Origin of the sequence: Streptomyces sp. RLB3-17, assembly GCF_007113425.2 — a bacterium.
In the GTDB taxonomy this organism is placed as follows: Bacteria; Actinomycetota; Actinomycetes; order Streptomycetales; family Streptomycetaceae; genus Streptomyces; species Streptomyces mirabilis_D.
In genome coordinates this window covers 166,341-277,059 of record NZ_CP041610.2, presented here as the reverse complement: position 1 = coordinate 277,059, position 110,719 = coordinate 166,341, and the positions used below count along the sequence as shown (strand labels likewise).

Here is a 110,719-nt window from a genome sequence, read left to right as displayed (position 1 = left end):
GGTCTGTGATCGCGTAGACGGTCTGGCGGCTGACGGTTCCGGTCGTGCGGTCGGTGCGGTGGCGCAGGATGCGTACAGCCTGGGCGGCGTGGGGGAAGTCGAGGCCGAGGTCGGTCACGGTGAGGGCCCTGGTCACTCGGGTCTCCCGGCGGCCCGTGGCCGATCTCCCGGTCGTAGCGGCGGGCGGTGACGTCCTTCCACGGCAGTGATCGCAGCCTGCGGTGCAGTTCGGGCTGGTTGGCCTTGACCACCAAGAGGTAGTGCGCCTTCTTCTCGTCCACGAGGAAGCGCGCATGCGCGCGCTGGGTGTGCAGGGCGTCGGCCGTGACGGTGACCCCGGTCAGGTCGAAGGGCGCCAGTAGCGCGGCGAAGCAGGTGATTTCGTTGGTCTTGTCGGGGATCCGCAGATGGGTGACGGTTCGGCCGTCGCCGGTCATCGCGGCCAGGAGGTGGGCGGCGGGCGTGTGGCCGTGTCGGGAACCGCGGGCAGCCTTGCCGTCGAGCGCCACCGAGTCCGAGCCGGCAGGATCAGCGCCGGTCAGATCGGCCAGTCCGCCGGGCAGACCAGGCCGACAATCCGCCGAATCGTGGCGGCACTCGGCGCGACGCGCACGCTCAACGACCCTACGACCCGGGCACCCAGGCGGGCCAGGGCGTGCTGCGGCGCGTTGGTGGACCACTGGCCGATAGCCGTATACGAGCGTGCGCCGGCGACAACCGCGGAGGCGGCAACCAGCAGCACCGCCACGAACGGGTGACGCGCCCCTCGACGTCGACGCGCATCCGGCAACAGCCGCAACCGTTCCAGCAGCGACAACCCCGCAGTGTCCTCCAGAGCGGGCGTCTTGATCAGGCAGACGGTGGCAGACTGACGACACATCGAAGCTTCGGTGGTGCAAGGCGACTTGGGAAGGTCACCCCGTTCAACCGGAGCTTCGCTGCGTGCGTGACGGCCCAGCCCGCGCTCCTTGGACCGCCGCGACCTGCGGACCCTCAGGGCTGGTCGTACCAGGAGAACGCCGCGATCCGCCAGCCCTCCGGGGTGCGGACGAACTGGATGGTCTTGGTCCCGCCGCCCTCGAACGGCTCGCCGTCCAGGATGCCGGCTTTCCGGTACTCGCCGAAGCGCGACGCGATGTCGCCCGCGATCTCGGTTCGCTCGGAGGTCTCCCACTCCGAGAACTCGACCAACCGGCCGTCGGCGAGCAGGCGTTCGCGCGGCTCGATGAACTCGTCCACGGTGTAGACCGTGTACTTCGGCCCGGTCAGCACGATCACACCACCCGGAATGACCAGCCGGCGGATCCGGGCCACGTCCGCGGCCTTGCCGCCGCGGTTGTCGAAGGCTCCGAAGAACTCGGCGGCTATCGCGTCAATCTCGATCTTGGACATGGCGCGACGGTAACACCGCTAGGGGGCAACGGACATGGCGTCGAGGCAACTTCGACCCAGGGCACCCACGAGATCATGCGACTTTGCAACAGCCCTGCGCAGATTGGAGAGGCGGATCAAGGCAGCTGGCTTCCCCCGGGAGAAATCCCTGCGGAGCTTCGACTTCGACGCCAACCCCAACATTGACCCGGCCAGAATCCACACCCTCACCGGCTGCGAATGGATCAAGAAGAGCCAACCCCTATGCCTCATTGGCGACTTCGGCACCGGCAAGTCCCATATGCTCATGACTCTGGGAACCGAGGCCGCGATGAAGGGCTGCCGGGTCCGCTATACGCTCGCGACGAAGCTGGGCAACGAGCTGGTTGAGGCCGCCGACGAAAAGCAGCTGAACAAGACCATCGCCCGCTACGGCCGCGGCGACCTCCTCTGCATTGACGAACTCGGCTACATGGAACTCGACCGACACGGCGCCGAACTCCTCTTCCAGGTCCTGACCGAACGCGAGGAGAAGAACAGCGTCGCCATCGCCTCCAACGAGTCCTTCGGCGGCTGGACCAAGACCTTCACCGACCCCAGGCTCCGCGCGGCCATCGTCGACCGACTCACCTTCAACGGCACCATCATCGAAACCGGCACCGACTCCTACCGCCTCGCCACCACCCGCGCCCGAGCTGAGCAGCCCGCCAAAGCTGGATGACCCCGGCAGTGGTAGCAGGTCAGCGGGCCTCGGCTGACTCGTCAGGCGCCGCGGCAGGACGCAGCACGGTCAGAGAATCTTCCTGGCGAGCAACCATTGCGAAGGAGAACCTGTCCACCTCCAGGCACAGGTCGACATCGTCGGGATGAACACCCTGGTATCCGCGTCGCACTCCGTCGGCAAGGTCGGCGGCTGCCCGGGAAGTCCTCGCACGGTGGAGATACGGGGCCACTTCGGCATCGCCTCCGGCGAGATGCCGACCGATGTATTCACCGCAGGCCAGGTCCTCAGCGGCCTGGCCATCGTCGCCGGTGACCACGAACGTCACCGGCCCGGAACCATCGGTCTTCAGGAACACCGCCGTCGCGCGGGCCACTACGAAACTCGCGCGCAGGACCAGCGGCGCACTCGCGACGGCCAGCGCGCCGACGGTTCCGGCCGTCGTCTTCTGCACCACCGTGCGACCGACCAGGTCGAGCGACCTGATCAGACCGGGTGAGTTCACCGTGCCGCAGCCCGCTGCCGGGGCGCCGTCCTTCAGGGCCAGCCAACCCGGACGGCTCTCCTTCAGGGCCAGTGCCTCAGCGTCGGACGGACGATCTTCTCGGCACCACGCGAGAACGCCCAGGCAGCAACGGTGAAGGCCCGCATCACGTCGACCACGACCACAACGCGCGGAACGTCAGGCAGCTCCGGAATACCGAGGAAACGATGATCCATCTCGCAATTCTCGCCGAGGCCCGCATCGCACCCGCCATCGGGCTATTCAGCGACCCGCACCGAGTCTTGGGACACGGCGGTGCCGTCACTTGGCATCGACATCCGCGCCTCTGCCGATCACCAACTGCCTCCGGGACCAATTGACAAACGCTGCTCCTGGAGATCAACGAAGCCACCCCACTTTAAATGGGAATTCTCGCGGCAATTCAGACATGGTGAACCGTGGCGACGTGAGGTGGGTCACCTATCTATTGCTGACACCGGGAACTTCGGCTTAACGTCCACGAAATCCGTTTAACGTTCCCGAAATCCGTTTGAGCGGACCGCATAACTGGCCGGTTGCCGCTGGCGGCGGCTTTCGAGCGCAGGCTCCGAGTGGAGCCTTCTCCGTGCGGCGGGGCGCGTTTCCCGGCCTGGATCCGACTGCGCACACCCCGTGCGCCGTAAGGAGTCGTACGATGCTTCCTTTCGTATCCTGCAGCACGGGAGTGACCCTTCTGGGCCGGGCCGGGCGGTCGGTTTCCCGTGGGAGCCTGCTCCCGGTCCGCGCGCTCACCGGAGCCGTCTTCGGCGCCGCCGTGGAGGTGGCCGCGATCATCGCGGCGCTGGCCCTGTACCCGTCCGGCATGGGCGAGGAGCGCCACACGGTCCGATCCCGCCTGGGGCCGCCGCCGGACGGCACTATGCCTTTTCCTGCCATCGGCGCAGACAGCCCAGTTCTGCTGGTACACGGGATGGGCAGTAACCGGGCGATCTTCCACGTCTTGAGACGCGGCCTGCGGCAAGCGGGCTTTCGCCGGGTGACCGAGCTGAACTACTGCTGGCTGAGCAACGACGTCCGCAGCGCCGCGCGGTTGCTGGCAGACGAGGTGGAGCGGGTTTGCGAGGCCAGCGGGCACGAGCGCGTCCATGTGATCGGCCACAGCCTCGGAGGCGTGGTCGCCCGCTACTACGTGCAGCGCATGGGCGGTGACGCTCGCGTACACACGCTGGTCACTCTGGGCTCCCCGCACCACGGCACGCTGGCCGCGATGGTGCCGCTGCCGAATCAGGCGATCCGGCAGCTCCGCCCCGGCAGCGACGTGCTCGTGGAGCTGGCCGGGCCCGCTCCCGGTTGTGGAACCCGCTTCGTTGCGTTCCACAGTGACCTCGACGAGCTGATCGTCCCCACCGCCAACGCCAGGCTTGACCACCCCGACCTTCAGGTCAGCAACGTCCCCGTGCGGGCTGTCGGTCACGTCTCGCTGCCCATGCACGGCAGGGTCGTCGGCGAGGTCTGCCGCGTGCTCCGCGATGCGCACGTCGCCGAGCCCCTGGCCGCAGCTTGAGCGGGAGCAGCCCTGCGAGCGGACCGTCCCTGTGCCGGGCCCGTGGTGAAGGCGGCGATGCGAGCGGTCTGTCCCAGCCGTCAGACGGAGCACGGCGCAGACCGGTCGGTGGCGAGGAGTGCGACGGCGTCTGGGGCGGTGTGTTTCCGGGCCTCGGAGACCACGCCAGTGACGTATGCCGCTGGCCCACCGGGGTCACCGATTCCCGCTAGAGCACCTGCGGCGCGCCGTCGGGGGCAGGCTGTCCGCGGCCTGCGTGCCCTTGACCCGCCCGAAGGTGCGGGCCGCGCCCGGCGCAATGCCGCGCAGGCCGCCGCGGCCTCGGCCGAGCGACGCGAGCGCGATGCCGTGTCCGCCTGGCTGGCGCAGCGGGATCGACCGGGAGCACCGCTGGCGTAAGACCCGCCAACCTGAACGAGCGGTCGAAAGCCGCAGCCGACGTGAGGGTCGGCTGCGCGTGGCCTGCTTCAGGGAGCCGAGCGGTCCGGGGTCATGGGGTCGAGGGTATGGGGCCGAGGGGGCCGCTGGTGGGAGCCCACATGGGCATCTCCGCAGGACCGTGGCGCGCCGTTGTTGTCGTCGGAACGCTGCGGTGCCCCCTCGTTCAGGTCACGCAGAGGGCTTCGCCGGAGCAGACTCCCGTCGCCTGGTGCTCGCGCCCGCATCTCTAGCCCAGGGCCCGTGGATATCCTCACCTTTGAGGAATAGGACAAAAGGCAAAAAACGCGTGAAAGTGTGCGCTCTGGATCTCGTTGGTTCCCGTGCGACCGATGTCGGGACTCCTTAACTGTGCGCCGTTGGAAGGAGGTGAACACATGAGTGACACCGAACAGGAACCCGAGGCGACCCCGACTGAAGGCGAGGAGCCGGCAGCCGAGGCGGCGGAGACCGCAGAGGTCACGGAGGCGGACGCCCCTGCGACCGCGTTCGCCCTCGCCGCCCGCGCGGGGCGGCCGCGCGCAGGGACTGTCAGACACACCTGGCCGGCGTCCGCCGCGGGCGAACGCTGGCCACCGGCTTCCGGGGCGCATTCGGCAGCTGGCCGCGGTTGCGAGCAGTCCGTTGCGCTCGCCGCTGGCTTGCTTCGGCACAGGTGGTCGACAGCATGCCCGACCCCGGGTGGCGTCAGCGCGGGCGTCGCTGACGTGGCCGTCGCCATCGGCATCGCGTGACGGTCTGTGGACCGCCACGTCATTCCCCAGCGGAATCGTCAAGATTCTTCATGGGGAACCCGACGCTGCTCCAGCACAGCAGGAGGGCGCCGCTCCGGGCCGCCCGCCCGCTCGGCACACTAACGGACGCCATGGGCGGGGACGGTGACACTCCCACTGGAAGTTGCATGACCACCGACAACGGCCGGGTGAGTCCTGTCTCTGCGGACTAAGTGGTCGGCTTCGTAAGTCCTTCGGGGGTTGATCAGGCTGCCAGGGCGACGGAGGATTCTTCTTGTCGGTCGGCGGGTGTGTGTCGGTCGAGTCGGGCCAGTAGATCGTCCAGGTCGGAGGTGGTGAACTTCCACTGGAATGGCTGTGCCGTGGCGTTGTAGCGGTCTTCGAACGCTCGGAGCCGGTCCCGGACCTGGGTCAGGTCTGTGAAGTCGTTGGGTTGGACGACCTTGCGCTGGACGATCGAGAAGAAGATCTCGATCTGGTTTGTCCAGGAAGCGTGTACGGGGGTGTGGACCATGACCGCGTTCGGAAACTCCGTGGTCAGACGGTCGACGGCCTTCTTCCCCCGGTGGGAGGAGCCGTTGTCTACGATCCAGAAGACGCGTCTGGCGCTCGCGTAGGGCTCGGTAGTCATGACCTGGGTGACCAGGCTCATGAAGGGGACGATCCCCGTCTTCGGCTCGCAGCGGCCGAAGACTTTCCCGCGGTGGACATCGTATGCGGCCAGGTAGGCCAGCGCGCCGCCGCGCCCGTACTCGTGGTTGACGCGCATCGCCCGGGCCCGGCCTGGGGCCAGGGTCGGATGGCAGCGGCAGCGGGCCTGGACGGAGGTCTTCTCGTCGCTGGAGACGACGTACTCGTCCTCGCCCAGCGGGACACCGTCGAACGCGCGGGTGTACAGGTCCAGGACACGCTGGGCCTTGGCACGGAAGTCCGGGTCACGGATGAAGATCCAGGACCGGTGCTGCCAGGGCTTGAGCGCGTCCTCCCGCAGCCAGCGGCGCACCGTGGACGCGGACACGGTGTTGGTGATCCCGCGCGCGGTCAGCTCGGCGGCCAGCTCAGGGCAGGACCAGCGCGACAGCGGTACGCCGGTCTCGGCGGGTAACTGGCAGGCCAGTGCCTTGGCCTCGGCGACCTGCACAGGGGTGAAACGGGCGGGGCGCCCGGAGCGCTTGCGGTCGGCCAGGGCCGGCAGCCCGCCATGGGCGAACCGGCCGCGCCAGGTCCGGACCGTGTCCACGTGCAGCTGGGTCTCGGCGGCGATCCTGGCATTACCCAGGCCACGTGCCGCAAGGAGGACGACTGAGGCACGCTGCCGGGCTTGGTGTGGAGTCTTGTGACCGTAAGCCATCTTCTTCAGCCGGTGGCGCTCGGCGGCGGTCAACACCACTGCCACGGCAGCGCGTATGGACAAGTGCCTGTCCCCTGGATCCAGCAGCAGGCTGATAAGCCTGAGCGATTTCGACTGTCCCCCGCTCCTTCTTCCACCTCGTTGGACGTTCAAGGAGACAGGAAGAGCGGGTAGTGACTGGCACGTATGACGGCCCACCGACCGTGAGGTCGGAGGCTGCGGCGAAGAACCGCCCGGCGGACCGCGCGGCGGCGCGGTCGCCTCCACTTGCCACACCCGCCGCTTCACCAAGTGCCCCGGCTGAAGAAGGCGCTGCGGGTGCCGGCCGCGGCGCCCCGGCACCCCGCGCCGATCGACCCGGACCTGTCGAGCGCCGACATCCGCATCGGGCTACGCCCGCGGCTCGACGCTCGGGCAGGAACTCGACTCCCAGCTCGACACGCTCAGCGAACGCGGCATCCCGAGGGCCAAGATTTACAGCGAGAAGATCAGCACCCGCGTGCGGGCCTGCCCGGGTTCGAGGAGGCGCTGAGGACGGCGCAGGAGGTCAAGGCGCACGCCCGGCACTGCCGGGTCATCGTCACCGTGTACGAGATGAAGCGCCTCGGCCGCGACATGATCGAGGCGGGTGCGGCCCTTCTATGAGGCCCGACCTGGACAATGCTGGTCCGCAGATGCCGTGTCTCGCTTCCTGGCAGCCGCTTCAACCAAGGGGCGGCGTCCGGGCGGAGACACGGGAACCGAGGTTTTCGGTACCGGCCTGCTGCTCCGTGCCGGTAGGCCGTGGTGTCGGCTGGACGGTGCTTTCGGTGATGAGGGTGTGTGGGAAGTCGAGGTACGGCTTCCAGTAGGGGGCGCCGTGGAGACGGGCGCCTTGGGGGGAGACGGTGGGGCGGTGCCAGGTGGTGTGGTCAAAGCCGGCGGCTGCCAGGGCGGTTTCGTGGGCGTGGGTGGACCAGTAGTAGCCGGTGAGGCGGAATTCCTGGCCGGGGAGGTGACCGTGGAGGGTAACGGGGGCGCCCTCTGCGGTGCTAGTGCAGGTCAGATCGAAGCCGTAGGGGTGGTACCAGCCGGGCGTGGTGTTGAAGTCAGGGTTAAGGCATGCCGCTACGAAACGGCCGCCGTTGGTGCGCAGGGCCCTGCGGGCGGTGCGGCAGATGCCGGTGAGTTCGTCGTGGGTGGTGGCGTAGGGGGTCAGGTGGATGGCGATGACGAGATCGAAGGCGTGATCGGTCATCGGGTCCGGTCCCTGGTGGGCTGCGTCGCGGTGCAGGTAGGTCACCCCCAGAGGGGCTTGCTGTTCGAGGCGGCGGGCGTGGTCGAGCATGCCGTGGGAACTGTCGATGCCAACGGCGCGGGCAGCTCCGAGCTGTTTGGTGCGGCGGGTGTACAGGCCGGATCCGCAGCCCAGGTCGAGGACGGCCTGGCCGGTGATGTCGCCGATGACGGCAAGGAGGCTGTGGGCCTCCACATGTTCGCGGAACGGCATGTGCTGGGCGGTGCGTTCGTAGGCCGGGGCCAGGTTGTCGAATGCGCTGTCCACAGCGGTCTCCTTGCAGGCTTCACCAGGTGACGGGCAGTAGGGCGGGGCGGGTGAAGAGGATGTTCTCGTCCCAGGGGATGTCGTCGACGGCGAGGGCCAAATCCGGCAGTCGAGCGAAGAGTTCGCGCAGGGCGATGTCCAGGTAGAGGCGCGCGAGGCTGGAGCCGAGGCAGTAATGGGCACCGTGGCCGAAGGTCAGCGAGCCGTCCGTGCTGCGGCCGGGGTCGAATTTGCCCGGCTTGGGATAGCGGTCCGGGTCCCAGCAGGCGGCCAGGAACGGGGTGATGACGGCCTGTCCGGCGTGGATGGTCTGACCGTGCAGGGTGATGTCTTGAGTGGCGACGCGAGGGTTGGAGAGGTAGCCGTTGTGGTGGTAGCGCAGGAGCTCTTCGATCGTGGCGGGCCAGCGGTCGGGGTCGGCGGCCAAGCCGTGGTGGTAGCGCGGGTGGCGCAGCACGGTCACCACAAAGGTGCCGGTGGGTGAGATGAGCGGGTCGACGCCGGTGACCATGAGGTAGTCGACGGTGCCGATGAGCTCCTCCTCGCTGATGGTCCCCTCCCTTCGGGCGGCTAGCAGGGCACCGATGGGGTGCTCGGCCGTGACCGTGCCGTCGTGGGTGTCGACCACGGTGCGGGCCAGGGCGCTGATCTGCGCGGTAGCGTCCGCGATGGTGGCACCGTCGGCGGTCTGGGAGGTCTGGGTGCGGAAGCACTCCAGGTAGCGGGAGCGCAGTTCCAGGGGGATGCGCAGCATGTCGCAGTTGAATCGCAGGGCCAGCGGTTCGGCGTATCCGGTCATCAGGTCCGCCGGGTTGGGGCCCTGGATCATCTCGTCCAGCAGGGTGTGAGCCAGGGCACGGATCGTGCTGGCGTAGCGGGTGACTGCGGCGCGTGTGTAGTAGGGGGTCAGGATGGTGCGGATGCGGGTGTGGTCAGGCGGGTCGAGATTGAAGATGCCGCCCTTGACGCTGTTGAAGTCCTCGCCGGCGATGCGGGGCGCGCCGGGATAGGTGAGGTTGCGGGTGAAGCGGTGGTGGTCGGTGGCGACCGCGCAGATGTCTTCCCGGCGGGTCAGGAGCCACATGACCTCGCCGGAGGGCATGCGCACCGGGCAGACGGGTCGTTTTCTGCGCAGCGTCTCGTACAGGGGCGGTGGCGTGCCGTGCGGGCCAGGGGGGAGAGGCCAGTCGAGGATGTCAGCGCTCATGTGGACCCTCCGGTTGTACGGCATCCAAGGTGACCTGGGCGTAGCCGTGGCGGTCTGCGGGAACGAGTGTGGGCACGTGGCCGTCGAAGAGGGCCATCTGGAGAGGCCAGGGTTTGGGGTAGCAGAAGACAGCGCTCTCGGCGTCGACGATGCCTGCGACATCGAGCAAGTAGGGAACTTCGGCCAGGATGTAGTCGACGTTGCGGGCGACTGTATCGGCGTCGGGGACTCGGTCGGTTACTGTGCGGAGGTAGGCGCGCGCGTTCTGTTCGCACAGGTCACGGAAGAGGGGCTCGCGGTGGAAGGCGTCGATGCCTGCCCGGTGCAGAGCCTGGTAGTGCGGATGGGCGGCCTTGGCCGTCCAGGTGTGGACCCGCGGTTCGCGGCCCACCCGGGCGAGTGCTGTCTTGGCGGCCCCGCGCAGTGTCCTGACCGCGTGCAACGTGTGACGGACCGCGGCGCGCGGCGCCATCCCGGCAGCGATCTGCCCGTACGCTGCCTCGTAGCCGGGCAACAGGATCTCCACCTGGTCGAACCAGTCGTCGGCCCAGGCCACCAGAAGGCGGATGGTCCGTGGGGTGAAGAAGGAGTTGAACGGGGAAAGCCCCAGCACCGCGCAGTGGCGTTTCTCCAGGACTCGACGGCATCGCTCCCGGTGCACCCGGATCCGTACGACTGTCTGCGCAGCAGCCGGGTCAGCGCCAGCGTGGCGCGGGGCGGGGGAGAAGACGAAGTCACCTGAGCTGTTGGTGTCCGCATCGCGGTCACGGCACAAAGGTATGTCCCTTCTGAGCTCACCTCGATATCCCTCACACGGTTCGGGGGAACCGGGAGTTGCCCTGCGGCCCCGATGCCGGGCAGGGACAGGGGACGCCACTGCACAGCAGGCCCGAGCCGGGCTCAATGCACAGTTGGCCCGACGCGAGTTCAAGTGCTGCACGTGTCGATCTTTCAACGCCCAGCCGGCCCGGAAGGACACGGCAACCGTCGTAGGAACGCAGGGCGCTCGTAGCGAGACCCACTCGCCGCGCGAAGGCGCTGATGCTCAGTAGTTCCGTGCAGCAGGAGGCCGGGCCCGTTCGGCGTGAGCGTCCCACAGGGGACCGCAGCACGGTCGTGCGCTCACCCAAGTTCGAGGCTGGGTGCCGGTCTCGACCCCATTGTTGGCCGGAGATGTACGCCGAGGAGTCTCAGCAGCGGGCCGGTCATGGCGGTGGTGACGACGGCCATGACCACCATCATCGAATAGAAGCTCTGGTCGATCAGGCCCTTCTCCAGTGCGACAGCCAGGATGACGATCTCGGTGAGCCCACGGGTGTTCATCAGGACGGCGATGGGCATGGCCACCGAGTGTGCCAGCCCGGACAGTCGGGCACCGACATACGCTCCGCCCGCCTTGGAGAGCACGGCCACGCCAATGACGGCGATCAGGGTGAGCACCGAGGCCGGAGTGAAGGTGGACAGGTCGACCTTGGTGCCAGCCACGACGAAGTACAGCGGCAGCAGGATGTGCCCAACCTGCTCCATCTGCCGCATGATCTGGGTGCGCAGGGTGCCGAGCACGTTGCGCGGCATGACCGCGCCGAAGGCGAAGGCGCCGAAGATGAAGTGGATCCCGAGCCACTCCGTGGCGGCGCAGGAAAGCATCAGACCAGCAACCAGCAGCGGTATCAGCCGTTCGACGGGCCGGTCACGGTCCTGGACGCGGCGCACGACAGCACCGAGGACGGGGCGTACCACGGCGAGCATGAGCACCAGATAGACCGGCAACAGCGCCATCTGCCACTGGCCGAAGGAACTGGCGTACGCGACGACGCCCGCGAGGCCGATCCAAGCGACTAGGTCACCGATCGCCGCAGAAGCCAGGGCGAGGCTGCCCACCGAGTGCCGGTTGAGACCGCAGTCGGCGAGGATCCGGGCCAGTACCGGGAAGGCCGTCACCGACATCGCCACACCGACGAAGAGGACGAATGCGGTGTGATTGCCAGGGGCGTACGTGTCGGCCAGCGGAACAGCCAGCGCGACGCCCGCGACCAGCGGGACGACGACGGATCCGACGGCCACACCTAGGGCCGCGCCGCGGCGGTCGCGCAGGAAGCCACCGTCGAGCTCGTAGCCGATGAGGAACATAAAAGTGGCCAGCCCGACATTGGCGAGAGCGCCGAGCAGCGGCTTCACCTCGACGGGCAGGACGGCCTCAGCACCGGCGGTGGTGATGACCATGGGGCTGGCGAGCAGTCCGGCGCAGATCTCTCCGACAACGGCAGGCTGGCCGACGCGGCGGGCAAGTCCGCCGAAGAAGTGGGCGGCTCCGAGGACGAGCGAGAGGGCCAGGAAGAAGTCTGCGACGGTGCTTCCGGTCATGGAAGAGTTCCTATGCTTCCGATCATATGAGCAGAGCCCTGCTTCCAGCCGGGACCGCGAAGTCGCCGACACCGACGCCCCGCAGCGCACCCACGAACGGGTCGGGGATCACCCTGTTCATGCGGAGCAGGGTCGTCATCGAGAATGCCCTCAATATGACGGGGCGACACCGGCGCACGGGAGTACGGTCGGACGGGCCCCGCGTGTGTCGGCGAGGCCCATCGTCGGTCACCCTCAGGGGGCGTGGCCAGAGATTCTGAAGGATTCCCGCGGTGGCCTCGTGGGAGCGCTACGGCACGTCGACGGGGTCGAAGATCTCGGCGGTGCCGAAGAGCCCCGAAATGAGGGTGACGAAGTCGACCTTGCTGTTCAGCAACGCGTCGGGGTCGATGGCGCGCTGGGCCTCGTCCCAGTACTCCTCCTTGAGCCGGGTCCGGTCGTAGAAGACGCGTACGAACTCCAGGATCACGCCGAGGAATTCCTGGTAGTTCTTCTCGTACCGGGTGAGCACCTCCTCTTCGGACTCGGGGTGGTCCAGGACGCGCCCGAGGCCATCGGCGAGACGCTCGGCGGCTCGCATTGCGAGCGTCACGCCCGAGGACAGCAGCGGGTCGACGAACGCGGCGGCGTCCCCGACCAGGGCCCACCCCGGACCTTGGAAGCGTGTCGCCTGGTACGACCAGTCCTTGATGGTGCGCACGCCGCTGACCTGGACCGCGTTCCGGGTCAGACGGCTGACCTCGCAGGTACGGGTGAGCTGCTCGTGAAGGAATGCCTCCGCGTTCTGGGGGGCTGCCTTCTTGTACTGCTCCACAGGGGTCACGTAGCCGATGCTGACCGTGCCGTCGGCCAGGGGGATGTACCAGATCCAGCCCTCGGGAAGGTTTTCGACGAGGGTGTCCCCCGCCCGGTTGCCGGCGTAGAGTTCGCAGCCCTGCCAGTACGACCACACGGCGATGTTGCGCAGGTCGTCGTGCCAGTTCAGCAGGTCGAACCGGCGTGCCAGCAGGTGCTGCTGTCCCGAGGCGTCGACGAGCATCCGGCATCGCGCGGTCCGCGGGGTCACCGCTGCCTTCGTCTGGTAGGTCACGCCCGTGACGCGTTCGCCGTCCTGGACGATGTCCTTGACGGTCGCCTCCTCGACGACGACCGCACCGAGCTCCCTGGCCCGCGCCAGCAGCAGTGCGTCGAAGTCGGCCCGGCGCACCTGATGCACGTACTCGTACGGCGATCCTTCGTTGAAGCGGAAGTCCCAGGGCTCTACGCCCGCGCCCCACACGAACGTCGCTCCGTACTTGCGCAGGTATCCGATCTCGTCCAGTCGCTCGCGTAGGCCCATCCGTTCCAGTGCGGGCACCAAACCGGGATTGAGTGACTCCCCGATGTGGTAGCGGGGGAACTTCTCTCGCTCGAGCAACAGCACCCGGCGGCCGTCCTTGGCCAGCAGGCCGGCTGTCACCGCCCCTGCTGGTCCGCCTCCGACCACGATCACGTCGTACTGCTCGTCGATACTGATCTCGTAACTCCTGTCGGCTTCATGGTGGATAGGGTCTGCTGTGCCGGAGGTCGGTGGGCGTTGAGCGGCCTCGGGGAAGACCTGACACAGCCGCGTTGGCCGCGGTGAACAGCACGGCAGTCAGCACACGCTGCGGACGAGGGGACCAGGGCTGCTTCGGCCGGAATCCCGACTAACAGCCCGAGGCAGGCGGCAGCCATGAAGGGGAGGTACCGGCGGCCGAACTCCAGGCCGCTGCGTGCTTTCGCCCAGCGGGAATGTTTCCAGGGAAGCCTCAGCCCAACAGCAGCCCCGACGGCAGCATGATCGAGTCCAGGTGCGTCACACTGCCAAGTCCAGGAAGATGCGGCGTTCAGGGCGCGCCAACCGGTTCATGATCGTGGACTCCTGATCCAGATGCGAAGAAGCGGAAATCTCGAAGGGCGTGTTCAGCCGTCTCTGAGAGCGCAGCTCGGCGAAAGCGGCTGCGAGGAAATGACCGTCCGCGGAGGGACCCCCTCGGCCAACGCCACGGAACGTTACCGGGTCGCACCGGTTGAATCTGCGACGTTGGCCACTCTGACGTGCGGAAACACCCGAACGAGTGGCTTGCCGTTCCCTCGCCCCGTGAGTGATCGTTTCCACGTCGGAGTGCAGGATGTGACGAGAGGTGGCGTGAGTCCGGCCACGGGTTTGTCGGATCCTGCCGTCCATCTCTGCTGTCGCCGTCGCGTTGGACATTGACCGCCGCACTGTCTGCCGCTTCATTGCATCAGGCGAACTGCCGTCGTCGACCTGCGAACGGCAATGTCATCTTCCCGAGTTCGTGTCCCCGCGACCAGCCTCGAAGCGTTCGTCAACAAGAAGACGGTCGCTTGTCCGGTAGTCCGGCGCTGACGCCGAGGTGCTGACTGTCCTTCCCGCCCCTCGATCGAGGAGTGTTTCCCTGTACATCCGTAAGCTGACAACCGGCAACTCGCAGGTCACTGTCCGCAACCGGGTCGGCGAACGCTTCAGCGAGTCATTCGCCTTGAAGGCGCAGGCGCGTGAGTGGGGCGCCGAGCTGAGAGCCAGTTCGCCCAGCGAGGGAATCAGAACCCGTGGGCTGGAGCTGTCGGTTCGGCGAGTGGCATGACCGCTGGTGGAGTGCCCGCTGAACCACGTCCTCCCGTATTGGAGTGAGTGGGAGAAGCGGGACGTGAATCGCATGGACGTGCAGGGCTGGGTCCGTGCTCGTACAACTGGATGGCTTAGCCGATGCGGGCCGCCTTCGACGACGACATCCTGGCGGTCAGCCCGTGCGGCCGGGCCGACCTGCCGGAGATCGCCGTCAAGCCGCCACAGTGGTTCACGGTCGACGAGGCGCAGAGCCTCTTAAGCCGGCTTTCCGCAGCCTGGCGGACGACCACCGTCACCAAGGGGCCAGGCCGTCCCCCGGGTGCTGGCGTTCACCAAGCTCATCGAGGCCCGAGCCCATGCCCGGAAGAACGACGCCAAGGCCGCCTCGAAGGCACTGAAAGCCTCCGAGGACCTGCTGGGGCAGGCGAAGGACAACAGCGGCGACGAGCCCGCGTGGATCGACTTCTATCACCACGCCCGCCTCTCCGCGGACGCCGCCGAGATCTTCCGCGACCTGAAGAATCCCAAGATGGCCCTGACCTGGAACCAGCAAGCCGCCGCCATGCCGACCAGGGTGATCACCCGCTCTGTCGGCATGCGGCTCGCCATCGTCGGAACCGCCTACCTCCGGTTGGCCCGACGCGAGTTCAAGTGCTGCACGTGTCGTACTTTCAACGCCCAGCCGGCCCGGAAGGACACGGCATCCGTCGTAGAAACGCAGGGCGCTCGTAGCGAGACCCACTCGCCGCGCGAAGGCGCTGATGCTCAGTAGTTCTGTGGTGCCGTCCATGGACCCGATGGTTGACCTTCATCCAACTTGAAGGTCAACTCGCACTTCGGCCGCGTTCCACGCCACCACCAAGCACGGGAGCTTCCTCAGCGTCAACCCCCGAAGGACTTCCAAACTCGACCACTAAGAACCGGCTTCCAGCCCCATGGCCTTGTGGTCCGCGAGTGGCTGACGTGCGTACGCCAGGGGTGTGACGACCGCGATGGTCCTGTTGTCGTGTGCCTTGATCGCGCGTTGGGCGGAGTGCGGAACCTCACGATGACGATGCCGTGCCGGATGCGGTCCTGCTCGGGGCCTACTGGCTCGCGTCGTCCGAGCGGGATGACCAGGACGTCGTCATCCATCGCGCAGGCGGGTGGGACCGGACCACGATGGTCATCTGGTCGGCGGTGACGGTTGTCGCCAGCGCGGTGCCGGCCGTTGCGGGCCGGCTCACCTGAGAGGTGGAGACGTTGAATTTGGCCGGTTCGGGAACTGGTGGAGGTGAGCATGAGCGGTGCGAGATGGCTGGGCCGGGCTGCGGCGGCAGGCGCCCCTGACGTCAGTCAGTTGCTGCGTGAACAACTGGTGGAGATGATCTCTTCCATTCGCTCGCAAGCAGCGATGATGCACGGTCTGGCTCTTGAAGGCGCGGGCGACCTTCCGGTCACCGTTCGGGCAGCGGGAAGATCCGACGGGGGTGACCTCCTGGCCCTGGCCGAGGACCCGCCGTGACGTTGATTCGAGACTGGCCTTCTTCGTCCCAACGGGATACGGCGGTGTGACTTGACGTCATCCCCTCCCATCTCGGGGATGTCCGGCTGCGCTTGGCGCCAGGTGAGGGGGTATCAGGGCGGGCAGCGCGGTGAACCGGAACCGGTCGACGGGCTCGCGGCTGACTGAAGCTTCCCCTTGATCTCGGACCAAGGAGCTGCAGGTGGACAGCCTGTCCGGGCGACTTGGGCTGTTTGTCCGCCAGCGGGAGGCGAGTCGGAATGGCAGGCTCAGGCGCCGGCCGTGACGGGCTGCGGGGCGCGGCGATGTCGTGGCGCGGAACAAGGGATCGGACTGATCGCAACAGGCACGGTCAAGTGGTTCAACGCCGACAAGGGGTTCTACTTCATCCAGCCGGATGGTGGCAGGCCGGACGTGTTCGTCCACTTCTCCGCCATCGAGGTGGAGGGCTTCAAGGAGCTACAGGAGGGTGACAAGGTCGAATCCCAGGTCACTCAGGGGCCCAAAGGACCGCAGGCGGAGCAGGTCCACCGCAGGTAGAGCCCTCCTCGTCGCGCTCTCCCAGCCAGTGGCCGCTGGGACAGGGCACCGAACCGATCACGCCGGCTGGTAGTACCGGTGCCCCTGGGGCAGCGGATTACACAGACCACTGTGGGGCTGCCGTCTGAGTAGACGGGCACCAGGATCGCGACGGCTCGGGCCAGCCCACGCGCGCCTCCGGTTACCGCTGCGGGATGGTGAGTTCACGGCCGCGGCAGAAGCCTTCCCGCTCCTCGACGACGTACGGGGCCATGGCCGCTCGCCGCTGCGCCTCCCGCTCCGAGGTCCGCCAGAAGTCGCATGCCTCTTGGAGTCTCAGAACGACACCCCGGTGATCTCCTGTCCGTCCTCGGAGCAGTGCGCGTAGGCGCGGCGCATGCCCTCCGGGTGGGAGGGGCCGGGCGTCATGCCCTCTCGAACTCCTCCAAGGTGCCCGGCTGTAGGCGGCGCGTCGTTACCCAGGTGAAGTGTTCCTCCATGGCGTTCCTGGGCTTGCCGGCCCCCTCTCGGACCGCCGTAGGTCCCAAGCACCGTTCCTGCCTGCGTGGCGATCGAGGTGCTGCCGAGGATCCCTGGCGCGGTTCCCGGCCGCGTTGGCCTGGTGTCATCGGACGTTTCCGGTTGTGGGGTCCGGTGGCGGATGATGTGAAGGGGCGACCGTGGCGGTTCGCCGGTTCGGCGTCCGCGCGTCGTTTCCCATCGGTGGGTGATGGCGATGAAGGATTCGATCCGGATCGGGAGTCTCCGGGGAGTGGCGCTGCGTGCGCACTGGAGTGTGCCGTTGATCATGTTCCTTCTTGCGTACGGTCTGGCCAGCCGGACGCTGCCCGGGTACGCGCCGGGCCTGGCGCCGGTGGTGTACGCGGTCGCAGGAGTCGTCGGTGCCCTGTTGTTGCTGGTGAGCCTGGTGGTGCATGAGGCGGCGCATGCGCTGACGGCCCGCAGGGCCGGGATACCTGTGCGGGACGTGACGCTGTGGGCGCTCGGCGGAATGACCCGGATGGACCGGCCGACGACGGCGCGGGCGGCGTTCACGGTCGCCGTCAGCGGGCCGCTTGCCAGCCTGGTGCTCGGCGGGGCCGCCATAGGAGGTGCGGCGGGGTTGGACGCGGCGCTGGGCTGGCGGATACCGGTGGCCGTGCTGGGCTGGCTGGGTGGCACGAATCTTCTGCTGGGCGTCTTCAACCTGCTGCCGGCCGCGCCACTGGACGGGGGCCGGGTGCTCCAGGCCCTGCTGTGGTGGCGTACGAGGGACCGCGAACGGGCCCAGCGGGCGGCCGGGCGCAGCGGACAGCTCGTCGGTATGGCGCTGGCCGTTGTGGGGTGGCTGGCGTTCGTGAGGGGGGTGTCGGGCGGATTGTGGCTGGTGGTCATCGGTGTGTTCGTGGCGGTCACCGCGGCGGCCGAACGACGGTGGGCGGAACTGTTCACGGCCCTGCGCGGCGTACGGGTGGCGGAGGCGATGACCAGTCCGGTGGTTACCGGTCCCGACTGGCTGACCGTGGACCGCTTCCTGTCCGAGGTGGCCGCTCAAGCCGGGCACTCGGTGCTGCCGCTGCTGGACTTCGAGGGCCATGCCGGCGGTGTCGTACGGCTGCGCCGACTGGCCGCCGTGCCGTCCGGGCAGCGCGAGTCGCTGAGGGCACGCGACATGGCGAATCCACTGTCGCAGTGCACGCTCGCCGCACCGGACGAGCTGCTGATCTCCGTCCTCGAGCGCCTGGGCTCCGGCGGCGGGCTGCCCATCCTGGTCATGGACGGCGGCCGTCTCGGCGGGATCGTCACCGCGCACGACATCGACCGGCTCGCCCGGCGGGACACGTTGAGCCCAGATCGCGGTGCTGCACCTCCTGCTGGTGGTGTCGGCCGCCCTGGCATCGATGCGTAGCCGCTTCTCATCGATCTGAGGTCCGCGAAGGACGAGCATGACGCGTACAACCTGGACACCACCGACGGCACCAAGGTCTTGATCTGGGACTGCAACGGGCAGAACAACCAGAAGTGGAACATCAACTCGGACGGGACCATCACGAACGTCAACGCCGGGTTGTGCCTGGACGCGTGCAACGCGGCGACGATCAACGGGACGTCGCTGGTGCTGTGGACCTGCAACGGCGGGACCAACCAGCAGTGGAGTCAGAGTTGATCTGGCAGTCCTGTGGGCGCGGGCGGATACCGTCCGGCGGCGCCCACGCGCACCCCGGACAGAGCCACAACGGGCCCCGGCCGCGAGGTCACACCTCGTCCGTGGGACTCGCCTCTCCGCTCAGCCCTGCGCGCATGGCGAGCAGCCCGGCCTGTACCCGGCTCTCGCAGTGCAGTTTCTCCATGATCCGCGAGACATGGGCCTTCACGGTCGGCACGCGCAGGCCCAGCCGCCGGCCGATCTGGGCGTTGCTCAGCCCGTCCGCTATCGCCACCAGCACCTCCCGCTCGCGTGGTGTGAGCGAGGGCAGCCGGGGCGGCACGGCCGGCGGTGGCTCGGCGGCCGCCCGGGCCACCAGGTGGTTCACCGCCTCGGGGGCGAGGGCATGGAGGCCGGCCGCGGTGTTCCGTACCGCGTCGAGGACCTGGCCCGGCTGGGCGTCCTTGAGCAGGAAGCCATGGGCGCCGGCCCGAAGCGCTGGCAGCAGATAGGTTTCGGCGTCGAACGTGGTCAGCATCAGGATCCGCGGCGGTGCGGGCAACGCGGACAGTTCCCCGGCGGCGCCTACTCCGTCCAGGCCGGGCATCTGCACGTCCAGCAGCACCACGTCAGGGGTCAGCCGGGCACAGGCCTCGACCGCGGCCCGCCCGTCGTCGGCCTCGGCGACCACCGTGATGTCGGGAGCGGTCTGCAGCAGCAGGCGCAACCCGGTGCGGACCAGGGCCTCGTCGTCGGCGAGCAGGACCCGGATCACTGAGCCTCCCCGACGGGTTCTGCCCTCATCGTCCCCTGCTCCCGGTTCGGTGCGGGCGACGCGACGGGCAGCCGGAGCTGGACCCGGAACACGCCGTCCCGGTTCTCGGTGTCCAGGGTGCCGCCGAGTAGCGCGGCCCGCTCCCGCAGACCGCGCAGGCCCAGGCCCGCGCCCTCGCCGGCCGCCTCACCGGGCAGGCCGGTCACCGGGTTGGTCACCTCGCACTCCAGGTTCTCCCTGTCCACCCGCAGCCCCAGTGTGGCGCGGGCGCCGTGGGCGTGCTTGCGGATGTTGGTCAGCGCCTCCTGGACGATTCGGTAGACCGTGTGCTCCACCGCCGGCGGCAACGGCTTTGCGCCAGCCCGGACTTCCGTCACCGTCGCGGACCACGGCGCCCAGTCCACGGGGACGCCCGCCACCGCCGAATCGGCCAGCAACTGGGGGAGATCCTGCAGTGCCGGGCCTGGCTGGAAGGAACTCTCGACGGTCTCCGGGTCACGCAGCACATCGAGGATCTGGCGCAGCTGAGCCAGCGCGCGCCTGCCGGTGACTCTGACCAACTCACCGGTCTCGCGGGCTCGCTCCGACTCCTGCGGGTCCACACTCAGCGCGCCCGCGTGCAGCGTGATCAGGCTTACCTCGTGAGCCACCACGTCGTGCATCTCACGCGCCAGCGCGGCCCTCTCCTCCGCACGGACCCGGCGCGCGATCAGCAGCGCCTCCCGCTCGGCCTGCTCGGCGCGCTCGGCCAGCTCCTCCAGCCTGGTGTGCCGGTACCGGATCACCGTGCCGCGCCAGGCGGGCGCGCCCACCAGCAGGGCCGCCGCGATGACGCCCGTCGCCGGGGCTCCCGTGGTGAACTGACCGAGCACCGCGGTGGCGTAGACGCCGTACCGCAGGGGGCTCGTCGCCCGCCGTCTGGCCAGCGAGTACATCGCGAACGGCAGGGCCGGCTGAGCGGTCAGCAGGCTCACGCCGGCGACCACGGCCGCCACCAGCGTGGGCCGGCCGCGCCGCCAGGCCAGCAGGAGTCCGGTGGCGCACGCCAGGATGGCGGAGACAGCGAACGGCAGGGGCAGCAGGGAGCGCGGTGCGGCGGTCGGCAGGAGTCCGCCACTGGCGATCAGCGCCGCCAGCACCCAAGCCATCGGCTCGGACGGCCACTTGACCCGGGCAGGGCGAGCCGCAACGGAGATCGGCGCAGAGGAGACGGACACGCGTGCCACGGTAAAGGACCCTTCGGTGATCGTTCCGGGAACCGCCGCCGACCGGCGGAGAGCGGCCGCGCCTAGCCGGGACGGAGCGTGCCCCGGTGGGCCGGCGTGAGACCGAGAGGCTCAGGGCTTGGCGTTCTCGCTGCTCTTGTCGTTGTCCTGGGCGGCCTCGTCCTTGGCAGACGGCAGGGCCTGGGTGGCGGTGACCTTCCCGTCCCGGTAGCAGATCTGAAAAGTCTGCTTCTCCTCCAGGGACACGTGCTTCTGCAGGTAGTAGTCACAGGTGGTGCCGGCCGGCGGCTTTGGCTTGTCCTGCGGCTGGAGACCGCCGGGCTCCCCGATGCGGTCGCGCACGGCGTCCCGGTTCTCGCCGACGTGAACGCCCCTGAACTGAGCCGTGGTGATCGTGTGCGAGGTGATGTCGCTCTCGACGTGCCTGATGCTGAACCAGAGACCGACTCCGGCGAGCACGGCGAGTCCCAGGATCCCGAGCAGGATCTTTCCGGCAGCGCGCATCGCAGAACTCCTTGGTTATGGGGGTACCGACGTCCTTTGACGTCGTCCAAGCAGTCTGTTGCGGCACTCCGCGCTGATCGTCGCCCTGGACGAGGAACCCGACCCCCGACTTTCGTATCCCCCCACGTCCTCGGTACGGAAGAAACCGTCGGCAAGCCCCGACATCGTTCCGCTGCGAAGGACGCCGTCACCGTCCACTGACCGTCACTGATCGCTGGGCCCGCCGAGCCAACGGTCGGGAGCATGGTCGCTCCGGCGCCCCCGGCCTCCAGTCCGAACGCACCGGCGGGGAACCGCTTGCCGCTCAAAGCGCCCTGGGAGTACTGCTGCTGTCCGTCCTGTCCGCCCTGTTCACCCCGGTGTTCGTGTCCCGGCGGCCGTGGGGCGGTGGCCGGCGGAGGACTCCCGCGTGAGCTGTGCGATACGACGCCCAAGCGGCGGCCCGCCCGAAGCCGCGGCAGTTGATTGATTGATGTATGCCGGTCGGGTCCCGGTGGACGTGCGACGGCAGGTCTCGCGCGGCTCCTCGCTACCGTCCAGGAACGTTGGCCAAAGGCCCTGTGTGCGTGGCGGAGGCACGCGCCGCGTGGATGCCCGGCCACCGCCCGTGGCACCGCTCTCCAGTGATCTTCGTGGATCCACGAGCGGTACTCTGCTCCACTTGGCCGCGGTGCTCGACGCGCCTTGCTGCCGCAGGCGCTGCTGCGGCCGGTTCGTCGCCGCGGTTTCGCTCAGGAACAGGGTGGCGGCCCCCGCACGGCGGGAGCGCTGGTCATGCCCGGTTGCTCACGCGGGCGTCGTAAGTGGGGTTCTTGCGGTGGGTAGGTGCCAGGGCGGGACACGGGTGTGGAGGGGCCGGGACTGTTCTGCCCAGATGGTTTTTCCGGTGAGTGTGTGGCGGGTGCCCCAGCGTTCGGTGAGCTGGCCGACGAGAAACAGACCGCGGCCGCCCTCGTCGAGGTCACGGGCTCGGCGCGGGTGCGGTGAGGTGCTGATGGCGTCGGAGACTTCGCAGATCAGGGCGGTGTTGCGGATGAGCCGCAGTTGGATTGGGGCGCTGGCGTGGCGGATGGCGTTGGTGACGAGTTCGCTGACGATCAGCTCGGTGGTGGCAGCTGCCTCCTGCAGGCCCCAGGTCATGAGCTGGTCGGTGGCACGTCGGCGCGCGTCTACGACTACGACCGGGTCGGCGGGCAGGTCCCAGGAGGCCACATGGGAGGGGCCCAGCGCGTGAGTGCGGGCGACGAGGAGGGCGACGTCGTCCGGCCGCGTGGGCAGGAGCTCCTTGAGGATGCTGTCGCAGGTTGTCTCGAGCGAAGGAGCGGGCTCGGCCAGGACGCGCAGAAGCGTCCGCAGTCCGGAGTCGATGTCGTGGTCGCGGGCTTCGACCAGTCCGTCGGTGTACAGAACGAGCAGGCTGCTTCGGGGAGTTGGGACTCGGTGGCTTCGAACGGCAGGCCGCCAACGCCCAGTGGGGGACCGGGTGCCACGCGGAGGAAGTCAATGGAGCCGTCCGGAGTGACGGCTGCCGGGGGCAGATGGCCGGCGCTGGCGAGCGTGCAACAGCGCGAGACCGGGTCGTAGACCACGTACAGGCACGTCTCGCCGACCTCCGAGACCGATTCGATTCCCTCTTCGATCTCTTCCAGGGTGAGATCGTCAAGCTGGGTCAGCAGCTCGTCCGGGGGAATGTCGACATCAGCGAGGGTGCGTACCGCGGTGCGCAGACGTCCCATGGCGGCGGAGGCGTGTATGCCGTGCCCCACGACGTCGCCGACGACCAGAGCCACGCGGGCGCCTGAGAGAGGGATGACATCGAACCAGTCACCGCCGACACCGGCCTTGGGATCCGCCGGAAGATAACGCGTCGCCGTCTCCACCGCCAGCTGGGCGGGCCGGTGATGCGGGAGCAAACTGCGTTGCAGCACCAGATCGACACCCTCGCCGCCCTCCTGCGGAATGGTGGCCTCAAGGAACCACTGGACTGCTTTTCGGCGTCTGTCAGGGGGCAGGCACGCACATCGGCTTCCAGCGGACGACCCGCCTGGTTGCGCAGTGCAACCCGTCCAAGACACGCCTCGCGCCGCGCGAGACTCCGACGAGCCGAATCCGGAAGACCAACGGCCAGAAGTTTCGACGCCGGGCGCCCTACGACCTCCCCCGGTGCGTATCCCAGAAGCAGCCGGGCACCACGGCTCCACGCGGTGACGACGACCTGCGCGTCAACAGCCGCGGCAGCCACCTCCGCCCCCTGGGGAGTGCCATACAGGGGGGTGCCATAGATACGCATCGTTCTCTTCCCGCGTCTGCTCCTTCTCCCGCGTGAGGGCGACGAGACGAAGTTCGCCTCCGTAAGTCCGACAACCAATGCGGCCAGGCCAGAAAAGGGTCATGGGGCACCTGGGCGTCGTTGGCGACCACACCCCGTCGCCTCCGGTGGGCGAGGAGTGCTCCAATCCAGACGGCATCTCATCCAGACGGCATCTCAACTGGCGCCCGGGCACGCTGTTGAGTTCTCAAGCCAGTAATCTGGTCCTACGTATTCCATTTTTCCCCACCCTCCAGAAACGAAATTTGCTTAACAAGAGGTAGCGATCAAAAGGAGGCGACCGTTGGCAGGGCGGTTGGCTGCCCGTCGACGAGCGCCGTATGGACTGAGTCCTGGTCGGCGGGTTGCCGGCGGGGCACCCGGTCCGGGCAGCGACCGCCGTTCCGGTCGTCCCCACCACCGCAGGAAACGCTGCGGTGGTGGGGAATCCGGTCGACACGCGCAACGTTTCCCCAACAGGCTCCATAGTGCTGGGACAAGCGGGGGCCTATGCAGGGAGGTGAACGGCTACGGGCATTCCTTTCGGGCCGCACCTGTCGGTGCCGGGGCTGCCACCAGTGCGCGGCGTCGGTGTCGAGGCAGGCAGGGCTGCCATGCGCTTGGTCCGGCTCCCGCTCGACATGGCCGCGGAGAGCGTCGGGCAGCTGACCGGCCAGTTCAGTCGTTCCATGCCCTGGCGGTCGACGGGCCGGGATGAACAGCCGCCGACCGGTTCGGGGATTCCGGTGATGTTGGTGCACGGGCTGGCCGACCGGGAATCGATCGTCTCGCCGCTGCAGCGCCAGCTGCGCGGCTGCGGCGTGGGCTCTCTTGCCCTGGCCAGCTATAACGTACTCACCCCGGACATCCGCACCGCGGCCCGTGCGCTGGGCGAGCAGGTGGAACTGGCGTCTGCCCAAAGCTCGGGGCTGCCAGTGGTCGTGATCGGGTACAGCCTGGGCGGGCTGATCGCCCGCTACTACGTGCAGCGGCTCGCTGGGGACGCCTACGTGCCGCTGGTGATCACGCTGGCGACGCCGCACGGCGGGACCGCAACGGCCCTGCTGGCCCCGGCCCATCCACTACTGCGCCAACTACGGCCGGGAAGCGAGCTGCTGACCGAGCTCGCCGAGCCCGCCGCGGGATGCCGCACGCGCTTCGTGGCCTTCTACAGCGACCTGGACGAGGCCGTCATACCGGCCGCCAGGGGACGCATCGACCATCCCGACCTTGCGGCCCGCAACGTGCTCGTGCCCGGTGTTGGCCACCTGACGCTGCCCCTCCACCAGCCGGTCGTCGAGCAGGTGCGCTCGCTGCTGACCGCGATCCAGCAGGCCACCTTCGGCGCATGACCGTCCTGCCCGGCAACACCCCGCAGAGTGGCGGCCCGGTCACCCGCGGCACTGCCACCGGCCCCCGTGACAGCAGGGATGAAACGGCGGAGGCTGGCAGATAGCCGGTAAGAACGTCAGCACGAATGCGGACGGACGATATGACCTTTTCGCCCAGCCCCCAGAGCGGGTCGACGGTACGCCCGTATCGCCCCGAGGACGAACCGGGGGTGCGAGAGCTGATTGATGCCGACCGGCTGCCGGGACAGCCGCACTGCACCCCGGAGAAGCTGGCCGCGGCGCGGCGCGGTCTTGTCCCCCCGGCCGGCTGGGCAGTACCGACCCGGCCGCGGATCAGCGTTCTCGCCGATGCCGAGGACAATCCTCGCGGCATCATCGCGTACCTGTCCTGGACCGATGTGCACACCGGCCTCATCTGCTGGGTACACGCCCAGGAGGAACCCCCTGCCCTGCGTGCCTTGCTCAGCCATGCCCTGGCCGACCTTGCCCCCTGCCCGCAGACCGACGCATTCGTCGGCGCTCCGCCAGGTCCCCTGGGGCCGGGCGGCCTACCCCGCACCCGCCGCGGCGCCACCCACGACGCCCTGCTGCAGACCGGCTTCACCGGCCGTCGGCAGGGCTGCTACCTCCACTGCGCCCTACCAGCAGAGCCCCCACCGACCAAGCTGGTCGCCGATGTCTTCCCCTGCGACTTCCCCCCGGGCCACCGACTGATCATCCGTGAGGCCGCAGAGCCGGTCGCCGAAGCCCTGGTCAGCGTCGGACCCGATCGCACCGCGACCGTGTACTGGATCGAGACCCAGCACACGCGCCGCCACTGCGGCCTGGGCCGCAAGCTGCTCGGTCAGGCCCTGGCCCTGCTGGCCGACCAAGGTGCCACCGAAGTCGCCCTGGTCGTCGATGACGCCTCGCAGCCCTGCCCTGACAGCCAGGCCGCCCACCGGCTGTTCGAGTCCTTCGGCTTCACCCTCGTCGACCAGCTGTGGACCTACCAGCACCGACGCCCCCGGGTCCCGCGGACTGCCGCGTGATCCCAGGGGCGTGACGCCCGGTGCTCAAAAGGGACGTGGCGCCAGGTAACCCCGCCCAACACGCGCCCGGTCAGGCCGGTCCGGCGTGGACTCGTTCGGCGGCGGCGAGGATGGTGGAGCGTGCCTGATGGCGACGCTCGTATTCCAGCACCCGCCGGGTGAGACCCTCCTCGGCGTCACCGAGCCGCTTGCGGATCTCGCCCGCATTCATGCTGTCGTAACCGAGCCAGGGCTCGGGCCCGAGCAGGTCCGCGACCCTGCTCAGGACCGCGGATCTGCCGGCGTGGGCACGCTCATAGGCGCCGACCGTGGCCAGATCCGTCTGGGACAGGTGCGGGAGCCGGCCGAGGATCATCCTGGTGCTGAGCCGACGGTAGTCGGCGATCGGCAGCTCGTCCTCCGTGATGAGGGCTCCCTCCGGCGCACCTTGGAGCCGGTCCACGCCGGGCATGCGTTCTGCCGTCTCCCGAAGCCAGCTGCTCCAGTCGCGGACCGCCTGGGCGGCACCGGCGGTGCCCAGGCCCTCAGCGGTCTCGGCGGCCAGCACTGCCGCCTCGGCGCGCTGCTCGAGGCTGCTGCCGAGTTCTTCCAGCGCCTCCTCGTCGTCACGGCGGATGGAGCCCAGCAGCTCCGAGGTGGCGGCGTCCGCGGCCTCCTCGGCGATACGCTCGGCGGCCCGGCAGATGGCCACGGCGAACGCGGTGACCGCGTACTCATCCTCGGCGTTCTTCAATAGCTGGTGCTCCGTCGCCTTTCCCGGGCCCCGCGACACGGCGTTCGGGACGGCCATTGCCGCATCGAAGGGCAGCCGGACGGCCTGCCCGGTGAGGTGCCAGGCATTCCCGATAACGGTCTGCATCAGCCCGCGGGGCTGCAACGTACCCAGACGTTCGTCGATGCGGTACACATGGCCCCGGGAGTCCCCGACGCGGCGCTCCAGGACCTCCCGGTACTCCCCGGCGGGAGTGACCATGAGGTGCGCTTTGCAACGGTCAGCCAGCGCGGCCTGGGCCTCGCGGACCTCACGCAGGGCCGGAACGAGCATGTCTGTGGCTATGGCCATCACGTTTCCTTACGGCTAGTGCGATGCTCGGCAAGAATTGGCCGGCGAACGGCCGCGCCCCTCTTCCACCGTCCCCCGAAAGCGCCGCTCTCGCATCTTCCCGCCAGGCACGTCCTATTGAGGCAGTTGCCCAGCTGCCCCCGGCTCCACGCAACTTGGGACAGTCCGGGGACTCCACGAAACCGGGGGTGGCTCAGGCCACCGACCAGCGTGATCGACGAGGGCATGCTCACATCCGCCTGGGTGTCGGCGCAGCCATGGTCCGCCCGTGGGCGGCAGGTCCCTGCGCGACCTTGCGTCAGCGGAGGGTCGCACGTGCGTTCAGGGCTCCCACACCTCCGGCCCGCCTTCATGCCACTCGATCAATCCCGACTCGACGACATCCAACTCGTCCCAGCCGGTCAGGCCGGCGTTCTGTAGCAACACCGTGAGGTCGTGAAGGCTGTGTGCGGTGCCCATGAGCCGGTCGTCGACACGCACCTGGCGGCCACCGGCCGCAGACGGCGGACAGACGATCACGCAGTGCTCGGACATGACACCAGCCTCACCCGCAGCGGGCAGACCCGCATCCCGGTCGACGTGGTCCCGGCAGGAGCGTCGCGGACGCGCGCTGTCCGAGAACGAAGTACGTCCCGGCGTCGAGTGATCAGTCTGCCCGCCGCACGGCCCAGGTCTTCACTGCCGCCAGCGCCGCGGTGATCACGGCCATCAGGGGCACGGCCGCGGAGGTCCAGGCCGCGGCCAGCACCAGAACCGCGGCCACGGGCGAGGCCGCGACGGCGGGACCGCGCAGCGGTGGGCCTACGCGCAGCCACCAGACCGTCGCGATCCAGGCGGCGAGGGGTATGCCGACAGCCAAGCCCTGCTGCAGGTGTGTGACGTGCGCACGGCCGATGAGGGCGTCGACGGCGACGGCGAGTCCGGCGCCGATCGCCGCGGTCGAGGTGAAGACGAGGTAGTGGCCGTAGCCCCAGATGATCGTCGTGGCCATGGAGCGCAGCATGCGCTGAGTGGTCCGGTCGAAGTAGAGCCACCACAGGCTGAAGACGAGCAGCAGACCGCTGCCGGCCAGGACCAGCAGGTCGACGTCGGTGCCGGCGCGCGAGTCTGCCGCGGTCTGCACGGCGATGGTCGCCGCCAGCACCGCCTCGCCGAGCACGATCATGGTGAACAGCCCGAACCGCTCGGTGATGTGCTCCGGGTGAAAGGTCGTCACCTGCGCCCGCTCGGCCCAGATCGGGATCAGCAACTCGCCCACGGCCAGCGCCAGCCCGACATAGAGGTACGTCGGCTGGTCGCAGGCGAGGCGAGCGACCCATCCGGCCTGTACCAGGGCGTAGCCGACGGCGTACCGCAGGGTGGTCGTGCGCCGCTGCGGATCGGCCCTGGCCGCCCGCAGCCACTGCATGACCATGGCCAGCCGCAGGATCACGTAGCCGAGGGTGATGACGAGATAGTCGCCGGACTCGAAGGCCCGGGGTACGCCGGCGGCCAAGGTCAGCGCCCCGGCGATCTGCACCATGGTCAGCAGGCGATAGGGGTCGTCGTCGTTGTCGTACGCGGAGGCGAACCAGGTGAAGTTCCCCCAGGCCCACCAGATCGCGAAGAACACCCAGAGGTAATTGCCCACGGCATGGCCGAGGTGCCCGCCGCTCAGGTCGTGATGCAGATGGGAGGCGGCCTGCGCGACGGCGGCGACGAAACAGAGGTCGAAGAACAGCTCCAGCGGGGTGGAGGACCTGTACGCCTCGTCGGTCCGGCGGGCCGTCATTCTGCGTAGGTTCAGCACCCGCGTGCCGCGGCCTTCCGCGGCCGGTTCCAGGCCGACCGCTTCTCTGATCTCCCCGGGCATCGTTCGGCGATCCGTCCTGGCTGTCTGTGTCAGGTTCCGCTGCCGAGCAGGTCGTGGGCCGCGACCCACAGTGTGTAGGGGTTCGCCAGCTCGGGATGGGCGGCCGTCATGCGGTCGATGAGCTCGCCCGGCGTGGAGCTGCGTTCCAGCGCCCTCTCGAAATCGGCCAGGTAGCGGCGGCTTTCGTCGATCTGGCGGCGGGCGTCGTCGTCGGCGGCCCGTGGGTCGCGGTGGCCGGCGATCAGGGTGTCGGCCTCCAGCGCCGCCACGGCGTCCAGCGCCCGCGCCCAGGCGGCCCGGGAGTCCGGTGTCGATCCCATCAGCCACATGTGCGTCCGGTTGTAGACGACGTCACCGGAGACGACCAGGCTGAGCTCCGGGACATGGACGACGCTGGAATGCACGGTGTCGCTGGTCCCGACCGGGATCACCGTGGCCGAGGAGCCTCCGATCGGGATCGTACGGCCGGTCAGCGGCCTGGGTGCGACGGGCTCGCCCGTCAACTGGCCGGGAAAGAACCCGCCCCAGATCTGCATGTACCCCGCTGAGATCTGCTCCTCCATCGCGGGGATGGACTCGGTCAGGGCCACTGGCCTCGCCTGCGGGAACGCCGCCAGGATCTCCGGCAGCCCGAGGAGGTGGTCGGCGTGCGGATGGGTGATGTACACGTACTCGGGCTCGCAGTCGTGGGACTTCACCCACGCCGCCAGCTCCCGGGCCTCTCGCACGGTGATGAGGCAGTCGACCAGCACGGCACCGTCGTCATCGCTGATCAGCGTCGATGTGGACGGCGGCCAGGTCGCCGGGCCCACCACCTCCTCGAATCCCGGCACCGCACTCGGGATCGGCTTGGGATCCACCACGAACACGTCAAAGTCAAGGCTCATCGTCTTCTCCGGCATCGCTGACTCAGCTGGACCTCATGGTCACCCTGGGGGACGGCAGCGGAGTATCAGCATGTTGACTGCACTGCGAGCCGCGGCCGGTTGCAGTCATGTTGCTGATACCACCCCACGGTGCGTTGCCGGATGCTGGTCCTCATGAACCTGAACGCAGCCACATCCGGGGGCGGCGCGCGCCTCCTGGCGGACGGGAACCAGGTGCCGGTGCTCGGCCTCGGCGTCTGGCAGGTGCCGGCCGGGCGAGCGTGCGTCAACGCCGTGCGCTGGGCGCTCGACGCCGGCTACCGGCATATCGACACGGCTCAGGCATACGGGAACGAGGAAAGCGTCGGCCGCGCCCTCCGCGACAGCGGCGTACCGCGCGACCAGGTGTTCATCACCACGAAGTTCCATCCACGGGGCAACGATCCGGTCGCCCAGGCAGAAGACAGCCTTCGTCGTCTCGGCCTGGATCAGATCGACCTCTACCTGGTCCACTGGCCCGAGGGCGGCCCGACCCGGGCCTGGGCCGGTATGGAACGTGCCCAGGAGCTGGGACTGGCCCGTTCCATCGGGGTCTCCAACTACGACGCGGCCGAACTCGAGGCCGTGATCGCCGCGGGAACAGTTCCGCCCGCCGTCAACCAGATCCTGTTCAACCCGCGGCACCGTCGGCAGGCGCTCCTGGACGCCAGCGGCCGGTTCGACGTCGCAGTCGAGGCCTACAGCCCGCTGGGCACCGGCCGGTACGTCGACGACACCACCGTGGCCGGGATCGCCCGACGGACGGGCCGGACACCGGCACAGGTGCTGCTGCGCTGGAGCCTGCAGCACGGACTCGTGGTCGTGGCGAAATCAACACACCGCGACCGCATCCACGAGAACGCCCAGATCCACGACTTCACCCTGTCCGCCGAGGACATGGCCGAACTCGACGCGCTCGACCGGACCGGCGGCACCGACCGCGCGCTCGAAACCAGATGGTGGTAGCACCCGAGGAGTACGCAATGCCCATGATCGACGTGTACGCCACAGCGGGCACCTTCACGGACGGGCACCAGCTCGCCAAGGACCTCGCTGCCACCCTGATGGCCATCGAGGAGGTTCCGGACATCCCGATGTTCCGCCAGAACACCGCGGCCTTCATCCACGAGTTGCCGACAGGCGCCCTGTCGAACGTCGACGGCGCGTCCGACTACGTACGCGTGCAGGTGCTGACCAACGCGGGTGCTCTCGACCGCGACAAACAGATCGCGGTGGTGAGCCGGTTCACCGGCATGGTCGCGGAGGCCGCCGGGGACCCGACGCTCGCGGACCGCACCTGGGTGTTGCTGACCGAGGCCGTGCCCGGTGGGTGGGGGCTGGGCGGTCACGCGAACACCAACGACGAACTCGTCGCCGCGGCGCGCAAGCAGATCGCGGGGCTGCGGGCGATGGCCGGGGAGCAGTGAGGTAGGCGACGGTCACGCCTGTTCGTGGATCCAGGCTTTCGCCAGCGTGGTCCATATCGCGGCCTCGCCGGCGTTCCGGGCGAGGCCGAGACTGTGGGGGCCGTGCGCGAACACGTGTACGGCGTGGGGGACTTGGCCGGCCGCGAGCGCCGCGGCAAGGCGGTAGGCGTGTTCGGCGGGGACATAGGGGTCCTCCGCGGTGTGCCAGACGAAGAACGGCGGCGACTGGGGCGTGACGAGCGAATCCAGCGATGTCGACCGGCGCAGTTCGGGGTCGGCGTCCTCGCCGAGAAGGATCACCCGGGCCGGACGGTAGGTCTCGGTCTCCATCGACGTGATGGCGTAACCGAGCACGGCGAAGTCCACCGCCTCATCGGGCGGGGCGCCCGGCGCGAGGGCGGCCAGCCCGGCCAGATGACCTCCCGCGGAGAACCCGATGAGACCGATGCGCTGCGCGCCGACCGCCCGCCGGCGGCGGATCTCGGCGCGCAGCGCATTGAGCGGCTCCGGGTGCCGGGCGCGGAGCGGATAGCGGAACACGCTCGCCCGCACGCCTATGTCGCCGAGCCAGTCCACCACCGGCTCGGCCTCGTGCGCAGCGTGTTCGGCGTACCCGCCGCCGGGCAGGACGATCATGTGGGTGCCGGTCATCGAGGGCCCCCGAGGAAGGCGTCGACGTCCGCGGCGAACTCCCCGTGGTGCTGGAACAGGAACCCGTGCGCGGAGTCGGGATAGATCTTCACGCGGGCCTGCGGGATCAGACCCGCGAGCAGATGGGAGTAGTGCGGCAGGATCATCGGGTCGCTGTCGCCGTTCGCCACGAACACCGGCATCCTCAGGCAGCTGAGCCGCTGAAGCTTCGCGTGATCGGGGATCCCCCACGTGCACACCGCGTCGTACTGCGCCTCGCGGGTCGCCCAGTTGGTCACCGTGTCCCGGTCTTCGCTCCGGGCGCCGTAGATCCGCTGCAGGGCTTGGCGGCCGGCCTGCAGGCTCGCCGGGGATCCGGTGAAGAAGACGCTCAGGTATTCCTCGGGGCTGGTTTCAGGGTTGCCGACAGCGTCGATGACCTCGGGCGCCCAGCCGTGCATGCCGTCGGCGCCCTGCGGCGCCGACGAGGCGAGGACCAGCCTTCTCACGAGCGACGGCCTGGTCAGGGCGATCTGCTGCGCGACGAAGCTGCCGAGGGAGAATCCCAGGACATCGACCGGGCCCTGGCCGAGGCCCAGGGCCTCGATCGCCTCGATGAAGGCGATGGCGCCGTGTGCCATCTCGTCCGCGGTGTTCGGAGTCGTCCCGGTGGAGCCGCCGACTCCGGCGTTGTCGAAGGCGATGACACGCCGGGCCGGTGCCAGCGCGTCGATCAGCGCCGGATCCCAGTTGTCGAGGTTTCCACGGAAGTGCTGGAGAAGGACCAGCGGCACACCGGCGCCGTCGTCCGTCGGGCCGGTGTCGCGGTACGCGTAGTCGATGCCGTTCGCGGCCTTGACCCGCTCGTTCGGCAGACCTGAGTACGAGTTGAACTCCATGACCCGAGCGAATCAGCCCCGGCGCGGCGGCGGAATCCGCATGTTGACTGCACCGGGCCGCCGCGGGGGAGGTGCAGTCGGGTTGCGGATACCGGCCACCGGGTGCCGGGTGATCACCTACGCCCGGCGGGGGTTCGGCGCATCGAGCAAGCCCGCGATCGGCTACGGCCGGCGCGGTGCTCGGCGGGCTCTCGATGGGCACCGGGCACGTACGGCTCGGACCGGGCGGACAAGGCGGTGCTGATCGGGACGGTCCCGCCGTTCCTGCTGAAGGCGGCCGACAATCCTGAGGGCGTCGACGGCCAGGCGTTCGAGGCCACGGCGGGACGACTGCCCGCCTTGGTCTCGGATCTCAGACTGGTCAGCGTCGAGGGCGGCCCGCACAACATCTGCTGGACGCACCACGAAGAACTGGACGCACCACGAAGAAGTCGACGAGGCTCCGCTGGAGTTCCTCGCCGCCTGACGTACGCGTCACAGGGCTTGCAGAAAGCCGACGAGCAGTTGGTTGACCTGGGCGGCGTGCGTCCAGATGATCGCGTGCCCGCCGTCCGGTATCACCGCGAGGCGGGCATCGGCCAGCATCACGGCCAGACGGTTCCCGGTGGCGCCGGGCGGCATGACCCTGTCCTGAGCGCCCTGCACGACCAGGACGGGGATCGTGATGCGGGCGACGTCGTCCCGGAAGTCCTCCCGCCAAGCGACCGCGCAGCCCAAGGCCGCGACCGCGGACACCCGCAGCGCGACGTGGAAGCTGTTCTGCCATGCCTGGTCGCTCACCCGGCTCCCGCCGATCAGGTCGGTGTTGCGGTAGTCGGTGTTGTAGTAGTCGATGTTGTAGTACCGGTCCAGGTAGGCCTTGATCGCCGCCGGGCGGTCGGCGGACAGCTCGCCGAGGAAGGCGTCGAGGGCGCCCGGGGCGATGCCCTCCGGGTTGGCGTCGGACCGGGGCAGGAACGGCGGCAGAGGCGCCAGCAGCGCCACGCCGCGGACTCGCCGCTGCCCGTACGTTCCCAGGTACCGGGTCAGTTCCCCGGTGCCGGAGCAGCAGCCGACGAGCACCGCGTCCAGCACATCCAGGACTTCCAGCAGTATGTTCAGGTCCGCGGCCAGCGTGTCGTAGTCATAACCCACCGCCGGCCGTCCCGAGTCGCCGCCGCCGCGCCGGTCGTAGCTGATGACGCGGTACCCGGCCGTGAGCAGAGCCGCCTCCTGCTTCTCCCACGAGCGCCCGTCGGCGAGGTAGCCGTGGACCAGGACGACGGGCGGGCCCGCGCCGTGGTCCTCGTAGTGGATCCGGATGTCACCGGTGTTCTCCCGGCCGACCATGACATACGGCATCACCGAGTTCCTCCGAGGGTGCTCCGTCTTTTAGGGCGGGGAGGAATCGGGCTCCTGCGGGGCAGGGCAAGGGTGGCTGAAGCGCCGGCAGGGCGATTCGGCGTCCATCCGCTATGGCGGTGAGGCAGTCCGCACCGGTCGGGAGGTCTCAACTGTCAGTCCTCCCGGATAGGTTGATGTCATGGCGGCGATCGCGCAGGAGTCGGAAGGTGACGGGCACGCCCGCTACACCTATCGCCTGCGTGTCTCCTCTGGCGCCCGCACGGCTCTTGAGGCGGAGTGGTCGCGCTGCAGGTGGTTGTGGAACGAATGCTGCGCCCGGTCGAAGAAGGCTCACCGGGACGGGGAGAAGTGCGGTCCGGCACGGCTGGACAGGATGCTGACGCAGGCCCGCACCGCAATGTCGTGGCTGCGTGAAGGCTCCTCGGTTCCTCAGCAGCAGTTGATACGCGACTTCGCGAAGTCCCGGGCCAAAGCACTCAAGGACATCAAGGCCCGGTTGCCGATGCGGCAGCGGGCCGGTATGCCCCGGTACAAGAAAAAGCACCAGGACGCCCCCAGCCTGAACTACACCCGGCGCGGCTTCCGTCTCAAAAGCGGTCGTCTGCACCTGGCCGGGGGCATCGCGGTGACGGTGGTGTGGTCGCGGGACCTGCCCGAACCTCCGTCCAGCGTCCGCGTGTACCGCGACAGTACCGGAGCGTGGTACGCGTCCTTTGTCGTCCCGGCCGTGACCGAGGCCCTGCCGGAGACCGGCGCGGTGATCGGTATCGACTGGGGTGTCAAGGAGACCGCGACCACCACCAGCGACGGACACGACCTTCCCCACCCCCAGTACGGGAAGAACGCCGCCCAGCGCCTGGCCCACTACCAGCGGATGATGTCCCGCCGTCGTCCCCCGAAGGGCAGGGCTGCCTCGAAGGGCTACCGCGCCGCGCAGGTCCACGCGGCGAAGCTGCACAAGAAGGTGGCACGGCAGCGTCAGGACACCGCCCGCAAGTGGGCCAAGAAGATCGTCCGCGACCATGGCGCTTTGGCCGTGGAGGACTTCCGCCCCAAGTTCCTTGCGAAGTCCGCCATGGCCCGCAAGGCCGCTGACGCCGCGATCGGAGCGACGAAGGCCGCGTTGGTCGAGATGGCCCGCAAGCACGGCCGGACCGTGTATCTGGTACACCCCGCGCACACCACGATGGACTGTGCGCAGTGCGGAGCGAGAACCAAGCACGCACTACCTCTTTCCGAAAGGACGTATACCTGCACCGCATGCGGAGTCGTGAGCCCTCGGGACAAGAACTCCGCCCGCGTGATGCTGGTCCGGGCTGGTCTGCAACCCGGCTAGTGCTGATCGTGCAAGACCTGCACCCCCGCCGGGGGGCAGGCGACGTGAGCTAGGAATCCCCCTGCTTTAGCCGGGGGAGGCGTCAAGAACCCGCGTTCCATCGCGCGCAGGGGACAGCATCCATACACTCAACCCTGTGCCGCGCAGCGGCCGTCCGGTATCCGCAACCTGACTGCACACGGCCTCGCGTGACCGGATCAGCTTGGCTGTGTGCGGGCCTGTATTCGGCCGGGTGAGGGTGGCGTTTCCGCGATGACCCGCAAGGACACGAACGTGATCGGGCGGCGGGAGGAGCTGTCCCTGCTTCGGGACCTGATCGCCCCGCCCCACAAGGAAAGCCACGTTCTGCTGCTCCTGGGCGATCCGGGTCTGGGCAAGACCGTCCTGCTGGCCGAAGCCGCGCGCGAGGCCAAGGCGGCGGGGATGCGGGTGCTGGCGACCACCGGCAGGGAGTCGGAGCAGGACCTGGCGTTCGCCGGGCTGCACCAGTTGCTGCGCCAGGTGCTGGACCGCGTGGGCCGCCTGGCGACCCGCCAGGCCGAGGCGCTGCGCGGTGCGTTCGGGCTCTCCGACGACCCCGCGCCGCCCGACGCCCTGCTCACGGGGATCGCCGTACTCACCCTGCTGTCCGAGCTGTCCGACGAGCGGCCGCTGCTGGTGACAGCCGACGACACGCAATGGCTGGACCGCGCCTCCCTCGACGCGCTCGCCTTCGCCGCCCGCCGCCTGGAATCGGAGCAGCTCGTGCTGCTGGCCGGCGCCCGCGGGGGCGTACCTCCCGCCGGTTTCGAGAGGGACCTGCCGCAGCTCCTGCTGCGACCACTCACCCGGCCGGACGCGGGCCTGCTCCTGGACGCGCAACCGCGCCCGCCGCACGGTCGGCTGCGTGAACAGGTGCTGACCCAGGCGGTGGGCAACCCACTGGCTCTGATCGAGCTGTCCAGGGTGATCGCCACGGATCCCGACGCGGGGCGCCGATGGACCGCCGAGCCGCTGCCGTTGACCGGGCAGCTGACCGCCCTCATGGCCGCCCAGTACGTCACTCTGCCCCCAGCGGCGCGATCCGCGCTGCTGCTCGCCGCGGCTGCCGACAGCCCGGACCTGACCACGGCGATACCAGGGCTTTCCGCCGACGCGCTCGCCCCGGCGGAAGCGGCGGGCCTGATCCGGCTGGACACGCCGGGCCCGCGGTTCGCCCATCCGCTCACCCGGTCGGCCGTCTACCATGCCGCGCCCTTCGCCGAGCGGGCCGCGGCCCACCGACAGGTCGCCGACGCGCTCCGCGACCAGCCCGACCGCCACGCCTGGCACCTGGCGGCCGGCGCGCTGGAACCCGACGAGCACCTGGCCGCACTGCTCGTGGACAGCGCGGCCCAGGCACAGCGCCGTGGCGGTGCCGCCGCGGCGGCACGCGCCCTCGAACGCGCCGCCGAGCTCAGCCCCGGCGAACCCGACAAGGCCCGGCGACTGCTGGCCGCCGCCGAACTCGCCCTGCCCGCCGGACAGGCCGACTGGGTACGCGAACTGGCGGGCAAGGTACTCACGCTGACCTCCGACCCGGACCTGCGCATCGCCGCCCGGCTGGACATCGGCTGGTCGCTGCTGTGGTCCAACCGCAACGCCGACGCGTTCGACACACTCCTGTCCGTCGCCGCTGAGGCATCCCCGAGGCTGCCGGCCATCGCGTGGCAGGCCACCTGGATGGCCGCCACGGTCGCCCACCAGACCGGACTCCCCGAAGTCTGCGCCAAAGCACGTGCCGCCCTCGACCTGCTCGACTCCCGGGACGGCCCACCGCCGTCGGCCGAGGACTGGCCCGCCGGCCGCGCCGATGAGTACCGGATCTGGATCCGGGCCTGCACGGACCCGTTCGGCGAAAGAGCCGACATCGTCCCCCGCCTGCGGCGCACAGCGGGAGGATCCCTCTCGGACCCGGGTACGTTCGGCGCGGCGGCCTGGGTCCTGGACGAAACCGAACTGGCGGTCAGGGTGCTGCGCGAAGCTCTCAGCCGGCTGCGCGCCCCGGGCGTCCGCGGTGCCAGCGGCGGCGTGCTGTCGGCACTGGAATGGGCATGCGTCGACAGCGGGCGCTGGGACGACGCACTCGCCGCCGCCCGAGAGGCGGGCGACATCGCCGCCGCCTACAAGATGGAAACCGTCGCGGGCTCGGCCGACCTCACCACAGCCATCGTGGCGGCCATGCGCGGCGAACACGACCAGGTGGCACCGCTGCTGGCCCGCGTGCGCGCCGCCGTGGACACCTCCGAATACCGCGGGTTCGCCGCCAGGATCTGGCAGACGGCAGGTCTCGCCGCGCTGGCCCAGGGCAACTACGTGACCGCGTACGCGCAGCTCAGCCGTCTCTTCGCCGCCGACGGCACACCCCTGCACCATCACTTCTCCTACCTCGCCGTCGCCGACCTCGCCGCTGCGGCGGTGCGTGCCGAACGGCACCTCGAAGCGCGTACGTTGCTGGAGCGCGCGCTGGCTCGCGTGGACCCCGCGCCCGGGCCGCGCCTGGCACAACTCACGGCCCGGGCCCGCGGACTGCTCGCCGAGCCCGACCGCGCCGAAGCCCACTTCGCCGCGCCCCTGGCCGATCCCACCGGAGACACGTGGCCGTTCGAACGGGCCCAGCTTCAGCTGGACTACGGGGAATGGTTGCGCCGGCAGCGACGGATCAACGACGCCAAGCCCGTCCTCGTGACCGCCCTGGAAACGTTCCGCCGTCTAGGGGCGGCACCGTGGACCCGGCGCGCGGAATCCGAGCTGCGTGCCTGCGGCGTAACGGTGCAAGCCCCGCAGGGCGCCCCGGGCGCGCTGGACGGCCTCACTGCTCAACAGCGCGAGATCGTCATCCTCGCCGGACACGGCCTGACCAACGGCGAGATCGCCGACCGTCTGTTCCTGTCCCCCCGCACCGTCGCCTCACACCTGTACCGCTCCTATCCCAAGCTCGGCATCGCCGGCCGTCGCCAACTCCGCGACATCATCGACCAGTAGATCACCCAGGGGCCGGCCACTAGCGCGCTGACGCTGCCGCTGCCGACGCCGGCGATTCGGGAGCCGTCGGGGAGCGTGCCCGCCGTGAGGTACTGCGGGCAGCCTTGCCCTGCACAACAAACAACCCCAGGCCAATGACCTGAGGTTTCATACGGAGCGGGTGATGAGAATCGAACTCGCACTCTCAGCTTGGGCGGCGACCGCGCCTTTTCCGGACCAGGGAATCGATCGTGAGGCGGCCGTCTTGGGGGGTGTGCGCGTATGGTTTCGGCAGTGGCCACGGACACCTGGGTGCAGAACCCGGACTGCCCCGACTCACAGGTCTCCTCGCAGGAGCTGAAGTCGGGCACGTACGACGCGGGCACGGACACGGCACGGTCGTATCTGAAGTTCGGCGTGTCGGAGTTCGCCGGCAATCACATCACCGCGGCGAGGCGTACGCCTCCCAGAAGAACCGCGCCTACCTGCGGCGGCGCGGCATCCGCTGCACCATCCCGGACAAGGCTGACCAGGCCAGCAACCGCAAGAAGCGCGGCTCGCTCGGCGACCGTCCGCCGAAGTTCGACCCCGAGGACTACAAGGCGAGACACGCGGTCGAGTGCGGCATCAATCGCCTGAAAAGACACCGCGCCGTGGCCACGAGGTACGACAAGCTCGCGGTCCGCTACGAGGCGACCGTCCTCGTCGCAGCCATCGATGAATGGCTGTGACCAGCGTCGTCGAGAGTGATCCAGTAGCGGCGCTTGACCCCGGTTTCGGTGCTGCGCACATCTTCGAGGACGCCGCCGTTGCTTTCGACGGTCCGCGCCGAGCCGACGTTGCCGTCGTCACAGGTGAGAAGGACCCGGTCCAGACCGAGCGCCGGCGCCTTGAGTAGAACCGCTCCCAGCGCCCACGAGGCCAGTCCGCGTCTCCTGGCAGAAGGCCGAACGCTGTAGCCGATGTGTCCGCCCCCTTCCAACAGAAAGGCGTTCAGATAGTGCCGAAGGTCGATGGCCCCGAGATACGTCTCGCCGTCGACGATCCACCAATGGGTAGCGTGGACGCGGCCTTCCCCGACAGGCAGCGACCGGTCCGATTGCTGTCGCAGTCGCTCGACCCATGAGGCGAACCCTTCCGGGCTGTCGAGGTCGTCGTCACCAACCAGACGCAGGCCAGCCCCGTCCTGGTGAGCACCAGGCTGCCACTCGTCACGCGCCGTGAGCCACGAGGAATGCAGCTGTCCAGTGGGAGCGATCAGTTCAACCATGCGAGGGACGATAACACCCGCACCCCCTGTGTGATCAGGCACTTTGTGCCAAATCGGGAGCCTGGCCCGTCGGATGGGGTGTAGGTATGCCAGACGGAGGCGAGACGCCTCATTCCGCCGCGATCCGGACGGAAGATCACGTACTGCACTCTGGAGTCAGCAGCCCCCGAACCGGTCCTTCAGGAGGTTCCGCTGCGCGCATCGACGCCGGCCACGTCAGGTTCTGTGCGCCGTCTGCAACCGGGCGAAGGGCTATTGCAGCTCACCCTTCGCCCGTCGGGCAGAACCCTGATCTCATCCCTCAAGGACGTCGGCCGCTCACACACCGACGACACCGCCGGGGACAAGGTCAGTCAGATCTCACGGCACACCGAGTGGATCACAGGCGGCCTGTCAGCAACTACTGGGATCCGGCGCGCCGTTGCCTCCGGTGGCGTAGTCGTGAACCGATCCACCAGTCGCGTACCGGCAGCTATTGCCGTGCTCGTCTGTCACATTGGCGTAGGCGAACCACTTGTCCGGGTTGGCCGTGTGAATGTCGATCCCGTAGGAGAAGACGTCCTGCGCGACGTTCGCGTTCTGGACCTTGTCCCGGTCCATGACGGCTGGGTAGTTCTCCCACGACATAGCCATGACGTCGACGTGGGCATACGGGTGGGCGTTGCGATACGGGGTGGACCACTGCCAGTGAGCCATCACCTGACCACTGCAGGTGTTGTACTCCTGCTCCACCTGGCCCGCGTACGAACCCAGCAGGGTGTAGTTGCCCGGGGACCCGATGTTGATCCAGCCGGTGCACGAAGCTGATTCGGAAGAAGCCTGAGCGGTGCCGGCCACTACGGTCCCGGCAGAGAGCGCGAGTGCGGCGGCAGTGACAGCAACCGGTTTGAGCGCACGGCGAAGTACAGACATGTTTCCCCCTGTTGTGGTCGTGGAGCGAGTCGACGATCAGCCACGGAGCCTAGGCGTGTGCGCGCTCGCCGTACAGATACTGGAGCGGTCCAGTACGTTGTCCAACACCCGCTGTACAACAGCCTGTTGAGCGTAAAGTCCATCGTGCCAGACTGTCGCGCTCGCCACCTCGGCTGCTTGACGAGGTCGTGGGGAACAAATAGGCATGAGCGCCCACGCTCATGCGACGTGCGGCTGGGCTCGTTCCACAAAGTGTCCGCGTTCGAAACGGACTCCGCGCGGACGAGAGCCAGGAGGCGGGGCGCACTCACGGCCCGCCATCGCTCCTGGGCGGACTCGACGAGTTTGAAGACCATGGCCAGGGCGGCGGCTGTACTGCCGGCGCCCCAGGTGACCTTGGTCCGGGCGCCATTGTGCCCGCGTGCTTCGGATCCGTCGGGATCGTCAACATCATGGTCGTCAGAGTGCAGTACGTGATCTTCCGTCCGGCTTGTCATCGCTCGATGGTGTGGACGTTGGGGAGTCGTTGCCGGTCAGACGTCCGCGATTCGCTGAATTCTGGCATGAGCATGCGCAAACCGTACTCCAGTGACGTCTCCGACGAGCAGTGGCTCCTGGTCGAACCCGTGATCACAGCGTGGAAGGTCGCGCATCCGCCGGTCAGCGGCCACCAGGGCAGATACGCGATGCGGGAGATCGTGAACGCGATCTTGTATCAGAACCGCAGCGGCTGCCAGTGGGACCTGCTGCCCCACGATCTGCCGCCCGCCGGGGCGGTGAAGTACTAATTCTACAAGTGGCGCGACGACGGCACCGACCAGACCGTCCACGACCTGCTGCGGTGGCAACTGCGGGAGAAGAACCGGCGATTATCCGACCCGAGCCTTCGCCGACGCGGGCCGCCCGTTGCGGGTCCGCGACCTGTGCGAGGCCCTCGACCTGCCGATCCTCCCGAAGCACACCGAAGGCATCCGGTCCAAGCTGAAGCGCCTGGTCGTCCGGGGCGTGCTCGCCGAACCCGAACCCGGCCTGTTCACCCAGCCTCGCACCTGATCTTCGGTCCACCCCGCTGACCAGCGACCTTCACCCAACTCCAAGCCCGAAACGGACATTACCTCGCGTACTCCACTCTGGGACTGTGCAGTGAAATTTGAGGCCCCACAGCTGGTTGTAGGGTCTCGAGGTTGGTGTCGGAGACCACCCTCGTGACCTGCTGCGTCTTCCGTTGCCTCACGGCGTGTCGGACATCGGAGTCTCAGCTTCGTGTCGCTTCCTCGGCGGTCTGTCTTGATCGGACAGACCGCCGGGCTTGCGACCTGGGCTGTCGCGCACCTTCCGAGTCAGCAGCCCGCAGGTCTCACACCTGTGCGGTTGCTAGGTGGTTTGGGGACGAGCGCAGTGTCGGGTCGGAAGTGCGGGCGCGCGTCGACGCCGTCGGCGAGGGCCTGGACGCGGGCTGCCGGAGCGGAACTCGCGTGGACAAGCCGCCGGGTGGGTGACCCGCTCGGTCGCGCCGTGCGGGCGATGTGCATTCCCGTCCGGTCGGACGGGCGGATCAGCGCAGTCCGGCGAAGAGATCGTTCTCGGGTATGGCCGCGCCGGTGGAGTCCTGGACACGTACGAAGGTCTCCATGCCCATCAACTCGCCGAACCTCTCCTTGCCCATCTTGAGGAAGAAGATGTTCTCGCCCTGACTGGCGTGCGCGGCCAACGCGTCGAACTTCTGACCGCTGAACGCGGTGGTGTCCACCCACGTGGTGATCTCATCGTCGGGGAGGCCGATCTCGGCCATCGCGGCGGCCTCGGCAGGATCCGGCTCCGGCATGTCCTCATGAAACTCGCGCATGATCTCGCCGAACCGCTGCATCATCGAGCGGGGCATCGTGGTCCAGTACACCTTCGGTGTCAGCGCGGTCATCTCCAGCGCCGCCATCGTGATGCGGTGGGCCTGGATGTGGTCGGGGTGGCCGTAGAAGCCGTTCTCGTCGTAGGTGACGACCACATCAGGTCGGTAGTGCCGCATGAGTTCCGCGAGTCGGGCCGCGCCTTCCTGTACGGGGGTCTGCCAGAAGGATCCGGGGGCGTCGTTGCTCGGCCAGCCCGTCATCCCGGAGTCGGCATAGTCGAGCATCTCCAGATCGCTGACCTTCAGGACGTCACAGCTCGCCTCAAGTTCTTGACGGCGCATCAAGGCGACCGCCGCCGGATCGTGCCCGGGATCGCCCGGCTTGACACCCCCCGGTCCGTCACCGCAACCGCCGTCGGTACACGTAACGAGAACCGTGCGGATGCCTTCCGCCGCGTACTGCGCGAGGACCCCTCCGGTTCCGGTGGCCTCGTCGTCGGGGTGGGCGTGTACTGCCATGAGCGTCAAGGGCCGGTCAGTCATGAAACAGTCCTCCTGGAGAAATACGTCTTGGTCAAAGTAGCGCGGCGGGCGTACAGCGATCCCGGGGCCCGGATCCTGGTGGGGCGGACGACCTGGTGGTCCCCGTGTTCCCCGCCCGTGCGGCGCCGGTCCCTCGGTCGATGCAACCGCGCCGACCGGACCGGCTGTTCCCGGCGCGGCCGTTTGGCCTTCCAGGCGTCGGCGTTTCAACGCGAATGAGGCACAGGCGCGACCTGCATGTCTCAGCGCCACGCCGGATCCGACTTCCATCCGGCACCAGCCGCGAGATTCCGACACGAACTTTGAGACCCTACCCTGGTGGGGCTCGGGGTTGTCGTGGAGGTCTGTGATGCCCCGACCGCTGTGGAGCGGCGCGATCAGCTTTGGTCTGGTGAGCATTCCGGTGAGGCTGATGAGCGCCACTGAGGACCGTTCGGTCCGTTTCCATCGGGTCCATGCGGAAGACCTGGGCCGGGTGCGGGTGCGCAAGTTCTGCCAGGCGGAGGTCCGCGAGGTGTCCGCGGCCGAGATCGGCAAGGGGTTCGAGGTCTCCAAGGACACGCTGGTCGCGGTCACGGCCGAAGAGCTGGAGCGGATGCCGCTGCCGACCGCGAAGGCGATCGAGGTCGTCGCGTTCGTGTCGGCCGCGTCGCCTGCGGACCCTGCCCTGTCGCGTCTCCCTTGGAACTGAGCAGAGTGGAGCCTGTGAGCTGCGCATTGCTCAGTCTTGGGAGCGCATTGACTTGGAGGGCTGCTCCGCAGGAGGTGCTCCCGGTGGATGCTCGTCGTTCGCGGACAGGCTGTTGGCCTGCGGATTTTTGAGGTTGCTACGTGAGAAGGGCGAGCCTGCTCAGCCGGAGCGGAGGCTGCGCAGCTTCACTAGGCCGCCGATACAAGTGGTCGAACAGCCGTGGTTCGCCGGGGGCAGCCGGAAGCGAAGCGCTGCCGGATGCCAAGGCGTGTACAGGCCTCCGCGCCCGTCCTGCAGGGGCTCCTCATCCGGTCGGCTCCATGCGGATTCGGCTCGCAGCTGTCGCGCGCGTGTTGAGGATCGTCCGCTCTTGCAGGGCAGGAGCGCCATCGGAATCTCTGAACCGCCGAGGTGCTACGTGTTGGGCGGGCATTGGCTCTTCAGGGGCTCTCGCGAGGCGTCACTACCTCTATACAGTCTGTATATAGGCTATGTAGAGTACGAGTATGGTCAGTTTGCGTATGACCCTGCAGACCCAACTGGTGCTGCGGGCCTTGTTGGAAAACCCCGCCAAACAGCGCTACGGCCTTGAGCTGTGTGAGCTGGCGGGGTTGCCGTCGGGCACGATCTATCCGATCCTCGCCCGTCTGGAACAAGTCGGCTGGGTGGCGAGCACCTGGGAAGACCCCGCCGTACACGAGCAAGCCGGACGTCCGCGCCGTCGCTTCTACCAGATCACCGAGGACGGTGCCGAGCGCGCACGCGACGCCCTCGCCCGCGCCTACCGCGCCCGCAAACAGCCCCTACCAGGGTGGGCCGCCCGCCCGATCGCCGACGGGGGAGTGTCATGAGGGCCCGGCGCCGGTTAGCACCCCGACCGAGTGAGCGCCGCTCCGCCACCCCCTCCCTGCACGGCATCCTGGCCGTCGTGCGTACGCATCACCCGGACGCCGACGTCTCGCTCATCCAGCACGCCCACGACGAAGCCGCCGTCTGGCACGCGGGCCAAACCCGCCGCAGCGGCGACCCGTTCCTCACCCACTGCCTGGCCGTCGCCGCCATCGTCACCGACATCGGCATGCCACCATCCGTGATCTGCGCCGCCGTGCTGCACGACATCGACGACACGCCCTGCCCGCCAGGCCGCGTCGCCGAGCACTTCGGGCAGGAGATCGCCGATCTGATCTCAGCCGTCCGCACCGCCAAGCTCGCTGCGATCCCACTCACCGCTCTCGACTTCGGCGTCGCAAGGTCGCCGGCGTTCAAGCCGACGCGTGAGGAGGCCGTGCTGGCCATCCGCCTCGCCGACCCATTGCACAACTTGCGTACCATCGCGTTCGTCGCCCCGACCAGGCGGTACCTCGTGGCCCGTGAAACCCTCGATGTCATCGCGCCGTTGGCGCGCGCGGCAGGCTTGACCGACGTGAGCCGTGAACCGCACGACCTCTCCTCGGCCGCCCTCCAGCCCACACCCACCGCATCCGCGGTCACCACACGCATGCTGGCCATGCTGATCCTGCTGCTTCCCACCCCGACGCGCGCACGGTGGCGCGAGGAACGGCAGGCTGAACGGGCCGCCCTCCCCACCCGCCGCGCCCGCACTCGCTTCACTCTCCGAGTCCTGCTCAGCACACCCAGGCTGTCCTGGACGCTACGCCGCGCGGCCTGTCGGGACGTCACATGCTTCACCACTGAGGAGGAGGGCGTCGGGCTGGCCTCCAGGGCGCCGTGGCTGCTGGAGACCGATGTGCAGGAGAAGGTCGGGGTCAACTTCAGCCGCGGCCCGATCTGGGAGCCGTACATTGGTCGAGGACCGCAACCTGGTCACCGGGCAGAACCCGGCCTCGGCCGCGGTCCTGGGCAATCGAATGCTGGAAATCCTCAAGTGAAACCGTCCCGGCCGTCTGGCACTCTGCCGTCGCCTCACCCGTGCGGCTGGTAAGTCACACCGCCGCCAATGACCTCGCGCGGCCGCGGGGCTGCACCGCGTACCGGTACGGGCACGTCCTAGTGGTGCTTCGATCGCCTCTGAGCGGCCCCACCGCCGGGACCGTGGCGCGGCGGGAGGTGCGTCCCACGGTCTCACCCAGTCGGTGGCTGGATGTAGTCCTCCAGGCGCGCCACGGTGAATCCCTGTTTTTGGATGTGCCTGAGCAGATTGCCGAACATCTCCGTCATCGTGGTGCCCTTGAGTTCCTTGGGTCCGCGGAAGTGGGCGAGGATGATGTCGCCGGGACGCAGTTTCTTGTCCGTTTCCTGATACCGCATGGTGGTGATCTGCATGGCTTCCCGCCACCGGACGATGGCCCGGGGTCCGCATTCCCCCACCGCGGTCTGTGTGTCGCTGTTGTATGCGCCGTAGGGCGGGCGGAACAGCAGCGGTGCGGTGCCGTACTGCTGGGTGAGGATTTTCTGGTCGCCGCACACTTCTTCCTTCTGGCGGGCCAACGGGAGGGTGTTCATCGCGGGGTGGTGCAGGGTGTGGTTCTGGATGTGGTTACCCATCGCTTGCAGTGGTTTGAAGTACCCGTAGTCCGACTTGATGGTGTCGTTCATGAGGAACATCGTGATCGGAATCTTCAAGTCCCTCATCATCTCGATGAACTTGGGGTCCTTCTCCGCTCCGTCGTCGACCGTGATGAACACGACCTTCTGCGAGGTCGGTACGTGCTCGAAGACCGGGACGGTTCCGGTAGCGGAGAGCTTGACGGGCTTGTCGGCCGGGGGTTTCGGGGGCGCGGGCAGCGCCGTGAGACCCCACTTCTGCCACGCCGTGGCACTCGGAGCGGTACTGGGAGCCGACTGCGACGAGGTGGCGGCCGGACCGGTTGCGCTGCCACCCCCTGCGCCGCAGCCGCCGGCCGTCATGGCCGCCACGGCCGCGCCCGTCAGCGACCCGCAGAACACGCTCCGCCTGTTGTGCCGCTTCACCGCACCGGTCTTCCGTAAGTGCCGTGCCGTCCTTGACTCTGTTGGGAAAGGTACCCGGCCATGCGGGAGCAGGCGTTCATTGACCAGGCCGTGTACGCCGTCGTGCCAGTTCTCGGTGAACGGCACCTCCTCGGTCGCGCCTTCCGGCACGATGCCACCGGCCGAGGTGGCGACCTCCTTCATGCTCATTTCGATGCCGAGTTCGGCGAGCGCGGCCCGCTGTGGCTCAGTGCGCATGTCCCGGCGGCTCTTTGGTGTTGCTCGTGAACACACTCCGCTTTGCGGTCCCTGGCTGTGGCTCGCGTACAAGGTCGTTTTCCCTTCGGACGGTTTCCACGGTCCGGCAGCGCGCCGGTCGCCTGGAGCCCGCGGCACGATTCGACCGTCGTCGAAACGAGCCCCGTTCTCACTCCCGGCCGCCCAGAATGCGGAGCAGTCGAGCGAAGGAGGACTTCATGCGTGTGCGTATACGGGCGACGGCCGTGCTGTTCGTGGCGGTTGCGGTGGTGGGAGCCGTGGCCCCGGCCGCGTCGGCGCTCCCTGCTCCTTGGGAGACGAGCAGCGTGCATCATCCTGTGCACGCGCAGGGCTACCAGGTCTCGGCCGATCACCCCTCCGGCACCGTCACCGTCATGTGCCCGGGCGGCTGCTACCAGTAAAGACTTGTCCGCTTCCGCTGTGTCCTGGTCGATGAGGCAGCACGGAGCGTTTTCGCCGATGGGCGTCCGGGCAGTGGGACGCCCTGGCCGGACGGGGGAGACCAGCCAGGGCTTCAGCCAAGATTGTCTCGATGGGCTGGAGGTGAGGCTTGGGGACACCGCCCCACCGCAGTCACAGATGATTGCCTAACCATCCCTGGTTGTTCCGTCGTTGGCATGGGACGCCGTGTGAAATGGAGCACGGTCAGCGGCTCTTGTGACGGTCGAGGCGAGTGGAGATACGGCCAGGGTGCTCGAAGGGGGCTCCGGCAGCAATTGGTGATGCTGGCGTTCAGCGGCCGGTTTGCGGTGCAGGCCGAGGGGTGCCTTTGGGGTGTCTGTCGGGCGCCCCGCGCGTATGAAGTCCCAGTACTCATCCTGAGCGATGCTTTCGTTCGTCCACCGTCCTCGCCTGCCCTTGTGCTGGTCTCGGCAGCGGTGAGCGCGTCAAGAGCATCTAGCTCAGCGTGGTTTCGCCGGTCCACCAGGACCCGTTCTGGGACAACCTGCTGAAGCCCGTGGTGAGCCTCGCCGAATCCATCCCCTTACGCGCCATCGCCCGCCGGCTTGAGCGGCACGACACCTGAGGTGAACACGCACCCCGAGGCCGGGTCGGCCCGGAGCCGGGGACGGCTGACCGGCCTGCCACGTTCTCAGGCTGCCGGTTCGGGCATGTGAATCGAGCACCCGGGAGCCGTGTTGACCCCGAAGCCGCAGCCAGACGGACAGCAGCAGGCCCCTGCGGCGGCGCGGTCTCCGTGAGCGGGGCTGCAAGAGGTCGGTCCAGGTGAACGCATGGTTGTGCATCGTGATCGGCCTGTCGCCACCATGGCCGCTGGCATTGACTATGCCCTGCTCACGCACTCGCCCAAGTCCTCACCTCCGCCGGCCCTCGGATCCGGTCCACAGCCGCCGGACGCTCACGGTCCTGTCCGGCAGCTAGGCCCGTCGGCACGTCCGGGAGAAGGACACTCCACCGCTTGGTACCAGCTGTTACCATCAGGAGATGGCGAAGACACAGAAGGGCTGGCGCGTCGACGACGAGATCGCGGAACTTGCCACGGCCCGAGCCAAGGACCGCGGCATGAGCGTCGGCGACTACATCGCTGCTCTCGTGCGGGAAGACGTCGGTGGGTTGCGGCAGCGAGGCCTGGACGCGGCGAGGCGCTTCCTCGACGAACACCAGAGCGTCTTCGACGAGGCCGAAGACGCCGACCGTCCCACCTCGGCGGCACACGCCGCGTAATGGACCTGTACATCGACGTCCCCTGGATTCTGCAGGTCGCGGAAATCGCGGGCGCGGCAGATCCCGCCCCCGACGACTACGGGGTGCCGGTGGCCGCAGTCGCCTGCCACCGCGCCGAGCTACTGGATAGTCCCGTCTACGCCGGCCCCTACGCCCGCGCCGCCGCGCTGGTGCACATCCTCGGACGCTGCCGCTGGCTCGAGCGCTCCAACATGGCCGTGGCCGCCGCAACCGGCGTGATGTACCTGGAGGCCTCCGGGATCCCGGTCAAACCCACGCGCGAGGACGCTGTCGCCCTCCGCGACATGCTGCGTGATCCCTCCTGCACCGCCGCCCGGATCGCCGACCTGCTGCGTGCCTGGCCGCAGGCCACCTGAGCCGCATCGTTGCAGCGCGCCGTCCATCACCCGCCCGATGGACGCCGCACCGATCGCGGCGTGGCAACACCGGGCCTTCCTCGCGGCCCCGAGGGCGGCGGAGCAACTGCGTACGCAGTGACGAGAAAAGGGACGCCGACCGGGAGAACAAGGAGTCCTACGGCCGAACCCGGGGAACACGGCGTTCGTCGCCGACCCGGCTGGCGAGGACTGCTGCAGCGGTCAGGGCTGCGAGGGCGGCGAAGCCTGCTGTGAGAGTGGTCGCCGCGGCCACGGCGGCGACGAGGAGGGGGCCACCGGCGTCGCCGAGTTCGCGGCCGAGTTCGGCGGCACCCATGGTCTGGCCGAGCCGTTCGGCGGGGCTGCCTGTGGCCAGGGCGGCGAAGCCGAGCGGGGTGATCATGCCGGTGCCGGCCCCGATCAGGATCGCGGCGAGAAGGAGGCCGGTCAGGCCGGGCAGCATCGCTGCGGCGAGTCCGGCGGCGGTGACCGCAAGCCCTGCGCTGATGCCCGTCGCGGTAGTGATGCGCCCGTGGTCGAGGGCGGCTCCGGCCCGGGGCTGGACCAGGGCCGCGCAGGCCGCGAGAAGGGAGACGGCTGCCCCGGTGGCAACCGGCCCGAGGTGGGCGGCGGCGCCGGTGACCGGCAGGAAGCCCACGCCGGCCGACAGGGCCGCGGTGGCCAATGCCAGTGCTGTGGTCGGGCGCAGGAAACTGCCCTGTCCGAGCCGTTTGGCGAGGTCGACGACCGTCTGTCGGGCCTTGGGCAGTGGTGGTACAGCGGGGACGGCAACGACCGCCCAGGCGGCGACGACTGCGGCCAGCGCGGTCATGGCGGTGAACAGCAGCGGCAGTCCGCCACCGGCCACCAGCGCCCCGCCGAGCAGCGGGCCGGCGGTGTAGCCGATGCTCTTGTAAAAGCCGTAGGAGCCGAACGCCCGGCCGTGCTTGGCGACGGGGTTGAGGCGGGCGACCAGGGCGGAGGCGGCCGGGGAGAAGGCGGAGGCTGCCGCGCCCTGGCCCAGACGGGCCGCCCACAGCAATGAGGTGTTGTCGGCGAAGGCGAACAGGGCCGAGGCCGCGGCGAATGCGAGCAGTCCGCCGAGCAGTACCGGGCGGGGGCCGACCTTGTCGGCCAGGGTGCCGAAGACGGGCTTGAGGAGGACTTCGGCACCGTCGTACAGGGCGAGCAGGCCACCAAGGACCAGGAGCGACTGGTGGTGGCCGGTGGTGAAGCGGCCCAGGTTCGCCGCGACGCTGTGGGCGCCGAACGCGGTGGTGAAGCCCGCCGCGTACAGGGGCCACAGCCGGGCCCGCTCCGAACGTTTGTCGCGTGGGGCGGTGGTCGGCACCGGCGGGTCCTTTCTGGTCGTCTGGGGCATCGGCGGGCTTGGGGTGCAGGTCAGCCGGCGCCGGCGAGTTTGAGGACGAGGTGCAGGTCGTGGGCGGCGGCGAAGGCGCACAGGGCGCTGGCGCCGACCACGGCGGCGGCTGCGGCCAGGGGCAGGATGGGGTAGTTCAGCGGCGGGGAGTAGGTGTGCGGCTCGGCGAGCAGGGCGGCGACGCGGCGTGGCACGGGACCGGCGCCGTACAGTGCGGAACGGCGGCGTTCGAGCAGTCCGAGGACGGCTTCGGGGACCCGTCGGCGGGCGGGGTGGTGGGTGGTGGCCAGGGCGGCCTTGCCCACCGCGCGGGCGACCTGGCGGCGGTCGCCGCACGTGGTCGCGGCGCGCTCGTCCGCCCAGCGCTCCACGGTGTAGGCGACCGCGGCGGCGACGAAGGCGTAGTGGTGGCAGGCCAGGTGGGCACGTTCGTGCGCGAGCATGGCCTTGCGGTCTGCGTCGTTGAGAGCGTCCAGCATGCCGGTGGACACCACCACCCGGCCGGGCAGGCCGGGCAGCGCGTACGCGTCGGGGACCGTGTCGTCCACGACCACCAGCTGGCCGGGCCCGGGCAGGCAGGCCGCCTCGAACGCCGCGGCGGCCAGCGCCCGCATCCGGCGCCACAGCATCCGAACGCCCGCCAGCACCGCGGCCACCAGCAGCGCGCCCGCGGCGGCGGCCTCGATCTTCGACACCGAGTCACCCGCGCGCACGGTGGCCGGCGACCAGTCGCCCACCAGGGCGGCCAGCGGCAGCCGCACCAAGCCCGCCACGACCAGCACTCCGAGGGCCACGCAGCTCAGCGCTGCCAGCGCCAGCGCGCAGGTGGTCAGCAGCCACGTGGCCAGCCACGGTGCCAGTCGTTCGGCCAGCGGCCGTGCGGCCAGCGCGGCCGGGACGGGGAAGAGGAGGGGCAGGTAGATCAGCGAGTGCATCACCACCGGCTCACTCCTGGTCCGGAAGATCGCCGAGAAGCTGCCGCAGCAACTGTTCATCCCGGGCAGGCAGTTCCTCCACGAACCGGGAAAGGACCGCCTCGGGGTCCGGGTCGGACTCCAGTACCTGGCGCATGCGCCGTGCGGTCAGTCCATGGGCGTCGGCGACCGGCGCGTACGCGTAGGCGCGGCCCTGCTTGCTGCGGGCCAGCAGCCCCTTGTCGAACAACCTCGACAGCACCGTCACCACCGTGCTGTAGGACAGATCGTCCCCCAGCCGCTGCAGTACTTCTCCCGGGGTCTGCGCCTGCCGACAGGCCTGCAGCAGGGCCAGGACCTCGGCCTCCAGCGCGCCGCCTGGTCTGCGCTCACCCGGAGCAGGGCCGGTGTTCATGACTTGGATACCTTTCGTTCATCATCTACAGTCCTGTAGAACTTCTACACGCTCGTAGAAGTTGCCGTGCCGAGTCTGTCATGCCTTCCGGGCGCGGCACGCGCGGTCAACGCCCGCTTTCCCGGAAATGGCGCACACCGCCCTGAAGTTTTACACGCCTGTAGATGCATGGGGTGCTGCCCGCCAGCACGCCCCGACCTTGGGAGACCCCGCTTGATGACAGTGCAGTCCGCGGCCCAGCTCGCCTTCGACGGCTCTTCCGTCGACGGCTCGCTGTTCACCACCGTCACCGACTTCGCCCGCGACACCCCATGGCTCAACACCCCGATCGAGCTGTGGACCAACGCCGGCCTGGGGGTGTTCGCGGTGCTCATGCTGATGGGCTGGTGGAATGCCCGCCACCGCGATGCCCGGTCGATGGCCCTGGCTCTGGCCGCGCCAGTCGCCGTGGTGGCCGCCTTCGCCGTCGCCGAGGTGGCCAAGAAACTGGTTGCGGAGGTACGGCCGTGCTACTCGCTGCCCCACGCCTACCTCGTCGACGCCTGCCCCGCGCGCACCGACTACGCCTTCCCCAGCGGCCACAGCACCACCGCGTTCGCCGCCGTGGCGGCCCTGTGGCTCCTCGACCGGCGCCTGTCCGCCATCGCCGCCGTCTTCGCAGTACTGGAGGGCTTCACCCGCGTCTACGTCGGCGCCCACTACCCCCACGACGTCCTCGGCGCCGCCCTCCTCGCACTGCCCGTCGCCTACCTGGCCAGCCGCCTCATGAGCCGCCTCGCTACCCCGCTCGTCGCCCACCTGCGCACCGGAGTCCTGCACCCCGTACTCACCACCGCTCCCGCCGGCGCCCACTCTGCCCGCTGACCAGCCGGCCCAACAGAACCGGCCGGCTCCGCCCCGCGCCCGGCGTGCCGGCCGACCTTGCTGCTGGACCTGTGGAACCACCTGACCGTTGCCATGCCGACACCGCCGCCCCAACGCACCGCACGCGCCGCCTCGTGAACCTGCGACTGTCGGATGACTGATCCACCAAGCGTGCTGCCGCGCCCCGGGTCTGGACACGCCTGAGGGGCCAACACATCGTGCTGGCCCCTCAGGTTTCAGTAGCGGGGACAGGATTTGAACCTGCGACCTCTGGGTTATGAGCCCAGCGAGCTACCGAGCTGCTCCACCCCGCGTCGGATTCCTCCACCCTACGCCAACCATCCCGCCCCTGAGACCATGATCGCCTGCCTGGCGCGAGGGGCCGGTGGACTGCGGGTTCCGCCGGCCGAGGGGCTTCGAACTCGGCACCCAGTACTCCGCCCCCATGGGCCTCACCGTCGCCGACGCCCAGGGCACCTCCGCACCCGCCCACATGGCCTGCTCCGGCATCGGCATCCCCCGCTGCCTGCAGACCCTCGCCGACCTCCACCGCGACCACCACGGACTGTGCTGGAAGCCAGGGTGCGGCCCCGCAGACCTCCACCTCATCGTGCTGCGGGCAGACCTGCCCGAGATGCGCGAGCGCACCGAACAGATCGTCAGACAACTCCAGCAGCACGGCGCACGCCTGCTCGTCGACGACCGGCCCGAAGCGGCAGGTGAGAAATTCGCCTACGCCCGACTGGTCGGCGTGCCCCACGTCCTGGTCATCTCCCCGCGGCAGACCGACGGCACCGTCGAGTTCATCGACCGCTGGACCAGCCGCCACCAGGAGGTGCCTCTCAGCCATATTCCCGGCACCCCCAGCCCTCAGCCCCCAGCCCCCAGCAGACAAGCTAAGAGGCCAAATCGACTTCCGGGTGATGCCGCCGGACAGAGTTCTCGGCGGCATCAAAATTCGCACGCCAGAAAACAATTCAGCACCACATCAGAAACCTACGGAAGAAGTGACCGAAATTTGCCGCCAATTACATGCTCTGCATTGACTCCCGGATCCGTTCGCACCTAATCTCGGGCTCTGACTTGATTTTCGTAGCGGGTGATCGTCCCGTTGACCCGAAGATCAGTTGAGCAGGATGCGCTGGCGGAGGAGGGCGAAGCCGGCTCGTCCGTAGGTCTGGCGCTTGAGGAGCTTGGTCTTGTTGTTGATGCCCTCGGTGGCTCCGTTGCTGTAGGGCAGGTCGAGACCGGCTTGAACGGCGTCTTGGTCCTTCTGAAGGCCGCGGACGAAGGCGTGCAGGGCGGGGAGGTCGTCGCCGTTCACGGCCTCGATCCATTCGGCCAGGGCCGCGTGCCCGGTGGTGGGATGTTCGTGGTGGGCCAGTAGCTTGGCGAAAGCGGTGACGTGGCTGGTCAAGGCGGTCATCTCGGGGCAGACGGCGGTGAGTTTGTCGCGGTGGGTCCCCGGCTCATCGGCCAGGTGGTCGGGGTCGGTCATGATCCAGGAGGTGAGGCGGCGGACGGACGGGTCGGCCAAAGACTCCTCGGCCCGGCCCTGTTCGAGGTAGCGGACTAGCAGGTTCGGGCTGCCGGTGTAGCCCAGTACGCGGATCTCCGCGAGGAGGGTGGTGGTGGCCACCGGACCGGCCGCGCGGCGAGTCCGCAGGTGGTCGCGGTAGGGATCGACCAGGCAGCGCCGGTACTGAGGGGGCCGGATCAGCTGCGCGGGGTCACCGACGCGGGCGTACCGTTTGACGGTGTTCAGCGCGAGGCCCAGGCGTCGGCCGGTCTCGCACAGACTCACCCCGGTCTCGAGTGAGGCGTGCACGGCGGCATGGGTCTGCAGGACACGCGCGTTGCGCGACCCGGGCGTCGCCTCGGGGGGCACCGCGCGCCAGCACGCGGCGTGCGCGGCCACCGTCTTCTCCACCGCGGCGGCGAGGTTGTGCCACAGGTGCCATCGGTCGCTGACCTGCACCGCGTCGGGGGCTCCCTGACGGATGCCCTCGGCGTAGCCGGCCGAGCCGTCCCGGCATACGACCTCCACCCCGGGGTGTGCACGCAGCCAGGCGGTCAGCGTCTCGGCGGTGCGGTCGGCCAGTACGTCGACGCGGGCGTGGGTGATCACGTCGATCAGGACGGTGGCGTAGCGGTGACCGCGCCGTAGCGCGAAATCATCGACTCCCAGCACCTGCGGAACCGGCAGGACGGGGAGCGGAAGTGCCATCAGCATGGTCAGCAACGTGCTGCAACTGACCAGTTGATGCAGGTGAGGCAGTAATCGGACGGCGGTCTTGCCGACGAGCGCCGCCGCGACAGCACTCAGCAGTTGCTGCAGGGCAGGGGTGCGTCGCTGGTAGCGCACGGTCAGTCCATCGACCTGCTCCACGAACGTGGTCTTCGAACACCCGGGGTTCTCGCAGTACAGGCGGCGGACCGAGAGGTCGACCGTGACCGGCCGGCCCCCGACCGCCTCGTCAGCGACATGCCGTTCGTACCGGCTGTGCACCCAGTCCGATAACCAGCCACAGCCCGAACACGCCACCGCGACACCGTCCCGGGTCCGGGCCATAATCTGGATCAGATCCCCGCCAGCCTGCACTTCCCGTACCTGCACCGCGGCCAGCTGCGGCAGCAGGACCTCCAACTCGAGGGCATACACCCACCAGTCTGCGCCCAGGGCAGGGAGAACCACGACGGGTTCGATCACCCGCTACGAAAATCAAGTCAGAGCCTAATCTCGTATAGTACCGACGGGTCGTAGCTTAAGTGGTGGAGCACGGCAAAAGTGCCGCCGAGGAGCCGGTTCGAGTCCGGCCGACCCGACCAACCCCAAGCGCACGGCAGCACGATGGACCGGCCAACGTCCGGGGCCCGGCACCCGGGCTCGCCGGAACAGCCAGTCATCCAAAAGACCCGAACAAGTGAACCGGATACGGTGTAATGAAAATTGGGATCACCGGCGGTGGCAGTGCAGGACATGTTGTACCCGCTCTCGCGGTAGCAGCCCAGCTGAACCAGAACGGCGCACACGAACTTGTCTACTTCGGCCGTTCGGACAGTATCGAGCACGAATACGCGAAGACCTCGGACATTCCCTTCCGGCCGGTGCCTTCAGCAGGCCTGAAACGCTACGGCTCGTGGAGCAACCTGCGCATGCCGTTCACCGTGCTGCACGGCATCGGCGCTGCCTGGAAGGCCATGCGGCGTGAGCGCCCGGACGTCGTCTTCAGCAAGGGCGGCTACGTGACCGTCCCTGTCGGCATCGCGGCCTGGCTGTGCCGGGTTCCCCTCGTCATTCACGAATCGGACCACTCGCTCGGCCTCGCCAACACAATCCTCGCCCGCCTGGCCACCCGGGTCTGCCTGGCCGTCCCGGCCTCCGCCGCCACCCCCCGCTGGCTCAGCCGGAAAACAGTCGTTACCGGCCTTCCGCTGCGCCACGACCTCGCCGACGGCAACCCGGAGCGGCTGCGCCGGCACTGGGGCCTCAAACCGGTCCCCGTGCTGCTGATCTTCTGCGGCAGCCAGGGCTCCACACGCATCAACAACGCGGTGCGCAGCCAGCTGAATGAGTTCTGCGCCCGTTTCTCGGTCGTCCACGTCTGCGGCAAGGGGAACCTCGACCCCTCCCTGGACGGCATCGAGAACTACCGGCAACGGGAGTATCTGCACGCAGAGATGACCGACGCACTCTGGCTCGCCGACCTGGTCATCGGCCGGGCCGGGGCAACAACCCTCGCCGAGATCGAAGCCCTCGGCACGCCGGCCGTGCTCATCCCCCTGCCAGGCTCCGTCAGCCGCGGCGACCAGCTCGACAACGCCCACGCCTACGCCAGCCGCCACCCGGGCCGGTGTCTTGTCATCCCCGACGACGAGGCGCTCACGGGTGGAGCCGAACTGGTCAAAGCCTGCGTGCGTCTGGCAGCAGCCTCAGGCGACCCCCGGCAGCCCGACCGCGCAGACATCCATCGTGCCGCCGGCCTGGTGGCCACCGAAGCTCTGGCCGTAGCCAGGCCGCAGCGCAGGCGCCGGGACCGGTAGCCCCCGATGTAGACGATCGCGTTCCTGGCCGGGGCCGGCTCCTCGAAGCAGGAGAAGAAGTCGTCCAGTGCCTCGGGGGCCACGGTGAGCGCATCCTCACGCTGGTTGCGCTACTCAAGGCGCCGCAGCAGCTCGGTCTACTCGACGGGGAGGCATATGACCGACTCCTGCAGGTGCGGGCTCGCAGAGCTGGGAAAGCTGGGGAGAGACAGCTCCAACAGTTTTGGCTCGTCGGGATGAGCACGGTGCGCCGGCGACGACGGTTGAGGCGTTCGTGGGTTGCTCGCAGGGGCCGGCCCGGTCGCTCAGGTTTCGTCGACGGTACGAACTGTCCGCTTCCGCTGTTGGTCGTGGGTGGCCGCCCAGGTCGCCAGCAGGCGCAGGCCGTCCTCGGAGGCGGTGCCGGGTTCGGCGCAGTAGGCGAGGGGTCAGGTCGTCGTCGGCGACGAGTGCCATGGCCTCGAAGGTGAGGTGGAGGGTGCCGATGGCGGGGTGGTGGAGGTGTTTGACGCCGGTGGTGTGGCGGCGTACGTCGTGGCGGGCCCAGCGGGCGCGGAAGTCCGTGCTGCGGGTGGACAGTTCGCCGATCAGGGCGGTCAGGTCCTGGTCGAAGGGGTTCCGGCCGGCGTGGGCGTGCAGCAGGGCCACGGCGTCGTCCGCGGCGTGGTCCCAGTTGTCCCAGAAGGCGTGGGAGCGGGCGTCGAGGTAGATGAACCGGGCGTGGTTGGGAGGCTGCGTCGTGGTGTCGTGGAGCGATGCGAACAGGGCCCGGCCGAGTGCGTTGCTCGCCAGGACGTCCGTGCGGCCGTTGATGACGGCTGCCGGGGTGTCGGTCATCGCGTCGAGGAGGCGCTGGACATTGGGCCGCACGCCCTGCGGGGCCGCCGGTTTACGACGTCGGCGCGGACTGGTTCCGGCGGCGCGGGCCAGGTCGTGGAGGTGGGCCCGTTCGGCGTCGTCCAGCCGCAGGGCGCGGGCGAGCGCGTCCAGGACGGCGTCGGACACCCCGGTGAGGTTGCCTCGTTCCAGGCGGGCGTAGTACTCGACGCTGCCCCGGCGAGCTGCGCGGCCTCGGCGCGGCGTAGTCCGGGCACCCGGCGGGCGCCGTAGCTGGGCTGCCCGGCCTGGTCGGGGGTGATCCTGGCCCGGCGGGAGGTCAGGAACTCGCGGATCTCGCTGCGGTGGTCCATGCCTTCCAGGCTAGGCAGCCGCAGGGCCTGGTGGGGTGCCCTGCCATTACACCTTTCAGCGGTGACTCCCTCGTTCGCCGACGCAGCGGTTGCATGGTTGTCGGCCCGCTCATCGCATGGTTTCGGACCGGCTCTGCGGGCTCTCACCCAGATCAGGGGAGCGGCGGTCTCACGGCCCCTCTCCTGGCCAGATCAGCGAAGGACATCAGGATGCAGAACGTCACCTTCACCAACGCAGGCGTCACCATGGCCGGGAACCTCCACCTCCCGGACGGCTTCTCCGAGGACCGGTCCTACCCGGCGATCGTCTCCGTGCACCCCGGCGGCGGCGTCAAGGAGCAGACAGCCGGCCTCTACGCTGAAAAGCTCGCCCGCGAGGGCTTCGTCACCCTCGCCTTCGACGCCTCCCACCAGGGTGAGAGCGGCGGACAGCCCCGCCACCTCGAAGACCCCGCCTCCCGGGTCGAGGACGTGCGGGCGGCCGTGGACTACCTGTCCACGCTCAGCTACGTCGACGCCGGCCGCATCGGTGTGCTCGGCATCTGCGCCGGCGCCGGCTACGCCGTCAACGCCACGATGACCGACCGCCGCATCAAGGCCGTCGGCACCATGCCCGATCGACATCGGCGCCGCCTACCGCCTGGGCTGGGACGGGACCGAGCCCGTCGCCAGGCAGCTCGCCACCCTTGACGCGGTGGCGCAGCAGCGAGCCGCCGAAGCCCCGGGCGCCGACGCCGTCATCGTGCCGTACGTGCCCGAGACGGTGGACGAGACCACGGTCCCCGACATGGCCGAGGCCCACGACTACTACCGCACGCCGCGGGCCAAGCACCCCCGCTCCGACAACCGCATGCTGTTCACCAGCATTGCGAACGTCTACGCCTTCGACGCGTTCCACCAGGTCGAAACGCTGCTGACCCAGCCGCTGCTCATGGTCGCCGGCAGCAAGGCCGGCTCCCTGTGGCAGGCTGAGCAGCTCCTGCCGCGCGTGAACAGCCCCAAGGAGCTGGCCATCGTCGACGGCGCCGGACACGTCTCCCTCTACGACATCCCCGAGTACGTCGACCAGGCAACCGCTCACCTGTCCCCGTTCTTCACGAAGTACCTCTGATCCCGTTACCGCCGGGCGACCGGCGTCGAACACTGGTCAAACGCTTCAGTTTGATGCGGACGTTGTTGATGTTGTTCGGTGCGGGGTTCAGGTCCATCGCCTCGCACACGTTGCGCGCACGCAAGGGGGCGTCGGCTTCGGCGAACACGGCCATGATCTGCTGGTAGGCGGGGCTGTCCGGCAGGGACGCAGCCGGCTCCGCCGGTGCCAGGGGCGCCTCGTCGGTCAGTTCCAGGAGCGTTTTACGGGTGATCGCGATGTGTTCGGCGGCCTGGGCGAGTCCGTCCAGCAGCGCGGTCAGCTGGACGATCTGCTCGTGAGCGGCCTCCGCTTCCACGGCGATCTGCCGCTCGGGGACCTCCAGGCGGGCCAGCAGGGCGCCGAGCGTCTGCTGCGGGTCGCGCCGCGCCAGGGCGGAGGTGCCCGTCAGCCGACGGGCCATCACGTCGCTTATCGCCCAGTACACCCGTGACTCGGCCGAGGCCGGGCGGTGTTCGTAGTCGCGGACCAGCCTGCGGTGGAGCATCAAGGTCCCGTTGGTCTGCTCGAGTCTCCAGCGGATCGGTTGTCACAGCCGCAAGAAGCGAGACGGCTTTGATCGGCGGCCCAGGATGCTCCCGTGTGACGTATAACGCGACATGCTCCCGCCGACCACCGTCCTGGACGGCGAGGTCGTGATCTACGCGAACCGAAAGATCGATTTCGAGGCCGCGCAGTCGAGAGCCGCCTCCACTCCCGCTCGGGCGCGCCGCCTCGCCGAGGACCTTCCCGCTCGGCTTGAAACGCTGCCAGAGCCCTCCCGTCTGATCCAGAGGTCGAAAGTCCGCAGGTGAGAACCCCTCCGGTTGCAGCGCGCCGCTTGGGGTTTTTTACTAATAGGTACAAATCGAACTAAACCATGCAGTCCGTGAGGTAGGACGGCGGAGGACTGCGCCCTCGGTGGGGGCGTAGTTGCCGCGTGCCGGCGCGCTGGGCCCTCGGTCGGCCTCTGGCCGAGCTGCCGCAAGGGAGATGTGGACATCATGGGACAGCTTGATGGCAAGATCAGCCTGGTGACTGGTGGCTCGACCGGGATCGGTCTGGCTATAGCCCGTCGGTTCGTCGACGAGGGCGCCACCGTGTACCTCACAGGCCGGCGCAAACCCGAACTTGATGCGGCTGTGGAATCCCTCGGGGGACGGGCCATCGGCATACAGAGTGATGTCTCGCATCTCGACGCTCTGGATGAGCTGTTCGCGATCATCCAGGGTGGCAGCGGACGGCTGGATGTCGTCGTCGCCAACGCCGGCGGCGGCGAGCTGGCGCGACTGGAGGAGATCACCGAGGAGCAGTACCGTTCGACCTTCGACATCAACGTCAAGGGGACGATCTTCACAGTCCAGAAGGCACTCCCTTTGCTGCCGGACGGGGCCTCGGTCATCGTGCTCTCGTCCACCAACGCGTCGATGGGCGTCCAGGCCATGACGGTCTACAGTGCCACCAAGGCCGCCATCCGCAACCTGGCCCGCACCTGGGCCGCCGAACTCGCGGGGCGCGGCATCCGTGTCAATGCCCTCAGCCCGGGACCGATAGAGACCCCGGGCATCCGCGGTCTGGGCAGCCCGGCAAAGGGTGAACAGCAGTTGGCGGACCGTCTCGCCGACGATATTCCCCTCGGCAGGATAGGACGCCCCGACGAAGTCGCCGCCACGGCCGTCTTTCTCGCCTCGGACCAGAGCTCCTTCACCACGGGAGCCGAACTCTTCGTTGACGGCGGCCTTGTCCAGGTCTGAATGCGGCCGCCCTATTTCGGTGTTGCCTCGATGAGAGGCAGGACGACCGCTTGGCCCGCCAGCCGGCGGTGGTTTTTCACGGGTTTCCTTAGGGGCCCGACCTTATGGCCAAGACCGCGCTTATGGCCAGGACTGCGCTCAAGAGCCTCCTGCCGCAGCCCGAGATCCGTCGGGCCGGGGCTTGTGCCCGGCCTACGCGCGGTGCACGCCGGGGCCCCATTGGATGACTGGCGCGTCAGTACAGGGTGGGGCCGGCTGTTGGTCTAATGCCCGATCTAGGGGAGATGATCATGTCCTCGCGACCACCAGGCCCCCGAATCTGGGGCGACAGGGCCTATCCGCGCCTTGAGGAAGACCAGCTGGCCCGACTTTTCGAGTTCGGCGTTCCCCGGAACATCTCCCCAGGGCAATTCATATTCCGCGGTTCGGGCGGCGGTTGTAGGACGGGGGGGGGAGGTCATGGCCCCCATGGTCGGCACCGTCCGCGCGGGCAGCCAGCAACGCTTCATCCTAGGAGTCGCAGTGACCGGCACGGAGCGGAAGCATCGGATCGACACAGCCGACAGGCCGGGACCACGGGGCGCATTGCCTCCCGTCCGGAGGCAACCGCGGCGCAACAGCATGCACCTGCTGACCGGCAACCACTGCACCGCCACGGCTTTCCCCGCCCGAAGCCCTGGGGACGGTGCCGGCCCAGCCCTTCAGGGCTTGTGGCGGCGCGGGGGCAGGCCGTGCAGCCGTGTCACCGGTGTTCGGCGGCCACGCGTCGGACCTCGATGATCGGCAGCAGCTGGCGTCGGGTGGGACCGGGAGAGGTGGGCACGTCCGTGAGGGGGAGTTTCTAATACTCCAGCAGCACTTTGACGTTTTCCCTGTTCAGGGTCGGTCTGGGTGAGTGTAGAGGGCTGATGGCCGGCCTGTGTTCTCTTTCCCGGGCCGCCCCTCGATCGTGTGCAGCCGCCGCTGATAGTGACAGCGGTCCGGGCAGCCTCCCGGCGTGATCGACGAGCGTGCAGTTGAGATCTGGAACGACGAACTCGAGGAACTGTTCCTGCGTACCGGCCACCGCTTCAGGCGTGTCGAGCCGCGTCGCCGGATGCGTGACTACATCCGTGGACTACTGGGCCCGGTCGGCCGCAAAAACGGCTGGCAGCTGGCCGAATACGCCGGACACCGCACACCCGACCGCCTCCAGCGGCTCCTCAACGGCGCCCGCTGGGACGCCGATGAGCTCCGCGACGACCTCCAGCACTACGTAGCCGAACGGCTCGGCGAGCCCGACGGGATCCTCATCCTCGACGACACCGGCTTCCTCAAGAAAGGCACCACCTCGGCCGGCGTCCAGCGCCAGTACTCCGGCACCGCCGGCCGCACCGAAAACTGCCAGATCGGCGTGTTCGCCGCCTACGCCACCACACACGGACGCGCCCTGGTGGACCGGGAGTTGTACCTGCCCAAGACCTGGACCGACGACCGCGACCGCTGCCGCGCCGCTCACATCCCCAACGAGCGGACTTTCGCCACCAAACCCGACCTGGCCAAGGCCATGGTGCTGCGGGCGATCGCCTCACCGCTGCCGATCGCCTGGGTGACCGCGGACGCCGCCTACGGCCAGGAATGGCGGCTGCGCCACATGCTGGAGGAGACCAGCCTGGGGTATGTACTCGCGGTTCCCAAGTCCCAGCAGGTGCCCCACTTCGGACGCATCGACCACCTCTTCTCCCAAGCACCCGACGAAGCGTGGGAGAGACGTTCGTGCGGTGACGGGGCCAAGGGCCCGCGCGTCTACCACTGGGCCGCCCTGCAGATCACGCCCATCGAGGACTTCGACGACGAGATGCCCACCCACCAGCGGTGGGCACTGGCCCGCCGCAGCATCAACAAGCCCGAAGAGATCGCCTACTACCTCGCCTACGCACCGCTCGGCACCACCATCGAGCACTTGGTCCGCGTCGCCGGGACGCGCTGGGCCATCGAGGAAGCCTTCCAGGCCGCGAAGAACGAATGCGGCCTCGACCAGTACGAAGTCCGCCGCTACACCGGCTGGATGCGGCACATCACCCTGGCCATGCTGGCGCATGCCTTCCTGGCCGTCATGGCCGTCGACGCCGCGGCAAAAGGGGCAGCAGAAACGGTTCCTGCCTCGCGCCCCTCACCGTGGCAGAAATTCGGCGGCTCCTGGCAACTGGCCACTCATCCATCGCCGTTCACCAGCCCCTCATCAGCGCACGCGCGTTGAGGTGGTCACACTGGCGCAGACGACGCCAAGCCGTCGCCCGCCGCTGTCACTATCAGCGGCGGCTGCACACGATCGAGGGGCGGCCCGGGAAAGAGAACACAGGCCGGCCATCAGCCCTCTACACTCACCCAGACCGACCCTGAACAGGGAAAACGTCAAAGTGCTGCTGGAGTACTAGTACTCCAGCCGTAGATCGTGATCTTCATGTCTGATTCGCGGCTTGTCGGCGGTAATGGCTGACCTGGGCTCGGGCCTGGTGGCGGCGGCGCCAGGCGGACCAGCGGAGCCGGTGGGCTGCATCGTGCACGAGCCGGACGATCAGCGTCGTGAACAGTCGCTGGATCTCGTTGCAGGTGAGCGGGATCAGCTCGTCCGGGGCGGGATGGCGGGCGTGTTCGTCGGCGCGGACGACGGCGAGGAAGGCGTGAGCGAGCATGGCGAGGGTGACCCAGCGGGACCAGGAGGTATAGCGGCGAACCTGGTGCTCGTCGAGTGCGGCCAGGCCCTTTCCGGATTGGAAGAACTCCTCCACCCGCCATCTTGATCCAGCGACTCTGACCAGCACGGCCAACGGCACGGACGCGGGCGAGTAGCAGCGGTAGTAGGCGAGTTCACCGGTGCTGCGGTTACGGCGGATCAGCAGCTGACGACTCCCGGGGCGGGGGTCGGCGAGGTCGATGACTGCCCAGTTGTAGAAGCGGTGCCCCTTGGCCCCGGCCCCTGCCGATAGCTTCTGCCAGGCCCGCTTGGGCACCTTCTTGGACAAGATGTCCGCACGGAACTTCCCCGCACCGGTGGTGACTTCGTGCGAGCAGGCCACCGCAAGGACGTAGCCGGTGCCGCGTTCCTCCAGTGCGGTTCGCAGCTTCGGGTTGCCGCCGTAGACCTCGTCCCCCGCCACCCAGGCAGCCTGATGGCCGGCGTCCAGGAACCGGGCGACCATACGAGTGGCCAGCTCCGGCTTGGTCGCGAAGACGATGTCCTCGTCCAGGCCCGCAGCCCGGCAGCGGTCGGGGTCCAAGGTCCAGGAGCGCGGAACGTAGAGTTCCCGGTCCACGGCGGTGTGGCCGCGCTGACCTGCGTAGACCAGATAGACAGCGACTTGGGAGTTCTCAATCCTGCCAGCGGTGCCGGTGTACTGGCGCTGTACCCCGACCGTGCTGGTGCCCTTCTTCACGTCCCCGGTCTCGTCGACCACCAGTACCGCCCGGTCGTCGTGCAGATGCTCCACCACGTACTCCCGTACGTCATCGCGTACCGCATCGGCATCCCACTTGGCCCGGCCCAACAGGTGCTGCATACCGTCCGGAGTGGTCTCGCCGGCCCACTCCGCGATTGTCCAGCAGTTCTTGCGTGGCAGGTCGGCCAATAGACCGAGCACCAACCGCGCCGCCCTGCGCCGGGGTTCGACCCGCGCGAAGCGCCCCGCGATCCGGCCCATCAGACCCTCGAACGCGTCCCGCCAACGGGCGGGTTCTATGCTGTGACCTGCGGCCACCGTCTCTTCGTCAGTCCACACAACTCACGATGATCAACGGTGGCCGCAGCCGTCTTATCGTCGGCCCTGACCAGCCAACATTACGATCTGTGCCTGGAGTAGGCGGCGGTCGAAGGGGCGACGCAGGCGCACCGTCCCGTATCAGGAGGACATATGCGACGTGGCGAAGTCTGGTGGGCAGATTTCAACGAGCAGCGGGCAGTCGTACTGCTGTCGGGAGAAGAGGCGTCCGGTTTCTTGGCGATGCAGGTCGTCGCTCCCGCGGGCACCGATCTCAGCGGCGTGGCCGTTGAGGTGGCAGTAGGTGCCCCCGAAGGACTGCCTCTCGAAGGCGTCCTGAGAGTCGCACTTCCACGTCCCGACCTCATCCCTTGCACTTGGCTGGTCACCCTGGCCAGGGAAGACCTGACCGGGCAGGCGGGCGTCCTGCCGTCCGCGAAGCTCAGCGAGATCGAGGATGCCCTTCGTCTCGGTGGACTCAAGTAGGCAGAGAGGGATGGACGCCGCCGATGGCGCGGCCGGTCTCGTCGAGATGGTCAATGGTGGCCGCGCCATATCAGCGGCGCCCCCACTCACAAGATCACGATCTACGGCTGGAGTACTAATACTCCAGCAGCACTTTGACGTTTTCCCTGTTCAGGGTCGGTCTGGGTGAGTGTAGAGGGCTGATGGCCGGCCTGTGTTCTCTTTCCCGGGCCGCCCCTCGATCGTGTGCAGCCGCCGCTGATAGTGACAGCGGCGGGCGACGGCTTGGCGTCGTCTGCGCCAGTGTGACCACCTCAACGCGCGTGCGCTGATGAGGGGCTGGTGAACGGCGATGGATGAGTGGCCAGTTGCCAGGAGCCGCCGAATTTCTGCCACGGTGAGGGGCGCGAGGCAGGAACCGTTTCTGCTGCCCCTTTTGCCGCGGCGTCGACGGCCATGACGGCCAGGAAGGCATGCGCCAGCATGGCCAGGGTGATGTGCCGCATCCAGCCGGTGTAGCGGCGGACTTCGTACTGGTCGAGGCCGCATTCGTTCTTCGCGGCCTGGAAGGCTTCCTCGATGGCCCAGCGCGTCCCGGCGACGCGGACCAAGTGCTCGATGGTGGTGCCGAGCGGTGCGTAGGCGAGGTAGTAGGCGATCTCTTCGGGCTTGTTGATGCTGCGGCGGGCCAGTGCCCACCGCTGGTGGGTGGGCATCTCGTCGTCGAAGTCCTCGATGGGCGTGATCTGCAGGGCGGCCCAGTGGTAGACGCGCGGGCCCTTGGCCCCGTCACCGCACGAACGTCTCTCCCACGCTTCGTCGGGTGCTTGGGAGAAGAGGTGGTCGATGCGTCCGAAGTGGGGCACCTGCTGGGACTTGGGAACCGCGAGTACATACCCCAGGCTGGTCTCCTCCAGCATGTGGCGCAGCCGCCATTCCTGGCCGTAGGCGGCGTCCGCGGTCACCCAGGCGATCGGCAGCGGTGAGGCGATCGCCCGCAGCACCATGGCCTTGGCCAGGTCGGGTTTGGTGGCGAAAGTCCGCTCGTTGGGGATGTGAGCGGCGCGGCAGCGGTCGCGGTCGTCGGTCCAGGTCTTGGGCAGGTACAACTCCCGGTCCACCAGGGCGCGTCCGTGTGTGGTGGCGTAGGCGGCGAACACGCCGATCTGGCAGTTTTCGGTGCGGCCGGCGGTGCCGGAGTACTGGCGCTGGACGCCGGCCGAGGTGGTGCCTTTCTTGAGGAAGCCGGTGTCGTCGAGGATGAGGATCCCGTCGGGCTCGCCGAGCCGTTCGGCTACGTAGTGCTGGAGGTCGTCGCGGAGCTCATCGGCGTCCCAGCGGGCGCCGTTGAGGAGCCGCTGGAGGCGGTCGGGTGTGCGGTGTCCGGCGTATTCGGCCAGCTGCCAGCCGTTTTTGCGGCCGACCGGGCCCAGTAGTCCACGGATGTAGTCACGCATCCGGCGACGCGGCTCGACACGCCTGAAGCGGTGGCCGGTACGCAGGAACAGTTCCTCGAGTTCGTCGTTCCAGATCTCAACTGCACGCTCGTCGATCACGCCGGGAGGCTGCCCGGACCGCTGTCACTATCAGCGGCGGCTGCACACGATCGAGGGGCGGCCCGGGAAAGAGAACACAGGCCGGCCATCAGCCCTCTACACTCACCCAGACCGACCCTGAACAGGGAAAACGTCAAAGTGCTGCTGGAGTACTAATCAACGGCCCTGTCTCACATTCGGTGGTGACGGAGCGTATTGATTCGTCGTTGAAGTGACGTGCGGAATGTCAACGAGTTTGTAGATGTGGTGTTTTGAGGGCTGTCGCCGCTGGTCATTGAGGATGTGGCCGACGAGGGCGAGCGGATTCTGGTGCGGGCGCGGACGCCGGAGGAACCGGTGCCGTGTTCGAGTTGCAGGGCGCCGTCTGGCCGTGTGCATGGCTTTCACCTGCGGACGGTGGCCGATGTGTCGGTGGACGGGCGGCGGGTCGTGGTCCGTGTCCGGGTGCGGCGTCTGGTGTGTCCCACGCTCGGGTGCCGTCACACCTTCCGCGAGCAGGCGCCGGGAGTGCTGGAGCGTTACCAGCGGCGCACCGCTCGACTGACCAGGCAAATCAAGGCCGTGGTCAAGGAGTTAGCGGGCCGGGCGGGGGCACGTTTGCTGGCGATACTCGCCGTGGGACTGTCGCGCCACACTGCCCTGCGCGTCCTGCTGGACATCCGTTGTCCGTCGGGTGGGTGCCCCGCGTGATCGGCGTCGACGATTTCGCTCTGCGCCGGTGGCACCGCTATGCCACCGTCGTGATCGACGCCGAGACCCACGAGCGGATCGACGTACTACAGTCCCGTTCGTGCTGGTGACCGGCACGCCATTCGGCGGGAGAACGGTGGCTCCGTCGTCGAGCCGGCCGTGGGGCTGGCGGTCGAAGTATTGGCGGACGATGCAGTCGACAGCTCTCAGCGCAGCCCCTGCCAGCTGCTCTTGGTGAGCCGCCGCGGTGATGCTACGCCGAACGGATGGGTCCCGACGGATCCCCGCGGCAAGGCCTCGTTCCACACCGAGGTTCAGAAACAGGCACCGTCCTCCCCGCGCAGGCGGGGGTGAGCCGGCCCCACGAGCGTTGTCCCGCTCAAGGTTGTCAGTGCTCGTTCATAGGATCACGGCATGTCTGATGCCTTCACCGTCTTGTGGACCCATGACACCTGCCGTGCCCTGCGCAAGATGGGCCGCGTGGGCGAGCGGCCGCCGGTCGCCTTCAGCGGCGTCCATTCCTCCCTGCCCGCCTGGTCGGGTGCCCGTGTCGGGGACGAGGTGTACGCGCTGCACGTCAACCGGTGCGCCGTGTTCGTGGTGAGCCGGATGCGAGTGATCGACAGGGAGCGGCGCGACTGCTGCGGCACCGCCCCCGAGACGTGGCAGGACCCGGCGTTTCCCGGGCACGGCGACTGGTCGATGCTCGGCGCCGGCGGCTGCGGCGCTGCGGCAGTGCACGTGGACGCCACGCCCGTACGCTTCGATACCCTGATCCCCGGCGATCTTCTGGCGGGGCTTACCTGGCGTAACCGCCGAGGCCAGACCCGCGGTCTGAAATACGTGGTGGACGGCCGTCTCGAACGATCGGTCAGTCTCCAGGGGTTCTACCGTCTGACCCCCGAGTCCGCCGACGAGTTGGCGAAGGTCGTCGGCAACGCCCTGCAAGCGGTCGCATGACATGGCGGCACAGCGACTGTCAGGGAGTGGAAGGCGGCCGGGTCGGCAGATGACTTGCCGATCGATGACAGTCGAAACGGAAAGCCCAGGCAAGCGGAGCTATCTCAGTGGGAACCTTCGGCCGGTTGCCGGACACGTATAGAGCATGGAACTGAACGATGCTGGTCCCGCCGTACCGGTCGGAGGGATATCTGACCGAGAGCTGTGGGCGAGGGCCGTCGACGGCGACCGGGAGGCGTTCGGTCGGATGTTCGACCGTCATGGGAAGACCGTCTACAACCATCTGTTCCGGCGCACGGCCGACTGGTCCGAAGCTGAAGACCTCACGTCGACCGTGTTCTTGCACGCCTGGCGTCGGCTATCGGAGACGGTGCTGGTCCGCGACTCGGCCTTGCCGTGGCTGCTGGGCATCGCCGACGGCCTGCTGTCGAACACCAGGCGGCGGCTGAGGCGGGCCGAGGCGTTGCTGCGCCGGCTCGTCTCGCATGACGAGCCGGTGGGCGACCACGCGGACCGTGTCGCCGGCCTGGTCGACGACGAGCGTCGCATGTCGGAAATCCACCGGGCGTTGGCTCGGCTGCCGCGCCACGAACGTGACGTCGTCGAGCTCTGCGTGTGGTCGGGCCTGGATCAGCAGGCGGCTGCGGCAGCGCTGGGGGTGGCGGTCGGAACCGTGAAGTCCAGACTGCACCGGGCGCGGCGGAGGCTGGGGGTCGACCTCGTTGGCGGAGCAGCGGCTCCGGCGTCATTCAGTTCGAAGAGTCCCGTCAACGCGGAAGAGGTCGCACGATGAATCACACGCGGGGCGTTCCTGCGGCTCCTTCCGATCGTGATCTGCCGAACCACCGGCGGACCCGAGAGGAGCTGCTGATGAAGATCGGCCCAGAGAACAACCGTGCTTCGCTGCGACGCAGGTGGGGAGTACCGCTAGGCGTCGCCACCGGGGTTGCGGCGATGAGCGTCGCGGCCGTGGCCGTCTTCAGCGGGATAGGGGATGCCAAGCCGCTTCTCGCCGGCCCCGCCGGAGACCCGACGGGCGCCGCCTCGTCACCGAGTCCGGGCACAACGCACGGCTCCGCGTCGGCCGGAGCCGGCTCGGCGTCGTCCTCGGCTCGCGCGAGTTCCGCCCCGGACGCATTCTCCATCACCAGCGGGACGACGACGCCGATCGACGCCCGGACCGTCGCCAGGATCCTGGCCTCCTGCCTGGGCTCGGATGCATCGCGATTCCACGCGGTGGCCGCGGTCCGCGCACCCATCGCCTCGCAGGACTGGGACGGCGTGGTCATCGCCGTCGACTCAGCCGATCAGTACGTGCAATGCGAGTCGAAGGGCGACAAGGGCAACAGCCAGGACTCCCCGCCCACGTTCATCAACAATCGCCTGTGGGGCACCGGTCACATGATCGAGTACTTCGACTCCATCCGCGAGCCCGCCGGCAAGGGGCAGTACGTCATGCTGGGCGCCGGGCACTACACATCCGACATTGCCAAGATCACCATCAGCTACGGCGACAACCCGAAGCAGTACCCGGCGGTCATGGCAGGCGGCGCGTTCGTCTACGCGGCGGCTCTCTCCACCGACGACCCCGGCCCGCACTATGTGGGCCCCAGCCCCTACGTGCATGCCTACAACGCATCCGGCGCGGAGATCTACAACCAGAAGAAGGACCCGCAGTTCGCCGACAAGCAGTAAGCCGGCCTTTCGACCGACCTCATTGCTGCCCGGGCGATGTGCCGGGGCAGCAAATGAGTGGTGTTCATCGTGAAAGCTGCAGGTCAAGTGGGCTGGTGTGCGTGGGCTTCGGGATGCTCGGGCCAGTCACGGGCGGATGACTCTCGTGAAGATCGTCGGTCAGGTCAGCGGGCGACCTCGCAGGCGCCACGGGGCAGCGGAGCATTTCGCGGGGGTGCTGGCGGGTGCGGCTGGCCCAAAGACGTGCAAGTGGCTGATTTGTGCCCGCGGCGCTATGGGACAGAGCCTCCTACGGTTCACGCCATGACAACAGTGATCTTGATGTACGGCCCGGCGTACGGGCGGACTCTCACCACCGAAGCCACAGAAGGAGAGGTACTGCGTGAGGCCGGTTGGAGCTACCGGCTGACCGACGACTTGGACGATCGAGGAAGGCGCATCGCAATGGCGTACATGGACTGATGGATCATCCGGGCCGGGCAGCGCCGTCGGCTCGAGGGCACTGCCCCGGTGGTTCTACCGGCGGTAGAATCACCGGCATGAGCAAGCCGACGAGCATCAAGACCAGCGAGGAAGTGCGCAACCGGCTGCGTATCCTCGCCGACGAGCGCGGCACCACCATCACCGAGCTGCTGGAAGAGCTCGCCACTCGCGAGCTCACGAAGGCCGAGCGGGAGCAGCGTGCTGTCGAGGCCGCCCGTGAGCTCGGCATTGAGTACACCGAGCAGGTTCAGCAGGACGGCCAGGACGCCTGGGCGAAGATCCGTGCCCATCAGGGCGGCGGCGCCGCATGAACCTGACGGCCGTCCTGGACCACACCGCTCTGGCCGCCCTGTACCGCGCGGACTCCTTCTTCACGGGCCTCTACATCGAGGCCTCACGTGGTACCGGTCGTGTCATGATCCCCTCGCTCGCCGTGTTCGCTGCCGAACGGCAGGTTGCGGGCGCAGGCAAGCACGCGGCATCCCTGCGGTTCGCGGAGAACGTTCCGTTCACCGCAGCTCATGCTGTGGATGCGATGGACTGGAGAAGCGTGGACTGGCCCGTGGCCCACGCTGCTGCGATCGCCTGGCATGCGGTGAAGGCGGGAGAGCCGCTCACGGTCCTGTCGCTGGAACCCGAGCTGTACGCGGGTACCGGCATCACTCCGCTGAACCCCACCTGACCCGCGCCGCCTCGGACGAAGGGGGGCCGTTTCCCGCGGGAAACGGCCCCCCTTCTTTGGTCAGTGCCCGGCGTTCAGGTGCGCCTGCCGGGCGATGACCAGGCCACGCCAGCGGCTGCGGATGTGCTGCTCACTGTCGAGCCACCGGACTCCGGAGGCCTGATCGGCAGGCACGTCGGCCATGAACTGGGCGATGTCGACGAAGTAGGCGTGATCTTCGTCGGACGTGTGCTCTCGTAGCCGGGTGAGCGTGGCGTGCAGTGCGGTGTGGTCGTCAAGGACGGCCTGGTGAAAGGCGCAGGCCAGCTCGATCGCGGGTGTCAGCGAGTTGAGGCCCGCGATATCGAGTTCGGTGCGCAGCGTAGCGATCTGGTCGTCGACGCTGTCGCTGCCGGCATCGCGGATGAGTTCGGCCCGGCGGACGTTGATGGTGGTGGCGCGCAGGTTGAGGCCGGTCAGGAGCTGGTGGGCGAGGTCGATTTCCGCGGTGGCCTGGTCGGGGGAGTAGAGCGCGATGGCGAATGCGCGCAGGGCCTGGCTGTGGGCGGCCTCGCCGGCCTTGCCGTGCAGTTCGGCTTCGGTGCGTCCGGCGAGGTAGGCCGCGGCGGCACGCTCGGGTTGGCCTTGAAGCCAGTACAGGTCACCCAACACGCGTTGGTGGCGGCCTTCCCAGCCGAGATTCTGGGCGGCGGCGAGGGCGGTGGGGAAGTCGCCGGCCAGGCGTGCGGCGTGGGCCAGGCCGCGGCGGGCGGCCGGGGCGAGGCGGCCGCCCTGGTCGGCAACCTGCTGGTAGTCGCGGCGGGACTGGGCGGCTCGGCCGGTGTCGCGCAGGGCCTTGGCCCGGTAGTAGAGCGCCACCTCCTGGAGGTCGGCGGGCAGCAGGTCGGCGTCGAGGACGGCGGTGAGCCGGCTGACGGTGCGAGCGCGGTGCTCGTGCTGGCGGCGGGTGAGGGTGCTGAGGAGTTCCACGAGGGCGTCGGCGGGCGTGCCGGGCGCCCGGGCGCCGGGGGCGGGTGGGGTGACCGGCTCCCAGACGGAATCGCTGACGTAGGTCCAAGCGGCGTCAGTGAGCCAGTCGAGGTCGAGGTTGTAGTCCCGGGCGATGGCGAGGCCCTGGCGCAGGCAGCCCACGAGGAGCCGGCGGTCGCGGCTGGTGCCGGCGGTCCACTGCTCGCCCAGCGCGGTGAGGGTCCGCTGGGCGGCCTGGTGCCAGTCGCGCGGAGACCAGCGGTCGTCGGCGTGATCGTCGGCGTCCCGGAAGGTGGAGCGGATCAGCCCATGCAGGTGGTAGGGCCACAGGCCGGAGGGGTCCTGCCGGACGAAAGGGCGTTCGATCAGGCGCAGTGCCGGCGCCTCGTGGGTCAGGCCGGCGGCTCGCGCGGCGAGCGGCAGGTCGAAGGCGTCGAGCAAGGACACAGAGCGCAGTACGTGCCGCTCGGGCGCGGTGAGGTCGGAGAGGGTGCGGGCGATCAGGGCGGGGAAGTCGTGGTCGAAGTCGGCCGGGGCGGGGCTACGGCCGGTGCGGCGGATTTCGAGGAAACGCATCACCGACAGGTCGAGGTAGAGCGGCAGGCCGTGGGAGCGGCCGGCGATGACCTGGCGGATCTCCTCGCTGATAAGCGGTTCGCCGTCGCGGGTGAGCCGGCGGGCGAGGTGGTCGTCACAGTCCTCGGGGGAGAAGTCGCCGATGAGGACCTGCCGCGCGTGGCCGTGGGGCGGCCGGGCGGCGCGGGCCGCCGGGACGGCTGCGGGGAGGGCCAGATGCGGCCAGGCGGCCGGGCCGGTGTAGTCGAGCTGCCCCTGTAGAGCGGCATCCGCCCACTGCAGGCGCGAGCGGCCGGTGATGACGAAGAAGCAGTTCGGCATGAGCCACACGATCCGCTGGATGAGGCGCTCCAGGTCGCGGTGCGTACGGTCGCCGACGTCCTCGAAGGTGTCCAGCAGGATCACCGGCATGACGCGCTTGTCCGCCGGGAGCTGGGCGAGCTCCCATGCAAGCAGGTGCGGGTAGAAGCTCAACGCATCCAGGTCCGGGTCGGCCTCCAGCAGGTCCGCCAGCCGCGCGCACCCAGCGAGTGCCCGCACGGTCTGCCGGCGCTCGCGCAGCGCCCTCGTGAGGGAGCCGGCCAGCGCACCGGCCGCCGTACCGACGGTGCCCGGTAGGAGGAGCGCCTGGGCGACGTCCGCGAGAGCGGACTGCATCTGCTGCGGCATCGCCTTGCCGAACCGGCCCGCGAGGCCACCGCGGCGCAGGTACTCCTCCAACGGTTCACCGGGGTGCTGGGTCTCCCAGTAACGGCGAAGGGCGATGTCGAAGGCGGGCAGCGGGCGGCCCAGTTCGGCCAGCGCCGCGCGGACCGTGAGGATGACGTCCTCGAAGGACGTTCCGGCGGAGCGAGCCAGGTCGATGCGTACAGGCAGGATCCGCTGTCCGGACCAGGCGGGCTCACCCCACTGGGCAGGCCGCTGATCGGCCCCGGCGAGCGCGGCCTCCAGCTTGCGGGACAAGGTCGTCTTGCCGATTCCCCCGACCCCGTGGAACACCATCACGTTGTGACGCGGGCGCTCCAGGTCCTCGACATCGAACGCGGACTCGTTGATCAGTCGCAGATGCTCGGACAGTGCGGCCGCGACCAGCTCCCACTGCAGCTGCCGGTTCGTGAACGCCTCCACGGCCTCCAGGCCCCGGTCGTTCGTGCTGAACAGTGCCCGCAGATCCCGGCCTGCCACGTCCACCCCCGAAAGATGATCACTGGAGAGCCCAACCTATGCCCGCTGCACGCCCCTTGGGGAGCCCGCCCGCTCTCACTGCCTCGTCAATGGAGTGATCCAGGCCGTTTCTTTGGAGCACCTTGCCCGGTGCGCTTTCGGGCTGGGCTGAGCGTGTGAGATCAGCTGTTCGTACGGTGTGGTGATGTCGCATCGGCGCAGGCGGCATTCAAGGGTGTGCGTGATCGACAGGCCAACACTCGTTCGAACAAGGGAACCCACATGCCACTGCTGCCTCCCATCGGCGCGGAGATCCCGTGCAGCATGCTCGCGGTCAACAGCCCCCTCAAGATCCGGAACTCTCTGGTCACCGTGGACTTCAGGGGCGGCATCAAACACCGCGTCGACGTCAACCCCAACGATCCGATGAACAGCGTGCGCATGAGGACGGTCGGCTTCAAAATCAGCGCGGAACTGCCCGGCGAGAACGGGGGCAGAGGGAGCATCACGATCGAGCAGAACGATGTGGACGTCGACCCGAAGAGTCTGCTGAGGATCACTCAGAGCTTCCCGCCGAAGTTCGAGAACATCATGGTCCTGGACTTCACCATGGTCATCGAGCAGCCCGGCAACGGCAATGGCGGCGAGCCGCTGATCTTGACGACGAAGGACCCGGCGAAGCTCATCGGCACGCTCACCCAGTACCCGCCGAAGGGCGACCTGTACCAACTGCAGAATCCGGTCGATCTGATCGACCTGGAGAACCCTGACACCGTGGTTGCGACGATCCAGAAGCTCCCGGTCAAGATCGGCGGCCTCTGAGCGGCGTCGCCCTGCCGAATCCGGCTGATCTGCAGCAGGCGGTCTGGCCCGGTTCTGGAGCGGGGACCGCGGGCATGTGACCGTCGCAGGCCCGGAGGACAATGGCGACTCCCATTCATGATCAAGATTGAGGGGGTTGCCGTGTCCGGCACACCAGATGAGCGCGATTTCTCCGGCCTGGAGGGAGGCGACGGCCCGCAGGCCGTCGACGATGTCCGGGCGGTGGTGTCCTGGTACAGCCCGCTTTCCCCTCCCGAAAGGGAGACACGGGCGTCAACTCACACACCGCCCCTCACGAGCTGGCGATTCGTTCAACGGGCCGGACCCAGAACGACTCGGTAACCTCCTCCGCCGCTCAGGGACTCGTACCGGAACTCGTCGAGTGTGCGTCGCCGGTTTATGAGGTTCTCAACCTCAGCGTGGGTCTGCTTGTCATAGCTTGCGACGCTCAGCAAGTACTGTTCGTAGTCGGTCGCTATCACCTCTCTCGTTGAACGTTGGTGGCGCGCATGGAGGTCGACTTGGGTTCCGACGACCAGGCAAGCCCCGGACGGCGATCGCGGAGGGCCGACGCGGATCACCATGAGCGTCCGAGGCCGAGGGAAGGGTCGGCTGGATGTGGCGATCTCCGCAGCCGATGCCCGAGACGGGACGATTGGTTTCGGTTGCAGTTGTCAGGAGGCAGCGGGAGCGTGCTCCAGTTCGAAGACGGTTGTGGGCTCCTCGGTTCCGCTTCGTGGCGGCGGGTGAGGTGGCGGTCCAGCAGAACGCTGCCCATGTGGGCGACCCCGAGGGCCGCGCCGATCCAGGCCGTACCCGCCAGCCCCAGTCCCGTGTTGATCACGAGGCCGGATGCCAGGGGGACGACGGCGATGCCGACGTTGAAGGCGGCGATGTTCACGGCGCCGCCGAGCGTCCTGGTCGCTCCGAGAATGGAGAAGACTCTGGCGTTGACTGCGGGCGTGACCCCGAAGTTGGCGGCTCCCAGGAGCACCACCAGGGCGATCATGACCCAGGCGACATGTGCGGTCACTGTGAGTGCTGTCGCGGCGACGATGAAGGCGGCCATGCCCATCAACAGGAGTGTGAAGGGGGCGCGGTCGGCTACGCGTCCTCCGATGGTCAGGCCGATGAACGCGCCGACGCCGTAGAGTCCGAGCACGAGGGGTACCAGGCCTGTGCTGAGGCCGGTGACGTCCTCCAGCAGGGCTCCGAGGTAGGAGAAGATCGCGAATTGGGCGGCCACGATCAGTGCGGTGGTGGCGTAGGCGACCCAGAGCCGTGGCTGCATCAGCGAGCGCAGTTCCGTGGCCAGACGCGGCTGTGCCGTTGTCGTGTCCCGGCCGCCGGGTAGGGCGATGAGCAGCGCGATCGTGGACAGAGCGGTCATCGCGGCTACGGCCCAGAAGGCAGCCTCCCAGCCGGCGTGCTGTGCGAGCAGGGTGCCGCCCGGGACACCGATGATCGTGGCCACGCTCAGTCCCGAGACGACCACTCCCATGGCCCGGCCCTGCTTGTCGGCGCCCACCAGCGAGATGGCCGCGACCGAGGCCATGGCCCAGAATCCGGCATACGCCATGGCCGACAGCACCCGCATGACCAGCAGGAATCCGAAGTGCGGGACGAGGGCGGCGCCGACGTGGGCGGCGATGAAGACGAGCTGGAAGCCGACCAGCGCGGCACGGCGCGGCATCTTCAAGGTGACCAGGCTCATCAGCGGTGCTCCGACGAGCATGCCGATGGCGAAGGCGGACACCAGCATTCCGGCGGAGGCGAGGGGGATGTCGAGGTCCTGGGCGATGGAGGGCATCACGCCGGAGAGCATGAATTCCGAGGTGCCCTCGGCGAAGATGCCCAGCCCAAGGACGTAGATCACAAAGGGCATGATTCATCTGCTTCGTGTGAGGAACGCGGGGTAACCGGGTGCTCCGTTCGGCCGTGCGCAGCCCTGTCTGAGAAAGGGCCCGTTGCCGGCGAGGACCACCTGTAGAGGCGGCGTTGCCTCCCGGTTCGCGTCCAGCATCCCGCCCGGGACACGCGTGCGGACGCCTCGCGCGCGCCCTGCTGAACCTAGGTCTGGCCTGTCCACTCACCGGTCCGTCATGCCGCTGTAGTGGTATCACTGGATGCATGGATCAAAGTGACGAGCTCGGTGACTTCCTGCGCTCGCGCCGGGCCCGTCTGCGTCCCGAGGACGCGGGGGTGGCCTTCAGCGGCGGCGCGCGCCGGGTCCCGGGACTGCGCCGTGAAGAGGTCGCGCACCTGGCGGGGGTGAGCACGGACTACTACGCCCGTCTCGAACAGGGCCGGCACCCCCACGTCTCGGAGACGGTGCTGGAGGCGGTCGCCCGCGCGCTGCGTCTGGACGACACCGAACGCGGCTACCTCTTCGAACTCGCCCGACCCAAGTCCCCCAGCCCGGAACGGCGCCGTCCGGCCCCGCTACCGCGCGTGCGTCCGGCGATCCACCAGATGCTGGACGTCCTCAACAATGTCTCGCCGGCCCTGGTCCTCAACCAGCGCAGCGACGTCCTGGCAGTCAACCATCTTGCCAAGGCGCTGATCACGGACTTCGACGCACTGCCGCACCGCGACCGCAACTTCGCGCGATTCGTACTGCTTCAGCCCGCCGCCCGTGACCTCTATCAGGACTGGGACCAGGTCGCGGAGGCGTTCGTCGCCAGTCTTCGTCTGGCTGCCGGACGCCATCCCGACGACCGCCTGCTGAACGAATTCGTCGACGAGTTGTCCATCAAGGTTCCCGAGTTCTCCACCTGGTGGGCCGGCCACCGCGTGGACCAGTGCGCCCACGGCACCCGGCGCCTTGTTCACCCTGTGGTCGGCGAACTCACCCTCTCCTACGAGATTCTGGCCCTGCCCGCCGACCCTGACCTGAGTATCTGCCTCTACACCGCGGAACCTGGTTCGGCCTCTGCGGAGAAGCTCAGCATGCTCGCCAGCTGGAGTGTCCCGACGGGCCTACGAGGGCGGAGCTCCTCCGAGGCACCCTCGAGTTGACTCCCCAAAGGTCGTCCGTAATTTCCGCTTCCGTGTGACCTGGGGCAGCCGTCCTGCCGCTGCTGCGACGTGTTTTGCCCTCGCCTGCGCGGTCCCGGACGATGGCCGCTTCCTCTGCGGACTCCCAGGACCGCGCATGGAGACAGGTGTTCTGTACATCGCGGCGTCGAGGCCGTTCCCCACTGACGGGATATTCGAGACCCGATCCGATGGTCAGGCCGACGCCCGTAACGGGGAGATTGCGGGCCACCTTGCGGTGTCTTCGACTGCGTCCCGGTAGAACACCTCGTACATGTCACGGCTCACGTATGCGATGTGCGGGTCAGCACTGCGTCGATGAATGGCGCTGGAATCGCTGCCACGAGTCCAGTGCCGCTCATGCGAGGATTCTGCTCATGCGCCTGTTGCGGCGAGTGACAGTTCCCACAGGCGCTTGGCGGCGTCCGGGTCGAGCGCGTATGGGGCTACGCCGCCGGGGGCGGATCCCACGGCCTCGGCCGACAGCTTCTCCGCTTCGTTGTTGTCCTCGAAGTAGCGGCCGCCGATGCCCTCCATCTGGGGGGAGGTCGCGACGAGCACGCTGGTCGCGGCGCCTTGGGCGATGGTCTTGAACCGGAACGGTGCGCCCTGGATCGAGCCGAATTCTCCGGCTGCCTCGGCGGCGCGCAGCTGTGCGGCCTGGTCCGGATCCATGTAGCGCGACAGGTTCGTCGACATGATCACGCCAGGGTGGACGGCGTTGGCGGTGATCCCGTCGGTAGCCCAGCGGTTGCTCGCCTCGACCGCGAAGAGAACGTTGGCGGTCTTGGACTGCCCGTAGGCGAGCCACGGGTCGTAGGCGCGGTTGTTGAAATTGATGTCGTCGAACTCCACGGGCGAGGCGTGGTGGCCGCGGGAGCTCAGCGACACGATCCGCGCGTTGCCGGCGGCCGCGAGCGCGTCGTGCAGGCCGAGCGCGAGCGCGAAGTGGCCGAGATGGTTGGACGCGAACTGCAGCTCCCAGCCGTCCGGTGTGCGCTCGAGCGTGGGCAGTGCCATCACGCCGGCGTTGTTGACGAGGATGTGCAGGGGCCCGGTCCAGGCGTTCGTGAAGGCGGCGATCGACGCCTGGTCGGCGAGGTCGAGCCGGCCGACATGGACGGCGTCGTTTCCGGTGGCCTTGCGGATGTCGGTCGCGGTGCGCTCGCCGGCGTCCGTGTTGCGGACCGCGAGGGTGACCGAGGCACCGGCGCCCGCGAGGGCGCGGGCGGTCTCGGCGCCGAGACCCGAGGCGGCGCCGGTGACGACCGTGTGCTTGCCGGAAAGGTCGATGCCTTCGATGACCTCGGCGGCCGTCGACTCTTCTCCGAAGGGGGTGTGGATGCGCTGGGTGGTTGTCATGACCTCAAGTCCTAGTCATTGGTCGGTTGTTCTGCCCTCACCTGAACAGGTGAGGGAGGCGGTCCCGGCAGACCTGGTGCAGGTGCGCCGGAAGACAGAGGGGTGGGCTCACGCCTGGTGCTCGAGTTCGAGGACGAGCTTGCCGGTGTTCTTGCCGGAGAACAGGCGCCTGAGCGTGACCGGGAACGTCTCGATGTCGCCGTGCACCGTGTCCTCGATGCTCGTCAGCCGACGGTCGGCGAGCCAGTGCGACATCTGCGCCATGGCCTCGGGATACCGGTCGGCGAAGGCGGGAACGGCGACGCCCGCCATGGAGGCGCTCCGGTACAGCAGGGTCAGGTAGTTGCTCGGTCCCACGACCGCATCGGCGTTGTCGTACTGGGAGATCGCGCCGCTGATGACGACTCGCGCGCCGCGGCTGAGGCGAGTGAGTGCCTGGTTGAGGATGTCTCCGCCGACGTTGTCGAAGAACACGTCGACGTATCGGGGGGTGCGGTCGCGCAGCTGGTCGAGAAAGTCGTCCCGCTTGTAGTCGATGGCGGCGCTGAACCCGAGCCGGTCGACGAGCATGCGTGTCTTCTCGGGGCCGCCCGCGATCCCGATCACCTGCGCGCCCTTGATCCTCGCGATCTGACCGGCGGTGCTTCCCACGGCCCCGGCTGCTCCCGATACGAGCACGACGTCGCCCGCGGCGAGCCGGCCGACATCGAGGAGCCCGAAGTAGGCGGTCATGCCGGTCATGCCCAGGACGCCGAGATACGCCGCGAGTGACCGGCCCTCCTCGGGGTGGACCTTGTAGACCCCGGTTCCGTCCGACAGCGCGAACTCCTGGACGCCGAACGTGCCGTGGACGAAGTCGCCCTCCGCGAAGCCGGGGTAGCGGGAGTCCACGACCTGTCCGATCGTGATCGCCCGCATGACCGCTCCGACGTCCACCGGACTGACGTGCTCTGCTTTCATCCAGCCGCGCATAGCAGGGTCGATCGACAAGTGTGTGACCTTGACCAGGAACTCGCCGTCGCCGGGCACGGGAAGGGGTGTCCGGACGAGCTCGAAGTCGGAATCTTCGAAGGGGCCGGCCGGGCGGGCTTTGAGGCGGAACTGGCGATTGGTGCCGGCCATCTCGGCTCACCTCGCCCGGTCGTGCGGGAAGCGGTCGCCGAACATCGAGAGGCCGCTTGCGGACTCGGCGCGGGTCGCCTCGTCCTCCCAGACGTCCCAGTGTTCGGCCAGTCTGCCGTTCTCGACACGCACCACGTCGGCCACGACGGAGGCGGTCTCGCCGGTGCCTGAGAACCGGCCGTAGAACATCACGTAGTCGCCCTCGGCGACCGCGAGCTGGTTGTCGTAGCGCAGGGCGGCGGGCAGGGCGCGAACGAGGTTGAACAGACCCTCCCGTCCCGGCGGGATGTGTCGGCTGTGCTGAAAGTATTCCTCGGACCAGAACTCCTCCGCGGCCGCGTAGTCGCGCTTGCCGAAGAGTGTGTCGAAGGCCGTCAGAACGAGTTCCTTGTTCTGCTCGGGTGTGGACATGCCGTGCTCCAGAGGATGATTGTCATGAGTGCCTCGGGCGTCGTCACCTGTGCGGCTACGCATGCTTCGCGCTGACGCCGGCGAGGCGGCGCCACTGGGTGAGCGGCGGCGTCTCACCTCCCTCGGCGGTGATGAGCTGCAGGGCCAGGTGGTCGGCGCCGGCGGTGTGGAACTCGGTCAGGCGGTCGCTGATCGCGTCGTCGGTTCCCCAGGCCACCAGGGCGTCGACCAAGCGGTCGCTGCCGCCGCCGGTGAAGTCGTCAGCGGTGAAGCCGAGGCGTTCGAAGTTCGTGGTGTAGTTGGGCAGCCGGAGGTACAGCTCGAGGAAGTCACGTGCGACGGCACGTGCCCGGACGGGGTCGCTTTCCAGGACCACGGTGACCACGGGAGCCAGGAGCGGTCCGTCGCCCAGGACCTCCCGGGCCTGTTTGATGTATTCGGGGGTGACCATCGCGGGGTGGGCGCCGACGGCCCGGTCGCGGGCGAGACGCAGCATCTTCGGTCCGAGCGCCGCCAGGATCCGGCGGTCGGCCGGGACGGGGGTGGCAGCGTTGTCGAGGGCGTCGAGGTAGCCGACCATCGTGGAGTAGGGCCGCTGGTAGTTCTGGGCCAGCTGGGCGTGGCTTGCGCCCATGCCCAGGAGGAACCGGCCGGGGTGGGCTTCCTCCAGCTCGGCTCGCTGCCGGGCCACCGTGGCGGCGTCCTCGTGCCAGATGTTGAGGATGCCGGTGGCCAGGGCGATGCGTTCAGTGGACCCGGCGAGCGCGGCGGCGTGGTGCACGCTGCTGTTGCCCCCGAGCCAGATCACGCCGAAGCCGAGTTCTTCCAGCTCGGCTGCCGCGCGTCGCCGTTGCTCTTGAAGTGCCCGGTCTTCGGAGCGCAGTTCGTGGCTGAAGATTCCGAAGCGGCCCAGGGACTGCTGCGGTGCGGTGTGAGGTGCGGAATGCATCGTTTATTCCCTAATAGGATGAATGCGTTATTCGTGCTGCCGATCTGTGTGCGTGGACGTCCCCTGGCCCGGAGGGGTGTCATACCGTTCACTGGCCCGGTCGAGCCGCTGCTGCCGCGGCTCGGCCGAGGGCCTGGAATTCGGCCTCGCCGATAGCGAACCCGGGCGTGGTCCTCGCGGCGTGGCATTGGATGCGCTCGACGGCCTCCATGACCTCAATTCCTGGTCATCAGTCGGCTGTGTTTCTCTCATCCGGACAGGTGGGGGAGTGGGTCTGGCCGGCCGAGAGACAAGGGGCGGAACAGTCGCCAGTGCAGGGACCCGGACCAGGCGCTCGTGACGGCGGCGATCAACGCCCTGTCGGCGAGATCGAGCGGGCCGACATGGACGGCGCCGTTCCCGGCCGCCATGCGGATGCCGGTCGCGGTGCGCTCGCCGACGTCCGTGCCGCGGACCGCGAAGGTGACCAAGGCGCTGGCGCTCGCGAAGGCACGGGCGGTCTCGGCGCGAGACCCGACGCGGCGCCGGTGACGACCGCCTGCTTGCCTGAAAGGTCGACGCCCTCGATGACCTCGGCGGCCGTCGCCCCTTCTCCGAAGGGAGTCTGGATGAGCGTGGATGTCATGGCCTCAAGTCCTCGTCACTGATCGGCTGCCTGTTCCTCATCAGCCGTGCGGTGCCTGGGAGGGGGCGACCTCGTGTGTGTTCGTCGGTGTGGTCCAGCTGGCGAGCAGGCGGAGTGTTTCCGCGGAGGCGGAGCCGGGTTCGGTGGTGTAGAGCACGATGCTCTGGTCAGGGTCGGCGGGCAGAGCCAGCGTTTCGTAGGAGAGGGTGAGTTCGCCGACCACGGGGTGAACCAGGCGTTGGGTGCCGTGGGCGCACTGGTCCACGCGGTGGCCGGCCCACCAGGTGGGGAACTCGGGAACCTTGATGGACAGCTCCCCGACGAGTTCGTTCAGCAGGCGGTCGTCGGGATGGCGTCCGGAGGCCAGGCGCAGACTGGCGACGAAGGTCTCCGCGACCCGGTCCCAGTCCTGGTACAGGTCACGGGCGGCGGCGTGGAGCAGTACGAATCGGGCGAGGTTGCGGTCGCGGTGCGGCAGTGCGTCGAAGTCTGTGATCAGCTGTTTGGCCAGGTGGTTGGCGCCCAGGACGTCACTGCGGTGGTTGATGACGACGGCCGGTGAGACGTCGTTCAGGACGTCCAGCATCTGGTGGATCGGCTGCCGCATGCGTGGTGCGCGGGCGGGACTGCTCCGGTGGCGTCCGGGTGTCCTGGGCCGGGCGAGTTCGAAGAGATAGCCGCGTTCGGTGTCGTCCAGGCGCAGGGCGCGGGCGACCGCCTCCAGTACCGTCTCGGAGACGTGGGGGTGTCGGCCCTGTTCGAGGCGGGCGTAGTAGTCCGTGCTCATCCCGGCCAGATGTGCGACTTCCTCGCGGCGCAGTCCGGGCACCCGGCGCGCGCCGCCACTGAAAGCCGCCCCCGCGTCCTCGGGACGCAGACGGGCCCGCCGCGAGCGCAGGAAGTCCCCCAGTTCGCCGTTGTCGTTCATGCGGCCAGTGTGCTCCCCGTGGCGGCGTGACGGGCCGGTGAAGGTGGACCAGCCAGACCTAGGTTCAGAAGGGCGCCCTTGGAGCGTCCACACGCACGCAAAGCGGGCCATTCTGGCTGAAAGTGACGACCTTCTCCCGCGGGAAGCCGGGGGATCTCCCTGCACCGGGCTGGAGAAAGGAGCGGCTGTCCTGTACCGGCCCGCTGTCGCCTCGAAGACCGCGCTGCCGCAGGCCAGGCCCGAGTCAGCCCTCACGCGGCCCCTTGGAACCCCATCACAGGACACCCCTCCGTCCCAGCCCTGGGGCGGGCCACCCGAAGGAGATCACCATGACCGAGTTCGCGCCTGTACCCGACTTCGCCCTGGGCCCGGACATCCCGGAGTCCGGGTATGTCGTCCAGGACCTGGGCGGCGGTGCCCACTTCGTCACCCAGGGGATGATCAACACGATGTTTGTGGAGACGAAGAACGGTGTCGTCCTCGTGGACGCCTCACCGTTCCTGGGGGACAAACTGCTGGAGGCGATCGAGTCGGTCACCCCCAAGCCGGTCACCCACCTGATCTACAGCCATGCGCATGCCGACCACATCGGGGCGGCTCACCTGCTGAAGCGGGACGGCCTGAAGATCATCTCCCATGAGATCACCGGCGAGTTCATCAGGGAGGTCAAGAACGACGACCGGCGTCCCCTGCCCACCGAGACCTTCAGTGGCCGCCGCAAGGAGGTGGACATCGACGGGGTGCGGTTCGTTCTCGACTACACGGGAGACTGGCATCAGGCCGGCAACCTGTTCATCCACCTGCCGGAGCTGAAGCTCATGGGAGCGATGGACAGCTTCACTCCGAAGAGCGCGCCGTTCTTCCGCCTGTACTTCTCCGCGCACGTGCCGGCGTACTTCGACGCCATGGACCAGTTGCTGGAGTACGACTACGAGACCATCGTCACCGGCCATATGGCCCTGCCCGGTACGCCCGAGGACGTGGCGACGAACCGGGAGTACATCCGGGACCTGCGCGCCGCTGCTTCCGAAGCACTGCGCACGGTCGACATGAAGGAAGCCTCGGCCGCCGCCAAGGTGCCGGCCAGCAACAAGCAGGCGGAAATCAAGGTCTGGATGGATGCGGTCACGGCCCGCGCGGCCGAACTCATGCCGTCCTGGGAAAAGCGCCTGGGAGGAACCGACATCTTCCTCTCCGACAACCTCAACGCCACCGCGTGGAGCGTTTTCATCGACTAGGACGACGCCCTACGAATGAGGGGCGAACCGCGGTGATTGCGTTGTCGCGGTCGACTTCGCAGGAGGGATGCCGCATGCTGCCGGCGACGAAGGTGGAGCAGTTGGCGCAGAGCATCGATCTGGTCGTGGACGCCGTGCGTGGTGCACCGGTCGACCAGTATCGCAACCCGATGCCGTGTTCGGCGTGGACGGTGAAAGACCTCGTCAATCACATCGCCATGAGGCTGCTGATGACGAGAGACGCGGGCACCCGCACGGCATCGGATCCGGGCCTGCTTGTCGCGAACCCGGTGCCCCTCCTCGCCGGGTGGCCAGAGTCCGAGTGGGCGTTGCTCCTGGCCGGCAGAGCCGGGAACGGCCTGTTCTGAGGGTCTGGCACCGTGAGCGATCCGACCTGCGCCGGGAAGACCTTCCGGATGACCGTCCACGACGGCGTCGACTTCCACAACTCCGGCGCGCCCGGCGAGGCCACGCTGCACCATGAGACCGCCGCGGGGCGGACGAACGGCGCGGTCGCGGACGTCGACCTGCCCGTGCCCGGCCAGATTGCGGGCCATCTCCCGCAGCACGGGCCGGATGCCGAAGCCGTCCGCGTACATCAGCACCCCCGGGTGCCGCCCGCCACCGTCGGGGAAGGCGGCGAAAGCGTCGGCCTGGCCGTCCGCGGTGGGGATGTGCGGCATCTTGGTGGGCATGAGTTCGCCTGTCGTGGTTGAGGTGTCGAGCTCTGATCAACACGACAGGAGGCGGAGCCCGCGCAGCAGCGCCGGATCCTCGATCCAACAGCGGGCCAGCTCCGGCCCATACGGCGCTCAGAGGAGCGCCGGGTCACCAATCCGTGTGTGGCGCAATGCCGTCCCGGTAATCAGGTCCACCACGTAGTCCACCGGACAAAGCCGACGCCAGCACCCCTTATCCACAGTGCGGTTCACGAGAATGATCTCGACCAACACCACGGATCCCAGGCCGCGGTCGAAGCGCTGCCCGTCACGCCGATACCGATCTTGCTGCACGGTCCTCACCGCACTTCGAAACGCTCTGTGGTTTCAACACGCCGGACTTGACAAGGAATGCAGCTGGGCGTCGTACCGCGAGGCGGAGTTCGGCATCTCCCGCGCGCAGGCGTACCGACGCCTGGACATCGCTCGCGCCCTCGCCGCGGTCCATGGCACCGTCGACGCCGGCACCGACACGTCTCGCACGCGAGACACCGGCCCGGCCGCCGTGGCCGCGCTCGACTTCGGCCTGTCCCAACGTGTCCTGATCGCCGTCTCCGGCCCTGCGGGCCACGTTGCGGAGCTGATCACCCGCCGCCTCGCCACGCTCGCCCACAGCGGCCTGCAGGCTCTCGCCGCGGCCACGGTGCGCGCGGTGGTCCGCCAGGCCGTCCGCGACGTCCGCACCGCCCCCGTCACCCGCCGATCCGCCAGCGGATCCCGCGCTCACCACGCAGCGCCGCGTCGTCGACGACCTCGCCGCCAGCACGTACGCGATGGGCGAGTTGATGCTCGAAGTCGCGTCGGCCTACCTGTCCGACACCGACGCGGCAGACGTCCTGGCGCTGCTGTGCGAGGAGATCGGTGAGCCACTCGAGCACGGCCCAGCGGCCCGTCGCTACGCGCTGTCCGGCGACCGCCGTGCCCTGCACGGCACCGTCCTGTAACCGCTGCTGCTATGAGGGGTCACGGTTTTCGCCGAAAAGACAACGCCAAGCGGCTGCGGCCCAGTTCAGGGCAGCCGCAACGGGCGGAGGGGCCTGGTCAATGGCCGAGGGCGCTGACGCGGTTCGCGTACTCCCGACGGGCAACGAGGCGATTCTCGCCTTCAGCTGGTTGGTTAGTCTGCTGGTATGGGGATCGTCGAGCCGCTGGTGCCGGATGAGATGGACTGGCCTGTCGGCCTGAGGCGTTCTGGGGTGCTGGAAGTGCCCACCGGCCCTGAGGAAGTGCTCGTACGCCGCACCATCCCTGGGGAAGAGGCGGCCGAGGGGCTGCTGGCCGCCGATGCGGGTCGGTGATCCGGTTCATGTGGTTGGCGTGGGACGGTCTCTTCGCAGGACACGCATGGGTCCTTTCCGTCCTTGTGGCGGTCTGTGTGCTGGTCGTGCTCCATCTCCTGGCCGTGCACCGGACCGCTGGACCCTCCCTCGTGGGAGCGGTCATCGCCGCGCTGGCCGCCGCCGGAGTCGCTGCTGCCCGCGGTGAACCGCTGCGCTATGTGGCAGGGGTCGTGCTGGTGGCCGGTGGCGGGGTGGCGATTGCCTGGGCGACGGGCCGCTCACGCCGGCACAGGTTGGCCCGTCGGTCCGCGCTGGCCGACTACGAGGCCGGCACCGCGGCAGTCCCCCTGTTCGCGGCGCTCGCCGAACGGGACCGGCTGGCGGCAGAGCTGCACGACGTGGCCGCGCACCGGCTGACCGGGGTCGTGGTGTCCGCGGGCGCCGCGCTCCGGCTCGGCGACCAGGAACAGACAGCCGCCGCGTTGCGGCACGCCGGCGAAGCGGGCCGCCAGGCCGTTCGCGAGCTGGAGCGTCTTACCGAGCTTGGCGAGTACGCGGCCCTCGCCACCTTCGCCGATATCGACGAGCTGGCTGCCGCGCACGCGGTGGACTACCGGCGCACGGTGGACACGGCGCCGGTGAGCAGTACCGAGGCGGCATACCGCGTTGTCCGAGAGGCGTTGACCAACGCGGCCCGGTACGCGGGGGGCGCGGTGGTGCGTGTCCGGGTCGAGGGGGCCTTTGACCGAGCCAAGCCTCCCGGGGGCGGCAGAGCGGCCCATGGTGATCCCCTGCTCACCGTCACCGTCACGGACGACGGCGGTACGGCTGCCGAGCCGGGCCTCGGGACCGGGCACGGCCTCGCGGGGCTGGCGGCCACGGTCTCCGCGGCGGGCGGGACGCTCTCTGCCGGACCGGTGGGGCAGGACAGCCGAGGGGGTGCCGGCTGGACCGTTCGGGCTCAACTGCCATCGGCGACAGCACCTCACATCCGCCGGTGGCCGCTCTGGCGTGGGATGTTCGCACTCGACTATGCGCTGGTGGTCCTGGCGATCGCGCTCTCCCTCGGCGCGAGCCTGTTGTCAGCCGACGCGCCGGATTCCTTCGGCGGCGTGCTGCCCGCCGTACCGACGGTCGTGCTGTCGGGCCTGCACGCCGTGCCGCTGGGCTGGCGCTCGCGTGCGCCCGGACGCACGCTCGCGGCGGTGCTGCTGGCCCTCGTGCTGTGGCAGGCCTGCGACCGGGCCGCCTGGACACAGCCGCCGGTGAGCGACATCTTCCTGGTGTACGGCTGGGTCGAACTGACGCTCGTGTACAGCGCCGCGGTGTATCTGCCCTTCCGGCGGGGCCTGTTCGCGCCGCTCGCCGTCGCGGCCACTGGTGGTCTCGCGCTGGCGGGCGGCAGGGGTATCACCGGCAGCCGTGTGGGGGCCTGGGCCGTGCTGACGTGCGTGCTGGCCCTCCCGGCCTTCGCCGTCTGGTCGTGGGGGCGCCAAACCGCCCGGCGTCGTGACCGGCTGCGGGCTGCCGACGCCCGGCGGCGGCTACTGCTCGATGGAGACGCCGACGCCGCGGTACACGAGCAGCGTCTACGGTTCGCCACCGGGCTGCGGGGCACGGCGCTCCGGCACGCGCAGGCGGTGGTCGCCGCGGCCGAGGCGGGGAACCTGCGGACCGTACGGGAGGAGGCCCGTGCCGGTCTCACCGCTCTGCGGGGGCTGCTCTCCGGGCTGCGCGGACACGACAGTAACGACGGGAGGGACGAAGAAGACAGGAGAGACGGGACGGGATCGGGGGACGGGGAAGACGCCCCGCCCCCTACTGTTGACGGGATCGCCGCACTAGCCGGGCGCTACGGCGGTGCCGTCCAGTACATCGGCCCGCGCCGTCCGCTGCCCGCCGCCGTGGAGGTCTTCGCGTACCGGATCGCCTCCACGCTCATGGCCCTGGGCGTCACTCTCACCGTGCGCAGAGTCCACGACGGGGTGGAGGTCTCCGGTCCGGCACCCGCCGTTCCAGGGGTGGAGCGGCAGCTGCGCGCCATCGCGGACGCCGCCGGCGGTACCCTCTCGACGACCGACCGCGGAGCGGTACGAGTATGGCTGCCGGAGGTCCATCCATGGCGATCAGAGTGACTGTCGCGGACGACCAGGCCGTCGTACGGGCCGGGATCGCGGCGATTCTCGACGCGGAACCCGACCTGTGCGTCGTCGGGCAGGCCACCGACGGCGACACGGCGGTGGAACTCGCCCTGTCGTCGCGGCCGGACGTCGCCCTGATGGACATCCGGATGCCGGGAATCGGGGGCCTCGCCGCGACCGCGAGGATCACTGAGCGGAGCCCCGCGACCCGTGTACTGGTGCTCACCACCTTCGATCTCGACGAGTACCTGTTCGCCGCGCTGCGCGCCGGAGCCGCCGGCTTCCTGCTCAAGGACGCCGAACCGGAGCGGGTGATCGACGCGGTGCGGGTGATCCACGGGGGAGCCGCGCTGCTCGATCCGGCGGTGACCCGCAGACTGATCGACCGCTGCGCCGACGCGCCCGGCCCGCTCGACACGGCACGGCTCGACCGGCTCACTCCGCGCGAGACCGAGGTCCTCCGGCAGGTCGCGCGTGGGCTGTCCAATTCGGAGATCGCGGCAGTGCTGGGGGTGAGCCCGCCCACCGTGAAGGACCACGTCTCCGTCCTCCTCGGCAAGCTCGGCGTACGCGACCGGGTGCAGGCGACGATCGCCGCGTACGAGACGGGTCTGATCCGCCCAGGCACCCGCTGACGCCCCCGCGCGGCAACCACTGTCGCCTTCGGCGCGGCAGCCGCTGACCCCTGCCCCGACGACCGCTGACACCCGCCGCGGGGCGGGGGTGACACCCCGCCGCAAGGCGGTCGGCGCGTGCTGTCGGACAGTCCCTGAGCTGGATGGATCGCTCGTGCCGTCTCCCTAGCCTCGAACGTATGTCACCCACACTTCCCCGCCGTATCGTCGGCGGCGCCGTTCTGTTCCTGGCGATACCGCTGACGCCTGTCGTGGCGACGGCCGGTTTCCTCGCCACGGCGTTCGTCACCGCGAGAGTGCCGGTGCTGGCCTTCGCCGCTCTGGCCTTCGGCGCTCTGGCCGGCGGGCTGCTGGGCCGCGCGGCGTTCGCCCTGCTCGGCCTCGAACGCCGCCGGGGTCTGCGGGCGTCCGCGTTCGTCGCGGTCGGCCTGACCGTGGCGGTCGCCGCCCTCGGCGGTGTCACCGTTTTCCGTCCGATGCCCACCACCGCGGCTGCCCCCGCCCCGTCCGGTGTCAGATTCTGGAATCTGCCGACCGGATCGCGCATCGCCTATGTCCACGCCTCCGCCGTCGGCAAGGCCAGGCCGACACCGGTGATCTTCCTGCACGGCGGCCCGGGTACGCCCGGTGAGGGCATCCCCACCGGCGGCCGTGAACTCGCGGCGGACGGCTTCGACGTCTACGCCTACGACCAACTCGGCGCCGGCCGGTCCACCCGACTCCGGGACATCACCGGGTACACCGTCGCCCGCCAGGTCGCCGATCTCGAAGCGATCCGGCGCACGCTCGACGCCGACCGGATCATCCTCGTCGGCCAGTCATGGGGAGGGTCACTCGCCGCCCAGTACCTGGCGGCCCACAACGAGCACGTGGCCAAAGCGGTGTTCACCTCGCCGGGCGCGCTGTGGGGCCGCGAATACCCCGGCTCCACAGCCGGGGAACCCTGGAACCGGCTCACCCCCGCCCAGAAGGCACGGCTCGACCGGCTCAACAGCACACCCCGGATGCTCGCGGCGAGCGTGCTGCTTCAGGTCAACCCCGGCGCCGCGCACGCGCTGGTCGGCGACCGCGAGGCCGACCACTGGATGCACGAAGTCGCCCTGCAGGGCAAGGACAGCACCTCCTGCAAGGGCGCGCCGCCCAACACGGCGCACAACAACCCCCAGGGCTTCTACAGCAACCAGATGACCCGCAAGGACTTCGAGCAGATCCCCGACCCCCGGCCGAGTCTGCGCACCGCGCACGTCCCCTCTCTGATCATGCGAGGGGAATGCGACTTCATCAAACCCGTCGTGACCGCTGAGTACCAGCGCATCCTCCCGGACTCCAAACTCGTGACCGTCAAGGGGGCCGGTCACTCCATCTCAGGCGGGCAGCCACGCCGCTACACCGCGTTGCTCAGAGCCTTCCTCCTGGGCAAACCGCTGCCGGTGGGCTGAGGTGTACGTCCAGCAGTCCGAGACGTCGGACGAGAACGAGGTCTGATGTAAATCGGGCGACAAGTGGAGCGACAACCCCATCGGGGTGCGCAACCGGCCGGTCCGCAACATCAAGTGAAGCCTGCAGCGTCGTCAGCACCGACCCGAGTCAGCGGGGCCAAGGGGGTGCCGCGCCCGTGCCTTAGTGCTCGGCTGCTGCCGGTGTGACGGAGGATTCTCCTTGTCGGTCGGCGGGTGTGTGCCGGTCGAGTCGGGCCAGCAGATTATCCAGGTCGGAGGTGGTGAACCTCCACTGGAACGGCTGTGCCGTGGCGTTGTAGTGGTCTTCGAACCCTCGGAGCCGTTCCCGGACCTCGGCGAGGTCTGTGAAGTCGTTGGGCGAGACGACCTTGCGCTGCACGATGGAGAAGAAGATCTCGATCTGGTTCAGCCAGGAGGCGTGGACCGGGGTGTGGACCAGGACGGCGTTCGGGAACCGGGCGGCCATGCGGTCGATGGACCTGCGGCCGCGGTGCGAGGAGCCGTTGTCGACGATCCAGAAGACGCGTTTCGCGCCGGCGTAGGGCTCCTGCGTCATGACCTGTTCGACCAGGGCCATGAACGTCACGATGCCAGTGGTCGACTCGCAACGGCCGTGGATCTCGGCCCGGTGGACGTCGTAAGCGACCAAGTAGGCCAGGGCGCCGCCGCGTCCGTACTCGTGGTTGACGCGCATCGCCCGGGTCTGTCCGGGGGCCAGAGCCGGGTGGCAGCGGCAGCGGGCCTGGATCGAGGTCTTCTCGTCGCTGGACAGGACGTACTCGTCCTCGCCGAGTGGGACCCCTTCGAAGGTGCGGGCGTACAGGTCTAGGACCCGCTGTGCCCTGGCGCGGAAGTCCGGGTCGCGGATGAAGATCCAGGACCGGTACTGCCAGGGCTTGAGCGCGTCCTTGCGTGACCAGCGGCGCACCGTGGAGGCGGAGATGCTGTCGGTGATCCCGCGCGCGGTCAGCTCGGCGGCCAGTTCCGGACACGACCAGCGCGACAGCGGTATGCCGGTCTCGGCCGGCAGTTGGCAGGCCAGGGCCTTGGCCTCGGCGACCTGCACGGGGGTGAAACGGGCCGGGCGCCCCGAGCGTTTGCGGTCGGCCAGGGCCGGCAGTCCACCGTCAGCGAACCGACCGCGCCAGGTGCGCACGGTGTCCACGTGCAGCAGGGTCTCGGCAGATATCCGGGCGTTGCCCCGGCCGCGCGCTGCGAGCAGGACGACTGTGGCGCGCTGCCGGGCCCGGTGCTGAGCCTTGTGACCGTAGGCCATCTTCTTCAGCCGGTGGCGCTCGGCGGCGGTCAGGGTATGGCACACGGCGCGGCCCAGGGACATGGGAGGCAACGGCCAATCTCGGGGGAATCGTTCGGGATGATCGACACCCTCTCCGATCTCCTCGCCTGTGTCTCACGCTGATCTAGTGAGCCGGCTGGCCAGGATTCCAAGAGCGGCGACTGCCCCGGGAGTCAGGATCCCGAGAAGAGCATCTACGCAAGCGCGGGCTGCCCGGTATACAGTCGAGGGCTCATTGAGGCCAAGCCCGACGGCCGCATGCCGAGAGATCTTCACGGTTCCCAGTGAGCCTGAGATCCCCGAACTGTGAACCACCGCCTGCCCTATGGGACCCATGAGTACCTCCTTGTCCACAAGGAGGACGACGCCTCGGCAGTCCTTGATCCAGAACTGGTCCAGCCAGCCCTCCTTGCTGGGGACACGAACTCGACGTATCCGTGTCAGCTTGCTCAGATCGACCGTGCGGTTGCCCGTGACAGTCCGAGCAGTGAGAAGCTGCCAACCAGGGCCGTGACGCACCGGGCGAAACGTCGTGTACAGGAGTGGAATTCCCAGCGCCAATGCCAACCCCGCGAACATGGCGGGCACCCACGCACCGGAGCGCATTGCCCCGCATCGCTCCAAGAGCGCAGGTACAACGATGGCGCCCCCTACGACCCCGCCGAGAACTGCAGTACCCCCGTGTAGGCGACGACGGGCTGTCTCGGCCGGAACAGCCGCCCGTGGCGTCTTCTCGACCACGATGCCCGCGCCAGCGGCGCGGGCCGCAGAGCGATACTTCTTCTGCCTCTTCGACACCAGCGGAGCGTACCTGCGACATTCTGAGGCGACCCCTGCGCCGAGTCCAACCTCACCGAGACGTCAGACCTGAGATCAGCCGCCCATTGAGACGACGGCGGTTGAACCCTGACAGCTGCCCAGCACCGCTTGGACTCCAACGTCAACCCCCGAAAGATTTCCGGAGCCGACCACTAAGGCACAGGCCACTCTGCGATTCTGGATGACGGCGCAGCCCGGCCGGCCGGGGAACCCACATCTGCGGCAGGAGGTGTTCATCCCTGTGTCGGTATGGATGGCGTGCGTGTGGGGTCTTCTCGGTGCCAGCGCCATCGAAGCCCATCAACTGCACAGCGCCATCGGGCGGGTGAAAAACCTTCCGTGGAAAGTTCAGGGTGAGCTACCGCTCAGGCCGTACTTGGTCGCCCTTGTACTCAGACTCGCGTTGGGCGTGGGCATGGCCGCAGCATTCGGAGCATCAGGTCAAGCCGGCGGCCCGGTGGGCGTGATGGCGGTCGGCATCGCTGCTCCCAAGGTCCTGGAGCAACTGGCCGGCGGCAAGTTGGCGGAACTCGAGATGCTACGGGCAAGCCAGAATGCGGCTCCCGTGGCACAGCAGGACCTCAGAGCCGAGCGTGGACGGGATACTCCAGGGGACTCCACACAGCCTGCGCAGTCCGGTACTTCGGTGGTTCCCGCTTCCGAGCCTCCCTCTGATCAGGGTTCCGGCTCGGGTCCCGCTTCAGCAGAAGGAGCAGCAGGTGGTGGCTGACTCATTTATGCAACAACTCATCGCCTCGCTCGCGCGACGCACTCCCGTCCTCGACGAGCCAGTCCCATACCCGTCTGGGGCGGCAGATGCCAAGGACTCCTCTCGCCGCGGAGCCGGGCCGATTCTGCTTGGCGAAGACCGTCCCGACTTCGAGCGCACCCTGGACGAGGTGCTGAAGGCGGACCCGCCGGGGAGGACTGAGCACCTCAACGCTGAGCAACTGCGCAGTATGGCGATCACCGCCCAAGAGGCCATCGTGGCGAAGGCGGCACCCGAGTACGCGCACTACCTTGAGGTACGGGAACAGGCGCGGATCGCGCATGGCCCCGAAGCGCCCACGGTAAGCCGGGCCTCTGGTGCCCCGGTTGCCGCAGTGATAACTGTTCTCGCCCCTGTGCTGCTCGGAACCGCCGCAGCGATCTTCCTGCTTGTCGGCTACGTACTGCGCATGGCGAGCCCGCGCATTGCTGCGGCCTCATCTCTGATCACAACTGGCTGGCTCTTCGCCGCGGGCACCGCGGCATCCGTGCTCGTGGCCATGGTCAGCCTCTTGCTGACAGCCCTGCGTAACGCTTCCGTATCCCCGTCCCACGGGGACGGAGCCATGACCCAGGAGGTGGCTGCCGCCAGGGCCAACTGGCGGCAAGCGCTTCGCAGGCGGGGTCTCGAACCGTTCCTGCGCGACGTACGCAAGGCTGTGAACGGGGGCCTTGACCATGACCGGGCTCCGTAGCGCACCGGGCAGGCCTATGACACCACCGTCCTGAAGTGTGGAGCGACTTACGGCAGCCGAGGCGCCATGGTGGTGCTCCAGGCGTGAGCCGAAACGGCAGAGAGGTAATGGCGGCAGAGAACGTATCTTGTCGTGCTCCACTCTTCGGGTCTCGGGCCTGTGATGCGGGAAGCCCTCAGGTTGTTTTCTGGGGCCAACGCCGCTTGCAGTGTGCCCTCCCCGCCAGGCACAGATGCTTGGCGGGGAGGGCACAGCGATGGTGAATGACCTGCCCAGCCCCCGAGGCGGTGCAGATCCAGCTCTACGGGCGGGCCCCCGTGCCGTCCGTACAGCTGCATGCGGTGTTGCTGAACCTGCCCGACAGTCGGGCAGAGGTGAACAGCACGGTGACCGAGGTGCTGGCTGTTCGGCTCGGCTGTGGGCTGACGCGTGCGCCGGGAGGCTTCATCGGCGGCCCGTCACCAGACGATCGAGCCGGTGTGCAGTCCGGTCTCGTTCCGCGTCGCCGATTCTTCACCGTTGACGCCTGCTTCGGCCTGGTCTGCGGCATCCGACAGCGCGCGATACACCACGTCCCAGCCGGGTGCCCCGTGTGGAGCGTCCCCGACGAGCCGCTCTCCCTCCCGCAAGTAGGCCAGCATCCTCTCGTGAGGAGAGGAGCGCTTCTCGTGCTCCATTTGCATCCCCTTTTCCGTGTCCCGTTTCTTCGTCTGTGGGAAGCAGCTCGCTCCCTTCGTGTCGGGAGCGGTAGGTCCCGAGTCGGGACCACGGGTTTCGCCTCTCGCGACCACCGTGGCCCCGAGAGGCGAGCTACTGCTCTGCGTGCGGTTCGGATATGCGCTTGGCCTTGGTCTCTGCCTTCTCCAAATCCCTGGAGACGGTCGCGGACGAGACCTTCAGCAACGCTGCGATCTCGATGCCCTTCAGGCCCCAGACGTGGGTCAGTTCCCAGACTGTCGCCTGCCGCTCGTCACGGATCGCGGCCTTCACCGCAGCCAGCAGTTCGAGGTATTCCAAGCCCGCGGTGATGTCGTAGGAAGCTGTGGTGTCCGGCCACGGCCTGCCGCCCTCCGGGAGCTCGTCCGAGGGCCGTTCCAGCTGTGCCCGCATCCGTCCCAGTTCCGAGAGGAACTTGTTGCGGGCCACGACGGTCGCGTACACGATGACCGGTTTCCTGAACACGGTGCCCCTGCGGAATTCCTGGATCACCGCGAGACAGGCTTCCTGGGTGACGTCGTGGGCCAGGTGGTAGTCACGCGTCATTCGCATCACCACCGTCAGAAGCCGCGGATGGACCTCCTTCAGTACCTCGCTCAGCTTCGCCTCCTGTTCACGGGACAGCCGGTCTCGTGGCCGCGCGGGACCCGCTCCTCCTGAGTTGGTTGCCATGGGCCGTCCTTCCACCGGACTCAGGCGGGGATGGACCCCGCAGAGGTTGGTTGGTAGTAGGACGCGCAAGGGGCCAACTTCTTTCATCCGCCGCGACGTTGATGGCGCAAAATTTCCCGCTGCAGGACCGTCCTGACGGGCATGGACACTCGAACCGCGCTTGCGCTGGCGCTCGGCGCGCTGGCCGTCTACGCCGCATACCGCAATCCTGAACTCGGCACTGCCATCGGCATCGGCGTCATCGTCATGACCTTGCTCTTGGCGTTCTTGAAGTAGCGCGACGGGCCCGCCCAGGTCCGCTTTGCCGAGATGGCGTGGACGGCCGTTGCTGATGACAGAGGGCGCGGACGGTGCGGCGAGCGCCTCCGCCTGGATGAAAACCATTGGTGCGCGCCGCCACGCGAGGGAATCATGAGCTGCCACCGTCCGCGCCTGGGACGGCGGTCGTTCATGTGCCGCCCTGGGCGGGAGGACCCTGCATGACCTCTGTGCCGATCGTCCGACGCGTGCTCAGTGACGGGCCCTTCGCTGAAATCGGAGAGCCGGCTCTGGCCGTCATCGACGATCGCTCGCGGATGGTCGCTGTGGGTGGGGACCTCGGGGCGGTTGAGTGGAACGGCACTGGGACCGCGGACTCCAGATGGACGGGGCACCGGATCGGTTTCTATGAGCGGGACGCGTTGCGGTGGCGGCATCTGGTGAGGTCCTGGTACCCCGTACGATCTCTCGCCTTCCACCCCGCTCTTCCCCTGTTGGCCGTCGGCACGGGCCGCTACGACGGCGGCTATTCCTTCGAGGGCGAACTGCTGCTGATCCACCTCGACTCCCGCAACGTGGTGTCCGCGTTGCAGCATCCGCGGGAGGTGCTCAGCGTCGAATGGCGCAGTGAGACGGCACTGCGTCTGGTCCTGGCGCCGTGCGATGACTGGGAGAACCCGCACGCACACGAGCAGGGACATACGGCCGTTGTCACTCGCGCAGACTGGGGCGCGGTCGAGCAGCGGGCGATCGGCGCTGAAGAGCTGGCAGCCCCCGCAGAGCCGGCCGTTCAGCCGGATCACAGCGCGGAGACCCGCCGGCTTCTCGCGGACCTCGCGGACGCCGCCGGTCAGCAGTGGTCAGGACGTCGACGGGTGTGGGCCGTCGAAGGCATGGAGGACGGCCGCGTGCTGGCCGCTCTGGACGGGGTCCTGGCGGAGTCGTGGCTGCCGTCAGGAGACCGGCAGTGGGCGGTCGAGGACGAGGAAGGCGGGCGCCAGCTGGTTCTGGCTTCCGACGGAACCTCGGTCTGGGCCAACGCCGAACGCCGCAGTCGCCGGAAGGGAAGACACTGGGAGACGTCCGCGCCCCGGCTCGCCAGGATCGCCATCGACGCAGGGCAGGTACTGGAGACCCTGAGCCCAGGCGTGTGCGCGGTTCTCATCACAGGCGGCCAGAGGACGATCCTGAGGCCGATGGACGGCGGCAGCAAGCGTCCCGCACGGCTGATGATGTACGACCTCGACAGTACGGTGGACGGTCCGGAGGTCGGCCGCTACGACCTGTTCAATCACGGGTTTGCAGTCCGGTCCGCGAGTCGCCCGTATGTCCTGGTAGGCACTGACCTGGATAAACCGCACAAGGACAAGTGGATCGCGGCCGTGGGCGCCGACGGGACACTGCGACGGCTCTTCCCGCACTCCTGGGTACCGCAGGAGCACCACTTCGGAGGTCCGGCGGTCGAGATCGGGCAGTCCCTGGTGTACGCCGGCACCGTCCACCATGGGCATGGGCTCCAACCTGGTGGCGCCTACGTCGTACGGCGATCCCTGAACGGCGCGGTGCAGTGGCAGTACCGGACCGATCATCCCGCCACCGCCCTCGATGCTGACGAAGATACGGTCTACGTGGCCTACAACTCCGGGGCCCTGACGGCACTGGACGCCGACAAAGGCTCGGTGCGATGGCACACCGAGCTTGAGGTCGGCGGAGCACCGACCACCGCGCTTTCCCTCGCTGTGGCGCCCCAAGGGCACCTGCTCGTCGGGACCGTCGACGGCCGCATCCTGGAGTGCTCACTTCGCCGGTGACCCCGCCGGAGCAATCACTCTGAGCTGGCGATACGGCTCAGAATGGGCTGGTGAGCCGGCCGGAGCGGGCACGCCGATCATGACCGGTCGATTGCCCGCGTCATCTGCCTCGCTGGAGTGGGCCCGCGACCCGTTCACTCCTCTGACGGTCTCCTTCCAGGCCGCGGCCTCTGCCGATCACGCCATGCTGGTCTGGCTCGGCTGAGGAGCAGTACCGGCGGCCTGGACGTTACGGGCTTTCCCGCGATTGATTCTTGGGTGTGCTGGCCTGGGGTTTTGGCTGGTGGGTGATTCAGCAGGTCGAAGTGCGGACGTGCACGGCTCCGTCCGCCACGCTTGACAAGGGCCTGTGGTACTCCTCGGACGCCACCGTCACCTACGACATCGAGGGCGGCCGCAAGGGTGCCAGGCGTGGAAGCTGACCGCTGCGCCGCTCCCGCACTGACCGCCTGCCGGGGGCCTGAGTACTTCTACTCAGGCCCCCGGTCCGCTTCTGAGAGACGCTAGGCCCATGACCACGCCGCCTCCCCCCAACACCCCGCCGTGGCCGACTCACCACCCCCGCTATACAGGGGTGACCAATCCTCTGCAGCCGCAGCGGCGCGAGTGGTTGCACACGGCCGCAGACATCGCACTCGCCATCGGCCTCCTCGTGATCGACGTCATCGCCCCCCTCATCGCGTTCGTATTCGGACTCGACGCCGCGGGATACATGATGTTCGACCCCGCAGCCGACAACTCGTCCGTCTCCCTCACCCGCCCCTTCGCCTACGTAGCCGTGGTCGGCGGCATCGTCCTGGTCTCCGCGTTCCTTTTGTTCATGGCCCGCGCGATCATCAGCAGCGGCGTCCAAGTCCTCGCCGGACTAGGGCCTGTCCGGCGGATCTTGTGGCTGCCGTACTCTTCATGGCCATGATCAACTGGTGGGATGTGTTGCCGGACAGCGAGCGGCAGCAGTGGTCGCTGGATCCATTCGTGGCCGTGGGGCCGCTACGTTTCGGCGTGAGCCCCGATGAGGTGTCGATGGCGCTGAGCAGCATCACGACGGAATCCCAGCGGCACACACTGCACCAGCCCGCGCTCGACGCCGTGTCCATGGTCGTGGAGGGCAGTTACCCGAAGTTCGGCCTGAAGCTGTACTACCGGGAAGAACGGCTGGCAGCCGTTGTCGTCGACGCGCTGCACGGGCCTCAGGTCGTTGCAGACGACATGCCACTGGTGGGGCGAGTTCCCTCGACGCTTGAGCAGTGGATGATCGACCGGGCCGAGGGGCGCGAACCCCATGGCGAGCTCACCTATTTGGACGCAGGCGTACCCGGGTCGGAAGCACTGGGGGTTGTAATCGATGTGCAGCGAGCCGGCGACCACCTGCTCACTCGACCGGTGTTCGTACCGCTCGAAGCGATGGACGACCTGTCCCACTGGCTTCCGAGGGAGGCGTGGTCACTTTGCTGAGCACTGGCTGATCACGGCCTGAGCCAGAGCCGGATCGCGGCGACGGTGACGCTGCCGTAGAAGACATAGGCGCGTTTGTCGAACCTCGTGGCCACGGCGCGGAAGTTCTTCAACGCGTTGATCGTCCGCTCCACTTCGTTCCTGCGCTTGTACATCGTCTTGTCGAAACCGGCGGGCCGACCACCGCGGCTGCCGCGTCTTGTGCGGTGGGCCCGCTGGTCTTTCGGCTCGGGGATGGTGTGCTTGATCTGACGTCGGCGCAGGTAGCGACGGTTACGGCGAGAGGAATATGCCTTGTCGCCGCCGAGATGGTCCGGGCGGGTTCGGGGATGCCCACCACCAGGGCGACGGACTCGGATGCGTTCCAGGATGGGAATGAACTGCGGGGCGTCGCCCCACTGCCCCGGCGTGAGCAGCAGGGCCAGAGGGCGGCAGCCGCCTTCACCGGCAAGGTGGATCTTGCTGGTCAGGCCGCCCCGGGAGCGTCCGAGTCCCTCGTCGGGACGGTGGTGCCGGGGCGTGCGCCTTTTCCCGGAACCCGTGGCCCTCTCCTGCGGGCTCCGGCGGCGTGCTGGTGGGCACGGCAGGAAGTGGAATCGACGGACACCATCGACCAGTCGACGCGGCCTGCGGCATCGGCGTCGGCCAGGACAGCCGCAAAGATCTTGTCCCATGTGCCGTCTGCTGACCAGCGCCGATGTCGCTCGTATACGGTCTTCCACGGGCCGAACCGCGCAGGCAGGTCCCGCCACGGCACCCCGGTGCGCTGCCGGAACAGGATCCCGTTGATGATCCTGCGATGGCTGGCCCAACGCCCGCCCCGCTGACCGTGCTTGGGCAGGTGCGGCTTCAGCCGGGCCCACTCCGCGTTCGTCAGATCACCCCGCCCCATGGACATGCCAACGATCCGGGCGCGATGCGGTCACAAGATCCGCCGGACAGGCCCTAGGAGTTGTCGTCAAATGTCACGCCCACATCAGGAGCGAGGCGAGGGTGACGGCTGCTTGGTAGGACTCGGCGGTCTTGTCGTAGCGGGTCGCGATGCCGCGCCATTGCTTGAGGCGGTTGAAGCAGCGTTCCACGACGTTGCGCCGCTTGTAGACCTGCTTGTCGAAGGCCGGCGGACGCCCGCCCCGGCTGCCGCGCCGGAGCCGGTTGCGGACTTGGTCCGCCCGCTCGGGGATGGTGTGCGGGATGTCTCGGTGTCGCAGCCAGGTCCGTATCGCGCGGGAGCCGTAGCCCTTGTCGCCGAGGACGTGGGCGGGCCGCACCCGGGGCCGTCCCGGCCCGAGACGGGGCACCCGGATCGCTTCCATCACGGCGGTGAACTGCGTGCAGTCGTTGGTGTTCCCGCCCGTGAGGGTGAAGGCCAGCGGGCGGCCGAGCCCATCGCAGGCAAGGTGGATCTTGCTGGTCAGGCCACCCCGCGAGCGTCCGAGTGCCGGCGGGCAGAGCCCCCTTTTCGGGCCCCGGCCGCGTGCTGGTGGGCCCGCACGACGGTGGAGTCGACCGACACCAGCCAGTCGATGTCCCCGGCCGCGTCCGCCTTGGCCTGCGCGGCCCGCAGCATCCGCTCGAAGGTGCCGTCCTTGGCCCACCGGCGGAAACGGGTGTGCAGCGTGGCCCACGATCCGTACCGCTCGGGCACATCCCGCCAGGCCGTGCCGGTGCGGAACTTCCACACGATCCCGTTGAGGACCCTTCGGTCGTCCAACCGCTTGCGGCCCCGCAAGGACGCGGGCAGCAACGGCCGGACGAACTCCCACTCGGCATCGGACAGTTCATGACGACGTATCACCCGACCATGATCCACCACTCAAGATCATCATTTGACGACAGGGCCTAGTCCTGGTACTCGTGGCCATCACTGGAATACACGACGCAGACCGCAAAGCGCACCCACAGCCCGCCCCTGCCTCTCCCTCCATCAACCCGGGCGCGCTGTGCCGGTCCGGCGGCGACAACAGCGAATGCGGCGGATCCTAACGGGCTGACCTGCGATTGATGATCTCCGTCACGGGTGGGGAAATGGCGGAGGCGGCACGAGTTCTCTGAGTTGTGATGACCAATCAGGCCCGTGCGGCCATGTCTCATCCTGCCTTCTGCGGCATCTCGGGCCCACACCTCGGTGAATTGGCCGCCGAACTCGGGGCGCGGTGCGAGGCGCGGTGCGAGTCCGCACGGCACGAACGTCGCGGGGGTGTCCGCCTGCGTGAGGCCGGGGATGGCCCGAAGTACGGGCTGGTCTTCGTCGACCGGCTGCTGGCGACGCTGGTCCACCTACGAACCGGACTCACCTACGAGGCCCTGGGGGTGATCTACGAGGTGGGCTCGGCCACCATCAGCCGGGCGATCTGCGAGATGCGTCCGCTGCTCGCCGCGCGCGGGTTCGCCGTCCCGGACCGGCCTGGGGTGCGGCTGCGCACGCTCGAGGACGTATTCGCCTACGCCGAAGCTGAGCACATCACGCTGAGGATCGTCGGCCGCCTGAGCCCGGATCCACCGGCTTGATTGTGGTGTGATCGGTTCGGGGTCGTGCAGGGCGTGTCGGGGCTGAGTTGCGGATTCGGGCGTGGGGCGGCCGCTGGTCTGCCCAGCCTTTCCACTTTTCCGCAGTTCTCGGGCCCTTTCGGGCAGGTCGGTCGGGGAGTGTCAGGGGGCTGGTGGCGCGTGCACGATGCTGAAGAGCTGGGTGAAGTCCGTGCTCCAGGGCCAGCGTTCGGGCAGGTGCAGGGTGAGGCGGCGGGCGGAGCGGGCCAGGCGGGCGGGCACGTTGATCAGGTGGTCACGGATGGTGGCGGTGGTCGCTCTGGCATGGAACGTGCCGGCCAGTGCGCCAGCGGCGCGGGTCAGGTTGTGCGCCAGGGCGGCCAGGGCGAGCCACGCGGCATTGGCCTGGAAATGCCCGGAGGGTGCGTGGGCGAAGGCGCTGTTCTTGACATCCGCGATCACCTGCTCGACGACAGCGTGCCGTCGGTGATCACGCTCGGCATCGTTCAAGGAGAGCGGGGAGTCGGTGAACGCGGCGTGGTAGCGCCAGGTGTCAAACAGCGTGCCCTGTCCGGCGGGGACGGTGCCAGTGCTCAGGCGTTTGACGCGGCGCACGATCAGACGGGCGGTGACCTGCTGCTTCTTCGGCTTGGAAGTGAAGGCGGTGTAGCCGGTCTCGGCTATCTCGGCGTCGGAGATCCAGCACTGGCCCTCCTCGTCCCAGACCGCCTTGGGGTACTTGATCGGCATCCAGGCGTCCTCATCGATGCGGGCGATGGCGGCCTTGACGGAAGCGTTCATCCGCACGGTGATGGAGAACCGCGCGCCCAGCGCCCGGCAGGAGTTGACGACATCGGCGCCGTAGAACGCCGAGTCCGCGCGCATCACCAGCAGGCCATTCGCGCCGCAGGCGCGGGCGGTGCGGATGGTCTCGGCGACGAACGCTGCCGCCCCGCGCGCGGAGTTCGATGGTCCCTTGCGCAGCCTCGTGGCGGCGATCACCGGGGCGGCCAGGGGTGTGGAGACGATGCCGAGCAGCGCGTTCAGGCCCTTGACCTTGCTGTATCCGTAACCGGTGCCCTGCTTGGCGTAGCCGTAGGTGCGGCGGATGGTGTCATCGATGTCCACGTAGGCGACCTGGTCCGCGCCGGGCAGCAGCGGGGCGTGACGGGCCAGTTCGGGAAGGAACCGGCGGGCCACGGCGTGCAATTGCTTCACATGCCCGTGCGTGAAGGAACGCAGAAACGACCCCAGCGTGGACGGGGCCCGCACACCGGAGAACAGGCGGCCCATCGCGCCGTGCCGTAGCCGGTGCATGTCATCGATGCTGTCGGCGCCCGCGACCATGCCGCCCACCAGCGACATCACTTTCGCCGCGGGGAAGGCACCGGTGCCGTCCTTCGAGGCCGGCAGACGGATGTACTCCCCGACCAGTGCGGGCAGACCGCACCGCTCGGCCAACCGCACCACCGGCTCCAGGCCGCCGTACGCGATTAGGTTCGGGTCGTCGAACGCGGATGAGACCGCCGCTGCGGCATGGGAAGATTGCATCTCGGAAGTGCCTTGCTGATCGCGCCTGATGTGGTCCTAGAGAAACCCCATCATCGCAGGTCACAAGGCACTTCTTCGTTCCCCGAGAAACTGTCCACAGACATCAAGCCGGTGGATCCAGGCTGAGCCTCACGCGCCCACGCGCCCGGCACATCCCGAGGGTGGTGGCCGGGGCGACGGCGGACTGAGGGCTGCGGCCGGGGGCGCAGGACGCGGTCGACGAGGTTACGAACCCTCCGAACTCTCCGTGAACGCGGCGGCGTGATCGGCGGCCCACTGGCGAAACGTTCGCGGCGCCGTCCCGAGGATGTCGGCCACCGCGGTAGTGATGTACGCCGGCTGCCCGACCGCCGCGCTCCACGCGGCGAGCAGCATGTCGACGACCGAGCTGGGCGCCGTACCCTCCGACAGGCTTCGGAACTCGTCCGGCGTCATCTCCTCGAATGCGATCCGGCGCCCCAGGGCGTCCCCGATGACGTCCACCTGCGCGGCTTGGGTCAGCGATTCGGGGCCCGTAAGGACGTAGTCGCCTCCGGCGTATCCGTCCTGATAGAGCGTCCGCGCCGCCACGGCTGCGACATCCCGGTCGTCGACCGGTGCCGTCTCGGCAGCACCGTAAGGCCACCGGAGGACCTCGCCGGACCGGATCGCGGGCACCCACCAGGCCAGCGAGTTCGACGCGAACATCCCCGGCCGGATGATCGTCGACTCGAGTCCGGTGGCCGCGATGAGCCGCTCGATGTCGGCGTGCAGCACCGCCATGGGATTGGGCTGCTGGAAGAAAGGGTGCGGCGTCTGGTGCGGGGAGGAGAGGAAGACGACCCGCCGCACGTGGGCTGCCAGCCGCTCGACGACTGCCGCGGAGGTCTGAGGCGGGGCGGTCCAGACGAGGAAGACCGCACCGGCGCCATCCAATGCCGGGTCGAGCGACTCGGGCACGGTGAGGTCGCCGGTGAAGACCTCGACCTTCGCCGGCAGCGTCGCCGCCGCCTCGGAGCGATGGGTGAGGGCGCGGACCGGCACGCCCGCGTCGAGGAGTTGGTCGATGACGACGCGGCCGACCCGGCCCGTCGCCCCGGTGACGAGCACGGGAGGAGTGTCTGTCTGATTCATACCGCCCATCAAAACGTTACTTGGTTAAAAATGCAACCTGGTTACGAATGTTACGGTGGTTCAGATGAGCGAGTCGGCGGGACTGCGGGCCCGCAAGAAGGAGCGGACGCGCGACGCCATAGGCGACGCGGCCGTCTCGCTGTTCCTGGAGCGCGGCTTCGACCGCGTCTCGGTCAACGACATCGCCGCAGCGGCCGAGATCTCCAAGCCGACCCTCTTCCGGTACTTCCCCGCCAAGGAAGACCTGGTGCTGCACCGGTTTGCGGACCACCAGGGCGAGGCGGCACGCGTCATACGTGACCGCATGTCCGGCATCAAGCCGGTGGCGTCGCTGCACCGGCACTTCCGGGCCGGCCTCGATCGGTACGACCCCGTCACCGGCCTCAACGACCATCCCGAGGTGGTGGCGTTCCATCGGCTGGTGTTCACCACGCCGAGCCTGGCGGGACGGCTCACGCGGTACCAGCTCGAGGACGAGGAGGAACTGGCGGACGCCCTCGGCGAAGGCATCCAGGCACGCCTGCGAGCCGCCCAAGTACTCGCGGTCCAACGGGTGCTCGCCCGGACCAACTGGCAGAAGATCACCGACGGTCGAACCGCCCACGACGTCCACCCCGAGGCCGTAGCCGATGCCGACCAGGCATTCAACCAACTGCAGTGACAGATGAAACTCCCGGTCGAAGAAGGCTCCGGGACCGGTGCACGCGTTGCCACGGGCTCGCTGACCCGGTGCTTGGCTTTGTATCTCAGCGTGGGAGTCGTTTCAAGGTGGCTGTGGGACTCACCTTCTGACCGAGTTTGCGATGTCGGTTTGTTTTGACGCCACCCAGGGGCTTGCGCTGGGTCGACGGAGTGTGACTGTGCCGCAGGGGTCGCACGGGGAGTCGCAGTCGAAGGTCGATCTATATGCCGCGATCCGCCGTGACCACCGCGGTGGCATGTCGCAGCGGGCTTTGCAGCGCAAGTACAACGTCACCTGGCGGACCGTGCGGAGGGCGCTGGACGGCCAGTGGCCGGAGCCACGCAGGCAGCAAGGCGCAAGCCCAGCAAGCCGCGGCCGGCTGACGCGGTCGCCCAAGCATCGCCGGCTTCGCGTCCGGGAGGGAATCCCCTCGCCCCCGCTGGACGCCAACAGCTCCAACTGGCCGCGCTATCCTGTTGGTTGTAGAAGTTTCCAACTAGTGAAGATCTGTGCAATGAGGGGGATCGATGAGCACACAGGGCTCCGGTGCATCGCCCCGGCGGTGGCACGGCGTGCACAAGGCGCTCGCCGATCCCCTGCGCATCCGGCTCCTGGAAGCGTTGTGGGAGATGCCACAGTCCGCACGCGAACTCGCCGACCACGTCGACCTTCCAGCTGACCGGCTCTACTACCACCTAAATCAGCTCGAACGGGTCGGGCTGATCGAGATCGCCGAATACCGGCCGCTGGCCCGCGGCAAGGTCGAGCGGGTCTATACCCCCGCGGTTACAGAACCCCCCAGCGATGCTGCCAACCCCAAAGAGATGGCTGAGTTCCTCGGCTCGATGCTGGACGCCACCCGGGCCGACATCAACGCTGCCTACCGGTCCAAGCAGGCTGGGGGCCGCCGGGAGGTCGACCTGCATCGTGGTGCGCTGCGACTGACCGACGAGGCGCTCGCTGAGTTGCGCGGTCACATCGAACGGCTCGCCACCCAATTCGGGGACCGCGACGCTCCAGGGGTCTGGACGCGGGTGGTTATCACGGTCGTCGACCTGCAAGACCGCCCATCCCCGGACGCCGCTCCCCGCGCCTGAGAGGTCGCCATGAATGACAGCGAGGAGCACATCGCCAGCCCTGCGATACGAGCCTCGGACGCCGAACGCGACCGGGTCGAGGCGCAGCTGCAACACCACTACGCAGTTGGCCGACTGACACTACCCGAACTTGAAGAACGGGTGGTCGCGGCCTACGAAGCGCGCACCCGCGAGCAACTCCATGCCCTCTTGAGGGATCTGCCGAGCGAAGTGGAAAAACCTGCGTCACCCCCTCATGCGATCGACTCCCGCCTGCTGATCGTCCTGCTGTGCGTCTCGCCCCCTGCGGCGCTCGTCTACTGGGTCATCTCCCAACGCTCGGTACGTCGAAGGGACCCACGGCCGCAGGCCCTGGAAGGTGCTCATGAACATGGAGGCCTCTGCTGATCGTTTCAGAATGCGTCCATCCGGCGCCCACACGCTTGTCCCCACTGAAGCAGTGGTGACCGCCGCGGAGGCGCCGGACGCTGCCTCTCTATGACTAGGCGTACGTCAGGCCGGCGTGCTAAAGCGCATGTGTCCGGCGCCCGCGCAGCTGCCACCACCATGAGTAAGAGGACAGCGCGCCGCTCTGTGCGGAGGTCTCAGCAGACCCGGTTCACCGGAGGCATCGCAGCCCTCTGCTCGAACATCCCCAGAGCTTGCGCTCCATCGGGATGCCCTTGACTACGGATTAGGTTCGCCGGGAGGACGACGCTCTCGAAATCCGGATGCGCCAAGATCACTCATCTGTGATAGTCGCGCGCTGTGAACAGTACTGAGCTTGTGTTTCGGCGTGCGGGTGACTCTGATGCGGCCGACATTGCCGACGTTTGGCTGCGTTCCTTCACCGCTGCGCTGCCAACCGTGCGCCGCGCGCACGGCGACGACGAGGTGCGGAGCTGGTTTTCCTACGTGGTCGTGCCGCAGTGCGAGACCTGGGTAGCCGTCGCCGAGGGCTCCGTGATCGGACTTCTGGTACTCGACGGAGAGGAACTCGAACAGCTCTACCTCGATCCGTCCTGGCGCGCCCGGGGTGTAGGCGACCGGTTCATGGACTTGGCCAAGCAGCAGCGGCCCGATGGACTGGGACTGTGGACGTTCCAGGTCAACGGACCAGCCCAACGGTTCTACGAGCGGCACGGCTTCATCGCAGTCGAGCACACCGACGGACTGCGCAACGAGGAACATGAGCCGGACGTCCGCTACACCTGGCAGCCTCACGAGCAGGACCCCCGCTGAGAAGATCGGTCACGCGGCCGTCCGCAGAGGGCGTCCGCAGCCTGACCCAGTGAGGGATCCCGCCATGCCCGGATGTGGAGATCAGACAGCGGCCAGGCTCTTCGCCATGACCCGCTCCCTGCCAACGCCATCGGGCAGAAGATCGCCGGGCTCACCCGTGTCCGTGAAACCGTGCCGCTCATAGAGCGCGGTCGCCTTGCGGTTGTCCGGCATGACGGACAACCGCAAGGTCGTGGCGCCGCGCTCCGCCCCCCACCGCTCGACCGCCTGGATCAGGTAGTCGCCTACGCCCTTGCCCCGAGCCGTTGGGTTGACCCACATCGAGATCAACTCCACGTTCTCTGCTTCCTCGCCCGGCACTCCGCTGGCCATGCCCACCGGAAGGCCGTCGAGGAGCGCGACGAGATCGTGCGCGCCAGGAATCGACAGACGAGCACGCCAGCGTTCCTCTCGGTCGCCGGAGCCCTGCCACTGGGCCAGCGTCGATCCAAACGCATAGGGCGCCTCAGCAAGCGCGGCCAGTCGCAACTCCCGCCAAAGGGGCCAGTCGTCTGATTCCAAAGTGCGTAGTTCAAGCATGATCCAGACCCTGCCCGCCCGCCGGGGCGGACAGCAAGTTGATTACAACCATGCAAACGAGGTCGCTCAGCCCTGTGACCAGCCGAAGCCGGGGAGCAGCGGTGACTCACGCACCCGCAGACCATGAGCCCTCGGTGAACCTATCCGGTCACGGCACTAGCCGACGCCACATCGTGGCACCGAGCGCTTGCCGGACAGCGGGCGATCCCTTACTGGTCTCGCTGGTCGCCGCGGACCTGCCACCTTGAATTGGCTGGGTTCCAGACCAGGCGGATCCGGCCACGGTCAGGCCGCTGGGCGGTCAGCTCGTCGAGATTAAGAGAAGTCAGTGCCCGCAAGGCCTCATCCGTGACGTCTGACCACAAGCACGAGGTGATGTGTGCGTCGGGGTCGTCCGCGATGAGCTGCGTCGCCCCGTTGCTGGCCTCGCTCTGGGAGGGGGACCGGCGGAGCATGCGTTGGACCAGCGCACGGGCCTGCCCGTACGCGTCCTCGGCAGCTTTGGACATCAGGGCCTGCACGAAGCGGATGACAGCGGTCGCGACCACGGCAGTCTCCACCGTTCCCGTGGCCGATCGCCTGAAGAAGGCGCGATTTACGTTCGCCTCCCACTCAAGGACGCGCTTCGCTCGGTCGCGCCACTGGTTTGCCTCCTCGAAGCGGCTCTGCGCGGCCAACAGAGCCACGAGATCAAGGCATGCCTGATGCCGCGGACCGAGGCCAGTATCGATCTCGGCCGGGTCGAATGGCTCGACCCACTGCTCCCCGTCGTCCTCGGCCGCTGCGCGGAGCCAGTGTTCCGCCTCTTGGGGCAAGTCCCGATCACGGAGTGCGCGACCAAGCTCCTAGCTTCGCGTCGACATGCCCACTCTGGGCAGCGCGTCGCAGCCATCTATCGGGCTCCTCGAGGTCATCGCCGGTCGTGCCCATCGCGTACATGGCTTGGAGGTGTCCCGCTTCCGCGGCCCGCCGGTACCAGTGTCGGGCTTGGTCTGGCAGCCGTCCGGTGAGGAGCTCAGCGAGACGGTACATCGCTTCGCTCTCGCCGGCCTCAGCGGCATCGTGAAACCACCGATGAGCCTGCTCGGGATCGCGGCGCTCGAAGAAGTGGGCCAGACGCATCATCGCCCGTGCATCACCAAATTCAGCGGCCTGCTCCAGACCAGGGTCTGGCCTCTCCCAAGAACTCCGCTCGAACGCCACTGAGCCCTCCAGACCCAACCCCGCGGTTCCCCCGCCGCGTGACTGACACTCTTCATACCGCACGACATTGAGCGTCGGGGGGAAGACCCGGCTGTTCTCGGAATTCGACTGGTTCAACACGGGAACTCGCGCACGCCACCGAGCAACATGTCCGCAGGTGAGCACTTTTCGTCGGTGGGCCCACCAGCGCACGGCGTTGTCACCCGAAGACTGGTGACCGCCAGGTCTTCTTACCGAAGGCCGAGTGACCGTTCCCCCTTCGTGGTCCACCACCTGCACCGCAAGATGAGCCCCGCCGACTTCGTCCAGGGCGCACGCGTGTGGATGGCCGTCCTGCGTGACCAGCACGCTGAGGAGTACGGCGAACTGCTGCTCGAGCTGAGCCAGCAGGAACAACAGCCGGCCTGACAGCGGGCGAAAACGCAAAGGGCCCGTGCTCCCTGCTGCGGTCGCAGGAGCACGGGCCCTTTGCGTGGGTAGCTGTTCGGCACCCGCATCCCGGGCTCCACGGGCGCCTGCACCCGTCCTACACCATCGCGGCGCTCGCCGAGCACGGCATGGAGACCATCGTCCGCCGGGACGTCGGACGCGTCCTCTGACGGGCCGTCCGAAGGGACGCTGCCGGGCCCGGCAGCAGGGCGTCGTAGGACGGTACGGGTCGCGAGGGTCAGTCCCGGCGGGCCACCAGCCGGTAGGCGTTGGAAAGGCCCAGGGGCCGGGCCACGCGTTTGACGACGAGGCGATCCAGCAGCCTGCCCAGGAGCAAGGCCGGGATGCCGGCGATCACTGTCATGGCGCGCAGTATGCGCTGAAGGCGGGACGGCGGAACCGGCAGCCAGGGCAGGTCGTCGCGCGGGGCGACCGCGTCCAGGGCAAACCAGACAGCGGCCAGCAGGTCGACGGGGTCGTGGGGTTCGGCGTGCTGCTCCGCGACCACCGTGAAGCCGAGGTCCGTGAGACGAGCACGCAGGTTCTCGACCGGGACGAAGTGCAGGTGCTGCGGCTGCAGCCAGGGCAGCCACCAGCGGCCGAGAAGGCGGGCATAGCGGCTGTCAGGGTCCGGGACCTCGATCAACAGGTGGCCGCCGGGTCGAACGGCCCGGTGCACCGCCTGAAGTTCGCGGGCCGGTTCCGTGCTGTGCTCCAGGTAGTGGAACATGCTGACGACGTCGTAGCCGTCGGCGAGTTGCTCAGCCAGCTCGGGAAAGCTGCCCCGGTGGCCGTGGTCCACGCGTCCGGCGCGCTCGGCGAGTTCGGCGCCGTCGGTGAAGTCGAGGCCGTCGAAGCTCGTCCCCGGGAAGACAGTGCGGGCCGCCTCACAGAAGTGGCCGTGACCCGTTCCGACGTCCAGCCAGTTCTTGGGAGTGGGGGCGAAGGGGACCAGGGACTCGGCACGCTGCACGTACATTTTCGTCCGGCTTGCGAAGGTCATGGCGAGCTGCTTCTCGCCCAGGCCGTCATAGAAATCGCGGTAATAGAACTCCAGGCCGGCCTCGCTGAGCCGCGGGTTCTGGAAGGTGTGCCGACATCCCTCGCACCGGTCGAGGACGAAGCGGCCTGGCTTGTGCTGGATCAGGTCCGTCGTGCGCAGCCGCGTCGCCAACCGGGTCGAGCCGCACCACGGGCAGGTGTCGCGCCGGGGTTCGAAGAAGCGGTCCAGGCCTTCGGCGAGGTCGGCCCGGTAGACCGGGCGCAGCGCGGCGACCTGCTCGGCTCGGCCCGGGGACACGGGCTCGTGGGCGCGGTTCTTGCGGTCGTTGCTCACTGGTCCTCCTTGGGAGCGCGCCAATGGCTGCTCCAGGTGGGTCGCGGCCGCCCCCGCTGCCGCCGGCCGCGCGGAACGCCGTGCGGATCCGGACGGCTGCCGCGCGATGGGCGGGATCATGAAGTACGGCGTCCAGCGCGCTGCCCAACCGCCCGGCGTCGACTGGCCGAACCGGACCCTGACGCCCGCGCCCGCGTCGGTCCCCTGTCCGGCCACGACCGGCTGGTCATCGCGGATGGGAGCCACGACGAGGGGGACGGCGTGCCAGAGGGCCTCGCACATGGTGTTGTGACTGGCGTGGCAGGCTACCGGACTTCTTGTGCAGTGCTCCAGGTTTGAGCCTGGGGGTGAAGCGCATCTTGTGGCTGCGATGCTGAGTGTTGCGGTGCCGGGTGGGGTGGGTGCGGAGCGTCCGCAGGGCT

108 protein-coding genes, 2 tRNA genes and 11 pseudogenes (1 of these 121 running past the window's edge) are annotated in these 110,719 nt (G+C 68.5%); 63 read left to right on the top strand and 58 right to left on the bottom strand.

The features are described 5' to 3' along the window. The 4 genes and pseudogenes from FNV62_RS55160 to FNV62_RS01440 all read right to left on the bottom strand — a co-directional run. A protein-coding gene (locus tag FNV62_RS55160; protein WP_225900954.1) for a hypothetical protein crosses the window boundary here: on the bottom strand, positions 1-136 show its beginning. 149 nt of this gene lie to the left of the window's left edge; only the first 136 of its 285 coding nucleotides appear in the window; its start codon is at positions 134-136; its stop codon lies off the left edge, out of view. A gap of 76 nt (positions 137-212) precedes the next feature. Continuing rightward, a pseudogene (locus tag FNV62_RS55155) lies at positions 213-509 on the bottom strand (ISAs1 family transposase); the annotation flags it as partial. Positions 510-538: 29 nt separating this feature from the next. Further along, the gene (locus tag FNV62_RS55150) at positions 539-817 is read right to left on the bottom strand and encodes a transposase family protein (protein ID WP_225900083.1); all 279 of its coding nucleotides are present in this window, start codon (positions 815-817) and stop codon (positions 539-541) included. A gap of 176 nt (positions 818-993) precedes the next feature. Beyond that, entirely contained in the window at positions 994-1,392 is a 399-nt protein-coding gene (locus FNV62_RS01440; RefSeq protein WP_054229745.1) for a nuclear transport factor 2 family protein, read from the bottom strand. Between the two features lie 91 nt (positions 1,393-1,483). Between FNV62_RS01440 and istB the strand changes: the two are divergent. Beyond that, a pseudogene (gene istB, locus FNV62_RS01435) lies at positions 1,484-2,092 on the top strand (IS21-like element helper ATPase IstB); the annotation flags it as partial. A 19-nt stretch (positions 2,093-2,111) separates the two neighbouring features. On the opposite strand, the pseudogene FNV62_RS01430 reads toward istB, so the two are convergent. Further along, positions 2,112-2,812, bottom strand: a pseudogene (locus FNV62_RS01430) (2-phosphosulfolactate phosphatase). 458 nt (positions 2,813-3,270) lie between these two features. Here FNV62_RS01430 and FNV62_RS01425 point away from each other — a divergent pair. After that, positions 3,271-4,140: an esterase/lipase family protein gene (locus FNV62_RS01425; protein ID WP_144314470.1), complete on the top strand. Its 870-nt coding sequence runs from the start codon at positions 3,271-3,273 to the stop codon at positions 4,138-4,140. Between the two features lie 1,416 nt (positions 4,141-5,556). On the opposite strand, the gene FNV62_RS01420 is transcribed toward FNV62_RS01425, so the two are convergent. After that, positions 5,557-6,708, bottom strand: a complete 1,152-nt coding sequence (locus FNV62_RS01420; protein WP_225900082.1) for an IS630 family transposase — start codon at positions 6,706-6,708, stop codon at positions 5,557-5,559. A gap of 246 nt (positions 6,709-6,954) precedes the next feature. Between FNV62_RS01420 and FNV62_RS01415 the strand changes: the two genes are divergently transcribed. Then, positions 6,955-7,308: a hypothetical protein gene (locus FNV62_RS01415; RefSeq protein ID WP_225900081.1), complete on the top strand. Its 354-nt coding sequence runs from the start codon at positions 6,955-6,957 to the stop codon at positions 7,306-7,308. Positions 7,309-7,366: 58 nt separating this feature from the next. Here FNV62_RS01415 and FNV62_RS01410 read toward each other — a convergent pair whose 3' ends face one another. The 5 genes from FNV62_RS01410 to FNV62_RS01390 form a co-directional block, all read right to left on the bottom strand. Further along, entirely contained in the window at positions 7,367-8,308 is a 942-nt protein-coding gene (locus FNV62_RS01410; RefSeq protein WP_263986820.1) for a class I SAM-dependent methyltransferase, read from the bottom strand. Further along, positions 8,226-9,413, bottom strand: a complete 1,188-nt coding sequence (locus tag FNV62_RS01405) for a cytochrome P450 (RefSeq protein ID WP_164657586.1) — start codon at positions 9,411-9,413, stop codon at positions 8,226-8,228. The genes FNV62_RS01410 and FNV62_RS01405 overlap by 83 nt, the downstream gene beginning before the upstream one ends. Continuing rightward, positions 9,403-10,074: a tRNA-dependent cyclodipeptide synthase gene (locus tag FNV62_RS01400; protein WP_164657585.1), complete on the bottom strand. Its 672-nt coding sequence runs from the start codon at positions 10,072-10,074 to the stop codon at positions 9,403-9,405. The genes FNV62_RS01405 and FNV62_RS01400 overlap by 11 nt, the downstream gene beginning before the upstream one ends. Before the next feature lie 461 nt (positions 10,075-10,535). After that, positions 10,536-11,777, bottom strand: a complete 1,242-nt coding sequence (locus FNV62_RS01395) for a cation:proton antiporter (protein WP_144314465.1) — start codon at positions 11,775-11,777, stop codon at positions 10,536-10,538. Between the two features lie 289 nt (positions 11,778-12,066). Then, positions 12,067-13,269 (bottom strand): tryptophan 7-halogenase, encoded by a 1,203-nt coding sequence (locus tag FNV62_RS01390; protein ID WP_205523103.1) that lies wholly within the window; start codon positions 13,267-13,269, stop codon positions 12,067-12,069. A gap of 1,441 nt (positions 13,270-14,710) precedes the next feature. Between FNV62_RS01390 and FNV62_RS01385 the strand changes: the two genes are divergently transcribed. From FNV62_RS01385 to FNV62_RS01355, 6 genes and pseudogenes are all read left to right on the top strand, one after another. Then, on the top strand, positions 14,711-15,163 hold the full coding sequence (locus FNV62_RS01385; RefSeq protein ID WP_225900080.1) for a hypothetical protein: 453 nt from the start codon (positions 14,711-14,713) through the stop codon (positions 15,161-15,163). Positions 15,164-15,450: 287 nt separating this feature from the next. Further along, entirely contained in the window at positions 15,451-15,621 is a 171-nt protein-coding gene (locus tag FNV62_RS01380) for a hypothetical protein (RefSeq protein ID WP_164331470.1), read from the top strand. Positions 15,622-15,670: 49 nt separating this feature from the next. Further along, positions 15,671-15,895 (top strand): hypothetical protein, encoded by a 225-nt coding sequence (locus FNV62_RS01375; protein WP_143611893.1) that lies wholly within the window; start codon positions 15,671-15,673, stop codon positions 15,893-15,895. Between the two features lie 336 nt (positions 15,896-16,231). Then, positions 16,232-16,435, top strand: coding sequence for a cold-shock protein (locus FNV62_RS01370; RefSeq protein WP_054229342.1), 204 nt, complete (start codon positions 16,232-16,234; stop codon positions 16,433-16,435). A 715-nt stretch (positions 16,436-17,150) separates the two neighbouring features. Further along, positions 17,151-18,323 carry a site-2 protease family protein gene (locus tag FNV62_RS01360; protein ID WP_143611892.1) on the top strand — a complete coding sequence of 391 codons (1,173 nt, stop codon included), beginning with the start codon at positions 17,151-17,153 and terminating at the stop codon, positions 18,321-18,323. Between the two features lie 39 nt (positions 18,324-18,362). Further along, positions 18,363-18,581: pseudogene (locus tag FNV62_RS01355) on the top strand (ricin-type beta-trefoil lectin domain protein); the annotation flags it as partial. 88 nt (positions 18,582-18,669) lie between these two features. Here FNV62_RS01355 and FNV62_RS01350 read toward each other — a convergent pair. From FNV62_RS01350 to FNV62_RS56885, 6 genes and pseudogenes are all read right to left on the bottom strand, one after another. Beyond that, the gene (locus FNV62_RS01350) at positions 18,670-19,335 is read right to left on the bottom strand and encodes a response regulator (RefSeq protein ID WP_144314463.1); all 666 of its coding nucleotides are present in this window, start codon (positions 19,333-19,335) and stop codon (positions 18,670-18,672) included. Then, positions 19,332-20,552, bottom strand: a complete 1,221-nt coding sequence (locus FNV62_RS01345; RefSeq protein WP_144314462.1) for a sensor histidine kinase — start codon at positions 20,550-20,552, stop codon at positions 19,332-19,334. Before FNV62_RS01345 ends, FNV62_RS01350 begins: the two co-directional genes overlap by 4 nt. 120 nt (positions 20,553-20,672) lie before the next feature. Further along, the gene (locus tag FNV62_RS01340; protein WP_144314461.1) at positions 20,673-21,065 is read right to left on the bottom strand and encodes a hypothetical protein; all 393 of its coding nucleotides are present in this window, start codon (positions 21,063-21,065) and stop codon (positions 20,673-20,675) included. A gap of 786 nt (positions 21,066-21,851) precedes the next feature. Then, complete coding sequence (locus FNV62_RS56895) at positions 21,852-22,277, bottom strand: ATP-binding protein (protein WP_263986819.1); 426 nt, start codon at positions 22,275-22,277, stop codon at positions 21,852-21,854. Positions 22,278-22,358: 81 nt separating this feature from the next. Beyond that, a pseudogene (locus FNV62_RS56890) lies at positions 22,359-22,831 on the bottom strand (PP2C family protein-serine/threonine phosphatase); the annotation flags it as partial. Beyond that, a complete protein-coding gene (locus FNV62_RS56885; protein ID WP_263985145.1) occupies positions 22,735-23,355 on the bottom strand; it encodes a PAS domain-containing protein in 621 nt (206 codons plus the stop codon). The pseudogene FNV62_RS56890 and the gene FNV62_RS56885, both read right to left, overlap by 97 nt. 632 nt (positions 23,356-23,987) lie before the next feature. Here FNV62_RS56885 and FNV62_RS01330 point away from each other — a divergent pair. Both FNV62_RS01330 and FNV62_RS01325 read left to right on the top strand, forming a co-directional pair. Further along, complete coding sequence (locus FNV62_RS01330) at positions 23,988-24,725, top strand: esterase/lipase family protein (RefSeq protein WP_144314460.1); 738 nt, start codon at positions 23,988-23,990, stop codon at positions 24,723-24,725. A 209-nt stretch (positions 24,726-24,934) separates the two neighbouring features. Then, positions 24,935-25,756 carry a GNAT family N-acetyltransferase gene (locus FNV62_RS01325; protein WP_164657584.1) on the top strand — a complete coding sequence of 274 codons (822 nt, stop codon included), beginning with the start codon at positions 24,935-24,937 and terminating at the stop codon, positions 25,754-25,756. A 70-nt stretch (positions 25,757-25,826) separates the two neighbouring features. Here FNV62_RS01325 and FNV62_RS01320 read toward each other — a convergent pair whose 3' ends face one another. From FNV62_RS01320 to FNV62_RS01305, 4 genes are all read right to left on the bottom strand, one after another. Continuing rightward, complete coding sequence (locus tag FNV62_RS01320) at positions 25,827-26,819, bottom strand: hypothetical protein (RefSeq protein WP_143599605.1); 993 nt, start codon at positions 26,817-26,819, stop codon at positions 25,827-25,829. Between the two features lie 321 nt (positions 26,820-27,140). Beyond that, positions 27,141-27,353 (bottom strand): hypothetical protein, encoded by a 213-nt coding sequence (locus FNV62_RS01315; protein WP_060895359.1) that lies wholly within the window; start codon positions 27,351-27,353, stop codon positions 27,141-27,143. 112 nt (positions 27,354-27,465) lie between these two features. After that, on the bottom strand, positions 27,466-28,590 hold the full coding sequence (locus FNV62_RS01310) for a low temperature requirement protein A (protein WP_205523102.1): 1,125 nt from the start codon (positions 28,588-28,590) through the stop codon (positions 27,466-27,468). Between the two features lie 110 nt (positions 28,591-28,700). Further along, positions 28,701-29,558 (bottom strand): MBL fold metallo-hydrolase, encoded by an 858-nt coding sequence (locus FNV62_RS01305; RefSeq protein WP_164657583.1) that lies wholly within the window; start codon positions 29,556-29,558, stop codon positions 28,701-28,703. Positions 29,559-29,711: 153 nt separating this feature from the next. Here FNV62_RS01305 and FNV62_RS01300 point away from each other — a divergent pair, with 153 nt between their 5' ends. Then, entirely contained in the window at positions 29,712-30,542 is an 831-nt protein-coding gene (locus FNV62_RS01300; RefSeq protein ID WP_143599602.1) for an aldo/keto reductase, read from the top strand. Between the two features lie 17 nt (positions 30,543-30,559). Continuing rightward, positions 30,560-31,003 carry a tautomerase family protein gene (locus tag FNV62_RS01295; RefSeq protein ID WP_143599601.1) on the top strand — a complete coding sequence of 148 codons (444 nt, stop codon included), beginning with the start codon at positions 30,560-30,562 and terminating at the stop codon, positions 31,001-31,003. Positions 31,004-31,015: 12 nt separating this feature from the next. Here FNV62_RS01295 and FNV62_RS01290 read toward each other — a convergent pair whose 3' ends face one another. From FNV62_RS01290 to FNV62_RS01280, 3 genes are all read right to left on the bottom strand, one after another. Beyond that, complete coding sequence (locus tag FNV62_RS01290; protein WP_143599600.1) at positions 31,016-31,654, bottom strand: prolyl oligopeptidase family serine peptidase; 639 nt, start codon at positions 31,652-31,654, stop codon at positions 31,016-31,018. Next, positions 31,651-32,532: an alpha/beta fold hydrolase gene (locus FNV62_RS01285; RefSeq protein WP_143599599.1), complete on the bottom strand. Its 882-nt coding sequence runs from the start codon at positions 32,530-32,532 to the stop codon at positions 31,651-31,653. Before FNV62_RS01285 ends, FNV62_RS01290 begins: the two co-directional genes overlap by 4 nt. A gap of 474 nt (positions 32,533-33,006) precedes the next feature. Then, a complete protein-coding gene (locus FNV62_RS01280) occupies positions 33,007-33,873 on the bottom strand; it encodes an alpha/beta fold hydrolase (protein WP_097288471.1) in 867 nt (288 codons plus the stop codon). Between the two features lie 181 nt (positions 33,874-34,054). On the opposite strand from FNV62_RS01280, the pseudogene FNV62_RS01275 reads away from it, so the two are divergent. The 3 genes and pseudogenes from FNV62_RS01275 to FNV62_RS55145 all read left to right on the top strand — a co-directional run bounded on the left by FNV62_RS01275 (position 34,055) and on the right by FNV62_RS55145 (position 38,925). Continuing rightward, positions 34,055-35,282 (top strand): annotated as a pseudogene (locus FNV62_RS01275) (RNA-guided endonuclease InsQ/TnpB family protein). 182 nt (positions 35,283-35,464) lie between these two features. Beyond that, the gene (locus FNV62_RS01270; RefSeq protein WP_143611887.1) at positions 35,465-38,215 is read left to right on the top strand and encodes a helix-turn-helix transcriptional regulator; all 2,751 of its coding nucleotides are present in this window, start codon (positions 35,465-35,467) and stop codon (positions 38,213-38,215) included. Between the two features lie 230 nt (positions 38,216-38,445). Beyond that, on the top strand, positions 38,446-38,925 hold the full coding sequence (locus FNV62_RS55145; RefSeq protein ID WP_225900079.1) for a transposase: 480 nt from the start codon (positions 38,446-38,448) through the stop codon (positions 38,923-38,925). Here the strand turns inward: FNV62_RS55145 and FNV62_RS01260 are convergent. After that, complete coding sequence (locus FNV62_RS01260; RefSeq protein WP_143599597.1) at positions 38,880-39,464, bottom strand: GNAT family N-acetyltransferase; 585 nt, start codon at positions 39,462-39,464, stop codon at positions 38,880-38,882. The two genes, FNV62_RS55145 and FNV62_RS01260, sit on opposite strands and share 46 nt — an antisense overlap. A 393-nt stretch (positions 39,465-39,857) precedes the next feature. Then, complete coding sequence (locus tag FNV62_RS01255; protein ID WP_143599596.1) at positions 39,858-40,376, bottom strand: hypothetical protein; 519 nt, start codon at positions 40,374-40,376, stop codon at positions 39,858-39,860. A gap of 563 nt (positions 40,377-40,939) precedes the next feature. On the opposite strand from FNV62_RS01255, the pseudogene FNV62_RS01250 reads away from it, so the two are divergent. Further along, positions 40,940-41,263 (top strand): annotated as a pseudogene (locus FNV62_RS01250) (transposase); the annotation flags it as partial. Positions 41,264-41,282: 19 nt separating this feature from the next. Next, positions 41,283-41,429, top strand: a complete 147-nt coding sequence (locus FNV62_RS54455) for a hypothetical protein (RefSeq protein WP_181360829.1) — start codon at positions 41,283-41,285, stop codon at positions 41,427-41,429. Positions 41,430-41,931: 502 nt separating this feature from the next. Here the strand turns inward: FNV62_RS54455 and FNV62_RS01245 are convergent. Then, on the bottom strand, positions 41,932-42,765 hold the full coding sequence (locus FNV62_RS01245; RefSeq protein WP_060898417.1) for a PIG-L family deacetylase: 834 nt from the start codon (positions 42,763-42,765) through the stop codon (positions 41,932-41,934). A gap of 349 nt (positions 42,766-43,114) precedes the next feature. Here FNV62_RS01245 and FNV62_RS01240 point away from each other — a divergent pair. The 3 genes and pseudogenes from FNV62_RS01240 to FNV62_RS55135 form a co-directional block, all read left to right on the top strand. Further along, a pseudogene (locus tag FNV62_RS01240) lies at positions 43,115-43,417 on the top strand (Ku protein); the annotation flags it as partial. 560 nt (positions 43,418-43,977) lie between these two features. Beyond that, complete coding sequence (locus tag FNV62_RS01235; protein WP_143611885.1) at positions 43,978-44,307, top strand: PadR family transcriptional regulator; 330 nt, start codon at positions 43,978-43,980, stop codon at positions 44,305-44,307. Between the two features lie 77 nt (positions 44,308-44,384). Continuing rightward, the gene (locus tag FNV62_RS55135; RefSeq protein ID WP_225900078.1) at positions 44,385-45,398 is read left to right on the top strand and encodes an HD domain-containing protein; all 1,014 of its coding nucleotides are present in this window, start codon (positions 44,385-44,387) and stop codon (positions 45,396-45,398) included. 140 nt (positions 45,399-45,538) lie between these two features. On the opposite strand, the gene FNV62_RS01220 is transcribed toward FNV62_RS55135, so the two are convergent. Next, the gene (locus FNV62_RS01220; RefSeq protein ID WP_225900077.1) at positions 45,539-46,696 is read right to left on the bottom strand and encodes a polysaccharide deacetylase family protein; all 1,158 of its coding nucleotides are present in this window, start codon (positions 46,694-46,696) and stop codon (positions 45,539-45,541) included. Positions 46,697-46,842: 146 nt separating this feature from the next. Between FNV62_RS01220 and FNV62_RS01215 the strand changes: the two genes are divergently transcribed. The 3 genes from FNV62_RS01215 (at position 46,843) to FNV62_RS01205 (ending at position 48,708) form a co-directional block, all read left to right on the top strand. Further along, positions 46,843-47,046: a hypothetical protein gene (locus tag FNV62_RS01215; RefSeq protein ID WP_097288478.1), complete on the top strand. Its 204-nt coding sequence runs from the start codon at positions 46,843-46,845 to the stop codon at positions 47,044-47,046. Positions 47,047-48,091: 1,045 nt separating this feature from the next. Continuing rightward, the gene (locus FNV62_RS01210) at positions 48,092-48,331 is read left to right on the top strand and encodes a hypothetical protein (protein ID WP_060898422.1); all 240 of its coding nucleotides are present in this window, start codon (positions 48,092-48,094) and stop codon (positions 48,329-48,331) included. Next, positions 48,331-48,708 carry a hypothetical protein gene (locus FNV62_RS01205; protein WP_060898423.1) on the top strand — a complete coding sequence of 126 codons (378 nt, stop codon included), beginning with the start codon at positions 48,331-48,333 and terminating at the stop codon, positions 48,706-48,708. Before FNV62_RS01210 ends, FNV62_RS01205 begins: the two co-directional genes overlap by 1 nt. 157 nt (positions 48,709-48,865) lie before the next feature. Here FNV62_RS01205 and FNV62_RS01200 read toward each other — a convergent pair whose 3' ends face one another. The 3 genes from FNV62_RS01200 to FNV62_RS01190 are packed head-to-tail and all read right to left on the bottom strand — an operon-like array spanning position 48,866 to position 51,418. Continuing rightward, positions 48,866-50,059 (bottom strand): MFS transporter, encoded by a 1,194-nt coding sequence (locus tag FNV62_RS01200; RefSeq protein ID WP_413083813.1) that lies wholly within the window; start codon positions 50,057-50,059, stop codon positions 48,866-48,868. Between the two features lie 50 nt (positions 50,060-50,109). Continuing rightward, entirely contained in the window at positions 50,110-51,024 is a 915-nt protein-coding gene (locus FNV62_RS01195; RefSeq protein WP_225900791.1) for a M48 family metalloprotease, read from the bottom strand. Positions 51,025-51,034: 10 nt separating this feature from the next. Beyond that, entirely contained in the window at positions 51,035-51,418 is a 384-nt protein-coding gene (locus tag FNV62_RS01190; protein ID WP_097227939.1) for a BlaI/MecI/CopY family transcriptional regulator, read from the bottom strand. 216 nt (positions 51,419-51,634) lie between these two features. Between FNV62_RS01190 and FNV62_RS01185 the strand changes: the two genes are divergently transcribed. Beyond that, complete coding sequence (locus FNV62_RS01185) at positions 51,635-52,282, top strand: phosphatase PAP2 family protein (protein WP_143599591.1); 648 nt, start codon at positions 51,635-51,637, stop codon at positions 52,280-52,282. 240 nt (positions 52,283-52,522) lie between these two features. On the opposite strand, the gene FNV62_RS01180 is transcribed toward FNV62_RS01185, so the two are convergent. Next, positions 52,523-52,596: transfer RNA gene (locus FNV62_RS01180), tRNA-Met, on the bottom strand. 131 nt (positions 52,597-52,727) lie between these two features. Between FNV62_RS01180 and FNV62_RS01175 the strand changes: the two genes are divergently transcribed. Next, positions 52,728-53,351 carry a His/Gly/Thr/Pro-type tRNA ligase C-terminal domain-containing protein gene (locus FNV62_RS01175; RefSeq protein ID WP_144314456.1) on the top strand — a complete coding sequence of 208 codons (624 nt, stop codon included), beginning with the start codon at positions 52,728-52,730 and terminating at the stop codon, positions 53,349-53,351. 54 nt (positions 53,352-53,405) lie between these two features. Here FNV62_RS01175 and FNV62_RS01170 read toward each other — a convergent pair whose 3' ends face one another. Further along, a complete protein-coding gene (locus FNV62_RS01170) occupies positions 53,406-54,920 on the bottom strand; it encodes an ISL3 family transposase (protein WP_143651897.1) in 1,515 nt (504 codons plus the stop codon). A 116-nt stretch (positions 54,921-55,036) separates the two neighbouring features. Here FNV62_RS01170 and FNV62_RS01165 point away from each other — a divergent pair. After that, a tRNA-Thr gene (locus tag FNV62_RS01165) sits at positions 55,037-55,111 on the top strand. Between the two features lie 114 nt (positions 55,112-55,225). Then, the gene (locus FNV62_RS01160) at positions 55,226-56,326 is read left to right on the top strand and encodes a UDP-N-acetylglucosamine--N-acetylmuramyl-(pentapeptide) pyrophosphoryl-undecaprenol N-acetylglucosamine transferase (protein ID WP_143606484.1); all 1,101 of its coding nucleotides are present in this window, start codon (positions 55,226-55,228) and stop codon (positions 56,324-56,326) included. A gap of 305 nt (positions 56,327-56,631) precedes the next feature. Here the strand turns inward: FNV62_RS01160 and FNV62_RS01155 are convergent. Then, positions 56,632-57,516 (bottom strand): annotated as a pseudogene (locus FNV62_RS01155) (helix-turn-helix transcriptional regulator). Between the two features lie 210 nt (positions 57,517-57,726). On the opposite strand from FNV62_RS01155, the gene FNV62_RS55130 reads away from it, so the two are divergent. Together FNV62_RS55130 and FNV62_RS55125 are read left to right on the top strand one after the other, a co-directional pair. Then, the gene (locus FNV62_RS55130) at positions 57,727-58,206 is read left to right on the top strand and encodes an alpha/beta hydrolase (RefSeq protein ID WP_240361100.1); all 480 of its coding nucleotides are present in this window, start codon (positions 57,727-57,729) and stop codon (positions 58,204-58,206) included. Between the two features lie 4 nt (positions 58,207-58,210). Continuing rightward, positions 58,211-58,627, top strand: a complete 417-nt coding sequence (locus tag FNV62_RS55125) for an alpha/beta hydrolase (RefSeq protein ID WP_225900075.1) — start codon at positions 58,211-58,213, stop codon at positions 58,625-58,627. Here the strand turns inward: FNV62_RS55125 and FNV62_RS01145 are convergent. Beyond that, a complete protein-coding gene (locus FNV62_RS01145) occupies positions 58,611-59,153 on the bottom strand; it encodes a hypothetical protein (protein ID WP_225900074.1) in 543 nt (180 codons plus the stop codon). The genes FNV62_RS55125 and FNV62_RS01145 overlap by 17 nt on opposite strands. 496 nt (positions 59,154-59,649) lie before the next feature. Here FNV62_RS01145 and FNV62_RS01140 point away from each other — a divergent pair, with 496 nt between their 5' ends. After that, entirely contained in the window at positions 59,650-60,399 is a 750-nt protein-coding gene (locus FNV62_RS01140; RefSeq protein WP_143651903.1) for an SDR family NAD(P)-dependent oxidoreductase, read from the top strand. Positions 60,400-61,399: 1,000 nt separating this feature from the next. Then, on the top strand, positions 61,400-62,638 hold the full coding sequence (locus FNV62_RS01135) for an IS701 family transposase (protein WP_375336837.1): 1,239 nt from the start codon (positions 61,400-61,402) through the stop codon (positions 62,636-62,638). 202 nt (positions 62,639-62,840) lie between these two features. Here FNV62_RS01135 and FNV62_RS01130 read toward each other — a convergent pair whose 3' ends face one another. Further along, positions 62,841-64,079, bottom strand: coding sequence for an IS701 family transposase (locus FNV62_RS01130; protein WP_144316376.1), 1,239 nt, complete (start codon positions 64,077-64,079; stop codon positions 62,841-62,843). A gap of 210 nt (positions 64,080-64,289) precedes the next feature. Here FNV62_RS01130 and FNV62_RS01125 point away from each other — a divergent pair, with 210 nt between their 5' ends. Then, the gene (locus FNV62_RS01125) at positions 64,290-64,622 is read left to right on the top strand and encodes a type II toxin-antitoxin system PemK/MazF family toxin (RefSeq protein WP_144314455.1); all 333 of its coding nucleotides are present in this window, start codon (positions 64,290-64,292) and stop codon (positions 64,620-64,622) included. Between the two features lie 293 nt (positions 64,623-64,915). On the opposite strand, the gene FNV62_RS01120 is transcribed toward FNV62_RS01125, so the two are convergent. Next, positions 64,916-66,154 carry an IS701 family transposase gene (locus FNV62_RS01120; protein WP_375336837.1) on the bottom strand — a complete coding sequence of 413 codons (1,239 nt, stop codon included), beginning with the start codon at positions 66,152-66,154 and terminating at the stop codon, positions 64,916-64,918. Positions 66,155-66,415: 261 nt separating this feature from the next. On the opposite strand from FNV62_RS01120, the pseudogene FNV62_RS01115 reads away from it, so the two are divergent. The 7 genes and pseudogenes from FNV62_RS01115 to FNV62_RS01085 all read left to right on the top strand — a co-directional run. Continuing rightward, positions 66,416-66,948: pseudogene (locus FNV62_RS01115) on the top strand (transposase family protein); the annotation flags it as partial. 313 nt (positions 66,949-67,261) lie between these two features. Next, positions 67,262-67,807 carry a hypothetical protein gene (locus FNV62_RS01110; RefSeq protein ID WP_143611881.1) on the top strand — a complete coding sequence of 182 codons (546 nt, stop codon included), beginning with the start codon at positions 67,262-67,264 and terminating at the stop codon, positions 67,805-67,807. Positions 67,808-67,952: 145 nt separating this feature from the next. Beyond that, positions 67,953-68,600 (top strand): RNA polymerase sigma factor, encoded by a 648-nt coding sequence (locus FNV62_RS01105; protein ID WP_143611880.1) that lies wholly within the window; start codon positions 67,953-67,955, stop codon positions 68,598-68,600. A gap of 77 nt (positions 68,601-68,677) precedes the next feature. Next, positions 68,678-69,502, top strand: coding sequence for a hypothetical protein (locus FNV62_RS01100; protein ID WP_164331462.1), 825 nt, complete (start codon positions 68,678-68,680; stop codon positions 69,500-69,502). A 303-nt stretch (positions 69,503-69,805) separates the two neighbouring features. Next, on the top strand, positions 69,806-69,964 hold the full coding sequence (locus FNV62_RS01095) for a hypothetical protein (RefSeq protein ID WP_164331460.1): 159 nt from the start codon (positions 69,806-69,808) through the stop codon (positions 69,962-69,964). Between the two features lie 77 nt (positions 69,965-70,041). Beyond that, positions 70,042-70,296 carry a hypothetical protein gene (locus FNV62_RS01090; protein ID WP_097288489.1) on the top strand — a complete coding sequence of 85 codons (255 nt, stop codon included), beginning with the start codon at positions 70,042-70,044 and terminating at the stop codon, positions 70,294-70,296. Beyond that, on the top strand, positions 70,293-70,667 hold the full coding sequence (locus FNV62_RS01085) for a PIN domain-containing protein (RefSeq protein WP_164331458.1): 375 nt from the start codon (positions 70,293-70,295) through the stop codon (positions 70,665-70,667). The genes FNV62_RS01090 and FNV62_RS01085 overlap by 4 nt, the downstream gene beginning before the upstream one ends. Before the next feature lie 60 nt (positions 70,668-70,727). On the opposite strand, the gene FNV62_RS01080 is transcribed toward FNV62_RS01085, so the two are convergent. Next, complete coding sequence (locus tag FNV62_RS01080) at positions 70,728-73,397, bottom strand: ATP/GTP-binding protein (protein ID WP_143651901.1); 2,670 nt, start codon at positions 73,395-73,397, stop codon at positions 70,728-70,730. A 261-nt stretch (positions 73,398-73,658) separates the two neighbouring features. Between FNV62_RS01080 and FNV62_RS55120 the strand changes: the two genes are divergently transcribed. After that, positions 73,659-74,198 carry a hypothetical protein gene (locus FNV62_RS55120; protein WP_225900073.1) on the top strand — a complete coding sequence of 180 codons (540 nt, stop codon included), beginning with the start codon at positions 73,659-73,661 and terminating at the stop codon, positions 74,196-74,198. Positions 74,199-74,775: 577 nt separating this feature from the next. On the opposite strand, the gene FNV62_RS01070 is transcribed toward FNV62_RS55120, so the two are convergent. Next, positions 74,776-76,083 carry a Cmx/CmrA family chloramphenicol efflux MFS transporter gene (locus FNV62_RS01070; protein WP_144314453.1) on the bottom strand — a complete coding sequence of 436 codons (1,308 nt, stop codon included), beginning with the start codon at positions 76,081-76,083 and terminating at the stop codon, positions 74,776-74,778. A 245-nt stretch (positions 76,084-76,328) separates the two neighbouring features. On the opposite strand from FNV62_RS01070, the gene FNV62_RS01065 reads away from it, so the two are divergent. Next, entirely contained in the window at positions 76,329-77,216 is an 888-nt protein-coding gene (locus FNV62_RS01065; protein ID WP_144314452.1) for a helix-turn-helix transcriptional regulator, read from the top strand. 393 nt (positions 77,217-77,609) lie between these two features. On the opposite strand, the gene FNV62_RS01060 is transcribed toward FNV62_RS01065, so the two are convergent. From FNV62_RS01060 to FNV62_RS01035, 6 genes are all read right to left on the bottom strand, one after another. Continuing rightward, the gene (locus tag FNV62_RS01060) at positions 77,610-78,596 is read right to left on the bottom strand and encodes an SDR family NAD(P)-dependent oxidoreductase (protein ID WP_143606475.1); all 987 of its coding nucleotides are present in this window, start codon (positions 78,594-78,596) and stop codon (positions 77,610-77,612) included. 108 nt (positions 78,597-78,704) lie between these two features. Further along, positions 78,705-79,718 (bottom strand): NADP-dependent oxidoreductase, encoded by a 1,014-nt coding sequence (locus FNV62_RS01055; protein WP_143611874.1) that lies wholly within the window; start codon positions 79,716-79,718, stop codon positions 78,705-78,707. Between the two features lie 6 nt (positions 79,719-79,724). Further along, positions 79,725-80,129, bottom strand: coding sequence for an ester cyclase (locus FNV62_RS01050; protein ID WP_143611873.1), 405 nt, complete (start codon positions 80,127-80,129; stop codon positions 79,725-79,727). A gap of 55 nt (positions 80,130-80,184) precedes the next feature. Further along, the gene (locus FNV62_RS01045) at positions 80,185-81,078 is read right to left on the bottom strand and encodes an LLM class F420-dependent oxidoreductase (protein ID WP_143611872.1); all 894 of its coding nucleotides are present in this window, start codon (positions 81,076-81,078) and stop codon (positions 80,185-80,187) included. A gap of 248 nt (positions 81,079-81,326) precedes the next feature. Then, a complete protein-coding gene (locus FNV62_RS54450; RefSeq protein ID WP_186003028.1) occupies positions 81,327-81,548 on the bottom strand; it encodes a hypothetical protein in 222 nt (73 codons plus the stop codon). A gap of 195 nt (positions 81,549-81,743) precedes the next feature. Further along, positions 81,744-82,631, bottom strand: coding sequence for a helix-turn-helix transcriptional regulator (locus FNV62_RS01035; protein WP_143611871.1), 888 nt, complete (start codon positions 82,629-82,631; stop codon positions 81,744-81,746). A gap of 329 nt (positions 82,632-82,960) precedes the next feature. On the opposite strand from FNV62_RS01035, the gene FNV62_RS01030 reads away from it, so the two are divergent. After that, positions 82,961-83,869, top strand: a complete 909-nt coding sequence (locus FNV62_RS01030) for an MBL fold metallo-hydrolase (protein ID WP_144314451.1) — start codon at positions 82,961-82,963, stop codon at positions 83,867-83,869. A gap of 74 nt (positions 83,870-83,943) precedes the next feature. Beyond that, complete coding sequence (locus FNV62_RS01025; protein ID WP_143611869.1) at positions 83,944-84,237, top strand: maleylpyruvate isomerase N-terminal domain-containing protein; 294 nt, start codon at positions 83,944-83,946, stop codon at positions 84,235-84,237. Between the two features lie 162 nt (positions 84,238-84,399). On the opposite strand, the pseudogene FNV62_RS55115 reads toward FNV62_RS01025, so the two are convergent. Beyond that, positions 84,400-84,564 (bottom strand): annotated as a pseudogene (locus FNV62_RS55115) (dienelactone hydrolase family protein); the annotation flags it as partial. A gap of 292 nt (positions 84,565-84,856) precedes the next feature. Continuing rightward, entirely contained in the window at positions 84,857-85,354 is a 498-nt protein-coding gene (locus tag FNV62_RS54440) for a hypothetical protein (protein ID WP_205523100.1), read from the bottom strand. 7 nt (positions 85,355-85,361) lie between these two features. On the opposite strand from FNV62_RS54440, the gene FNV62_RS01015 reads away from it, so the two are divergent. The 5 genes from FNV62_RS01015 to FNV62_RS00995 all read left to right on the top strand — a co-directional run bounded on the left by FNV62_RS01015 (position 85,362) and on the right by FNV62_RS00995 (position 90,083). Continuing rightward, positions 85,362-85,532 carry a hypothetical protein gene (locus FNV62_RS01015; protein ID WP_164331451.1) on the top strand — a complete coding sequence of 57 codons (171 nt, stop codon included), beginning with the start codon at positions 85,362-85,364 and terminating at the stop codon, positions 85,530-85,532. Positions 85,533-85,718: 186 nt separating this feature from the next. Next, a complete protein-coding gene (locus FNV62_RS01010) occupies positions 85,719-85,886 on the top strand; it encodes a hypothetical protein (protein ID WP_164331449.1) in 168 nt (55 codons plus the stop codon). Between the two features lie 77 nt (positions 85,887-85,963). Then, positions 85,964-88,003: a histidine kinase gene (locus tag FNV62_RS01005; RefSeq protein ID WP_164331447.1), complete on the top strand. Its 2,040-nt coding sequence runs from the start codon at positions 85,964-85,966 to the stop codon at positions 88,001-88,003. Continuing rightward, positions 87,988-88,644, top strand: a complete 657-nt coding sequence (locus FNV62_RS01000; RefSeq protein WP_143611866.1) for a response regulator — start codon at positions 87,988-87,990, stop codon at positions 88,642-88,644. The genes FNV62_RS01005 and FNV62_RS01000 overlap by 16 nt, the downstream gene beginning before the upstream one ends. 179 nt (positions 88,645-88,823) lie before the next feature. Next, positions 88,824-90,083 carry an alpha/beta hydrolase gene (locus FNV62_RS00995; protein ID WP_143611865.1) on the top strand — a complete coding sequence of 420 codons (1,260 nt, stop codon included), beginning with the start codon at positions 88,824-88,826 and terminating at the stop codon, positions 90,081-90,083. Positions 90,084-90,264: 181 nt separating this feature from the next. Here the strand turns inward: FNV62_RS00995 and FNV62_RS00990 are convergent, their stop codons facing one another. Further along, positions 90,265-91,443 carry an IS630 family transposase gene (locus FNV62_RS00990; protein ID WP_225900072.1) on the bottom strand — a complete coding sequence of 393 codons (1,179 nt, stop codon included), beginning with the start codon at positions 91,441-91,443 and terminating at the stop codon, positions 90,265-90,267. A 1,496-nt stretch (positions 91,444-92,939) separates the two neighbouring features. Here FNV62_RS00990 and FNV62_RS00985 point away from each other — a divergent pair. Then, the gene (locus tag FNV62_RS00985; protein WP_143611864.1) at positions 92,940-93,683 is read left to right on the top strand and encodes a hypothetical protein; all 744 of its coding nucleotides are present in this window, start codon (positions 92,940-92,942) and stop codon (positions 93,681-93,683) included. Between the two features lie 458 nt (positions 93,684-94,141). On the opposite strand, the gene FNV62_RS00980 is transcribed toward FNV62_RS00985, so the two are convergent. Then, complete coding sequence (locus tag FNV62_RS00980) at positions 94,142-94,360, bottom strand: hypothetical protein (RefSeq protein WP_097288494.1); 219 nt, start codon at positions 94,358-94,360, stop codon at positions 94,142-94,144. 133 nt (positions 94,361-94,493) lie between these two features. Next, positions 94,494-95,072 carry an RNA polymerase sigma factor gene (locus tag FNV62_RS00975; protein ID WP_143611863.1) on the bottom strand — a complete coding sequence of 193 codons (579 nt, stop codon included), beginning with the start codon at positions 95,070-95,072 and terminating at the stop codon, positions 94,494-94,496. Positions 95,073-95,213: 141 nt separating this feature from the next. Between FNV62_RS00975 and FNV62_RS56880 the strand changes: the two genes are divergently transcribed. From FNV62_RS56880 to FNV62_RS00960, 6 genes are all read left to right on the top strand, one after another. Then, positions 95,214-95,348 (top strand): hypothetical protein, encoded by a 135-nt coding sequence (locus FNV62_RS56880; protein ID WP_257040602.1) that lies wholly within the window; start codon positions 95,214-95,216, stop codon positions 95,346-95,348. Positions 95,349-95,551: 203 nt separating this feature from the next. Next, positions 95,552-97,141, top strand: a complete 1,590-nt coding sequence (locus FNV62_RS00970; protein WP_144314450.1) for a PQQ-binding-like beta-propeller repeat protein — start codon at positions 95,552-95,554, stop codon at positions 97,139-97,141. Positions 97,142-97,220: 79 nt separating this feature from the next. After that, on the top strand, positions 97,221-97,346 hold the full coding sequence (locus FNV62_RS56875) for a hypothetical protein (RefSeq protein WP_260690978.1): 126 nt from the start codon (positions 97,221-97,223) through the stop codon (positions 97,344-97,346). 82 nt (positions 97,347-97,428) lie between these two features. Then, positions 97,429-97,563 (top strand): hypothetical protein, encoded by a 135-nt coding sequence (locus FNV62_RS56870; RefSeq protein ID WP_258320946.1) that lies wholly within the window; start codon positions 97,429-97,431, stop codon positions 97,561-97,563. A 152-nt stretch (positions 97,564-97,715) separates the two neighbouring features. Further along, positions 97,716-98,057 carry a DUF6234 family protein gene (locus FNV62_RS00965; protein ID WP_143611861.1) on the top strand — a complete coding sequence of 114 codons (342 nt, stop codon included), beginning with the start codon at positions 97,716-97,718 and terminating at the stop codon, positions 98,055-98,057. Further along, positions 98,048-98,596 carry a hypothetical protein gene (locus tag FNV62_RS00960; RefSeq protein WP_143611860.1) on the top strand — a complete coding sequence of 183 codons (549 nt, stop codon included), beginning with the start codon at positions 98,048-98,050 and terminating at the stop codon, positions 98,594-98,596. Before FNV62_RS00965 ends, FNV62_RS00960 begins: the two co-directional genes overlap by 10 nt. An 11-nt stretch (positions 98,597-98,607) precedes the next feature. On the opposite strand, the gene FNV62_RS00955 is transcribed toward FNV62_RS00960, so the two are convergent. Then, a protein-coding gene (locus FNV62_RS00955; protein WP_143651899.1) for an IS5 family transposase occupies positions 98,608-99,488 on the bottom strand; the annotation gives its coding sequence in 2 pieces (ribosomal slippage) (positions 98,608-99,125 and positions 99,125-99,488; 882 coding nt in all). A 73-nt stretch (positions 99,489-99,561) separates the two neighbouring features. Further along, positions 99,562-100,391 (bottom strand): IS5 family transposase gene (locus FNV62_RS00950; protein WP_225900790.1). Its coding sequence is split into 2 segments (ribosomal slippage): positions 99,562-100,052 and positions 100,052-100,391, totalling 831 coding nucleotides; the frame shifts between segments, so codons are not numbered across the junction. Positions 100,392-100,444: 53 nt separating this feature from the next. Between FNV62_RS00950 and FNV62_RS57845 the strand changes: the two genes are divergently transcribed. Further along, a complete protein-coding gene (locus FNV62_RS57845; protein WP_225900789.1) occupies positions 100,445-100,582 on the top strand; it encodes a DUF6234 family protein in 138 nt (45 codons plus the stop codon). Between the two features lie 99 nt (positions 100,583-100,681). Then, entirely contained in the window at positions 100,682-101,107 is a 426-nt protein-coding gene (locus FNV62_RS00945) for a helix-turn-helix domain-containing protein (protein ID WP_164657582.1), read from the top strand. 141 nt (positions 101,108-101,248) lie between these two features. Here FNV62_RS00945 and FNV62_RS00940 read toward each other — a convergent pair whose 3' ends face one another. Together FNV62_RS00940 and FNV62_RS00935 are read right to left on the bottom strand one after the other, a co-directional pair. Beyond that, positions 101,249-102,637, bottom strand: a complete 1,389-nt coding sequence (locus FNV62_RS00940) for an IS1380 family transposase (protein ID WP_144314448.1) — start codon at positions 102,635-102,637, stop codon at positions 101,249-101,251. A gap of 225 nt (positions 102,638-102,862) precedes the next feature. After that, positions 102,863-103,750, bottom strand: a complete 888-nt coding sequence (locus FNV62_RS00935; protein WP_225900071.1) for an NAD(P)H-binding protein — start codon at positions 103,748-103,750, stop codon at positions 102,863-102,865. 64 nt (positions 103,751-103,814) lie between these two features. Here FNV62_RS00935 and FNV62_RS00930 point away from each other — a divergent pair, with 64 nt between their 5' ends. The 4 genes from FNV62_RS00930 to FNV62_RS00915 all read left to right on the top strand — a co-directional run bounded on the left by FNV62_RS00930 (position 103,815) and on the right by FNV62_RS00915 (position 106,750). Continuing rightward, on the top strand, positions 103,815-104,411 hold the full coding sequence (locus tag FNV62_RS00930) for a TetR/AcrR family transcriptional regulator (RefSeq protein WP_143611858.1): 597 nt from the start codon (positions 103,815-103,817) through the stop codon (positions 104,409-104,411). 548 nt (positions 104,412-104,959) lie between these two features. Next, a complete protein-coding gene (locus FNV62_RS00925) occupies positions 104,960-105,529 on the top strand; it encodes a winged helix-turn-helix domain-containing protein (protein WP_143611857.1) in 570 nt (189 codons plus the stop codon). 9 nt (positions 105,530-105,538) lie between these two features. Continuing rightward, positions 105,539-105,916, top strand: a complete 378-nt coding sequence (locus tag FNV62_RS00920) for a DUF1707 domain-containing protein (RefSeq protein WP_205522428.1) — start codon at positions 105,539-105,541, stop codon at positions 105,914-105,916. 459 nt (positions 105,917-106,375) lie between these two features. Then, positions 106,376-106,750, top strand: coding sequence for a GNAT family N-acetyltransferase (locus FNV62_RS00915; RefSeq protein WP_313904988.1), 375 nt, complete (start codon positions 106,376-106,378; stop codon positions 106,748-106,750). Positions 106,751-106,831: 81 nt separating this feature from the next. Here FNV62_RS00915 and FNV62_RS00910 read toward each other — a convergent pair whose 3' ends face one another. From FNV62_RS00910 to FNV62_RS57840, 3 genes are all read right to left on the bottom strand, one after another. Then, positions 106,832-107,329, bottom strand: coding sequence for a GNAT family N-acetyltransferase (locus tag FNV62_RS00910; RefSeq protein ID WP_097288503.1), 498 nt, complete (start codon positions 107,327-107,329; stop codon positions 106,832-106,834). Between the two features lie 209 nt (positions 107,330-107,538). Further along, positions 107,539-108,144, bottom strand: a complete 606-nt coding sequence (locus FNV62_RS00905; protein WP_143611855.1) for a hypothetical protein — start codon at positions 108,142-108,144, stop codon at positions 107,539-107,541. A 7-nt stretch (positions 108,145-108,151) separates the two neighbouring features. Further along, complete coding sequence (locus tag FNV62_RS57840; protein ID WP_399223647.1) at positions 108,152-108,361, bottom strand: hypothetical protein; 210 nt, start codon at positions 108,359-108,361, stop codon at positions 108,152-108,154. A gap of 432 nt (positions 108,362-108,793) precedes the next feature. Here FNV62_RS57840 and FNV62_RS00895 point away from each other — a divergent pair, with 432 nt between their 5' ends. After that, a complete protein-coding gene (locus tag FNV62_RS00895; RefSeq protein WP_164331444.1) occupies positions 108,794-108,940 on the top strand; it encodes a hypothetical protein in 147 nt (48 codons plus the stop codon). Between the two features lie 259 nt (positions 108,941-109,199). Here FNV62_RS00895 and FNV62_RS00890 read toward each other — a convergent pair whose 3' ends face one another. Further along, positions 109,200-110,417 carry a class I SAM-dependent methyltransferase gene (locus FNV62_RS00890; RefSeq protein WP_143611853.1) on the bottom strand — a complete coding sequence of 406 codons (1,218 nt, stop codon included), beginning with the start codon at positions 110,415-110,417 and terminating at the stop codon, positions 109,200-109,202. Positions 110,418-110,719: the final 302 nt, after the last annotated feature.

Excerpts from the sequence above, each read along its gene's own strand:
- FNV62_RS01085 (WP_164331458.1), top strand. The coding sequence starts at position 70,293 with ATGAACCTGACGGCCGTCCTGGACCACACCGCTCTGGCCGCCCTGTAC.
- FNV62_RS01360 (WP_143611892.1), top strand. The coding sequence starts at position 17,151 with ATGAAGGATTCGATCCGGATCGGGAGTCTCCGGGGAGTGGCGCTGCGT.
- FNV62_RS01145 (WP_225900074.1), bottom strand. The coding sequence starts at position 59,153 with ATGCTCCACCGCAGGCTGGTCCGCGACTACGAACACCGCCCGGCCTCG.
- FNV62_RS01015 (WP_164331451.1), top strand. The coding sequence starts at position 85,362 with ATGGGCGAGTTGATGCTCGAAGTCGCGTCGGCCTACCTGTCCGACACC.
- FNV62_RS00890 (WP_143611853.1), bottom strand. The coding sequence starts at position 110,417 with ATGATCCCGCCCATCGCGCGGCAGCCGTCCGGATCCGCACGGCGTTCC.
- FNV62_RS01025 (WP_143611869.1), top strand. The coding sequence starts at position 83,944 with ATGCTGCCGGCGACGAAGGTGGAGCAGTTGGCGCAGAGCATCGATCTG.
- FNV62_RS01295 (WP_143599601.1), top strand. The coding sequence starts at position 30,560 with ATGCCCATGATCGACGTGTACGCCACAGCGGGCACCTTCACGGACGGG.
- FNV62_RS00995 (WP_143611865.1), top strand. The coding sequence starts at position 88,824 with ATGTCACCCACACTTCCCCGCCGTATCGTCGGCGGCGCCGTTCTGTTC.
- FNV62_RS00930 (WP_143611858.1), top strand. The coding sequence starts at position 103,815 with ATGAGCGAGTCGGCGGGACTGCGGGCCCGCAAGAAGGAGCGGACGCGC.
- FNV62_RS01315 (WP_060895359.1), bottom strand. The coding sequence starts at position 27,353 with ATGTCCGAGCACTGCGTGATCGTCTGTCCGCCGTCTGCGGCCGGTGGC.
- FNV62_RS01270 (WP_143611887.1), top strand. The coding sequence starts at position 35,465 with ATGACCCGCAAGGACACGAACGTGATCGGGCGGCGGGAGGAGCTGTCC.
- FNV62_RS01300 (WP_143599602.1), top strand. The coding sequence starts at position 29,712 with ATGAACCTGAACGCAGCCACATCCGGGGGCGGCGCGCGCCTCCTGGCG.
- FNV62_RS01000 (WP_143611866.1), top strand. The coding sequence starts at position 87,988 with ATGGCGATCAGAGTGACTGTCGCGGACGACCAGGCCGTCGTACGGGCC.
- FNV62_RS01030 (WP_144314451.1), top strand. The coding sequence starts at position 82,961 with ATGACCGAGTTCGCGCCTGTACCCGACTTCGCCCTGGGCCCGGACATC.
- FNV62_RS01100 (WP_164331462.1), top strand. The coding sequence starts at position 68,678 with ATGAAGATCGGCCCAGAGAACAACCGTGCTTCGCTGCGACGCAGGTGG.
- FNV62_RS01330 (WP_144314460.1), top strand. The coding sequence starts at position 23,988 with ATGCGCTTGGTCCGGCTCCCGCTCGACATGGCCGCGGAGAGCGTCGGG.
- FNV62_RS00945 (WP_164657582.1), top strand. The coding sequence starts at position 100,682 with ATGTCTCATCCTGCCTTCTGCGGCATCTCGGGCCCACACCTCGGTGAA.
- FNV62_RS01110 (WP_143611881.1), top strand. The coding sequence starts at position 67,262 with ATGTCTGATGCCTTCACCGTCTTGTGGACCCATGACACCTGCCGTGCC.
- FNV62_RS56880 (WP_257040602.1), top strand. The coding sequence starts at position 95,214 with ATGGACACTCGAACCGCGCTTGCGCTGGCGCTCGGCGCGCTGGCCGTC.
- FNV62_RS01215 (WP_097288478.1), top strand. The coding sequence starts at position 46,843 with ATGCGTGTGCGTATACGGGCGACGGCCGTGCTGTTCGTGGCGGTTGCG.
- FNV62_RS55120 (WP_225900073.1), top strand. The coding sequence starts at position 73,659 with ATGCCACTGCTGCCTCCCATCGGCGCGGAGATCCCGTGCAGCATGCTC.
- FNV62_RS01375 (WP_143611893.1), top strand. The coding sequence starts at position 15,671 with ATGAGCGGTGCGAGATGGCTGGGCCGGGCTGCGGCGGCAGGCGCCCCT.
- FNV62_RS01060 (WP_143606475.1), bottom strand. The coding sequence starts at position 78,596 with ATGACAACCACCCAGCGCATCCACACCCCCTTCGGAGAAGAGTCGACG.
- FNV62_RS00960 (WP_143611860.1), top strand. The coding sequence starts at position 98,048 with ATGGCCATGATCAACTGGTGGGATGTGTTGCCGGACAGCGAGCGGCAG.
- FNV62_RS01195 (WP_225900791.1), bottom strand. The coding sequence starts at position 51,024 with ATGCACTCGCTGATCTACCTGCCCCTCCTCTTCCCCGTCCCGGCCGCG.
- FNV62_RS01190 (WP_097227939.1), bottom strand. The coding sequence starts at position 51,418 with ATGAACACCGGCCCTGCTCCGGGTGAGCGCAGACCAGGCGGCGCGCTG.
- FNV62_RS01130 (WP_144316376.1), bottom strand. The coding sequence starts at position 64,079 with ATGGGCCGGATCGCGGGGCGCTTCGCGCGGGTCGAACCCCGGCGCAGG.
- FNV62_RS00980 (WP_097288494.1), bottom strand. The coding sequence starts at position 94,360 with ATGGAGCACGAGAAGCGCTCCTCTCCTCACGAGAGGATGCTGGCCTAC.
- FNV62_RS01235 (WP_143611885.1), top strand. The coding sequence starts at position 43,978 with ATGACCCTGCAGACCCAACTGGTGCTGCGGGCCTTGTTGGAAAACCCC.
- FNV62_RS01045 (WP_143611872.1), bottom strand. The coding sequence starts at position 81,078 with ATGCATTCCGCACCTCACACCGCACCGCAGCAGTCCCTGGGCCGCTTC.
- FNV62_RS01310 (WP_205523102.1), bottom strand. The coding sequence starts at position 28,590 with ATGACGGCCCGCCGGACCGACGAGGCGTACAGGTCCTCCACCCCGCTG.
- FNV62_RS00940 (WP_144314448.1), bottom strand. The coding sequence starts at position 102,637 with ATGCAATCTTCCCATGCCGCAGCGGCGGTCTCATCCGCGTTCGACGAC.
- FNV62_RS01205 (WP_060898423.1), top strand. The coding sequence starts at position 48,331 with ATGGACCTGTACATCGACGTCCCCTGGATTCTGCAGGTCGCGGAAATC.
- FNV62_RS01245 (WP_060898417.1), bottom strand. The coding sequence starts at position 42,765 with ATGACTGACCGGCCCTTGACGCTCATGGCAGTACACGCCCACCCCGAC.
- FNV62_RS00970 (WP_144314450.1), top strand. The coding sequence starts at position 95,552 with ATGACCTCTGTGCCGATCGTCCGACGCGTGCTCAGTGACGGGCCCTTC.
- FNV62_RS01185 (WP_143599591.1), top strand. The coding sequence starts at position 51,635 with ATGACAGTGCAGTCCGCGGCCCAGCTCGCCTTCGACGGCTCTTCCGTC.
- FNV62_RS01010 (WP_164331449.1), top strand. The coding sequence starts at position 85,719 with ATGGGGATCGTCGAGCCGCTGGTGCCGGATGAGATGGACTGGCCTGTC.
- FNV62_RS00910 (WP_097288503.1), bottom strand. The coding sequence starts at position 107,329 with ATGCTTGAACTACGCACTTTGGAATCAGACGACTGGCCCCTTTGGCGG.
- FNV62_RS00920 (WP_205522428.1), top strand. The coding sequence starts at position 105,539 with ATGAATGACAGCGAGGAGCACATCGCCAGCCCTGCGATACGAGCCTCG.
- FNV62_RS01255 (WP_143599596.1), bottom strand. The coding sequence starts at position 40,376 with ATGTCTGTACTTCGCCGTGCGCTCAAACCGGTTGCTGTCACTGCCGCC.
- FNV62_RS57840 (WP_399223647.1), bottom strand. The coding sequence starts at position 108,361 with ATGTACCGTCTCGCTGAGCTCCTCACCGGACGGCTGCCAGACCAAGCC.
- FNV62_RS00935 (WP_225900071.1), bottom strand. The coding sequence starts at position 103,750 with ATGAATCAGACAGACACTCCTCCCGTGCTCGTCACCGGGGCGACGGGC.
- FNV62_RS01070 (WP_144314453.1), bottom strand. The coding sequence starts at position 76,083 with ATGCCCTTTGTGATCTACGTCCTTGGGCTGGGCATCTTCGCCGAGGGC.
- FNV62_RS01095 (WP_164331460.1), top strand. The coding sequence starts at position 69,806 with ATGACAACAGTGATCTTGATGTACGGCCCGGCGTACGGGCGGACTCTC.
- FNV62_RS01395 (WP_144314465.1), bottom strand. The coding sequence starts at position 11,777 with ATGACCGGAAGCACCGTCGCAGACTTCTTCCTGGCCCTCTCGCTCGTC.
- FNV62_RS55130 (WP_240361100.1), top strand. The coding sequence starts at position 57,727 with ATGCAGAACGTCACCTTCACCAACGCAGGCGTCACCATGGCCGGGAAC.
- FNV62_RS01175 (WP_144314456.1), top strand. The coding sequence starts at position 52,728 with ATGGGCCTCACCGTCGCCGACGCCCAGGGCACCTCCGCACCCGCCCAC.
- FNV62_RS01285 (WP_143599599.1), bottom strand. The coding sequence starts at position 32,532 with ATGGAGTTCAACTCGTACTCAGGTCTGCCGAACGAGCGGGTCAAGGCC.
- FNV62_RS01260 (WP_143599597.1), bottom strand. The coding sequence starts at position 39,464 with ATGGTTGAACTGATCGCTCCCACTGGACAGCTGCATTCCTCGTGGCTC.
- FNV62_RS01050 (WP_143611873.1), bottom strand. The coding sequence starts at position 80,129 with ATGTCCACACCCGAGCAGAACAAGGAACTCGTTCTGACGGCCTTCGAC.
- FNV62_RS00975 (WP_143611863.1), bottom strand. The coding sequence starts at position 95,072 with ATGGCAACCAACTCAGGAGGAGCGGGTCCCGCGCGGCCACGAGACCGG.
- FNV62_RS01280 (WP_097288471.1), bottom strand. The coding sequence starts at position 33,873 with ATGCCGTATGTCATGGTCGGCCGGGAGAACACCGGTGACATCCGGATC.
- FNV62_RS01440 (WP_054229745.1), bottom strand. The coding sequence starts at position 1,392 with ATGTCCAAGATCGAGATTGACGCGATAGCCGCCGAGTTCTTCGGAGCC.
- FNV62_RS01210 (WP_060898422.1), top strand. The coding sequence starts at position 48,092 with ATGGCGAAGACACAGAAGGGCTGGCGCGTCGACGACGAGATCGCGGAA.
- FNV62_RS01105 (WP_143611880.1), top strand. The coding sequence starts at position 67,953 with ATGGAACTGAACGATGCTGGTCCCGCCGTACCGGTCGGAGGGATATCT.
- FNV62_RS56885 (WP_263985145.1), bottom strand. The coding sequence starts at position 23,355 with ATGCGTATCTATGGCACCCCCCTGTATGGCACTCCCCAGGGGGCGGAG.
- FNV62_RS01290 (WP_143599600.1), bottom strand. The coding sequence starts at position 31,654 with ATGACCGGCACCCACATGATCGTCCTGCCCGGCGGCGGGTACGCCGAA.
- FNV62_RS56875 (WP_260690978.1), top strand. The coding sequence starts at position 97,221 with ATGACCGGTCGATTGCCCGCGTCATCTGCCTCGCTGGAGTGGGCCCGC.
- FNV62_RS01340 (WP_144314461.1), bottom strand. The coding sequence starts at position 21,065 with ATGCGCGCTGCCGGAAAGATCCTGCTCGGGATCCTGGGACTCGCCGTG.
- FNV62_RS01065 (WP_144314452.1), top strand. The coding sequence starts at position 76,329 with ATGGATCAAAGTGACGAGCTCGGTGACTTCCTGCGCTCGCGCCGGGCC.
- FNV62_RS01405 (WP_164657586.1), bottom strand. The coding sequence starts at position 9,413 with ATGAGCGCTGACATCCTCGACTGGCCTCTCCCCCCTGGCCCGCACGGC.
- FNV62_RS01305 (WP_164657583.1), bottom strand. The coding sequence starts at position 29,558 with ATGAGCCTTGACTTTGACGTGTTCGTGGTGGATCCCAAGCCGATCCCG.
- FNV62_RS01140 (WP_143651903.1), top strand. The coding sequence starts at position 59,650 with ATGGGACAGCTTGATGGCAAGATCAGCCTGGTGACTGGTGGCTCGACC.
- FNV62_RS00990 (WP_225900072.1), bottom strand. The coding sequence starts at position 91,443 with ATGTCCCTGGGCCGCGCCGTGTGCCATACCCTGACCGCCGCCGAGCGC.
- FNV62_RS01090 (WP_097288489.1), top strand. The coding sequence starts at position 70,042 with ATGAGCAAGCCGACGAGCATCAAGACCAGCGAGGAAGTGCGCAACCGG.
- FNV62_RS01320 (WP_143599605.1), bottom strand. The coding sequence starts at position 26,819 with ATGGCCATAGCCACAGACATGCTCGTTCCGGCCCTGCGTGAGGTCCGC.
- FNV62_RS01035 (WP_143611871.1), bottom strand. The coding sequence starts at position 82,631 with ATGAACGACAACGGCGAACTGGGGGACTTCCTGCGCTCGCGGCGGGCC.
- FNV62_RS01125 (WP_144314455.1), top strand. The coding sequence starts at position 64,290 with ATGCGACGTGGCGAAGTCTGGTGGGCAGATTTCAACGAGCAGCGGGCA.
- FNV62_RS00925 (WP_143611857.1), top strand. The coding sequence starts at position 104,960 with ATGAGCACACAGGGCTCCGGTGCATCGCCCCGGCGGTGGCACGGCGTG.
- FNV62_RS01055 (WP_143611874.1), bottom strand. The coding sequence starts at position 79,718 with ATGGCCGGCACCAATCGCCAGTTCCGCCTCAAAGCCCGCCCGGCCGGC.
- FNV62_RS01425 (WP_144314470.1), top strand. The coding sequence starts at position 3,271 with ATGCTTCCTTTCGTATCCTGCAGCACGGGAGTGACCCTTCTGGGCCGG.
- FNV62_RS01160 (WP_143606484.1), top strand. The coding sequence starts at position 55,226 with ATGAAAATTGGGATCACCGGCGGTGGCAGTGCAGGACATGTTGTACCC.